The 108,865-nt window shown below is 43.5% G+C and carries 92 protein-coding genes, 1 pseudogene and 1 riboswitch; of the genes and pseudogenes, 40 read left to right on the top strand and 53 right to left on the bottom strand.

Translation table 11 applies throughout. The features are described 5' to 3' along the window. Window positions 1–115 precede the first annotated feature (115 nt). From AB4405_RS13625 to AB4405_RS13615, 3 genes are all read left to right on the top strand, one after another. Window positions 116–1,429 (top strand): porin, encoded by a 1,314-nt coding sequence (locus tag AB4405_RS13625; protein ID WP_372061312.1) that lies wholly within the window; start codon window positions 116–118, stop codon window positions 1,427–1,429. Window positions 1,430–1,840: 411 nt separating this feature from the next. Continuing rightward, window positions 1,841–3,037, top strand: coding sequence for a porin (locus tag AB4405_RS13620; protein WP_372061311.1), 1,197 nt, complete (start codon window positions 1,841–1,843; stop codon window positions 3,035–3,037). 351 nt (window positions 3,038–3,388) lie between these two features. Further along, window positions 3,389–4,285 (top strand): hypothetical protein, encoded by an 897-nt coding sequence (locus AB4405_RS13615; protein WP_372061309.1) that lies wholly within the window; start codon window positions 3,389–3,391, stop codon window positions 4,283–4,285. Between the two features lie 67 nt (window positions 4,286–4,352). On the opposite strand, the gene AB4405_RS13610 is transcribed toward AB4405_RS13615, so the two are convergent. Beyond that, the gene (locus AB4405_RS13610) at window positions 4,353–5,231 is read right to left on the bottom strand and encodes a LysR family transcriptional regulator (RefSeq protein WP_372061307.1); all 879 of its coding nucleotides are present in this window, start codon (window positions 5,229–5,231) and stop codon (window positions 4,353–4,355) included. 91 nt (window positions 5,232–5,322) lie between these two features. Between AB4405_RS13610 and AB4405_RS13605 the strand changes: the two genes are divergently transcribed. From AB4405_RS13605 to AB4405_RS13580, 6 genes are all read left to right on the top strand, one after another. Beyond that, window positions 5,323–6,204, top strand: coding sequence for a DMT family transporter (locus tag AB4405_RS13605; protein ID WP_372061306.1), 882 nt, complete (start codon window positions 5,323–5,325; stop codon window positions 6,202–6,204). 92 nt (window positions 6,205–6,296) lie between these two features. Then, window positions 6,297–7,307 (top strand): ABC transporter substrate-binding protein, encoded by a 1,011-nt coding sequence (locus tag AB4405_RS13600; RefSeq protein WP_372061305.1) that lies wholly within the window; start codon window positions 6,297–6,299, stop codon window positions 7,305–7,307. A 449-nt stretch (window positions 7,308–7,756) separates the two neighbouring features. Beyond that, entirely contained in the window at window positions 7,757–8,650 is an 894-nt protein-coding gene (locus AB4405_RS13595; RefSeq protein WP_102470156.1) for a proline/glycine betaine ABC transporter permease, read from the top strand. Then, window positions 8,650–9,915 carry a glycine betaine/L-proline ABC transporter ATP-binding protein gene (locus AB4405_RS13590; RefSeq protein WP_372061304.1) on the top strand — a complete coding sequence of 422 codons (1,266 nt, stop codon included), beginning with the start codon at window positions 8,650–8,652 and terminating at the stop codon, window positions 9,913–9,915. Before AB4405_RS13595 ends, AB4405_RS13590 begins: the two co-directional genes overlap by 1 nt. Window positions 9,916–10,241: 326 nt before the next feature. Next, complete coding sequence (locus AB4405_RS13585; protein WP_372061302.1) at window positions 10,242–10,757, top strand: hypothetical protein; 516 nt, start codon at window positions 10,242–10,244, stop codon at window positions 10,755–10,757. Window positions 10,758–10,870: 113 nt separating this feature from the next. Next, window positions 10,871–12,061 carry an MFS transporter gene (locus AB4405_RS13580; RefSeq protein WP_372061300.1) on the top strand — a complete coding sequence of 397 codons (1,191 nt, stop codon included), beginning with the start codon at window positions 10,871–10,873 and terminating at the stop codon, window positions 12,059–12,061. Between the two features lie 119 nt (window positions 12,062–12,180). Here the strand turns inward: AB4405_RS13580 and AB4405_RS13575 are convergent, their stop codons facing one another. Beyond that, window positions 12,181–12,330: a hypothetical protein gene (locus AB4405_RS13575; RefSeq protein ID WP_198593099.1), complete on the bottom strand. Its 150-nt coding sequence runs from the start codon at window positions 12,328–12,330 to the stop codon at window positions 12,181–12,183. Window positions 12,331–12,601: 271 nt separating this feature from the next. Here AB4405_RS13575 and idi point away from each other — a divergent pair, with 271 nt between their 5' ends. Next, the gene (gene idi / locus AB4405_RS13570; RefSeq protein ID WP_102470152.1) at window positions 12,602–13,147 is read left to right on the top strand and encodes an isopentenyl-diphosphate Delta-isomerase; all 546 of its coding nucleotides are present in this window, start codon (window positions 12,602–12,604) and stop codon (window positions 13,145–13,147) included. A 69-nt stretch (window positions 13,148–13,216) separates the two neighbouring features. Here idi and AB4405_RS13565 read toward each other — a convergent pair whose 3' ends face one another. The 5 genes from AB4405_RS13565 to AB4405_RS13545 are packed head-to-tail and all read right to left on the bottom strand — an operon-like array spanning window position 13,217 to window position 18,395. Further along, a complete protein-coding gene (locus tag AB4405_RS13565; protein WP_372061298.1) occupies window positions 13,217–14,407 on the bottom strand; it encodes a hypothetical protein in 1,191 nt (396 codons plus the stop codon). Window positions 14,408–14,422: 15 nt separating this feature from the next. Further along, window positions 14,423–15,115, bottom strand: coding sequence for an ABC transporter ATP-binding protein (locus AB4405_RS13560; RefSeq protein ID WP_372061297.1), 693 nt, complete (start codon window positions 15,113–15,115; stop codon window positions 14,423–14,425). Between the two features lie 8 nt (window positions 15,116–15,123). After that, on the bottom strand, window positions 15,124–16,359 hold the full coding sequence (locus AB4405_RS13555) for an ABC transporter permease (RefSeq protein ID WP_372061296.1): 1,236 nt from the start codon (window positions 16,357–16,359) through the stop codon (window positions 15,124–15,126). After that, window positions 16,349–17,620, bottom strand: a complete 1,272-nt coding sequence (locus AB4405_RS13550) for an ABC transporter permease (protein WP_372061295.1) — start codon at window positions 17,618–17,620, stop codon at window positions 16,349–16,351. The genes AB4405_RS13555 and AB4405_RS13550 overlap by 11 nt, the downstream gene beginning before the upstream one ends. A 31-nt stretch (window positions 17,621–17,651) precedes the next feature. Then, window positions 17,652–18,395 (bottom strand): outer membrane lipoprotein-sorting protein, encoded by a 744-nt coding sequence (locus tag AB4405_RS13545; RefSeq protein WP_372061325.1) that lies wholly within the window; start codon window positions 18,393–18,395, stop codon window positions 17,652–17,654. Between the two features lie 327 nt (window positions 18,396–18,722). On the opposite strand from AB4405_RS13545, the gene glgC reads away from it, so the two are divergent. Then, on the top strand, window positions 18,723–19,964 hold the full coding sequence (glgC, locus tag AB4405_RS13540; protein ID WP_277869441.1) for a glucose-1-phosphate adenylyltransferase: 1,242 nt from the start codon (window positions 18,723–18,725) through the stop codon (window positions 19,962–19,964). Between the two features lie 180 nt (window positions 19,965–20,144). Here the strand turns inward: glgC and AB4405_RS13535 are convergent. The 10 genes and pseudogenes from AB4405_RS13535 to AB4405_RS13490 form a co-directional block, all read right to left on the bottom strand. Further along, window positions 20,145–22,475, bottom strand: a pseudogene (locus tag AB4405_RS13535) (chitinase C-terminal domain-containing protein); the annotation flags it as partial. Between the two features lie 592 nt (window positions 22,476–23,067). Continuing rightward, entirely contained in the window at window positions 23,068–23,511 is a 444-nt protein-coding gene (locus AB4405_RS13530) for a F0F1 ATP synthase subunit epsilon (RefSeq protein ID WP_102470145.1), read from the bottom strand. A gap of 12 nt (window positions 23,512–23,523) precedes the next feature. Next, a complete protein-coding gene (gene atpD / locus AB4405_RS13525; RefSeq protein WP_102470144.1) occupies window positions 23,524–24,909 on the bottom strand; it encodes a F0F1 ATP synthase subunit beta in 1,386 nt (461 codons plus the stop codon). 20 nt (window positions 24,910–24,929) lie between these two features. Then, window positions 24,930–25,784, bottom strand: a complete 855-nt coding sequence (gene atpG, locus AB4405_RS13520) for a F0F1 ATP synthase subunit gamma (protein WP_372061293.1) — start codon at window positions 25,782–25,784, stop codon at window positions 24,930–24,932. 26 nt (window positions 25,785–25,810) lie between these two features. Then, the gene (gene atpA / locus AB4405_RS13515) at window positions 25,811–27,349 is read right to left on the bottom strand and encodes a F0F1 ATP synthase subunit alpha (protein ID WP_102470142.1); all 1,539 of its coding nucleotides are present in this window, start codon (window positions 27,347–27,349) and stop codon (window positions 25,811–25,813) included. 12 nt (window positions 27,350–27,361) lie between these two features. Beyond that, a complete protein-coding gene (locus AB4405_RS13510; protein WP_372061291.1) occupies window positions 27,362–27,904 on the bottom strand; it encodes a F0F1 ATP synthase subunit delta in 543 nt (180 codons plus the stop codon). Between the two features lie 11 nt (window positions 27,905–27,915). Next, window positions 27,916–28,386 carry a F0F1 ATP synthase subunit B gene (locus AB4405_RS13505; protein WP_102470140.1) on the bottom strand — a complete coding sequence of 157 codons (471 nt, stop codon included), beginning with the start codon at window positions 28,384–28,386 and terminating at the stop codon, window positions 27,916–27,918. Between the two features lie 42 nt (window positions 28,387–28,428). Beyond that, the gene (gene atpE / locus AB4405_RS13500) at window positions 28,429–28,665 is read right to left on the bottom strand and encodes a F0F1 ATP synthase subunit C (RefSeq protein WP_005306237.1); all 237 of its coding nucleotides are present in this window, start codon (window positions 28,663–28,665) and stop codon (window positions 28,429–28,431) included. Between the two features lie 61 nt (window positions 28,666–28,726). Further along, on the bottom strand, window positions 28,727–29,497 hold the full coding sequence (gene atpB / locus AB4405_RS13495) for a F0F1 ATP synthase subunit A (protein ID WP_372061288.1): 771 nt from the start codon (window positions 29,495–29,497) through the stop codon (window positions 28,727–28,729). After that, window positions 29,497–29,862 carry an ATP synthase subunit I gene (locus AB4405_RS13490; protein ID WP_241903185.1) on the bottom strand — a complete coding sequence of 122 codons (366 nt, stop codon included), beginning with the start codon at window positions 29,860–29,862 and terminating at the stop codon, window positions 29,497–29,499. The genes atpB and AB4405_RS13490 overlap by 1 nt, the downstream gene beginning before the upstream one ends. A 684-nt stretch (window positions 29,863–30,546) precedes the next feature. On the opposite strand from AB4405_RS13490, the gene AB4405_RS13485 reads away from it, so the two are divergent. Both AB4405_RS13485 and AB4405_RS13480 read left to right on the top strand, forming a co-directional pair. Beyond that, window positions 30,547–31,926 carry a sensor histidine kinase gene (locus tag AB4405_RS13485; protein ID WP_372061287.1) on the top strand — a complete coding sequence of 460 codons (1,380 nt, stop codon included), beginning with the start codon at window positions 30,547–30,549 and terminating at the stop codon, window positions 31,924–31,926. Then, entirely contained in the window at window positions 31,923–32,555 is a 633-nt protein-coding gene (locus AB4405_RS13480) for a response regulator (protein WP_102470136.1), read from the top strand. The genes AB4405_RS13485 and AB4405_RS13480 overlap by 4 nt, the downstream gene beginning before the upstream one ends. Before the next feature lie 144 nt (window positions 32,556–32,699). Here the strand turns inward: AB4405_RS13480 and AB4405_RS13475 are convergent, their stop codons facing one another. The 4 genes from AB4405_RS13475 to AB4405_RS13460 all read right to left on the bottom strand — a co-directional run bounded on the left by AB4405_RS13475 (window position 32,700) and on the right by AB4405_RS13460 (window position 35,425). After that, complete coding sequence (locus AB4405_RS13475; protein WP_372061285.1) at window positions 32,700–33,206, bottom strand: GNAT family N-acetyltransferase; 507 nt, start codon at window positions 33,204–33,206, stop codon at window positions 32,700–32,702. A gap of 115 nt (window positions 33,207–33,321) precedes the next feature. Further along, complete coding sequence (rsgA, locus tag AB4405_RS13470; protein ID WP_372061283.1) at window positions 33,322–34,353, bottom strand: ribosome small subunit-dependent GTPase A; 1,032 nt, start codon at window positions 34,351–34,353, stop codon at window positions 33,322–33,324. Continuing rightward, window positions 34,340–34,750 (bottom strand): RNHCP domain-containing protein, encoded by a 411-nt coding sequence (locus AB4405_RS13465; RefSeq protein ID WP_372061281.1) that lies wholly within the window; start codon window positions 34,748–34,750, stop codon window positions 34,340–34,342. The genes rsgA and AB4405_RS13465 overlap by 14 nt, the downstream gene beginning before the upstream one ends. A 135-nt stretch (window positions 34,751–34,885) precedes the next feature. Further along, complete coding sequence (locus AB4405_RS13460) at window positions 34,886–35,425, bottom strand: TetR/AcrR family transcriptional regulator (protein WP_372061280.1); 540 nt, start codon at window positions 35,423–35,425, stop codon at window positions 34,886–34,888. 196 nt (window positions 35,426–35,621) lie between these two features. Here AB4405_RS13460 and AB4405_RS13455 point away from each other — a divergent pair, with 196 nt between their 5' ends. Next, window positions 35,622–36,185 carry a cytochrome b gene (locus tag AB4405_RS13455; RefSeq protein ID WP_372061279.1) on the top strand — a complete coding sequence of 188 codons (564 nt, stop codon included), beginning with the start codon at window positions 35,622–35,624 and terminating at the stop codon, window positions 36,183–36,185. A gap of 196 nt (window positions 36,186–36,381) precedes the next feature. On the opposite strand, the gene AB4405_RS13450 is transcribed toward AB4405_RS13455, so the two are convergent. Beyond that, complete coding sequence (locus AB4405_RS13450; RefSeq protein WP_372061322.1) at window positions 36,382–37,950, bottom strand: BCCT family transporter; 1,569 nt, start codon at window positions 37,948–37,950, stop codon at window positions 36,382–36,384. Between the two features lie 395 nt (window positions 37,951–38,345). After that, window positions 38,346–39,287, bottom strand: a complete 942-nt coding sequence (locus AB4405_RS13445) for a ParB/Srx family N-terminal domain-containing protein (RefSeq protein WP_372061278.1) — start codon at window positions 39,285–39,287, stop codon at window positions 38,346–38,348. A 211-nt stretch (window positions 39,288–39,498) separates the two neighbouring features. Here AB4405_RS13445 and AB4405_RS13440 point away from each other — a divergent pair, with 211 nt between their 5' ends. Further along, the gene (locus tag AB4405_RS13440; RefSeq protein WP_372061277.1) at window positions 39,499–40,107 is read left to right on the top strand and encodes a hypothetical protein; all 609 of its coding nucleotides are present in this window, start codon (window positions 39,499–39,501) and stop codon (window positions 40,105–40,107) included. A 128-nt stretch (window positions 40,108–40,235) separates the two neighbouring features. Then, the gene (locus tag AB4405_RS13435; protein WP_372061275.1) at window positions 40,236–41,378 is read left to right on the top strand and encodes an iron-containing alcohol dehydrogenase; all 1,143 of its coding nucleotides are present in this window, start codon (window positions 40,236–40,238) and stop codon (window positions 41,376–41,378) included. A 222-nt stretch (window positions 41,379–41,600) separates the two neighbouring features. Here the strand turns inward: AB4405_RS13435 and AB4405_RS13430 are convergent, their stop codons facing one another. The 10 genes from AB4405_RS13430 to gltS form a co-directional block, all read right to left on the bottom strand. Beyond that, window positions 41,601–42,602, bottom strand: coding sequence for a substrate-binding domain-containing protein (locus tag AB4405_RS13430; RefSeq protein WP_372061273.1), 1,002 nt, complete (start codon window positions 42,600–42,602; stop codon window positions 41,601–41,603). 18 nt (window positions 42,603–42,620) lie between these two features. Further along, a complete protein-coding gene (gene rbsK, locus AB4405_RS13425) occupies window positions 42,621–43,541 on the bottom strand; it encodes a ribokinase (protein ID WP_372061272.1) in 921 nt (306 codons plus the stop codon). A gap of 197 nt (window positions 43,542–43,738) precedes the next feature. After that, window positions 43,739–44,617: a ribose ABC transporter substrate-binding protein RbsB gene (gene rbsB, locus AB4405_RS13420; protein WP_372061270.1), complete on the bottom strand. Its 879-nt coding sequence runs from the start codon at window positions 44,615–44,617 to the stop codon at window positions 43,739–43,741. A 137-nt stretch (window positions 44,618–44,754) separates the two neighbouring features. Then, window positions 44,755–45,735: a ribose ABC transporter permease gene (rbsC, locus tag AB4405_RS13415; RefSeq protein WP_102470297.1), complete on the bottom strand. Its 981-nt coding sequence runs from the start codon at window positions 45,733–45,735 to the stop codon at window positions 44,755–44,757. Then, the gene (gene rbsA / locus AB4405_RS13410) at window positions 45,732–47,237 is read right to left on the bottom strand and encodes a ribose ABC transporter ATP-binding protein RbsA (RefSeq protein WP_372061269.1); all 1,506 of its coding nucleotides are present in this window, start codon (window positions 47,235–47,237) and stop codon (window positions 45,732–45,734) included. Before rbsA ends, rbsC begins: the two co-directional genes overlap by 4 nt. A 28-nt stretch (window positions 47,238–47,265) precedes the next feature. Next, window positions 47,266–47,685, bottom strand: coding sequence for a D-ribose pyranase (gene rbsD, locus AB4405_RS13405; RefSeq protein WP_372061268.1), 420 nt, complete (start codon window positions 47,683–47,685; stop codon window positions 47,266–47,268). Window positions 47,686–47,892: 207 nt separating this feature from the next. Beyond that, window positions 47,893–49,530, bottom strand: a complete 1,638-nt coding sequence (locus AB4405_RS13400; RefSeq protein ID WP_372061267.1) for a putative bifunctional diguanylate cyclase/phosphodiesterase — start codon at window positions 49,528–49,530, stop codon at window positions 47,893–47,895. A gap of 402 nt (window positions 49,531–49,932) precedes the next feature. Next, window positions 49,933–50,619: a type 1 glutamine amidotransferase domain-containing protein gene (locus tag AB4405_RS13395; RefSeq protein ID WP_372061266.1), complete on the bottom strand. Its 687-nt coding sequence runs from the start codon at window positions 50,617–50,619 to the stop codon at window positions 49,933–49,935. A gap of 184 nt (window positions 50,620–50,803) precedes the next feature. Further along, window positions 50,804–51,424, bottom strand: coding sequence for a glutathione S-transferase N-terminal domain-containing protein (locus tag AB4405_RS13390; RefSeq protein WP_372061265.1), 621 nt, complete (start codon window positions 51,422–51,424; stop codon window positions 50,804–50,806). Window positions 51,425–51,511: 87 nt separating this feature from the next. Further along, window positions 51,512–52,738: a sodium/glutamate symporter gene (gltS, locus tag AB4405_RS13385; protein ID WP_372061264.1), complete on the bottom strand. Its 1,227-nt coding sequence runs from the start codon at window positions 52,736–52,738 to the stop codon at window positions 51,512–51,514. Window positions 52,739–53,070: 332 nt separating this feature from the next. Between gltS and AB4405_RS13380 the strand changes: the two genes are divergently transcribed. Further along, on the top strand, window positions 53,071–54,018 hold the full coding sequence (locus AB4405_RS13380; RefSeq protein WP_372061263.1) for a LysR family transcriptional regulator: 948 nt from the start codon (window positions 53,071–53,073) through the stop codon (window positions 54,016–54,018). Window positions 54,019–54,166: 148 nt separating this feature from the next. On the opposite strand, the gene AB4405_RS13375 is transcribed toward AB4405_RS13380, so the two are convergent. After that, window positions 54,167–55,168, bottom strand: coding sequence for a GTP-binding protein (locus AB4405_RS13375; RefSeq protein ID WP_372061262.1), 1,002 nt, complete (start codon window positions 55,166–55,168; stop codon window positions 54,167–54,169). Window positions 55,169–55,696: 528 nt separating this feature from the next. Here AB4405_RS13375 and clcA point away from each other — a divergent pair. The 3 genes from clcA (at window position 55,697) to cqsA (ending at window position 59,571) form a co-directional block, all read left to right on the top strand. Beyond that, complete coding sequence (gene clcA, locus AB4405_RS13370) at window positions 55,697–57,097, top strand: H(+)/Cl(-) exchange transporter ClcA (RefSeq protein ID WP_372061260.1); 1,401 nt, start codon at window positions 55,697–55,699, stop codon at window positions 57,095–57,097. A 111-nt stretch (window positions 57,098–57,208) separates the two neighbouring features. After that, the gene (locus tag AB4405_RS13365) at window positions 57,209–58,177 is read left to right on the top strand and encodes a TDT family transporter (protein ID WP_372061259.1); all 969 of its coding nucleotides are present in this window, start codon (window positions 57,209–57,211) and stop codon (window positions 58,175–58,177) included. Between the two features lie 212 nt (window positions 58,178–58,389). Further along, complete coding sequence (gene cqsA, locus AB4405_RS13360; RefSeq protein WP_372061258.1) at window positions 58,390–59,571, top strand: alpha-hydroxyketone-type quorum-sensing autoinducer synthase; 1,182 nt, start codon at window positions 58,390–58,392, stop codon at window positions 59,569–59,571. 261 nt (window positions 59,572–59,832) lie between these two features. Here the strand turns inward: cqsA and AB4405_RS13355 are convergent, their stop codons facing one another. After that, entirely contained in the window at window positions 59,833–61,881 is a 2,049-nt protein-coding gene (locus tag AB4405_RS13355; protein ID WP_372061256.1) for a response regulator, read from the bottom strand. Between the two features lie 207 nt (window positions 61,882–62,088). Next, window positions 62,089–62,742 (bottom strand): GTP cyclohydrolase I FolE, encoded by a 654-nt coding sequence (folE, locus tag AB4405_RS13350; RefSeq protein ID WP_102470310.1) that lies wholly within the window; start codon window positions 62,740–62,742, stop codon window positions 62,089–62,091. 176 nt (window positions 62,743–62,918) lie between these two features. On the opposite strand from folE, the gene moeA reads away from it, so the two are divergent. The 5 genes from moeA to AB4405_RS13325 all read left to right on the top strand — a co-directional run bounded on the left by moeA (window position 62,919) and on the right by AB4405_RS13325 (window position 67,381). Further along, on the top strand, window positions 62,919–64,154 hold the full coding sequence (gene moeA, locus AB4405_RS13345) for a molybdopterin molybdotransferase MoeA (protein ID WP_372061254.1): 1,236 nt from the start codon (window positions 62,919–62,921) through the stop codon (window positions 64,152–64,154). A gap of 11 nt (window positions 64,155–64,165) precedes the next feature. Further along, the gene (moeB, locus tag AB4405_RS13340; protein WP_372061253.1) at window positions 64,166–64,915 is read left to right on the top strand and encodes a molybdopterin-synthase adenylyltransferase MoeB; all 750 of its coding nucleotides are present in this window, start codon (window positions 64,166–64,168) and stop codon (window positions 64,913–64,915) included. An 85-nt stretch (window positions 64,916–65,000) separates the two neighbouring features. Beyond that, window positions 65,001–65,309: a hypothetical protein gene (locus tag AB4405_RS13335; RefSeq protein ID WP_102470313.1), complete on the top strand. Its 309-nt coding sequence runs from the start codon at window positions 65,001–65,003 to the stop codon at window positions 65,307–65,309. Between the two features lie 11 nt (window positions 65,310–65,320). After that, window positions 65,321–66,154 carry a sulfurtransferase gene (locus tag AB4405_RS13330; protein WP_372061321.1) on the top strand — a complete coding sequence of 278 codons (834 nt, stop codon included), beginning with the start codon at window positions 65,321–65,323 and terminating at the stop codon, window positions 66,152–66,154. A gap of 336 nt (window positions 66,155–66,490) precedes the next feature. Next, window positions 66,491–67,381: a LysR family transcriptional regulator gene (locus AB4405_RS13325; protein ID WP_372061252.1), complete on the top strand. Its 891-nt coding sequence runs from the start codon at window positions 66,491–66,493 to the stop codon at window positions 67,379–67,381. Window positions 67,382–67,407: 26 nt separating this feature from the next. Here AB4405_RS13325 and AB4405_RS13320 read toward each other — a convergent pair whose 3' ends face one another. Then, window positions 67,408–68,391 carry a sugar-binding transcriptional regulator gene (locus tag AB4405_RS13320; protein ID WP_372061251.1) on the bottom strand — a complete coding sequence of 328 codons (984 nt, stop codon included), beginning with the start codon at window positions 68,389–68,391 and terminating at the stop codon, window positions 67,408–67,410. A gap of 423 nt (window positions 68,392–68,814) precedes the next feature. Here AB4405_RS13320 and tal point away from each other — a divergent pair, with 423 nt between their 5' ends. From tal to AB4405_RS13300, 4 genes are all read left to right on the top strand, one after another. After that, window positions 68,815–69,765 (top strand): transaldolase, encoded by a 951-nt coding sequence (gene tal, locus AB4405_RS13315; protein WP_102470317.1) that lies wholly within the window; start codon window positions 68,815–68,817, stop codon window positions 69,763–69,765. A gap of 69 nt (window positions 69,766–69,834) precedes the next feature. Beyond that, window positions 69,835–71,826 (top strand): transketolase, encoded by a 1,992-nt coding sequence (gene tkt, locus AB4405_RS13310; protein ID WP_372061249.1) that lies wholly within the window; start codon window positions 69,835–69,837, stop codon window positions 71,824–71,826. A gap of 155 nt (window positions 71,827–71,981) precedes the next feature. Continuing rightward, window positions 71,982–72,434, top strand: a complete 453-nt coding sequence (locus tag AB4405_RS13305; RefSeq protein WP_372061248.1) for a hypothetical protein — start codon at window positions 71,982–71,984, stop codon at window positions 72,432–72,434. A 1-nt stretch (window position 72,435) separates the two neighbouring features. After that, window positions 72,436–73,494: a GGDEF domain-containing protein gene (locus tag AB4405_RS13300; RefSeq protein ID WP_372061247.1), complete on the top strand. Its 1,059-nt coding sequence runs from the start codon at window positions 72,436–72,438 to the stop codon at window positions 73,492–73,494. Window positions 73,495–73,726: 232 nt separating this feature from the next. On the opposite strand, the gene AB4405_RS13295 is transcribed toward AB4405_RS13300, so the two are convergent. The 5 genes from AB4405_RS13295 to AB4405_RS13275 form a co-directional block, all read right to left on the bottom strand. Continuing rightward, complete coding sequence (locus tag AB4405_RS13295) at window positions 73,727–76,138, bottom strand: EAL domain-containing protein (protein ID WP_372061246.1); 2,412 nt, start codon at window positions 76,136–76,138, stop codon at window positions 73,727–73,729. A 3-nt stretch (window positions 76,139–76,141) separates the two neighbouring features. Beyond that, entirely contained in the window at window positions 76,142–77,206 is a 1,065-nt protein-coding gene (locus tag AB4405_RS13290; protein WP_372061244.1) for a PotD/PotF family extracellular solute-binding protein, read from the bottom strand. 86 nt (window positions 77,207–77,292) lie between these two features. After that, entirely contained in the window at window positions 77,293–78,045 is a 753-nt protein-coding gene (locus AB4405_RS13285) for a hypothetical protein (RefSeq protein ID WP_372061242.1), read from the bottom strand. A gap of 214 nt (window positions 78,046–78,259) precedes the next feature. After that, the gene (locus AB4405_RS13280) at window positions 78,260–79,666 is read right to left on the bottom strand and encodes a sensor domain-containing diguanylate cyclase (RefSeq protein ID WP_372061240.1); all 1,407 of its coding nucleotides are present in this window, start codon (window positions 79,664–79,666) and stop codon (window positions 78,260–78,262) included. Window positions 79,667–79,933: 267 nt separating this feature from the next. Next, window positions 79,934–80,638 carry an aspartate/glutamate racemase family protein gene (locus tag AB4405_RS13275; protein ID WP_372061239.1) on the bottom strand — a complete coding sequence of 235 codons (705 nt, stop codon included), beginning with the start codon at window positions 80,636–80,638 and terminating at the stop codon, window positions 79,934–79,936. Window positions 80,639–80,982: 344 nt separating this feature from the next. Between AB4405_RS13275 and AB4405_RS13270 the strand changes: the two genes are divergently transcribed. Next, window positions 80,983–82,854 carry a methyl-accepting chemotaxis protein gene (locus AB4405_RS13270; RefSeq protein ID WP_372061237.1) on the top strand — a complete coding sequence of 624 codons (1,872 nt, stop codon included), beginning with the start codon at window positions 80,983–80,985 and terminating at the stop codon, window positions 82,852–82,854. 87 nt (window positions 82,855–82,941) lie between these two features. On the opposite strand, the gene AB4405_RS13265 is transcribed toward AB4405_RS13270, so the two are convergent. After that, window positions 82,942–83,574 carry a response regulator gene (locus AB4405_RS13265; protein ID WP_102471252.1) on the bottom strand — a complete coding sequence of 211 codons (633 nt, stop codon included), beginning with the start codon at window positions 83,572–83,574 and terminating at the stop codon, window positions 82,942–82,944. After that, the gene (gene narQ / locus AB4405_RS13260; protein WP_372061235.1) at window positions 83,561–85,285 is read right to left on the bottom strand and encodes a nitrate/nitrite two-component system sensor histidine kinase NarQ; all 1,725 of its coding nucleotides are present in this window, start codon (window positions 85,283–85,285) and stop codon (window positions 83,561–83,563) included. Before narQ ends, AB4405_RS13265 begins: the two co-directional genes overlap by 14 nt. Before the next feature lie 255 nt (window positions 85,286–85,540). On the opposite strand from narQ, the gene napF reads away from it, so the two are divergent. The 6 genes from napF (at window position 85,541) to AB4405_RS13230 (ending at window position 90,129) form a co-directional block, all read left to right on the top strand. Continuing rightward, window positions 85,541–86,020 carry a ferredoxin-type protein NapF gene (gene napF / locus AB4405_RS13255; RefSeq protein ID WP_372061233.1) on the top strand — a complete coding sequence of 160 codons (480 nt, stop codon included), beginning with the start codon at window positions 85,541–85,543 and terminating at the stop codon, window positions 86,018–86,020. 21 nt (window positions 86,021–86,041) lie between these two features. Further along, on the top strand, window positions 86,042–86,350 hold the full coding sequence (locus AB4405_RS13250; RefSeq protein WP_102471255.1) for a chaperone NapD: 309 nt from the start codon (window positions 86,042–86,044) through the stop codon (window positions 86,348–86,350). Further along, entirely contained in the window at window positions 86,347–88,836 is a 2,490-nt protein-coding gene (napA, locus tag AB4405_RS13245) for a periplasmic nitrate reductase subunit alpha (RefSeq protein ID WP_102471256.1), read from the top strand. The genes AB4405_RS13250 and napA overlap by 4 nt, the downstream gene beginning before the upstream one ends. 82 nt (window positions 88,837–88,918) lie before the next feature. Continuing rightward, complete coding sequence (locus AB4405_RS13240) at window positions 88,919–89,380, top strand: nitrate reductase cytochrome c-type subunit (protein ID WP_102471257.1); 462 nt, start codon at window positions 88,919–88,921, stop codon at window positions 89,378–89,380. A 25-nt stretch (window positions 89,381–89,405) separates the two neighbouring features. Beyond that, window positions 89,406–89,984: a NapC/NirT family cytochrome c gene (locus tag AB4405_RS13235; protein ID WP_102471258.1), complete on the top strand. Its 579-nt coding sequence runs from the start codon at window positions 89,406–89,408 to the stop codon at window positions 89,982–89,984. Window positions 89,985–89,994: 10 nt separating this feature from the next. Continuing rightward, window positions 89,995–90,129 (top strand): TIGR02808 family protein, encoded by a 135-nt coding sequence (locus AB4405_RS13230; RefSeq protein ID WP_102471259.1) that lies wholly within the window; start codon window positions 89,995–89,997, stop codon window positions 90,127–90,129. A gap of 263 nt (window positions 90,130–90,392) precedes the next feature. Here AB4405_RS13230 and AB4405_RS13225 read toward each other — a convergent pair whose 3' ends face one another. The 6 genes from AB4405_RS13225 to AB4405_RS13200 are packed head-to-tail and all read right to left on the bottom strand — an operon-like array spanning window position 90,393 to window position 99,485. Continuing rightward, window positions 90,393–93,839, bottom strand: coding sequence for a hypothetical protein (locus AB4405_RS13225; RefSeq protein ID WP_372061230.1), 3,447 nt, complete (start codon window positions 93,837–93,839; stop codon window positions 90,393–90,395). Between the two features lie 50 nt (window positions 93,840–93,889). After that, window positions 93,890–94,861 carry an ABC transporter ATP-binding protein gene (locus AB4405_RS13220; RefSeq protein ID WP_372061228.1) on the bottom strand — a complete coding sequence of 324 codons (972 nt, stop codon included), beginning with the start codon at window positions 94,859–94,861 and terminating at the stop codon, window positions 93,890–93,892. A gap of 10 nt (window positions 94,862–94,871) precedes the next feature. Continuing rightward, on the bottom strand, window positions 94,872–95,825 hold the full coding sequence (locus AB4405_RS13215) for an ABC transporter ATP-binding protein (RefSeq protein ID WP_372061226.1): 954 nt from the start codon (window positions 95,823–95,825) through the stop codon (window positions 94,872–94,874). Next, a complete protein-coding gene (locus AB4405_RS13210; protein WP_372061224.1) occupies window positions 95,822–96,814 on the bottom strand; it encodes an ABC transporter permease in 993 nt (330 codons plus the stop codon). The genes AB4405_RS13215 and AB4405_RS13210 overlap by 4 nt, the downstream gene beginning before the upstream one ends. An 8-nt stretch (window positions 96,815–96,822) precedes the next feature. Further along, on the bottom strand, window positions 96,823–97,797 hold the full coding sequence (locus AB4405_RS13205) for an ABC transporter permease (RefSeq protein ID WP_102532366.1): 975 nt from the start codon (window positions 97,795–97,797) through the stop codon (window positions 96,823–96,825). Window positions 97,798–97,850: 53 nt separating this feature from the next. Continuing rightward, window positions 97,851–99,485 carry an ABC transporter substrate-binding protein gene (locus tag AB4405_RS13200; RefSeq protein ID WP_102532367.1) on the bottom strand — a complete coding sequence of 545 codons (1,635 nt, stop codon included), beginning with the start codon at window positions 99,483–99,485 and terminating at the stop codon, window positions 97,851–97,853. Window positions 99,486–99,964: 479 nt separating this feature from the next. On the opposite strand from AB4405_RS13200, the gene AB4405_RS13195 reads away from it, so the two are divergent. Beyond that, entirely contained in the window at window positions 99,965–100,711 is a 747-nt protein-coding gene (locus AB4405_RS13195) for an ABC transporter substrate-binding protein (protein WP_372061223.1), read from the top strand. A gap of 94 nt (window positions 100,712–100,805) precedes the next feature. On the opposite strand, the gene AB4405_RS13190 is transcribed toward AB4405_RS13195, so the two are convergent. Then, window positions 100,806–101,498, bottom strand: coding sequence for a hypothetical protein (locus AB4405_RS13190; RefSeq protein WP_372061221.1), 693 nt, complete (start codon window positions 101,496–101,498; stop codon window positions 100,806–100,808). A 553-nt stretch (window positions 101,499–102,051) separates the two neighbouring features. Between AB4405_RS13190 and AB4405_RS13185 the strand changes: the two genes are divergently transcribed. Beyond that, complete coding sequence (locus tag AB4405_RS13185) at window positions 102,052–104,196, top strand: EAL domain-containing protein (protein WP_372061220.1); 2,145 nt, start codon at window positions 102,052–102,054, stop codon at window positions 104,194–104,196. Between the two features lie 131 nt (window positions 104,197–104,327). Here the strand turns inward: AB4405_RS13185 and AB4405_RS13180 are convergent, their stop codons facing one another. Next, the gene (locus AB4405_RS13180) at window positions 104,328–105,302 is read right to left on the bottom strand and encodes a GGGtGRT protein (protein WP_372061219.1); all 975 of its coding nucleotides are present in this window, start codon (window positions 105,300–105,302) and stop codon (window positions 104,328–104,330) included. 15 nt (window positions 105,303–105,317) lie between these two features. Then, on the bottom strand, window positions 105,318–106,010 hold the full coding sequence (locus AB4405_RS13175; RefSeq protein WP_102532522.1) for an iron-sulfur cluster assembly scaffold protein: 693 nt from the start codon (window positions 106,008–106,010) through the stop codon (window positions 105,318–105,320). A gap of 126 nt (window positions 106,011–106,136) precedes the next feature. Next, window positions 106,137–106,201, bottom strand: a riboswitch (Fluoride riboswitch). Between the two features lie 313 nt (window positions 106,202–106,514). On the opposite strand from AB4405_RS13175, the gene AB4405_RS13170 reads away from it, so the two are divergent. Both AB4405_RS13170 and AB4405_RS13165 read left to right on the top strand, forming a co-directional pair. Next, a complete protein-coding gene (locus AB4405_RS13170; RefSeq protein ID WP_372061218.1) occupies window positions 106,515–108,233 on the top strand; it encodes an ArnT family glycosyltransferase in 1,719 nt (572 codons plus the stop codon). A 424-nt stretch (window positions 108,234–108,657) separates the two neighbouring features. Further along, window positions 108,658–108,837 carry a hypothetical protein gene (locus AB4405_RS13165; RefSeq protein WP_102532524.1) on the top strand — a complete coding sequence of 60 codons (180 nt, stop codon included), beginning with the start codon at window positions 108,658–108,660 and terminating at the stop codon, window positions 108,835–108,837. The last annotated feature ends 28 nt before the right edge of the window (window positions 108,838–108,865 follow it).

The raw sequence follows: 108,865 nt of genomic DNA, 5'->3' as shown, positions 1-108,865 counted from the left end.
AAATATAACAACTACGTAAACCTGTCCCCCAATAGTGGTATTTTAAAAATAATTTCTATTTTTAAATGGGGTATAAAACCTAAAAAATGGATAACAATTAAAAGGAAATAACAATATGAAAGGTCTGTTTAAACTTTCTACACTCGCCATCTCTATTTTTGCTGCTTCGCATGCCAATGCTATTGAACTTTATAATGACGAGGCAACCGTCGTTAATATGACAGGCGCAATCGCAGCGCAAGTCAGTAAATATGACTATGATGAATCTACAATTATGGGAAGTCCTGCAGGCCTAGACTACAACAGTGATGCTACCCACATTGAAGACCCAGGTTCCTATTTTGGTTTTGACGTTACGCATACGATTGGTAAATGGTCTGCACTCGCACGTTTAGAGTGGGATGTTAACTTTGGTACTAAGACTGACATCAATGCAGATTTCTCTGAAAAAGAAGCATTGAGTCAGCGTATTACTTACGCCGGGTTTCGTCATGAAGACTTTGGTAGTGTCACTATTGGTCGTCAAGAAAGCCCATACATGAAAACGGACAAAGGTTACTACGCGTATTGGGCAGGCGGTTTAAACATGATGCAATCCGATGAACTAGGAAGCCGCCGCTCGCCAAACACCATTGTGTGGCAACATGACTTTGACAATTTGTACGTGGGCCTTCAGTACCAAGCAAAACGTTCTGTAGATAACATTAAATTTGGCAATGGTTTGAACTATGGTTCTTTTCTGTTAGGCGTGAACGACAATCAAGCTATCAACTTAGATACGAGCACATTAAATTCATCTCCTATCTCGATTGATAGTGGTTTTGGTGGCGCGGTAACATATACTTTCGCAACTGATACGTATGTTGCTCTCGCTTATAACCAAGCCGATGGTATCAACGGAACACTTTATAATTATCTTGGTGAAGGCAATGGTACAGCTGGGCTTATTTCGGCATCAGATGCTGAAATCAAACAGTTTGCTTTTGCAGTTGAACAACATTTACTGGATGGAGGCTTGTCACTTTCTGCACGATTTGAACAATTCGATGCAAAGAATGGTAGCGGTTCTAATTTAAATCAACCCAACATTGGTATTTCAAACGTCGCGACACCATTTGATACCACATCAACCAACTTTGGCCTAGGTGCCAATATGTATGTATCTGAAACTGTGCGTATCTACGGTGGTTACGAAATGGCTGAAGAAAAAGACAACATTACCGGTAATAAACTCTCTGAAGTGACCATGTTTAATCTCGGTGCGGCCTACGCTCCTGTACCTTGGGGCGAGATTTACCTGGAAAGCTACTATGATGACGTAACACTTAATCAAGCGGCTGAATACAACTCTGATGGCGCTATTCCTGGAACTAGTGGCGTTACATCAAAAGGCACGCACTTCTTCCTAGGCGCAGCCGTTTTCTTCTAAGTTTTACTTTAATAACGTCGGCCCTATCAATCTAGCCCTTAAGTTCTCTTAAGGGCTTTTTTACATCTCATCAACAACCTAAGTAATTAGCAATGTCCAATCGCAGTCCATTAAACTGCTCTACAACCCACACGGTGCCTTCATCAATTAAATCCATCAATAGAACAACGTCATTACCCGCAAGTTATCGAATGCATAAAAACTTATAAAAAAATAATTTGTGATAACCCTCATGAATAAAAAGACTATTTATCAATAGACTGCTTGCGATAAATGTTGATTATTACGATAACTTAGTTCATTAACAATCATTATACATATCAATAATCAAAGTATTATCTAATTAATAAAGCAGTCGCTAGTATTTCAAACAAACACTAGCTTTTAATTACCTAATATAAGTACAAAAATATGAAACATTTAAATTTTTCTCACGCCCTTTCCTTGCTGACATTGGCAACTTTTTCTTCCACCGCAGTGGAGCTTTACAGCGATAACAATACAGAACTTACCATGTATGGTGCCATTGCCGCTCAGATGAGCAGCTACCATTACGACCCCGAATCGCCAATGGGCAGTGCCGACGCTATTGGTTATGAATCTGGCAATCTGTATGTTGAGGATCCCGGTTCTTGGATGGGCTTCGATGTGGTTCACACTTTAGGTGACTATCGAGCCATCGTGAAGCTTGAGTGGGACGTCAACTTTGGTACGCAATCCGACGAATCGGAGATCGCACTTGCACAGCGCCAAACTTATGTCGGCTTTGGTCATACAAACCTTGGCGAGATTACGATTGGTCGACAAGAAAGCCCTTATGTGAAGTCAGACATTGGGTATTACTCCTACTGGGCGGGCGGTTTGAATATGATGCAGTCGGATCAACTTGGCAGCCGTCGCACTAAAAATACGTTAGTGTGGAAGAAAGAAACCGACAACTTTTATATTGGACTTCAATACCAAGCCAAACGTTCTGAAGACCATATTGGCTTTGGTAACCGTTTAAACTTTGGTGCATTTCTGCCTGCGGTCAGTGACGAAATTACCATTGATAGTGGGTTTGGGGCGGCAACCGCTTATACCAATTCTTGGGGAACGTATTTCGTCGCCGCATACAACCAAGCCGATAATATATCGGGAAGTGTCATCGATCTGCTCGGAGACATATCTCAAGATATCATTCTAAAAGATGCCAATATCAAACAGTTTGCGCTGGGTGTCGAGCATCATTTCTTTGAGGGTACGGCGTCACTATCCGCACGATTTGAGCGTTTTGAAGCACGCAACGGTTCAAGTGGCACACCATTCAACACGACCACCGATAACGTTGGCCTTGGAGCAAACGTTTATGTCACCGACTCTGTTCGCGTCTATGGCGGGTATGAATTTGGTATTGAGCGAAACAATGACACAAACGCGATTGGAACCAAGACGTCAATGTTTAACATTGGTAGCGCCTGGGCACCTGTTCCTTGGGGCGAAATCTATCTAGAGTCCTACGCAGATGCGGTGACTCTCAATGATTCAACCAACTGGGTTGCAGGCGGCACCCACGATTATTATGGGCAAAATGTACACGTATTCTTGGGCGCAGCTGTTTTCTTTTAACACCATCCAGCACTTTGTTAATGCCATGCGGTTCGTAATATCACGAAAAGCTGCGGTTGTGATATCGCATGTTGTTGGTGTTAACAGCGCCCTCTTGTGTCAATTCATGTTGGAAGAGCGGTATATTGCTGCTCTTCCATCATGTTTGAAGGCCTTTCACAGGTGGCTACCGCCTTTAAAGCGTCTTTAGCCTACGCTGTCTCTCCTCATTCAACGTCTCCTACTTTGTCGGTCACCGAATGCATATCAACAGAGCACGATCAGCCGTCTTTCGAGTAAGATCACAACAAAGTGCTATTATTTTACATAGAGTTGTATTGATTAAAGAATAGACAACAAGGAAGGTAAGGTATGTACGACCTAAAAAAAGAGTATGACCAATTTGGCCCTTGGTTGGTCGAAATTAAGTCTGAACAAGACATTCCGCCTCAGTTCTTCGAGCAACAGCACTTCTTTGAAGATGCACTCTATAGCTTCAAAATTCCGGTGCATCAAGAGCGAAGAAACATGAAGCCGGGCATGTTGTTGTACCCTGAGGTGGTGATTATTCAAAAAGAGTTCATTCTACATTTGAAAATCGATGGTGAACGCATTCATGCCGATAAGATGTGGTACACCGATGTGCTGTTTCTCACCCATGGAGGTGACCTGCTCGACAACTTTATTGGATTACAATCAATCCAAGGCGAAATGGTTATCAAATATAATCTGGTGTCACAAGATGTCGCCAGCAGCGTCATTAAACTGTTGCGCGAAATTGTTTCGCCTAGAAATGCGTATCCAATCGCTACTGAAACAAGCGACCAATCCTTAATGGATAAGGTGACCTACAGCTTTTACTGTGGAACAGAGCAAATACTTGAACCTTTGCATATTCTGGCATACCAAAGCGAAAAGTTGCTCACCGATCGTAAACGAAGTAGCTTAATGGACCTTTATCATAACTTTACTCAGCACAAATTATTGCGCTCAATGATCATGACCGATGGCGTTGACCTTATCATTGCCAATCAGGGAAAACACATCATTGATGTCAAAGACACCAACTACAAATTTGGTCACACCTTTATTCGCCTTGATTTGATTGAAAGCGTCTCCATCACTCCCCATGCACACTTTCCTGAGCTCAATAATTTAATATTGAAAGTTGGACTCTGCGATTTCACGCTCGCCGTCGATAATCAATTTTCGATCAATAAGGTAACTGAGCTTCTTCATAGCACAAGCTTGATCGAAGAACCGGCTTAGTGAAGCCGGGGCAGGCAGTTAAACCTTTCGTCGTCTCCTTTGTGTGGAGACGGCCACCATATGGTGGTTAACACTGTTGCTGGAGCCAATTGGCCAATTTTTTGATCTCAACCTGTCTTGCTCGACTTTTCTTATACACGAAATAGAAATGATCACCCGTGTCTAGACCATGAGAAGGCACCACAACCAAATCTTGAAGATCTTTGTCGGTCATCATATAACCATTGGCAAAAGCAATTCCTTGGTCGTATTTGGCGGCTTCTACCGCCAATAACATATGGCTAAAATGTTGCATATCAAGACCATGCGGTAATTCAAAACCACCCGCTTCACACCATTTATGCCAATCTTTGCCTCTTTCGTGCAAAACAGAATCGGTCGACAAAATCGGGTAGTTCCAAAGTGCGTCAGGAAACGGCTGGTCATGGATCTCTTTCCAAATCTTTTGACTGCACACGGGATAAAGGACTTCGTTGTATAGTGGCTCTGCAACGTAGTTGCGCGCAGGTTGTTCTACCGTAATAAAGCAATCGCCGGTTGCATCCGATAAATCGGGGTCTTCGGCAACCATGTTGAGTGTCAATTCTATTTCCGGATACAAACGCTTAAATTCAGACAATCGTGGGATCAACCATTTGACCGCCAGTGAACTGTACAGAGCGAGTCTTATCGTCCCCTGCTCTCCTTCTCTTATCCGCTGACTCGCTTTGGCAATAGAGGCGATCGCGGGATTCACCTCTTCGAGATACTGCTCTCCAGTTTCTGTCAGCGAGAGCTTTCGACCCTGTCTCAAAAACAAGGGCTCACCTAAATAATCTTCAAGTAACCGAATCTGATGACTGATGGCACTTTGAGTGACATTGAGTTCATCGGCAGCTTTCGAAAAGCTTAGATTGCGCGCCACTGATTCAAAATAATGAACGGAGCGTAAGGGAGGGAGCTTCATTATCTAAATATCTCATACTAAGTAAATATTTATCACTTAACTTCATCCTATGACATCACTATGCTCTCGTAAAGTAGCAAAGGAGAACAAAATGAAAAGCATGTCAGTCGGCACCGCAATGTTATTGCTTGTCTTCGGAAACCAAATAGCAATCTTGTCCGATGCGCTGATTAAAAGCGTAGGGAATGACGTGGCTGTTTTTCAATTCGTGTTGTTTCGTCAGCTTTCGGCCGTGCTCATTCTATTACCGCTATTTTTGCTCAGTAAACCTAAAAATCTCACTGAAGGCATTAAATGGCACGCGGTCAGAGCACACGTTTGGCTGTTTGGCGCCATCTTCATGGTATACGCCATTTCTGCTATGCCACTAGCCACAGCGAATGCCATTTTTTACGCCGCCCCGCTGATGATGTTGCCACTAGCGTCGCTGTTCTTTAAAGAAAAACTGTCGTCACAAACCATTGCTGCCGCAGTAATGGGGTTCGCAGGTGTATTAGTGATTATCAGGCCAGACCAAATCGACTTAGCAGCACTCGCCGCGCTTGTCGTTGCACTGACCATTGCCACCAATAACCTACTGATACGAAAGCTACCCAGACACCAATCAGTTGTTCACACCCTGTTCGTGACCAATCTTGTCGGTATTCCCGTTTCATTGTGCTTAGTTTACCTAGAGGGTGAAGCATGGGATTGGAGCGCATTCCCAACGGCAGCGGCGTCAAGTTTGTTTATATTGATTTACGCAGCCACGTGTGTAATGACCTATCGGTCTGTGGACAGCAATAAGATCGCCAGCGCCGAATACAGCGGGTTGGTCGGTGCCGTCGCAGTTGGGTTACTTTGGTTCGACGAAATGCCCGATATCTTCATGGCCGTTGGTACGCTTATGATCGTTATTCCTATCATCTGGCTGACTAAGCATGAAAAAAAGCGCAACAAGTCGCATAATCCATCAGCACTAATTGACGGATAAGTGATCTGTGTATTAACAGAACAGGAATGTGGTTTGTAATATTTTTTAACATTCCATATACTTGATAGTGAACCCTGATATGGAAAATCACTATGAAATACCTTGCAAGGAAATTGCTGTTCTCTTCTCTTTTTTTAGCTACCTCCCTCCAAACTGTCTCTGCTAGCGAATGCGCCCCTGTTACTATCGCTGATATGAACTGGAACTCGGCAACCCTCATTGCCAATATCGACAAATTCATTCTCGAGCATGGTTACGACTGTCCAGCTGAGTTAGTACCGGGCGATACCATGCCCACTGGCGCATCCATGATATCCAAAGGTCAACCTGACATTGCACCTGAGTTCTGGAGTAATGCAATGCGTGAAGCACTCGATGCCGGTGTAAAAGAAGGACGCATTGAATACGCGGGGACGACGCTGTCTGATGGCGGAGAAGAAGGCTTTTGGGTGCCAGCTTATATGGTAGAAAAAGACCCTTCACTTGCCACCATCAAAGGCGTTATTGCAAATGCCAAGCAATTTGAACACCCAGAAGACCCATCTAAGTCGGCCTTTTATTCTTGCCCAGCGGGTTGGAACTGCCAAATTTCGGCGGGTAACCTATTTACAGCACTCAACCTAGAAGAAGCTGGTTTTGACGTTATCGATCCAGGGTCAGGTGCGGGCTTATCTGGTTCAATTGCCAAAGCCTATGAGCGCGAAGAAGCATGGTTTGGCTATTACTGGGCACCGACCGCGGTACTGGGTAAATATAAAATGGTTAAAGTCGATTTTGGTAGTGGTATTGACGCCACACAATTCAAAGACTGCATCACTAGCGAAGACTGTTTAGATCCAAAACCAACGATGTATCCACCTTCTGTTGTAGAAACTGTGGTTACGACAGCATTTGCTAAAAATTCACCTGACGCGATGGCGTATTTTGATAAACGTGAATTTACTAACGCGCAAATGAACGGTTTACTTGCTTGGATGGAAGACGAGCAAGCCGATGGTGAATATGCCGCTGAACATTTCATGAAAGAATACAAAGACACATGGGCAGCGTGGTTGCCCGCTGACGTCGCAACAAAAGTACAAATGGCCATCGATAAACTATAAATCGCCATTCGTCTTTAACGACGTTCAATCGCAAATAGACAGCGGTCATAACGATCGCTGTCTTATTTCTCCGCCATTTAGCTAAGCACAAAAACATTTTGCTTAACGTTTACGTTAGATGGCGCATTTTATTTACTGATACAACTTTACAACGACAACAACTATGGTCGTTTTTGGAATAGTGTTCACTCTTCAACAGTACAGTGCAATGCCCCATCAATTCGTACGATGCTAGCAAATAAGCTTGCCGCAAATGAATGACTTAGTGGTAAGTGAATCGGTTAGTGTCACATGGGGTGGTCAATGGAAATAGAAGATAAGACGCGAAACAGAACGACATTTTTACTATTGAGCCGTAGATAGGTATCCGACTTATCCAGTATCAACAAACATTGGTGCTAAAGAAAATACGGCAATAAATAGTGGCATAAGTGGTCAAGGAGTGACAGATGTTCGATGCCAGCTGGTTGAGTGAAATTCCTCAACTCGATAGAAAACAATTGCTCGATATACGCAAAACACTTGATGGTGCGTACCGAGAATTCTCAAGAGAATACGGAGACATGATTGAATCCTTATTCGACCCGTTACTTAGCTTTCTCATATGGTTTGAGAAGCTACTTCTCACTAGCCCTTGGTGGTTAATCATTGGTATTCTCGCCGGCCTAGCTTACGTTGCAAGTCGGTCGTGGAAACTCACCCTCTCTGTGGCTGTTGCTTTCTTTTTGATTGGCTTCTTTGGTATGTGGGACAATACCATGCGAACCATGAGTATTATTCTCGTCTCGACCTTTGTCGCCATTGCCCTCGGGATACCGACTGGGATAATCATGGCGCAGTCCAAAAAAGCTCGAGCCATCATCACACCGATATTAGACATTATGCAGACGATGCCTGCATTTGTGTATCTCATTCCAGTCGTGATGCTGCTAGGTATCGGTAAAATTCCAGGCGTAATCGCCGTGGTAATTTATGCGATTCCTCCTGTCATTCGTTTAACCGACTTAGGCATCCGATTAGTCGATAAAGAAGTGCTAGAAGCCTCTACTGCTTTTGGTGCCAGCCCGATGCAACGCTTATTTGGTGTTCAAGTACCGCTAGCAATGCCCAACATTATGGCAGGTATTAACCAAACCATTATGATGGCTCTTGCCATGGTAGTGATTGCCTCTATGATTGGCGTAAAAGGACTGGGGCAACCGGTTCTTAAGTCAATCACAAACCAATACTTCACGCTCGGCCTACTCAATGGTTTGGCCATTGTCGCGCTGGCTATCATTTTCGACCGCGTCTCGCAAAGCTATGCTAAGCGCACGCAGGCACATCTAGGAGGACGAGACTAATGACTCAACCTCAACCTATTATTCAGATTAGAAATCTGTACAAGATCTTTGGCCCAAAACACAAATCTTATATACAAGCCGTTAAAGACGGTGAGAGTAAAGACGATCTTTTGGCGCGAACCGGTCACACGCTTGGCCTGCAAAATATCAATCTTGATATTTATCCTGGTGAGATTTTTGTCATCATGGGGCTTTCAGGCTCTGGTAAATCGACTATGATTCGTCATTTCAATCGCCTAATTGAGCCTTCTGAAGGCGAGATCATTGTCGATGGCTCTGATGTAATGAAGCTATCTAAGAAAGGGCTTCAAGACTTTAGACGCAACAAGATGTCCATGGTATTCCAACGATTTGGCCTGCTCCCCCACAAAACGGTATTGGACAATGTCGCTTACGGTTTGCAAATTCAAGGCTTGAGCAAAGAAGAGCGCTTCAAAAAAGCCAACGAATGGATACAAACCGTAGGCCTTGAAGGCTATGGAAAGCAATACCCTAGCCAGCTGTCAGGCGGGCAACAACAACGTGTCGGATTAGCTCGAGCCTTGTGCACTGACGCTGATATTCTATTGATGGATGAAGCGTTTTCAGCCCTTGATCCGCTCATTCGTAGTGAAATGCAAGATCAGTTGATTGAGCTTCAAGAGAAGCTTCACAAGACCATTATCTTTATTACTCACGATTTGGATGAAGCGCTTCGTATCGGCGATCGCATCGCTATTCTTCGCGATGGTATGGTCGTCCAACAAGACAAGCCTGTAGACATCTTACTGAACCCAGCCGACGATTACGTTGAAGCGTTCGTTAAAGACGTCAACAGAGCGCGTGCACTGACGGTTGAAACGGTCATGCAGCCACCAATCTCGCGTATTACTGCCGAGACGTTAGGTGAAGCGATTGCACAGATGCGCCGCTCTTCTGAAGACTTTGGCTATGTCGTCAATGATGATGGCTATCAAGGCGTGATTACTCAAGAAGCACTCGATCAAGTTGAGAAAAAGGATTACCACAAAGAAATCCCGGCTCAGATGCTCGACGATGTTCCAGCCGTGCAAAGTGATGCACTACTTGAAGCCGTGATACCAGAAACGCTAGACAGTGACCATCCATTGCCTGTTGTGGATGACAATGGTGAGTTACAGGGTCACCTATCTAAATCTACGCTTGCAGATGTCCTTAGCGACACATCGCCATCAGAATCAGACCCAGAATCAAAACCTGAGTCCGATAGCGAAAAAACGCCTCCAGTAAAGAATAGCGCAGCCTAGCTGCATACTGCCCTCATCGACATCTTAACGCTGTCATTGAGGGCAGACATTCACTCAAGCAAACCCAAGAAAGATAATATTTCCCGATAAAATATTATCTTCTTACAAACATATAATTCAATCATCAAGCCTTAATTCCACTCACTATCACTGCGACCAATGCGTCTGAGCATTAATTGAACATCAATGAATTAAACTCATAGTTGTTGGCATCTAACTTCAATTAATCAGGCACTTACCACAATTTTAATAGTGACCCTGCTCGCGACAATCTATAAAATCCGCGCCCAATCCGTTTAACTTAACGCCCTACAGAGAACAACAACATGAATCAAGTATTCAACTCCATACACATAACAAAAACTGTGCTTCTTACACTTTGGATTGTCGCGGGTACCGCTATTTTACAAGAGCTAGGTATTCACGATAAGTGGCCAGCCTTCCTAGCGCTCATCTTTTTCTTTGAAGCCAAGTTCGACCTTAGTAAGCTTAAAAACATCTTCGCAGCAGGCATCACCGGTATTGCGATGGGTATGCTAATCCCTACCGTGTTAGGCACGTTAGCCCCATTTGTTGGCGGTATAAACGCGTTTTATATCTATGTCGGTGGTGTGGTACTGATTACTATTGGCTTAGGTCCTGTGGCGCACTTCGCGTTTAGCTACATCACTTTTACTTATGTGGTCATGTGTATTCTGCACAAAGACCATGTTGTTGAGCACGGTTTCTCTTGGATGGCGGTTGGCCTGCTAGGTGGCGCAATGTACATTGCTGGCGTAACAGTCATTGCTAAGTTTCTCGCACAGCAACAAACAAAGGCCGAGCCACAAAGCCAAGCGTAAACCAATATAGTGTCAAGAGAAGTGCATTGCTCCCTCAATGCACTTCTTTCTTTTCCTCACCATTTCTTGTACAACAGTCAAAGCCTCTATTTTCTTTTACTTGGATCGTTTAAATGAAGAACCTGCCATGGAATGCTTGGTTACTCGCCTGCGTACAGCCGTTCGTTTTATCCGTTGGTGCACTTAATGTATTTCTTGGCGGCATTATTGGTGCGACGTTACATGATTCCCCTGCTTACGCCACGCTTCCTGTCACGACCCTCATCCTTGGTGTGTCACTCAACGTTTTCCCAGCGGCAAAAATTCAGCACCTTCTTGGCAGGAAAAAAGCATTCATTATCGCTGCACTCATTAGTAGCTTGGCGGCGTTTTTTGCGAGTTGGACGATTGAGCAAGGCAATTTCTGGGGGTTCGCATTCAGTACTTTTATCCTAGGAACACAACTGTCGTATGTCGGGCAGTATCGATTTGCCGCTATTGAGAGTTGCGACAACGCGACTCAACATGTCTCTGTGATCAGCTTAGTCTTAGTTGGTGGTATTGCGGCGGCTTGGGTAGGACCAGAATTACTAAACTGGGGTCAACTGATTGGTGTATTTGACTCTGCTTACGCCAACGCTTACATGGCGATGGGGGTATTGGAACTGATTGGTGCGATGGTCATTGCTCTAGGAATGAAGCCCCTCCAAATTCCAGAAGTAAGCAATAATGCCGGTATCGTCAGGCCTGTCCATCAATTATTTCGTCAACCTTTGTTATGGCTCGCGATTGGATCCGGCTTAACCGCCTACGCCGTAATGGCGTTTTTGATGACCGCCACCCCACTTGCCATGTCGGAGCATGGACATGATATCCAAAATGCAAAATGGGTCATTCAAAGTCATGTCATGGCGATGTATCTCCCTTCGCTCATCATTCCCTTTATCATTAAACGAATCGGACTTTATAAACTGATTACATTGGGCAGTATTATCTTGCTCGGATGTATTGCTATTGGTCTAATCGGTCACTCCGTCCACCACTATTGGTGGGCGCTCGTCGCATTAGGCGTTGGCTGGAACTTTCTGTTTATTGGCGGAACCACACTTTTACCGCAAACTTATCGCCCACACGAACGGTTTAAAGTTCAAGCGATCAACGATTTCTCCATCACTACCTTTCAGGCGGCAGGATCATTAGGTGCTGGTATCGTATTATTTTCACAAGGATGGACATGGATGCTGTTTGCATCGCTATTCCCGATAGGATTATTGTTGATGCTGAATTTTTCAGTAAAACTCAATAACTCGATGAAAAATGCATAGCCGATGATACCCAACGTGACACCCGCTTAAATAAAAACGCCTAACATAAACTATGTTAGGCGTTTTTATTGCATTCTTTTCGACTGCGTCAAAGCAAGCATAAATGATTAAATCAATGGTTAAACAACAAACTCAACCATACCGCTTTGTAGCTCAAAGCCCTCTTTTTCTTCAACCCAACATTCTACCAACTGGCCTTCAACGTCAAGACGCTCACAATCTTCCAACACACCAAACTGTCCGTTAGTTAGCTTCACCACTACATCCATATTCACTTCCTTTTTATTGTTGGGTCTCATAAATAACAATAGACTCAAACCAAATAAAATCAACAAATTACGACTAAAGTTTAATACGCCCTTTCATCACGTCGATACCGCGTCTTAGGCTTAGCATGCAAGTATTTCTTATTTACACCGTGATATATATTTTGGTCATGGTATAGTCGCCTCGCTCGCGAAAGGAACGAAGTGAGTTAGACTTAATAAGTAATCAAAGCTTGGAGCTTTGCACACTTCCCGTAGCAGTAAGGCAAACAATATGTATGACGATATAGTGGTCATTGTAGACCGATTGGGTAACCAAATTGGTGTAGAAGAAAAACTGAATACTCACCGTCTAGGCCTGAGGCATTTGGCATTTTCCGTCATGCTGTACCGAAAAACTGCTAATGGGTTTGAGTACCTACTTCAAAAACGCGCCCTAAACAAATATCACAGCGCAGGACTCTGGACCAACACCTGTTGCTCTCACCCTCGCCCAGAAGAATCGATCATCGCCGCGTCAACACGACGTTTAGTTGAAGAGATGGGCATTGATGCAACGTTGGAACTGGAAGACATTGGACATATAAGCTATTGCGCTAAATTTTCGAATGGCCTCACTGAAAATGAACTGGATCATGTCGTTATTGCTCACATCGATGATGTCGCAACCAAACTCAATCCAGACGAAGCATCACAATGCCAGTGGTGGTCAGAGTCACAGGTAGACGCACATTTAGCAAACCAGCGCAGTGATTTTACGGCTTGGTTTCCGTTGGTCTTCGAAAAAATAAAACGACATCTTCATCAATCGAACCAATGAGTCACCACTCATCACTTCCACGATGCTCCCCTGTTGTACCTCAATTGAATACCGATAAAACCATGGGGATTAAAAAGACCATTTGATATTGGCGTACAGCAGTGTAGACGGCGTCTGTCCAAACAAACTTTGCGTGCTACCATCAAAACGCTGAAGTACGGTCAGTAATTGCCAATCATTGGCAAGTGAATAGCTGTTCGACAAACCAACAAAATACGATCCGTCTTCATAATAATTCCCTGACGCGGTAAAGCGATTTAACGCGGATAAATCAAAACTGACATCGGCATATCCCGTATAGCGAGTGAAACTCAGGGTTTTTGCTGTCAATGGCAGTGTCAGATAGGCTTCCGCATCCAACGCTTCTTGAGGTTGACTGATATACAGCACCGATGCACGGAGCATCCAATTTCGTTGACCGCTAAAACTGAAATCTGTTTCCAGGCTAGAGACTAACGTCGCGTTGTCGTTTTCTTGAGCCCCCCCTTCTCCTTGTGACCACGGATCAAACCAAGTCAACTCACCGCGCAAACTCGCACCATTAATATCGCCAGCAAACCCCGCACCTAGCACATTATCGAGCCCCGAACGACCCACGAGCGTCTGCGCATCCCAACCATTGTAATTGAACAAGTATCGTGCCGAATAACGCTGAAGATCACTGTCTTTGTTTGGGCTATAAACCACGTCAAAGCTGCTGGCAAAACCCAGTTTTCGGCTTATTGATATTGCATCGGTACCAGGACGTTCCTCGTAGTCAAAATCATAAATTGAATACGAGTTGAACAGGTCATTTGGGTTCCAGACGGTATTCATCGCCCAATTTATACGAGAGCGTCCGACGCGAGTATTCCATTGCTCGCCTTGCCAATCTAAATACAGTCGATCGAACTGGCTATTCACAATAAGGTGTTCGTTATCGATAACATTACGTGATAGATCAAAATAACCCGTGTCTAATTCCGCCACTTCTGAATAGTAAGGCAGCGACAAACTATCACCAAACAATGCACGATTTCGCATACCTGCATTAAATCGCAGTGACGATGAATACCTATATTCATAGTTAAATCGCTGGTGAATGAGGTTATCTAGTGAGTTAGCGCCATGATCGGGAATATTACCGGTTGCCATATATTTTACGTAGCCATTAAGATCCCAGCTTTTTTCAGGTATTAATCCCGGTATTTCTGCCTTCACTTTCACCATATAACATGCCGCGCCAACAATAAAAATGAGTGTTACGACTTTTTTCAACATAGTTAATTCGGTACTCTACTGCTCGACTTGTGGTGTATCAGAGACCAGTTTTCCGTCTTCAAAAACGATGACGCGCTTTGCTCTTTTTATCACGCGAGGGTCATGCGTTGAAAAAATGAAGGTGGTCCCCTCTACTTCATTCAATTGTTGCATGATATCAAGTAGTTCAGAGGTACTTTGTGCATCTAAATTCGCAGTAGGTTCATCCGCCATAACGAAACGAGGTTGAGATGCCAGCGCTCTCGCTACGGCAACCCGTTGTTGTTGTCCACCCGACATCTTGGTTGGTCTTTTGTGTTTTTGCGTGGATAATCCAACCTGCTCTAATAAAGTCTCTGCTCGTTCACGACACTTATCCTCAGTTATGCCCTGTAATTGCATCACAAACTCGACATTTTCCAACGCCGTTAATACGGGTAATAAACTGTAATCTTGAAATATGAAACCAATATGGTTGCGTCGAAAGGCAATGCGTTCTTTCTCTGACAATGTGGCGATATCAAGCCCATCGATGACAATTTGTCCAGAGGTTGGTTGATCTATGCCCCCTAGCATATTGAGTATTGTCGTCTTGCCCGATCCAGATGGCCCCATAATGGCCACAAACTCCCCTTCGGCAATCGAAAGCGTTAACCCTTGAACCGCGTACACAGGGAATTCACCGTTGGCGTTATAGGTTTTAGTCAATTTGCTTAGTGTTATTGTCATGGTTTCCTTTAGTGCCTTTCAGCCATCGCCTCAACTGGGCGCTGCTTCAAAATTTGTCGCGCGGGATATAAAGCAGAGAAGATTGATGCCATTAATACGGTCACAAATACCATCAGGTACTGCTCGTATCTGACCTGTGGGTAAAGTAACGAATCAATACCATAAGCACCTAACCCTTCTGAACTTGCCCCAAGCTCAATACCTGTAATGCCCAAAATAGTCATTAACGTAATACTGCTCGCAATCCCCAGTGCGGCTCCAACGCTTCCTAGAAATAGGGTCTCAAGCATGATAAGTGAAAAGATCTTTTGCTTTTGCATACCAACCGCCATCAAGACTCCAAACTCTTGCGTTCGCTCAAACACAGACATCAGCATAATATTGATGATGCCAAATGCCATTGCGACCACAAATACAATCAACATCACTTGATTGCTAATTTTCATCGTACTCATCATTGAAGCAAGCAATGGTTGTATGTCGAACCAAGCTCGCGCTTGTGTTGACGATGGTAACCTCATATTTAGAGCAGTGACGATATCGGTGACCATCGTACGACTATCAGCCCCTAAAGTAGCGGCAACCATAATCGAGTATTCATGAACGTCGCTGAGTTGGGCGACGTGTTGGATATCTGACTTTCGCACCAACACGTTGCTCTCATCGTAACTAACGGACGGTGTTTGAAAAATACCGTTAACTCGAAATGCTGATCCCGTCACCTCACCTTGTGGGTCTGTAAAGGTCAGTACCACTTTTGAACCTATTCGCAGCTGTAAACGCTCGGCTGTTTTCATCGATACAACGATAGGATGGCGACCGCTATCGTCTAACCATGCTCCCTCAATAATATGTTGTGATATCGGCGTAAAATTGGCTTCTATCGTTGGGTCCACGCCGACGATCCGCACACCTCTTGTACTCCGTGGGGAAGCAATCATACCGTCAACCAAAAACCTAGATGTCCATTTAAAGATTCGTGGATCATTACTGAATTGGTTGGTGATCGCTTCTGAACCCGGCAGATGAGCATTGATATCCGGATTATCATTAAACTGTTTACTATGAATCTGGATATGGCTTGTCTGCCAAGCAATCGCATTGTGAATCATGTTATCAACGAGACCATTCATAAACCCTATCATGGTCACCACACCTGTTAATCCAAATATCATGGCTCCCAGCATAATGCTGGTCCTTAGCTTATTGCGCCAAAGGTTTCGCCACGCCATCTTAATGACCATGGGTGCCTCCTTTTAGTGCGCTCACTAAGTTCATTCGTAAAATCCGCCACGTCGGTCCGATAAGACAAACCAACAGTATTACCGCCACCGCAATCGCCTGATTAACAAATAAGTCAGGGTCTAAGTGAACCGGTAAAATAGGCTCAAAACCAGATTCAAGCATCACCTGGGCGGCTTGACCCGTTATCTCGATAGGATGAAAATAAAAATAACTCAACATTGGTATGGCAATAGTAATACCTATGCTTATGCCTAATACGCAAATAAAGGCGGATTCAACAAACAGCAGTCCAACCAATCGAGCTCGACTCATACCAGCAGCGAGCATGACTCCAAATTCACGTTGGCGTTCTAACGTTGTCATCATAATCGTGGCAAATAGGCCAAAGCCGACGATACCGTATAAGAGGTAAATGAGAAAAATGCCACCCGCTCGATCTAAGGCGATCTGCTGCGCCAACTCAGGCGACAGCTCTTTCCAATCTCTAGCCCTTATTTTCTCACCAAGGTAAGAAGACAAAGACGCTTTCACTTCATCGACGTCATTCAGTCGGTGGGTGTGGAGCACCCAAGACGTCACTTGGTTGCCTGTACTATACAAGGCTTGAGCCTGACCAATAGGCATATAAACCAATTGATTATCTAGGCTCGCTACAGGGAATTTTAAAAGTCCATTTACAGTGTAAAGCCCTGCAGCAGTCTGGCCTTGGTAGCCCTGTCCATAGAGCACAATTTCATCCCCTATGCCAAGGCGTAGATAGTGCGCGAGCCCTTCACCAATCAATACCCCAGGATGACGAATTGCGTTCAATGTTGATGAAATAGTAAGGGGATCATCTTCCGATATTAGGTACTGCCCCTGCGACACCTTGTTACTGATCCCGGAATACCTATTCTCTAGAACAGGATCAACCCCCAACACAATGACGCCTTTCGAACGATCGCCAGCGGCAGCTAATGCGACACTTTCAAGCCTCGGAAGGACAAACTCAATCGACGGCATCGCCGTAAGTTGATTCATTTGATGGATATCACCTGACAATAGATCATCAATACTTGGGTTATCGGCATAACCTGTCGCCTGTAGCTGAATTAAACCGGTATAAAAACGAGCGGTATTATCAATATTGGTGTTATAGCTCCCTTCTTGAAAGCTTCTTGTTAACAATGACAGGACTAACGCGAGTGCAAGTGCAGACGCCGTTAAGATCGTCCGTCGCTTTTGTCGCCATAAATTTCGCCATGCCAGTTTTATCAACATCAATATTCCCTCGACTTAAGTCAGTAACAGGTTAGTCTCGGAGGGCTTTCATTTGATTTTGAGAAAAGAAGCTATCCTCTATCGCAAAATCAAATAATGCGGCATGCGTTATCATCTCAGTTTTTTGTCCCGGTTTGTCTGCTGGCGCCATTTCCATGCGAGTCGCGACCATTCGGCCACCTAACTGCCTCACATCAAAACTCTGCATGGTACTCACCTTTTCATCAAACTCATCATAAAATTCTGCTTTACGTTGCAGGAAATTTGCTTGTGACACCCACAACCTCACCTTACTCCAGACTACCGGTGCGTCAGGCTTTGCTATTGCATCAATCACCCACACCTTCACGCCATCAAAGGTATCTTCCCGAACTAATTGATGAGAGTAGTCCACAACAATTGACGACTGATTGATCAAATCATCATTGGTAAAATCCGACCCCATCCAAGATTGGCCGAGCATCGAAGGTGCAATTTTTATCACCCGCTCAATGTTAGGGATCCAATTCCACATTTCACGGTCTCGCTTTAATGATGCAGAGCCTTTATCTTTCGCAGGCGCGGTAACCAACACCAATGATAACGATTTATCTTTGGTCCAGCTTTTCATGCTCATGCTTCGCGTCCAATTAGGCCTAATGATTCGCATCGTTAATTCAGAATAACTCGATTCACCACGCATAGACTGATCAGACTTTTCAACAATCTCAGTCGGTGTTTGTGCAAGCGTGACGGTACTGCTTATGCATAGTGCAATAGACGCGATGAGTGACATCAATCTCATAAATTGTGACCTTAATATCTCATGATAACAAATAAACTATAACAATTTCAGGGAGTAATAAGTGTGATCTCACCAATATGGAACACAAACGTTCCATATATGGGTCCCTAATTGTCTTTTAGTTACACCGCGCACCAGAATGGAGCAAGCGCCCTAAATAGGCAGTTAATGTGGTGCAAATTACACACGCACAATCATCTTATTACTATTTTTCAAAGCGTTACCTATTGGCGTAATTCTTGTATTAACTCTATTAAGGCAGCTAAAAATGTCGATTCGACCACAAATTAGTTTCAGTGCGCCCCCCAATCCAGAGTTCTGCACCAAACAAGGAGAGTTATCATGCAAGATGTTCTTACTATCGTACTCGCAGGAGGGAAAGGCTCGCGTCTCTACCCTTTAACAGATGATCGAGCAAAACCAGCAGTGCCCTTTGGTGGTAAGTATCGAATTATTGATTTCACCTTAACCAATTGCCTCCACTCTGGTTTAAGGCAGATATTGGTGCTGACACAGTACAAGTCTCATTCATTGCATAAACACATCCGTGACGGTTGGTCGATTTTTAACCCCGAATTGAAAGAGTTTATTACCGTCGTTCCGCCTCAAATGCGTAAAGGTGGGAAATGGTACGAAGGGACGGCGGATGCGATCTATCACAACATGTGGTTGTTGTCTCGAAGTGATGCTGAATATGTTGTTGTACTCTCTGGTGACCACATCTATCGTATGGACTACGCCGCAATGGTTGAAGCACACAAAGAAACCGGAGCAGAGCTTACCATTGCGTGTATGGATGTTCCAAGAGAAGACGCCTCTGCATTTGGTGTCATTGAAACTAATCACCACCAACAAGTTGTCAGTTTCCAAGAGAAACCCGTTGATCCGGCCTCAATGCCAAACGACCCAAATAAGGCGCTCGTTTCGATGGGCATCTACGTGTTCAATATGAAAGCCTTAAAAGATGCGTTAAACGACGATGCCGAAATAGAGTCATCAAGTCATGACTTTGGGCATGATTTAATACCTAAGCTTATCGATAGTTTGGGTGTCTACGCTTATCATTTTGGCGAAGAAGTGGGACGAGTGGCGAAAGATAGCTACTGGCGTGATGTAGGGACTATCGACTCATTTTATGAGGCTAATATGGACCTACTCGAACCCGTTCCCCCAATGAACTTGTACCAAAACAACTGGGGGATTCGCACCTACGAGCCTCAATTACCACCAGCTAGAACGGTATCGTCAGTGACGGGTAACGAAGGGATATTTATCAACTCAATCATCTCCAATGGTGTGGTGAATTCTGGGGGATCCGTGCATCGTTCTATCTTATCTTCCAATGTGAGAATCAATGACGGCGCTACGGTGGCGGACAGCATTATATTTGATGGTGTAACGGTTGGTGAACACTGCCGAGTGGCAAATTGCATCATCGATAAACACGTGATTATTCCTGATAATACCGTCATTGGTTTTAATCACACCGAAGATGCAGCAAGGTTCTCTATTTCGGAGAAAGGCGTCGTTGTTATTCCCGAGAGCTATGTTTTTAGCTAATTACTCATGGTGACAATAAGCGAATCAACTTAGTGGCGTATAAAACACGAGCCTTGTCATCGTAGTTAAACCTGCTAGCTCTGATACGAACCCGCCCTATCTGAAAACACTCTGCAGATAGGACGGGTTTATGCACTATGCTAGTGCACTACGGACAATATCAATCCATGACATGCCAATTTAAAGTACGCAGACCTCTTCCCAACTTCCATCGCTGCCAGGAATCGAGTTTGTCCACCATTTAGCTTTGTATACCACACCATTATAACTCATTTGATCTCCACCACTTGCATGGCTAGGCAAGCCCTGCCAATCCGTTTGCGGAAAATCAGGGTACGCATTGACACCAGTAGAGCTACACGTGCCGGGCGTCCCACCGTTTCCATCACCAGGATTACCGCCACCGATCGTTAAATCACCAATCGGTAAGTCAGGTTGCTCAAATGCAAAAGCATACTCTGCCCCATTTACGTTGACGGTATAATTCGCCGGCCCAGAGATCGGCAAGTAGTACACCATATCGAGTTCATAGGCTGAACCTGCTGGTAAGCTTTTCCAACTTGGCAGCGTAAATGCGACGCGATGCATTGGACCGTCTAGCCCGCCAATATTGTCGGCGCGCGTATGCCCTGAAGCAATGACTTTAAGCCCGCCACCCGATTGATCTTTGGCATTATCTGGAGCGGAGACGGGAATATCAAATTGGAACTCGGTTCCGCCTGGGATATCACTACCGGTGTTATTGGTAAAGGTAACTTTTGGGTTAATTGGGTAATTTTGGTCCCCCACTTTGAAGCCGCTAATCTCGACTGAAATATCCACCGCTTCGGTCGGGACCGCACCGGTTGCGACAGTATTTCCATAGGGAGTGGCGCTCAGGAACTTATCATACATGGCTTTTGTCATGCTGTTACCCATGTGATATTCACCGTTGCCAGTCGCACAGGCTTGTTCACTTAGGTCAATCGCACCACGGTTACCACTCACGTCAAAGATGTAACAGTTGTAGTCCCCCGCCAGTTCCCAAAACATTATCCCGCCAATCTCTTTATCAATGACGTAATTAGCCTTAGCATTAATGGAGTCCACGTCTTCAGTGGAGAGGAATACATTTTTATCGGCATTCCATAACCACGGAGCAACCGCGACGCTGTCATAGTGGCGAGTATAGTTGCCAAACAAGACATCATCAGGGTCATTAACGGGATCAAGGCCGTAGGCGGCGGCATAAGAGCCCATAATGCCTTTTTCTAAATTCTTCGCATGCCACATTGGGTTCGAGCCCGCGCCCATTTCTATCCCATTTGCATCCTTGTCATGCCACATGTTGTCAATGCCTAATGCCCCATAGCCACAATTGTTCTTCTCCCCTTCGCCTGTACCTGCGGCACATTCGGCTTGATTAGGCAAAGGCGCCCGCCCCCAAAGCCCGTTCGTTCCGCCCGTCACATTTTGCCAGCCACGTGTATAATAAGGCACACCAATATTGATGCGTCCCGCAGGCATCGAACCACGGAAATAATGGTATGCCCAGTCGGTGTTGAGGTAGCCAATACCTCCATATGCGGCTGTACCATAGACGTTCCATTGCGCCAATTCAGAGTCTTTTCCTGTGTCATACAAGGCCGCATTATGACCAACGTGATCATTCCACGCACCGTGTAAATCGTAAGACATGATGTTGACGTAATCCAAGTACTTGGTCACGGCCATCGTTTCCATCCCTCTAAGCAAATAGCCAGAAGATGGCGCGGCAATCGTCAACATATAATGAGTACCATCTTGGGCACTGGCTGCATCGAGTTTTTCACGTAGCACTTTCATCAGTACGTGATAAGAGTTCATCAAATAAGCGCGACGAGATTCTGAAAACGCAACATCATCTGGGTTGCCAGCCCCTGCCATGGAGGTTGGGTATTCATAATCGATGTCCAGCCCATCAAATTGGTACGTTCGCATCATTTCTACGGCTGAAGTCGCAAAGGTTTCAATACCTTGCTGGTTTATCGAGCCATCGGCATTGGTGGTCATGGTATAGAAGCCACCATCTGCAACGCGGCTTCCATCCGTAGCAAAGTGACCGCCTGTCTCAGCCCAGCCACCAATGGAGATAAGGGTTTTTACGCCATGTTTCTTTTTCTCCGTGGCAAGTGCGCCGAAATGCCCTTTAAAACCGAGCGCAGGGTCAACGTCAACGCCTGGCCATTCTTTATTAACGGCCGCATTGTTAGGGTCATTCAGGTCACCTACGTTCACTTTGCCATCAGAGCCAATACTGACAAAGGCATAGTTAATATGAGTCAATTGCTCCCATGGAATATCATTCACCAAATAAGAGGATTGTGGATCATCCCCTGCACGCCAACTAGTAAAGTACCCAATCACACGTCTGGGGTGATCCGCCCCCATAATTTCACGCCCTTCGGTATCGTAAGCGGTACAATATGGCACATCGATGTCCGTCGTTTTGTAGAGCCCGTCTGGTCGACATTCTGAGTGAACTACAGGTACCGCATTCGCTTGCATGTGGAAAGACGTTGAGCAGATAGCCGCTAAAAGGCTGACTTTGCCCCACTTTCTAGTACGTTGAAGGCTATTAGTGAATTCCATTTGTATTTTCTCCATAAGTAGTTGGTCATGCTGATGTTATTAGCGGTTCAACTCCCACAGAAGAGAAACAGCTTGATAACATAATATTTACATCACAATCCCACTTTAGCTCTGAAGAAAATAAAGTGTCTCTTTTTTAACCTTATTGATATTTTTATTGACCGAATAACAAGAATGACTCGCAATAAAATGCCGATTCAATGCAATTCAGCCACACTTATTTTGCATCGAGAACGCACCCCTCGGGCCGCACAATATGCTGTTTGTCTTCTTTATCTACCTTTTGTCACCGACACTTCATACCAAGAGAGCCGTCGTTTTAATCACTGCATGCTTACTCATTAATCCTGAACCAAAAACTATTCTCAAAATGAAATCGAAAAAAACCTTATGCCTTCACTCTTCGAGGAAGGCATAAGGCCTTTATTTTTTGACTACCATTAACGTTTTTGGTTAACGGCTAGCGTGACGAAGTAACGGTGGTTGTTACCGATTAACGACGTAGCTGTTGCATCGTCAGTTCAACCGCTCGTAGCTGAGCTAACGCTTTTGCGAGTTCAAGTTGTGCTTGCGCAAAGTTAATATCATCGGTGTATTTATTGATATTTTCTTCTGCGGCTCGCCTTGCGGTCTCTGCCCTAGCCTTATCGATTTCTTTACCATGCAATGCCGTATCAGCAAGTACCGTCACCACATCGGGCTGAACTTCTATCAATCCGCCTGACACGTATAAAATCGTTTCTGATTCTTTTATGTCACCCAAGATCCTTGCCACACCGGGTTTGATCTTGCTGATGAGTGGCGAATGCCCCGGACGGATACCTAACTCACCATCTTCACCCGTCACCGCAATAGCATGAGCGGGGCCGGAATATAACGTGCCTTCAGCGCTCACGACATTAAGCTGGAAGGTTCGTTGCGAAACACCAATTGCCATCGTGCTACCTCACTAAAGCGTCTTCGCTTTTTCTAAGACTTCATCAATAGAACCGCAATACATAAATGCTTGTTCTGGGATGTCGTCATATTGACCATTTAAGAGACCTTTGAATCCGGCTAAGGTATCTTTTAACGGTACAAAGACACCAGGTTGACCAGTAAACACCTCTGCCACGTGATACGGTTGTGTCAAGAAACGCTCTACTTTACGAGCACGAGACACCAAACGTTTATCCTCTTCAGACAACTCGTCCATTCCCAAAATCGCAATGATGTCTTTAAGCTCTTTGTAACGTTGTAACGTTTTCTGTACTGACTGGGCAATGTCATAATGTTCATGACCAACAACAAGCGGGTCAAGTTGGCGAGACGTAGAATCCAACGGATCGATCGCTGGGTACAGACCCAATGCTGCGATGTTACGAGACAACACAACGGTGGCATCCAAGTGAGCAAACGTCGTAGCAGGTGATGGATCGGTTAAGTCATCAGCAGGCACATAAACGGCTTGAATAGACGTAATCGAACCCGATTTGGTAGACGTAATTCGCTCTTGAAGTACACCCATTTCTTCTGCAAGTGTCGGTTGATAACCTACGGCTGATGGCATACGGCCAAGCAAAGCTGACACTTCCGTTCCTGCCAGCGTATAACGGTAGATATTATCAATAAACAACAGTACGTCACGACCTTCATCACGAAAGCGCTCTGCCATTGTCAGACCCGTTAACGCAACACGAAGTCGGTTACCAGGAGGCTCATTCATTTGCCCGTACACCATGGCAACTTTATCGAGAACGCCCGCATCTTTCATTTCATAATAAAAGTCATTGCCCTCACGAGTACGTTCGCCTACGCCTGTAAAAACAGACAACCCGGAGTGCGCTTTCGCTATGTTATTGATAAGCTCCATCATGTTGACTGTTTTGCCAACCCCCGCGCCACCAAAGAGACCGATCTTACCGCCCTTAGCAAAAGGACAAATTAGGTCGATCACCTTAACGCCCGTCTCTAGCAACTCATTGCTGTTCGCTTGTTCTTCGTAGCTTGGCGCACTGCGGTGAATCTCATAATTCTGTTTTTCACCGATGGGACCGCATTCGTCAATAGGTTCACCTAGTACGTTCATAATACGCCCAAGGGTTTCCTCACCCACAGGAACGGTAATAGCACTGCCCGTCGTTTCAACTTTAAGTCCGCGTTTAAGGCCATCTGACGTACCCATGGCGATACAACGAACGATACCGCCGCCCATTTGTTGCTGAACCTCTAACACCAAAGACGTGTGTTCTTCACCAATCAATCTCAGTGCGTCGTAAACTCGCGGGCTGTGGTTTTGTTCAAACTCTACATCAACGACCGCGCCGATAACTTTGACAATTTTGCCAATACTCATAATCAAACCTCTAAATTCTGTTACACCGCTTGGGCACCAGCGGTAATTTCGCTGAGCTCTTGTGTGATGGCTGCTTGGCGCGCTTTGTTAAAGACCAGCTGCAAATCATCGATAAGTTGTACCGCGTTATCTGACGCCGACCTCATCGCAATCATCCGTGCAGCTTGCTCACAAGCGATGCTCTCTACCACACCTTGATAAACCAGTGACTCAACATATCGAAGCATCAAGTGGTCCAGTATGTCTCGCGGCGCTTGTTCATAGATGTAATCCCAGCGCGTCTCTGTTTTCTCTTCTTCCATTGGGAACGGCAGAAGTTGCGTCACCGTAGGTTGCTGCGTCATCGTATTCACAAACTGGCTATAGACGAGATAAAGTCGGTCTATCTGCCCTTCTGAATAGTGCTCCATCATGGCATGCACGGTACCAAGCATATCTTTCAGTTGTGGGTGGTCACCAAGCCCAGAGGTTTGCGCAATGACATGACCGGAAGCTTGAAAAAAGCTAATTGCTTTCGAGCCAATCAGTGTCGTGTCCACCTCAACGCCTTGTTGTCGCCATTGCTGCATTTCACCTAATACTTTGCGAAACAAATTGGTATTAAGCCCGCCACAAAGACCACGATCAGAAGAGATAATGATGTACGCCACGCGTTTTACATCTCGTTCTTGCAAATACGGATGACTGTATTCCAAGGTGCCTGATGACACATGACTGATCACTTTTCTCATGTTCTGTGCATAAGGTCGTGACGCTTCCATATTGTCCTGGACCTTACGCATTTTGCTTGCTGCCACCATTTCCATCGCACTCGTTATCTTTTGAGTACTTTGTATACTCAAGATCTTGGTGCGTATCTCTTTGGTATTTGCCATTGCTGACTCCTACTTCGTTGATGGAATTACGATTGCAGCGCGGAGAACTCTTCAAGAACAATTCGAAGTTGAGTCTCGATGTCCTTGTTGTAATCACCACTACGATCTATCTCTTCAATAAGTTTGGGTGCGGTTTGTTTAGCGAAGGCAATTAGCCCTTCTTCAAACCCTGCAACCTGCTTAATGGATACGTCTTCTAAGTAGCCTTGCTCTGCAGCAAAAATAACCAATGATTGCTCAGCAACGGACATAGGTGCGTATTGCTTTTGTTTCATCAACTCAGTCACTTTTTCACCGTGATTAAGTTGCTTGCGTGTTGTTTCATCAAGATCTGACGAGAACTGCGCAAACGCGGCTAACTCTCGGTATTGGGCCAGTGCAGTACGAATACCACCAGACAGCTTCTTAATGATCTTGGTTTGCGCAGCACCACCGACTCGAGATACCGAGATACCTGGGTCAACCGCTGGTCGCAACCCTGAGTTAAATAACTGGGTTTGCAAGAATATTTGTCCATCTGTAATTGAAATTACATTGGTTGGAACAAACGCAGACACATCCCCTGCTTGGGTTTCAATAATAGGCAGTGCAGTCAGTGAGCCGGTTTTGCCCTTCACTTCACCATTAGTAAAGTGCTCGACATAGCTTTGATTAACTCGCGCAGCTCGTTCTAATAGACGCGAGTGAAGGTAGAACACGTCACCAGGGAAGGCTTCTCGACCCGGTGGGCGCTTCAACAGCAATGAGATCTGACGGTACGCCACCGCTTGTTTAGAGAGGTCATCGTAGATAATCAGTGCATCTTCACCACGGTCACGAAAGTACTCGCCCATCGTGCAGCCTGAATAAGGTGAAAGGTATTGCAGAGCCGCTGACTCTGACGCTGACGCGACAACGACAATCGTGTTTTCTAGCGCGTTATGCTCTTCCAGCTTACGAACCACGTTAGAAATAGTGGACGCTTTTTGACCAATCGCCACATAGATACATTTCACGCCAGTCGAACGTTGGTTGATGATGGCATCAATTGCCATTGCAGTTTTACCGGTTTGGCGGTCACCGATAATCAATTCACGTTGTCCACGACCAATGGGTACCATGGCATCAACGGCTTTGTAGCCGGTCTGAATCGGTTGGTCCACGGATTTACGCTCGATAACACCCGGCGCGATGACCTCTACTGGATCATGACGCTCAGCTTTAATGTCACCTTTACCATCAATCGGCTGACCTAGCGTGTTAACAACGCGACCAAGCAATGCAGGGCCCACCGGTACCTCTAAAATACGACCGGTACCTCGGACCTTCATCCCTTCACACAAATCGGCATAAGGGCCCATAACCACCGCGCCAACGGAGTGACGTTCTAGGTTAAGTGCCAACGCGTAACGATTGTCCGGAAGCTCAATCATTTCACCTTGCATGGCATCAGCAAGGCCGTGAATGGTAATAATACCGTCACTGACCGAAATGATGGTGCCTTCATTTCTCGCTTCACTTGCCATATCAAAATTGGCAATGCGCTCTCTGATCAGTTCACTTATTTCATTAGAATTTAATTGCATATTTTTCCCCTACTACGTATGTAGGTTGATAGCGAGGCGGCTAAGAGACGAGTGAATACTGCCATCTAACACCTGCTCACCAGCTTTAATCACAACACCGCCTACTAGCGATGGCTCAATTTCTTGCGCGATTCGAACCGCTTTACCGTATTTGGCCTCAAGAGCATGCTTCATCGCATCAAGCTGAGTTAGCTCTAAAACCTCTGCACTATAAACTGTCACTTCCATGGTTTTTTCATGCTCTGCTTTGAGCTCAAAAAACACAGTAATCACGGTCGCTAGTAATTTCAGACGCTTGTTCTCTGCCATTACTTTGAGAAAGTTCTTCACGTATTGACTTAGCCATTCATTACAAGTGGTTAGGATCATATCTAACAACACCTGCTCTGAGCCTTGCTCTTCAAGGTCATCAATCACAGTAATCACCGCAGGTTGATTGGCGACAAGCTTTAATAACCCAAATGCTTGTCCCCACTCGTCAAGGAGTCCTTCTTGCTTAGCAAAGTCAAATGCTGCTTTAGAGTACGGTTGAGCAATAGAAGTAAAATCGTTCATAAGACTTACCTCTATATTTCGCTGATCATATGGTCAACAAGATCGCGGTTACTTTTTGAGTCGAGATTCTTGCGAATAAGCTTGCTTGCGCTTTCAATCACCAAATCAGCCATCTCTGCTTTTAGTTCCTGGCGTAGGCGAGTTTTTTCATTCTCTACTTCAGCTCGACCTTCAGCGATTATTCGATTCTTTTCCTGCTTCGCCATTTCTGCAGCCTGCTCGACCAATAAATTCTGGCGTTGCTGACCTAAATCAATAATGGCTTGGGCTTTTTCTCTCGCCTCCGCAATTAAACATTCACCGTTCGCTTTAGAGAGTTCCAACTCTTTTGCCGCCGCTTCTGTATTTCGAAGACCTACCGCGATTTCTTCTCGGCGTTCATCAAGCAATATTACCAATGGTGGCCATACATATTTCATACAAAGCCAAACAAAGATAACGAAAGAGATTGCTTGACCCAACATGGTTGCATTAAGGTTCATAACATCCTCACCTAATTAATTAGTTCAAATACTGACTCTGAATTAAGCAACAGCGAAGATGATATAAAGACCAATACCAACACCAATCATTGGTACCGCATCAACTAGACCCATCATAATAAAGAATTGAGTACGCAACATCGGCGTAAGATCTGGCTGGCGAGCAACACCTTCTAAGTATTTACCCGCAAGGTTACCAATACCTGTTGCTGCACCAGCAGCTCCAAGACCGATTAATAGTGCACCTGCAACGTATAGAACAGCACTAACAATATCCATAACAACTCCTAACAATAAAAATAACAAATAAGTGGTAATTAAATACCAATAAATTTAAAAATTAATGATGTTCTTCGACCGCCATACCCATATAGACGATGGTGAGAACCATGAAAACAAACGCTTGTAATACAACTACCAATATGTGGAATAGAGCCCAAGGAACACTCAGTGCCCATTGCATCCACCAAGGCATCAATGCAATAAGTAGAAATATCATCTCACCTGCATACATATTCCCAAACAATCTTAACCCTAAGGAAATTGGCTTAGATATCAAGGTTATTAACTCAAGTAATAAGTTAACCGGATATAATAATGGATGAGAAAATGGTTGCGTTGTTAATTCTTTAAAGAATCCTATTACCCCTTTGTATTTGAATGAATACCCTAATACTAAGATAAAAACACCCAATGCCATGGACATAGCAACATTCACATCTGCAGAAGGCAGATCTCTAAAGTGAGACACACCGATTGCTCGAGTAAAGGCCGGAATAAAATCAATAGGTATAAGGTCGATGGCATTCATTAAAAATACCCAAACAAATATCGTTAAAGCCAGAGGACCAATGATTTTATCTTGAGCTTGGAAGATTTCTTTTACAAGACCTTCAACAAACTCAAACACCAATTCTACCAAACACTGGAATCGACCGGGTACTCCACTCGTTCCTTTAGAAACGGCATAGCGAAAGCCGATTATAAAGGTCAATCCCAGCAACCATACCATAATCATAGAGTCTAGATTGATTGCACTCCATCCCTCACCTACTGTCAAAAAGGTTAAGTGATGTTCGATATAATCATGTGTAGATTGAACATGTTCCATTAAAAGTTCTCCTGCTTATCTTTGAATAGAGGACTGATAAAGAACCCTAACACTGTAATGCAATAAGCAGCTAACACGGTCACATTTCTCAATGCCATGAATCGAAACGTCAAAATAAACATGACTATTGTATATATGATTTTAATATTTCGACTCAATTGCATTAAGTCATTCAGACTTTGTTTTGGTCTATATTTAGCTTTAAATGAAGCGAAAATCATACCAATTAATGAAGGTACTATCGCGATAACCATACCGGTTAACGCTGACTCCAGGTTTACTTTGTCTTTAAAGAAAACCTCATAGAGTAAAAATATCGACCCTATTATTAACTGACTATATAATATCCTCTTCCCAGCTAACATTATGTCATCGCCAGTCATATTAGCTTGCATAGTTAACCCTTAATATTTTTTAACATGATAAATAAAATTAACAATAAATCTTACTAATTGATAATTTTATTCCCAAACATTGAAAAACATAATCACCTTGTGTTTCCAATGAGAGGAAATATACACACAACTTCAAATCAATAAAATTAAAAACATGCGAAACTTATAATTCCATTTTTGAAGGTTACTATTTATTGTATTTAAATAGGGAAAGGTTTAAATTTATCACGTAAGCAAAATCCTTACAGACAAAGCAAAACCACAAGGATGTGCCTCCATTAAAAATGGCGTTACAAAAAGTAGTTAAATATAATTAGTGTAATATGATAATTTAAATTCACCTTTACAGCATTTAGGTTAAATTTAATTCTCACCCTTTTATTATCTGTTTATGTACGCGGGTAATAAAAGGGTGATTATCATTTATTTTTGATTACCAATTTTAACGATTAACTCTCTAAAAAATCATTTCACAACGAACTACTCTTAACTCAAAAACCACGATCAATCCCTAAGCGCATGTTTAAATAGAGTATTTTAAAATCCCCTTCTAATTTCATTAAAAACCAAAAATAGAAAGTAAGTTATCAGTGATCAAGATCACATCAATGGGTGCTATAACAGCACCATCACTTTTTATAAAAAATGTCATCAATGAACACTCTCTTCGTATTTAAAATTTATCTCGTTTACGGACTAGCGTTCATCACTCTGTATTTTTCTATTCTATTTAGAGATACATCCAAAAGCACAATTCGGATCGCAAGGGTATTACCTTACCTTGGCGCCGCCGGTTTGATACTGGGTTTTCATGAGTGGTCAGAACTCTACCTTGTCATCTACCAGCAAGAATCAATCATCACAGGTCCTTTAAAGTTATTATTAATAGGCAAACTCCTGATCGCTCTCTTACCTCTTAATCTGTTTGCCTGGAAAATGCTAGATATTATTGACTGCCCCTATGCGCGAGCGATTCGTCAAGGTTGGGGCGTGATCGTTGTCATTTACTTTGTGAATTTTATTTATCAGTACGTAAACTACGAACCCGTCGCTTATTATGATGACCTCCTACACTTTACCCGTATCGTGTTTGGATTTGTTGCTAGCACTGTTGCGGGTAGCGCCTTAATCCAATATTCACGCATTATGCTTCAGAAGCAAATACCCAAGCACGGCTATTTCTTCTTATCCGGCATCGCTTTCTTTATCTATGGCATCGGAAGTGGACTCATGTCTGAACACGTTGGGCATTGGGTGTTGATATTTCGTTGTGTTGGCGCTGTCGCACTCCTTGCAACCTTATGGCAAGCACTTAAAGTATTTGATATTGAGAGAAAGCAACAGATCGAAGAGGCCCTATCGCTGTCTCTTCAAAACCAAAAGCTTAAAGAGTTAGGTGAGTTATCGTCCGCCGTTGCTCACGAGATTAAGACCCCAATCAGCAGCGCACTAATGAGTTGTGACTTGCTAGAGCAGAATTTACACGATAGTGAAACGACCAAGCGAAATGTGAGCCGTATCCGTCGTGGCCTTGAACGCGCAGCCCATATCAGCCAAGAGGTATTGCGATATTCTCATCAACGACCAATCGCACATGAGAAAATCGCGGTTGAAGAAGTGATTCTATCCGCAGTTGACCTTCTTCAATATCGACTTACCAGCTACGAACTCAACCTTGATACTTCTAAAAACATTTTTGTATCTGGTGACAAAGCATTACTTGAAGAAGCGTTGGTTAATCTTATCTCTAACGCAATTGACGCCAGTTCGCAAAATAAAAGGTTGGCTGTTTACGCCATCCAACACAAAGACAAGGTGATCATTAAGGTTCGTGATTGGGGAACCGGCATGACACCAGCAACACTCAGTAAAGCAACCCAACCTTTTTACACGACCAAACCTATTGGTCAAGGTACCGGTATGGGACTCGCTTTAGTTAAACAAGCCGCAACACAACACAACGGGTCAATTCAGTTTTCCAATGCTTGCCCTGGATTACTCGTTGAATTAACACTACCAGGAGCCCAAAGATGAAACTACGATTACTGTTAGCCGAAGATGATAAAGACCTACGAGAAGTACTTGAAGAAGCATTGATGGCCGAAGGGTTTGACGTTAAATCTTGTGAAAGCGCAGAAGATGCTTTGGACTTGGCTAAAGAACAGCCTTTTGATTTAGCCTTATTCGACGTTGTCATGAGCGGTATGACCGGCATCGATGCGTTAATTACACTACGACGCTTTCAACCTAATATCGGTGTGATCATAACCACCGCTTTTGCAACCGTGGATATCGCCGTAGACGCAATGAAGAAAGGCGCGGATGAGTTTCTGACAAAACCTTTTAATTTGTCAGCATTGTCGGTGACCTTAAAACGAGTGCATGCCGTACGCTCACCAAAAGAGACTTACGATGTTGAGTCTCGTGACCAAGTATTTAGCGCCCTTTCCAACCCTATTCGTCGAGCGGTGGTTCGTCAGCTCAAAATTCACCACAAGATAAAGTTCATGGACCTATGCAGAATTGTAGGTATTGAAGATCACACCAAATTCAACTTTCACCTCAGACAACTACTTAACTGCGGCTTAGTCACCAAGAGCGATAACCGTGTCTACACGTTAACGAGCCTAGGCCAGCAAGTGTACACCAGTATGCTTCAGTAGTGATATTGTCGATGTTTTCATTTTACGCTGTGCACTCAATGCCACCATAATTCAACTCTCTTCGCAAAGTGAATAACCTTCGCAAATGAAATTATGGTGGCGATTGGATCTTTAATAAGAAGGGTGCTCATGCACCCTTCTTATTTATACTTGTTCACTCGGGTGGCCCCACATGCGTGGTTCTGCATAAGGCCCGCTCAATTTCGACTTCGACTCTCCAATGCCATCTAAAGCGCCGGGCGTCAACTCACGGGCAAACCAACAATCTAAAGGGGCCAGCGTTTTTACTGGCGGTAGAACTTTATGCGATGTGTTGTACCGATTACCATAGTGACACGGGTCACCCAGGACAAAAATAACATCTGCGTTTAGTTGTTTCTCTGCTTCTTCCATAAGACGTGTCGCGTAACCTTTACCTTGGTACTCAGGCAGCACGGCTAAAGGTGCTAGAACAAAACACTTCAGATGTGGTGCAGCCTCCACCGTAATTGGGGTATAACATGCATGTGCTACACCTTCATATACGATAGAAAAACTACCATCTTCGATTAATTCATTGGCAAAGTTAGCATAAAGTTCTGCGTGGCGTTCGTCGTAAAGACCACCAGCTTTAGCAAAAGACTCGTACTGTATTTCGTAAGGTGTTTTCATATGTATAACTCCTGATAATGTTGATAAAACTTATTGGAACGGACGCATGCATCATCAGCGTTCTACGACGTGACAATTATAGACGAGTCCGCATAAAAGCCGCTAAACCCTCCCGTTACCTAGCCTGTCTTACTAGGTTCTTTCGGCTTAATGTTGTTTTCACTAGCTTCCCAAACTCTTTGTCATATAGCCGTTCTATATGACCTTTTTTTTCATTTCTCTTTCTGTCTAAATACGCGAGTTCTTGTTGTAGATGTAAGTAGCTATTATAACGCTCAGGAGTAATGTTGCCGGTTTCTAAACCATGCTGGACAGCGCATCCATGTTCACCCTGATGTTGACAATCTCTATATTTGCATTCATTAGAAACATGTAATATCTCATCAAAAACCTTGTCTACGTCTTGGTTTTTTGCCCAAGCTTGAACTTCTTTAATGCCCGAAGTGTCAACAATGAAACCACCATTTTTCATTTCAAATAAGTACGAACCAGAAGTGGTGTGTCGCCCCCTCATGTCTTTTACTCTGAGCTCATTTGTTGCCTGGACTTCATATTGCAAAAGTTCATTGGTCAGAGTGGATTTACCCACTCCCGATGGGCCAATAAACACCCCAACTTTACCGGCGTTTACATAAGAAAGAAGTTCGTCAATGCCAGTTCCATCGAGCGCACTGCAGTTTATAGTATTGACTCCAAGTGCAACCGTTTCTGCCTGCATTTTAATTAATTCCGCCCTCTCATTAAGATCAGATTTATTCAAAAGGACGAGTGGGGTCGCTCCGCTGCTCCATGCAATCGTAAGTAAGCGTTCTAATAAACGGTCAGAATAATGTCGCCCTCCATCAACACCCAAAACAATAATCACATAGTCCACGTTTGCAGCAATAACTTGTTGTTCCGTTGCGCCCCCGGAAGCGTGCCGACTCACTACACTTTTTCTTGATAAAACACGTTCAATGAGAATAATGTGGCCATCATCGATTACTTCAACCCAGTCTCCGACACAAGGTAACTCATCTTTACTTTTGATTGAGTAGAGATAACAGCCTTTCAATCGTGCAACCCTGACACCACGCTTGGTTTGAACTTTGTAGGTGTTGATATGCCTTTCAACGACGCGATACCTTAATTTACTATGCGGATACATCTTCACCACCACTACTAATACTGATTTTCTTCAAATTTGATAACACAGATTTCGAAGGAAATGGCAGCGATATCAGAGGCTCTACAGCCATCGTTACAAGCATCAACTCATTATCATCTGCCGCGATTCTGTTCATTCTCATCGTATTGCACTTCGAACATTTGTGGATCAGTGACCACTCTCTATCTTTTTGCACAAAGATGCTGATAGGCTCCATTATTCCTCGACAACTCGATCTTCTATCCCCCGCTTTAATATCCATGTGCACGCTGCATAAACAATGAGGACAATGATTTCTATGTTGGCCGCCAAATTGAATTGGGGCAACACCATTGCTGCAAGAAGCGCAAATAAATGATTCCTGAGGGTTTTCTCGCAAGATTTTGTTTCTAGTCATAATGTTGTGCCTTTATTAAGTCATTATATTCTGGCTTACTGCTCCAATAATTTTTAAGTCAAGAACCGACTGACCGTGCAGTCAGTTCTTGACTTAAAAAAATCACGCATTTTTTCATGCGTGACTTGGGGGTAGTTAAACGTATTTCTTTATGAATTCATCTTTGATTAACTCGATCGGAAAGTCATCATTCAACAGGTAATTAAGTGCAATCCCATCTACCTCAGCAACAAGCATACGGCTAATCAGCGCTGGATTTTCATGGGATGCATATTCAAATACTGCTTCAGTCGCGGCACGCAAACCATTCATTCGTTCATCAATTAGATCTATAAGTAGAGCTCTAGTCGTGGGCTGAACCATAACATTAAAATTAAATTGGTAAATGATCCGATGCTCTGGAACCACCATAGCTTTAAAAATAGCGTCAATATAAGCAACTAACTTATCTCTAGGATTAGAAATATTTTGGTAGCGGGTGTCTGTTTCACCAATGAGTAACGTTATATTTTTAAATACCTGTCTTAACAACTCATTTTTATTTTTAAAGTGATGAAAAACAAGACCTTTGGAAACTCCTGCGCTATCGCATATCATTGATACCGGTGTTTTTTCAAATCCAATCTCAGCAAATAACTGAGTAGCAACAGCAATAATCTGTTCACGTTTATCCATGTTTTACTCTCAAACCTACAGACTGACCAGCCGGTCAACAAGTGCGATAGTAAATGAATAAAGAATGACTGTCTAGTGTTTTATGGCGACTATTTGACCATAAGATCGCGTCATCTTCCATTCTTGTTATCCCTTATTTAATAACCTATTGTTAATATTGATAGAATAATTTTTCTACAATATTTAGGTAACTCAAATGAAAAAGGACACAGCAAGCCAATTCGCTCCGATGACCCTGCTACTACACTGGTTAGTGGGCTTAACAATGATAGGGCTACTTGCTATTGGTGTTTATATGGTTGAAAACAAAGCTTTTGCTTTGTTCCCATGGCACAAATCATTTGGATTATTGATCTTTGGGTTTGTACTTCTCCGAGTAGTTTGGCGCATGAAAAACGGCTGGCCAACACCTGTCGGACACTACAGTAAAATTGAGCATATCTTAGCCCATGCGGTACATTGGATTTTAATTTTGGGTACGCTTATCATGCCTATATCTGGCTTTCTCAACTCAGCATTAGGTGGCTTTGGCGTCGAATTTTTTGGGTTAGAATTAATACCTAAAAATATCGATCCAGATAACCCTAAGAAAGTCCTTCCGCTAAACGAAGGGTTATATTCTATTGCTCATGGTGCACACTATTGGGTTGGGTACGCCTTAATTGGTGCGATCATATTACATGTGGTTGGCGCGGTTAAACACCATGTCGTAGATAAAGATGGGACATTACGGCGAATGCTTGGCGCTAAACTGTCTTAATCGTTCTCTAAATAGGTAACAGTACGGCTACTCGCTACAAATAAAACGACAAAATTTAGACAAAAAGAAGGGGCCAAATGGCCCCTTCTTTTTGTCGCTAGCACACACTCTCAAGCGGAGCTAACCAAGCTCAGCATCACTTAATCATGTGATTGATTAAGTGATTTAGCTCGAGCCCTAACAATGAACGTTCAAGTTATTTATACGCTGAAAGCTCCGTTCTTAACCCTTTTATCAAGCTCACACACATTAGTAACAGGACAAACGTAAATGGCAATGCCGTTGTCACCACACCTGATTGCAATGCTTGCAGAGCTTCTTTACCACCAATCCAAAGCATGACACCAGCAATGGCACCTTCAATACACGCCCAAAAGATTCGTTGTGGCACTGGAGCATCAATTTTGCCACCAGATGTAATACTGTCGATGACAAGCGAGCCGGAATCAGATGACGTAATAAAGAAAATCAAAATCAATACAATCGAAATGACAGACAATATCGCGCCGTATGGTAACGCGTCATATACATGGAACAGCGTCAAAGATATATCTGTTAACCCAGTTGCCCCGAGTTCACCCACATGATTCATCACTTGATCAATCGCGATGCCGCCAAAGACAGCCATCCAGATTAATGTCACTGTCGTCGGGATAAAGATAACCGCTAACAAAAACTCACGAACGGTACGTCCCTTTGAAACACGAGCGATAAACATGCCTACAAACGGAGACCATGAGATCCACCAAGCCCAATAGAATACTGTCCAACCGTGCATCCAGACAGTATCATCACGCCCGTGAGGGTTACTCAAAGCAATAATATTCTCAACATAACCTAGCGTTGTCGTCCATAACGATGCAATAGCAACATCAAAGCTAACCGCAATAACGAAAGCAAGTAACAGGAACGCAACGATCATATTGACGTTACTCAATACCTTCACGCCCCCGTCAATACCTCGAACCACTGACATAACAGCAATCATGGTGACAAAGGCAATCACACCAAGCTGCATACCGATTCCGCCATCAAGGCCGAATACATAGTTAATCCCACTTGTTGCTTGTTGTGCACCAAGGCCAAGCGATGTCGCCAAGCCAAAAAGGGTTGCCAGTACTGCCATAATATCGATGACATGCCCTAGCCAACCCCAAGCTCGGTCACCAAATATCGGATAAAACGCGGAGCGAATCGACAGCGGAAGACCTTTGTTGTAAGCAAAGAATGCTAACGACAATGCGACAATGGCATAGATAGCCCAACCATGAATCCCCCAATGGAAGAGCGTCGCGCCCATCGCCAGTGATTTCGCAGCCTCGGTATTAGGTTCGACATTTAATGGCGTTCCAAACCAATCCGTAAAGTAGGCTGTCGGTTCGGCGACACCCCAAAAGAGCAGTCCAATACCCATACCTGCGGCGAACAGCATCGCCAACCAAGATATCGTAGAGTGATCGGTCGTTGCCGTTTTACCACCAATGCGGATTTTACCAAACGGCGAAAGTAACAACACAATCGCGAATAAGACAAAAAAGTTTGCCGACCACATAAAGAAGGCGTCAAATTTATTGAGAATACCGTTTTTAACAGCATCAAGCGTTTTCAGCGCCGTTGAAGGTTCAACGACCATGAGAGACAGTAAGCAGAGAATAACGAGGGCAGCGCTGGTGCCGAAGACGGGGTTGTGTATATCAAACCCCCATTTTTGAATGTTATCTTGACCAACCTGATAGTCAGTCGTTTCGATACTATATTTCTTTATTTCTTTATTTCTTTATCCATAAATACAACTAATACGTTTCCTACATGTTTTACTTAAATAGTAAAACAACAAAACCGCTCTCCTTTTTAGTTAGAGCACTAATGATTAATTTCGCAAAAATACTAACACATGTTGTAAAATGGTTCAAATTGGTTACTTTTTAGACGAAAATCCCACCAATACACCAAGCGTTAAGGACTAAATATTGTTACGTGTTCTAACTATCTCTTCACCACCTAATATAGCCTCTGAAAAGTAGGTGGATCTTATTAATATAATTAACAAATATCAGGAAAAAAAACACAATACGCTATCCTCCCCTTTAAAAAACAAATGAAAAGCACACGCTCCAAGCAATTGGAGGTGCGCATTCAAAATATTTCATTGATTAACGTTTAAAATGCGTTCTTATAGTTAAGCATGTAACTGACCTTCCCTTTTCCTGCTCTAAGGGTTTTATCCAGCGCTTTTTGACTAAAAGATGTAAATTGTCCCATTTGAGTCGGTGTCTTCCCTGAGCCACCGACATCGTCCGTACGAACGGCTAAGATAGCGTGACTGACTTGAGTAATAGCACGCGAATAACCCGATTTAGTCGTGAGGTCAAACTCACTGAGGTCAACGTTATTACGGATTTCTTTAGTCCAATAGAATTCCAGAAATGGCACCGGCAACTTAGGTTTATTCCAAGCGATATCTCGCGAGAAGTACATCAACGCTCGATATCGATCATTCTCAAAGTTATTCATTCCCAGTGATGACGGCAATTGCTGAGGCTCGATAGCATAGCCAGCGCTATCATTTAACCAAGTATTGCCATCTTTAACCATCTCATCCCAAAATGCACTCATGGAAGTTAGGCCTCGATAATCTTTATCAATCACCACATAAACCTTAAAGTTTTCGCCGCCTTCTGGCATGTCCCAAAGTACGTTAAATGTATGGTGCCCGTCCGTTAGGTAATAAGATCCGTTTGGTGCGATAGCAATGGTTTTCATGTCTTTCTTATGGGAGCCAATTTGGTCTCTACATTCAAAAGAGTTCGCGTCATTCACAGTAGAACGATCATCGTAGTTTTTGAGTCCGTCTTGTCCGTTGGTTTCGCAAATCTCATCAAATAGCTTTTTTTTGTCTTGGTCAAACCGACCAAGTTTATAAAACACCTGATCATAGCCAATAGCGGGTTGTGTCGGTAGAAGCTCACTCAACGAGACTTGGATGACATGGCCTTCCTGCAGCGCATTTTGCTGCCCGTCTTCAGATATTGTTTCAGCGTGGACGGCTGGGATAGCAAACAAAGCAAACGTCATCAGTGCACGCATAAAGTATATAGACATTACAATTTCCAATAACCACTATTTATCATTAACTTAATTCAATAACATGACAGAATAATTACCACGTCAGGCGACGGGTTAGATCATGATAATGTCCCCTTTTAACGGAATGACGTCACAAAAATATACCCTATTTATCTAAAACTGACGTTATCATTCAAATTTCGTCCTACACTTCTTCAATAACAATAACTTACCAAGGAATTCCACAATGAGAAAACAATCAGTTTTCGTGCTCACCCTTTTATCTACCTTTCTTTACGGCTGTGGTGCGAACACCACGCAAGGTGCAGCTGAAGGCGCGGCAGTAGGCGCGGTTTCAGCCGGCATGTTAGGGGCGCTGACCGATCTAATCGTTGACGGTGAAGTGGACACTTATCGATTAAGCCGCAACGTGACCGCGGGCGCACTCGCTGGCGGAACCGCTGGAGCTGTTGATGGTTATTCTAAGGACCAACAAGAAGAAGCAAAGCAAGCAGCACAAACCGTAAAACCAGCAAAACCAACACTCGATTTTGGGCCCGATGTCGATGCCTCAGTGAATGCTCTCGTGTCATGCCAATATGATGCTGCTTTTCGCTCTGCAATTGCGGCAGAAAAAGCGTCGCAACAATCCTATCAAGAAGCGGGAGTAGCGATGCAGGCACTGATTGATTATGACCGTAATAACGCTTCAGGCGTCGATGTCGCCGTCAATAAATTTGTTCAAATAAGCAGCTCCGTTGACAATGCTGGCGACGCGAAAACACAGTTGGCGTCATTGCATCAAGAGCTTCTTCAAGAACGTCAAATAGCGGGTAAACCAGCCAAATGTAACTAGCGCGTTTGAATCATATAATCAGGGTTACCCTTGAACCCTGATTAATCCCCCCCCATTATGTTAAGAGGTTAGACTATACACTCTACGGATACGCAATCAGCGACGTAGAAAATAAGGGACACTTCGCAATGAAATTTAGCTACTCAAACTCAACGGTAATTCACTTTGGCCAAGGTCAAATAAGTACAATTTCAAGCAGCATTCCAAAGCAAGCCAAAACACTTGTTGTCTATGGCGGCGGCTCCATTAAAACTAATGGTATTTATGATCAGGTTGTATCTGCCCTGAGCGAGCACAGCTGGATCGAATTTTCTGGCGTTGAAGCCAATCCAACAAAAGAAACTCTCGATAAAGCCATCGCATTAGCCAAGTCTGAGTCTATCGATTTTATTCTTGCCGTTGGCGGCGGTTCGGTGATTGACGGTTCTAAGTACATTGCTGCCGCGGCACTGCACGACGGCGACAGCTGGGATTTGGTGACGAGAAAATATACGGTCGAAACCGCTATTCCACTTGGCGCGATCCTAACGCTTCCTGCCACTGGTTCCGAATCAAATATGGGCGCGGTCGTGACTAAACGTGCCACCAATGAAAAATTGGGCTTCATGTCTCCCGCTGTCCGTCCTGTATTTGCGGTACTTGATCCCAATGCAATGAAGACACTTCCAGAAAGGCAGCTTATCAACGGGCTTGTTGATGCTTGGGTCCATGTCTGTGAACAGTACATCACTTTCCCGACAGGCAATATGGTGCAAGACGGCTACGCCGAAGTATTACTCAAAAACTTGCTCACACTTGGCAAGGAGTTTGGGCAACAAGATGATGCTTGGCGTGAGAATCTAATGTGGACTGCCAATCAGTCTCTTAATGGTCTTATCGGGGCGGGTATGCCTCAAGACTGGGCAACACATATGATTGGTCATGAATTGACCGCGCTTTGGCATGTCGACCACGCTCGTTCGTTGGCCATTGTTCAGCCATCTCTACTTCGTAACCAGATTGAAGCGAAACGCGGTAAACTTGAGCAGATGGGCCGTAATGTCTTCGGTCTTACCGATAAACCAACACTGGCTGAAGAAACGATCGATGCCATTGAAAGCTTCTATATCAGCTTGAATGTTGACACCGTATTATCTGAAGTCCCGGGAGACAAATCAGAGGCAATTGATCAGATCGTCGATAAGCTAAAACAAAATGGTTACCTTGCTCTAGGTGAACATCAAGCCATCACATTAGATGTCGCGCGTGAGATATTAGTTAAAGCACTCTAGTTCAATAACTGAGCAATCAGACCACTAGCGATGGATCAAAAAAGGGCCAGGTTTTTCTGGCCCTTTTTAATAGGAATACACCAAGAGACTCTTTCTACACAAAAAACAACGTAGTCGATTTAAATTGGTTTGCCAGTTTATTGTACTTAATTGGTTTATTGTACTTAATTGGTTTATTGCACTTATTAGGCTTATCGTACGTCGTCGCTTTAGTGCTCAATTTCAGAGCGCTCTAACGCTTTGTCTGACGACTAGCGTTGGTTCTAGTTGGATCAAACCGGCTTGTTGTACTCGTTTTTCTATCTTATCAAGTAAGGTTTCCACGGCAACTTTACCCAAGCGGTATTTAGGTTGATGAATTGTGGTCAAAGCTGGCGTCATAAATTTAGCAATGTGAATATCATCGTATCCAATAAGCGACAATTGCTCAGGGATCGATATATTTCGCTGATCAGCGACATTAATCACTCCCATCGCCATCATGTCATTACATACAAACAAAGAAGTGGGCAAGGGACCTCGCTCCATCAGGGTATTCAATGCCTGCGCCCCACCCTCACATTCAAAGTCAGCTTCAACAATCCAGTTCGGGTTCTCAACAATGTTCGCCTCTTCAATGGCTTTTTTATAACCTTCAAAACGCATTTGCGCTTGGTGGCGATCGAGTGGTCCAGTGATACAGCCAATCTCAGTATGACCAGAATCAATCAAATGCTTAGTGGCAAGGTAGCCCCCTAGAAAGGAGTTGTCTTGGATTTTATCACTTTCAAAATGAATCGGTCCCCAGTCCATGACAACCACTGGTGTCGAAGGGTACTTATCAAAGATATCAATCTTTTCCCCTTCCAAGGTCGAGCACATTAAGATCAATCCATCGACACGCTTTTGCATCAGCGTATCAATCGACGACAGCATTCTTTCCGTATCGCCTTCGGTATTACACAGAATGAGATTATAATTTTCATGGTAGCAGCTGCGCTCCACCCCTTTGACCACTTCCCCAAAAAATGGATTTGTCGAGGTGGTCACTAGCATGCCTATCGTTCTCGTTCGATTCATTTTCAAACTGCGAGCAAGCGCAGAGGGCGCATAATTAAGCTCTTTCGCTACTTGATTAACACGGTCTGAAATCTCTTCACTTACAAAGCGTGTTTTATTGATGACATGGCTCACCGTTGAGGTCGATACGCCTGCCTGTTTTGCAATATCCTTCATCGTAGCCATTACGTAATGCTCTCTGTCTTAACCTTGTTGCCGAATAAATGCATTGACATCATCCAATGTAGGGATTGACGTTTGTGCGCCAAATCGTGTAACAGATATTGCCGCGGCTGCGTGCGCAAACATAATCGCGTCTTCTATGCTCTCATTACGCAATAACGCAGTCACGAACGCCCCATTAAATGTGTCGCCCGCTGCCGTCGTATCTGTCACGTCGACGTTATAGCCTGGGATTCGTGTTCCACGCCCATTTTGACTGAGCCACACGCCTTGTGAACCAAGCGTGATCATGACGATCTCAATCCCTTTTTGATGCAAAACGTTTGCGGCTTGTTGTGCCGACTCATCATCCGATACGGTGATACCCGTCAGGACTTCCGCTTCTGTTTCGTTAGGCGTGATCACATCAACGCAGGACAATACTGAGTCCGGTAATTCACGCGCTGGTGCTGGATTAAGAATGACATTCGTTTTAGATTGTTTGGCAAGGGTAACCGCATATTCAATACCATCAAGAGGTGTTTCTAGCTGTGTCAATAAATAACTAGCGTGTTTAATTTGATTATTATGCTGTTCAACCCGTTCCTTAATCAACTTTGCATTCGCTTCCGCTGAAATACAAATACTGTTTTCACCACTGTCAGAGACTTGAATCATCGCGATACCCGTTGGTGTCCCAGCCACAATTTCTACGCCTTCGACATGAATCCCATCATCTTCAAACGAACGTCTAATATTGAGACCAAACGGATCATCCCCAACGCATGCGATAAACCCAATATCAGCGCCCAATCGAGCTGCAGCGACCGCTTGATTAGCTCCTTTGCCGCCGGGAATCACCTGATAACGACGGCCATGTAACGTTTCTCCAGGTCTTGGAAAAGAAGGCACCTGTAAAACGTGGTCAGCATTCACACTCCCCAATACGACGAGTTTATTCATATGATGTTCCTTGTAACCTAGGAATAAGAAAACTTTGGAATAACCATCCATTCCAAAATACTCTGACTTATTTATCCATTATGATTTATCTATTCATAACGATTTAGTATCGCGCCCCAATCCCATAAGAAAGGGGCCCTAAACATAACGGTTGGTAACTCATTAACGGTTCTAATCAGCCACCAGCTTTTCCCGTTTTATTCGTTGATAATTTTAAGGGGTACCGGGATATACGTTTCTACTGTTTCGCCTTTCAGTAGTTTCGCAGCCGTTTCTACCCCTAAAGCACCAATCATATCAGGTTGTTGCGCCACAGTAGCAGCAAGCTTGCCACGTTTAACCGCAGCAATACCGTCGTCCGTACCATCAAAACCAACAATCATGATGTCCTTACCAGAGGCTTGAACCGCACGTAGTGCTCCTAATGCCATTTCATCATTTTGAGCGAAAACCGCTTGTACATCAGGATTCGCTGCTAACAAGTTCTCCATAACGTTAAGACCTTTTGTACGGTCAAAATCAGCAGGTTGACTGGCTAATAATTCCATTTGTGAACCTTTAACGGCATTCATAAAGCCTTCGCCACGTTCACGTGCAGCCGATGTACCCGCAATGCCTTCCAATTGGATAACTTTTGCTTTTTCACCCACTTTTTCCATAATAAAATGGCCAGCCATTTCGCCACCAACAACGTTATCAGAAGCAATATGGCTTGCAACATCACCACGGCTTGCACCACGGTCTAGAGTCAGTACTGGGATGTTTGAGCGATTAGCCATCCGAATCGCGTTAGAAACAGCATCAGAATCCGTAGGATTAATCAAAATTGCTTTTACACCACGGACCGTCAAATCTTCCACATTGGAAAGCTCTTTACTCGGGTCATTTTGTGAGTCCAACACGATAAGGTTATAGCCAAGTTCTTTGGCTTTCGCTTCTGCCCCATCTTTCATCGTCACGAAGAATGGGTTATTCAATGTTGAAACCACAATTGCCATCGTATCTTGCGCCGTTGCGGTCGCAGACATAGAAGCTGATAGTGCAGCTGCTGAGATAAGCGTTGCCAGTTTTTTCATGGTCTATTCCTTTATATTATGTGTAGGGGGTATTTCTAATCAGTTTTTGCCTTTTTAGCAGAGGCGATGTTCTGTTTCTATTTTCTATTTCTTAACTTGAAGCCACGTATAAATGGCTTCAAGCTGGGGTACAAACTCTATTTGTTTTTATTATCGACCAATACCGCAAGGAGAATGACCACTGCCTTAGCAATCATTTGGTAATAAGATGAGACGTCCAGTAAGTTAAGTGCATTGTTCAGGAAACCAATAATTAACGCCCCAATCAACGTACCCATAATTCGGCCACGGCCACCCATCAGGCTTGTTCCGCCTAATACCACTGCAGCGATAGCATCCAATTCATAACCCATACCTGCAGTTGGTTGCGCCGAGGATAATCTTGACGTTACGATGATCCCAGCAAGCGCCGCCAATAAACCACAAATGGCGTAGACACCGATCTTCACTTTATCGACATCAATGCCCGATAGACGTGTTGCCGATTCGTTTCCGCCAAGTGCGTAAATATAACGACCAAAGCGAGTATGATTTAACAGGTACCACACGGAAGCAAACACCAATACCATTAACCAAACCGGAACAGGAATACCCAATGCGTAACCAGTCCCAAACCAAGCAAATGCGTCCGCCGTTTCAGTAAAACCCGTTGAGATAGGTCGGCCGTCGGTATAGACCATGGTGACACCGCGTAATAGCGTCATGGTCACTAACGTCGCGATAAACGCTTGAACCTTACCTTTGGCGATAATAATCCCGCTGATTGCCCCAAGTGCCGCGCCCGCCACGAGGGCCGTAGGCACAGCAACCATTACTGGGATTTCCATGCCAATCAAACTGGCCGCAAAAGCGCCACATAAAGCCAAAACCGAACCAACACTCAGGTCGATGCCAGCCGTTAAAATGACGAGCGTCATACCGACAGCGATAATCGCGTTGATCGATGTCTGGCGCAGAATATTAAGAATATTATCGACAGTAAAAAAGTTTGGGTTTAAAAATGACACCACAACAATCAAAAAGATTAATGCTATTAGAGACTTTTGTTCAATCAGCCATTCTTTATTGAAGAAGTTCGCTTTCTTCTCAGTTGCTACACTCATCGTTTTGTTACTCATGCTGTTGCCTCGCTTACTTTTTTACCTACAGCGCATGCCAGTAATTTTTCTTGGTCTGCTTCGTCTGCCATAAATTCACCACTCACCCGTCCTTCATGCATGACCATAATTCGATCACTCATTCCAAGGACTTCAGGCATCTCAGAGGACACCAAAATAATGCTCATGCCCTCAGCCTTAAATTTATTAATTAGCTGATAGATTTCTTTTTTGGCCCCAACATCCACCCCTCTGGTGGGTTCATCCAGAATTAATACCTTAGGTTTCGTCATTAAGCCCTTTGCTATCGCGACTTTTTGCTGGTTACCACCCGATAAGTTACCAATAATTTGATTGCGGCTTGGGGTTTTAATGTTGAAGAGCGTAATGAAATCTTCCACCGCGATGACCTCATCAGTGTGTTGAAGTTGCCACCCTTTAGATAATTGCTCTAGTGTGCACAAGGACATGTTGTCTTTTACCGACAATCCAAGTACTAAACCGTCACCCTTTCTATCTTCTGAGATATAAGCAATGCCATTGGCCAAGCCTTCTTGCGGACTAATCGGGTTGATTGATTTTCCGTAAAGTACTATATCTCCCGAGTCACGCTTTAAGGCACCGTATATCATTTTCATCAACTCGGTTCGTCCGGCTCCCATCAAGCCTGATACACCCAATATTTCGCCTTGATCAACGTGGAAGCTAACATCACGCACTCCGGTACCCGATACTCCTCTCACTTCCAGGCTTCGCTTGCCATGGGTTGCGTTAATACGTGGATATTGTTCATCGAGTTTTCGACCAACCATCATCTCAATTAACGCGTCTTCATTTGTTTCTGCCACGACGGTTTGACCGATAAATTTGCCATCTCTTAGTACCGTAATATCGTCGCAGATCTCGAAAATTTCTTTTAGTCGATGAGAAATGTAAACGATGCCGCAACCTTGCGCGCGCAACTCATTAATCACGTTAAATAATGACGCCGTTTCTGTATCAGTGAGCGCATCTGTTGGCTCATCCATGATGATAACTTTGGATTCAAATGACAGTGCTTTCGCAATTTCAACCATTTGTTGCTCACCAAGACTAAGCTCGCCGAGCAGAGTCTTGGCACTATGTTTCACGTTAAGACGTGCCAGTAATTGATCAGCGTCGGCGTACATCTCGTGCCATTTGATGCGCCCAAACGCATTCGTTTTTTCCCTACCAAGGTAAATATTTTCCGCAATAGTAAGCTCCGGAATAAGATTTAACTCTTGGTGAATAATACTAATACCCGCCTGCTGTGACTCTCTTGGGCCTTCAAATGATGCTTCTGCTCCTTGGTAGTACAAGTCACCCGCATCTTTTGAATAAATGCCAGTCAGCACTTTCATCAAGGTCGATTTACCAGCGCCATTTTCACCAAGAAGCGCCATCACTTTTCCTGGGTAAACGTTAAGGCTCGCTTTATCAAGCGCTTTAACGCCAGGAAAGGCTTTTTCAATTTCACTCAGCTGTAGTATGGGTTTCAACATAGGACAGTCCTGCTCACGCATAAGCTATTTAAAAAACAACGCCAGATTGAAAGACAACATTGGCATACGGTGTGCATTCACCAGTGCGAACAATCGCTTTCGAAGCCTGCGTTCTTACTTTGAATTCTTCATGCGAAACATACTGTATAGCGATGGTTTTATTCGTCGCCTGTGATTCGCTGGTTATCATCTCCATCAAGGCATCATGCAATTCAGGTGAAACCGTTTTGAACTCTTCCGCCAGTAGTACACTTTCAATCTGAGCCTCCGATAAATACACCCGAACCGTATCGAGAAAAGACGGTATGCCTAACGTGAGTGCCAGGTCTATACGCTGAACGTCGTCAGGAATAGGCAAACCCGCGTCGCAAATGGTCATTTCATCGGTATGACCCAAGGTTGAAACGATATAAGAAAGCTCTGAGTTAATGAGTGCACTTTTTTTCATGATGCGACCTGTGAGGTAATTTTAAGGTGTCGATATAATGCGAAAACACATTGCATCGAAACGTATCGATGGAATAATCCTAACGTCAGAAATTTAAATTTCGAGAAGGATAATAATGAAATGTGATGGTTGTCACTTCATCGAAACGTATCGATACGATTTCCGTGAATGGTTTCAAATTCTGTAATCTAGGGGATAATTTAGAGGTTAAGCGTCGTGTTGCACTAAACGGGAGACATAACTGCCTGAAGCAAAATGACAGCCGATGGCACTCAATGATGCCCATTGTTTTTCGTTCTCAACGCCTTCGGCAATCGTCTCGATGTCGAGTAAATTGGCCAAACCAACGATAGCCTTTGCGACTTGCTTTACCGATTCATCGCCAGCAATCTCTTGGGTCAACAACGCACTGATTTTGATTTTTTGAATGGGAAGATCACGGAGATCGGAGATCGAAATGTGCCCCATCCCGAAATCGGCAACGGTGATTTGGCATCCGTAATCAACCAATTGATACAGCTCATCAATGCTTCGCTTCTTAGAAAGCATCTCTTCAAAGACCTCCAATATCAAGCAATGGCCGGGCAAATGATATCGACGCAAAATTTGCACGACTTCATCAACAAACCCGCCATGACCAAAGTTCTTTGACGAGACCTTTACTGCTACTGTCTTTAACGCACCAACCGATGCGTATTTACAGGCTTGCTCAATGGTGAATAGATTCAGTTTTCGAATCAACTGGCTTTCTTCCGCTATGGGAATGAATTCGAAACGATCGACTAACCCAAAGACTTGATCTTGCCAATCTAGCCGACTCTTATAGCTCACTACAGAGTGGTTGGCTAAGTCAACGACAGGTATGAACCCCACTTCCAAACGATGTTGCTCAATCGCGGCAGAAAGTCGTTTGGCGAGCGCTTTCTTTCGACCCCACTGCTCCCCCATTTGGTCGGTATAACACAGCCAATTCGCCTGACACTGCTTTGCGCGATACATCGCAAGATCCGCTTGCTTTAATAAAAGGCTCGACGGAATCGTTCTTGATGTATTCGTCGTGATACCGATCGCGGCCGAACCGCGCTCATACTTGTTACCGATTTCGATGTAGGCTATCGCTTCAATTAGCCGTTGGGCTAGGACGCTGGCAACGTTAGCATCACAATTGGGAAGTAATACAACAAATTCGTCTCCGCCTAGTCGCGCTACGATGCCTTCATCGTCAATCACATTTTTAAAGCGTCGGGCAACCGTTTGCAAAAACAAGTCGCCATAATCATGCCCCTTACTATCGTTGATTGACTTAAATTCATTAAGATCAATCAATAACAAGGAATAGCAATCCGTTGATTGGGACGGGTCGATAAGAAAAGACTGCAGATGGTCAAAAAAGGACGTGCGATTTGGTAACCGCGTCAGCGCATCGAAATAGGCAAGATCACTGAGTTTTTCCGTCATGTTTTTTTCTAGTGTGATATCGCGCTTCACCGCAATGTAATAGGTATCACCTTCATAGCTAAAAGGGCTAATTTGAGCCTTTTCAATAAACAATGTGCCATTTTTCTTGCGATTAATAAGCTCGCCGTACCAAGCTTTACCTTGTCGCAGTTGAGACCACATTTGACGATAAACATCAGGATCGGTGTTCCCCGATTTCAATAAATTAGGATTCTTATCAATAACCTCTTCAGGCAAATAACCCGTTAGTTCGTAAAACTGGTTATTTGCATATTTGATGCTTGCTTTCACGTCGGTAATCAATATCGCAGCCGCACAATGTTGCATTGCGCTCGCTATCAAGTCGAATGGCAATTCAAGTGTCGATTTTGGCGATATGTGATCCACTGCAGAAGAAACCCAATTAGATTAATCGAGCCATCATAAATATTAATGGAATCAACATCAAATGAAACGTCAAATTATTGTAGCTTTAACAACAATAATTTGACGCAAAACTAAAATATCGATATTAATTATTAGCAACCAAGCTAAGAATAATTCCAATTGAACGTTCACATTAGCCAGTTGATATCAATAAGTATTCGTTTCTTCTTGAGTAATTAAAGCTTAAGCGACGAAGAGTTTGATTCGCTAAAGTTGGAGCCGCTGCATTTTGTGATTAAGGTTTTGTACGTTAAGCCTTACATGAGGACATTGTTTTCTTGTAGACGGTATGCGCTTGTTGGATAAAGAATCCGTCTATATGCCGGCATATGGTGAGCGAAGCAGAATACAACATCAGAGATTTTATCCTTCATTGAGTCTGCCCAAGAGTGTCAACGTTGCCTCTTTACAGCTTGCTGAATTTTGCCCAGTAATCAACAATCCGTCCATTTCAACATGTGCTCCCCCCTCATTGGATTGATGGAATATTGCCCCACGACGAATGAGCTCATCTTCGACCAAAAAAGGCACCATTTCTGCTCTTCCCGTGTTCATTTCTTCCTTATTACTGTATCCAGTGACGTTCTTGCCTGCCACAATAGGCTGATCCTCTAGGTCGGATACATTAATCAAAACCCCACTGGCATGGCCTACGGTGCATATTGGTTTATCTTGGCTGTAAAAGTTATCTAATAAAGAAACCGCGTCAGGGTCGCAGGATAAATCACACAAGCCTCCATATCCTCCCATAATAACGACAGCAGAATAGTCTTTAGGTTCTATATGACTTAATAAATGCGTGGCTGCTAGACTTTCTTGTACGCGTATATCGTCTTCAAAACGCTTCACCTCATCACGGGAACAGCCTAAACCCTGACCTAATAAGGTAACGCTAAGTGGATCAATGGGCACTTGACCACCTTCCAAAGAACATAAGGTGACCGCAACACCGCAGTCGACCAGCGTATAATAAGAGATAATGAATTGATCGAGCCACAGACCCGTTGGTGTTGATGAATACCCCAGGTATTGTTGGGAGGTGATCACCATTACTATTCTTTTGCTTTGCATACCCACGTTGTCGTTTACTCATTTTGTCTTAAAGCCACCTTATAAACTTAGCGAGTTTAAGTGATAATTCAAACAAAACCAGGTTAGAACATCGACAAAAAAAGAAGCCAAAAGGCTTCTTTTTTATTACTCAATGTCATTCAATCGCTTAATTTTTAGCGGTTCAATTACTTTGTATCGCAGCTCGATCTGTTACAACCTCATACCAACGTCTGATATTCGAATATGAGTCTAGAACCCCAATCCCTAAGGCTTTGCTGGCTACAAATACCAAAATATAAGCACTGATATCCGCTATCGAATAATGCATTGTCGCCACATAATCAGACTTGCCAAGCTGCATATCCAGCTTGGGGAGAAACAGCTCAACGCGGTGTTTTGCTTCTACCCCCCACTCCTTCACGCAGTTTTCTCTGTCACTGTATAAACCTGACGTGTTACGAAACGCTTGAAATGCATTTTGAATACCATCAATCTCAACAATCCGGTTCCACATTTCAATTTGAGCTTGCTCTAATGGTGTCGAGCCAAACAGATTTAGCTCATTGGGCGTAATATCATTGAAATATCGACATATCGCGATGGTCTCAGCGATGCAAACGCCATCATCAAGCTCAAGTAATGGGACTTTACCGTTAACGCTTTTTTCTTGATATTCTGCCGTTAGATTGGCGCCTTCTCTAACATTAATTTCTATACGCTCAATGCCTGATACACCAATCTCGCTCAAAAAAATCTCAAGCCTCTTGCTACTAATCGTTACCGCCGATCCATATAATTTCATGACCCTTCCCTTTCCCTTTATTCGCGTAATAAATGCCGTGCAAGTGAGTACAACCTTATTCACCTGTAGATTCGTATTCTGTTACGCCTAACTTAGTATTCCCATGAAATAAGGAATAATGAACGCATTCGCTAAATCAATAAAGAACGCACATACCAACGGTACGACAATAAACGCTTGATGTGAGTTTCCGTATTTTTGGGCAACCGCAGACATATTTGCCATCGCTGTTGGCGTTGAACCCAATGAGATCCCGCCAAATCCGGCACAAATAACCGCTGCATCATAGTTCTTACCCATCGCAGGAAAAATGATAAATAGGTTAACTAAAATTGCGATAACAAATTGCGCGCCTAAGATAGCGAATATTGGTCCAGCAAGATCAACCAACGTCCATAGCTGCATGCTCATCAACGACATTGCTAAGAATGCCCCTAGTGAAATATCGGCGATTAGCGCAACTGACGGCTTATTCGCTGGCCACTTTGTGCCAGTAAGGCGAGGATAATTATGAGGCACCAGATTGGATAAGATAATACCAGCAAACAAGCACGTCACGAACAAAGGCAACTGAAGGCCTAATTGCTCAACTCCCTCATTTAAAAGCACACCCACAATGATACAGGTGTGTATCGCCAACATAGCATCTAAGAAGTCGTAGGACGTGATCTTAGTATTAGGCTCTGAATCAGATATGCCAACATCCATGGCTTCTTCTTCGGACGGCTTAAGGTCATATCGGTTAATCAAAAACTTAGCGATGGGCCCTCCCATGATACTGGCAAGAATTAAACCGAACGTCGCACTGGCAATACCAATTTCCATTGCGGTTTCCAACCCAAATTGCTCTTGGATTTTCGGCGCCCAAGCAATGGCGGTCCCATGTCCTCCGATCAGCGATACCGTTCCACTCAATAAGCCAGCAATAGGTTCTAACCCAAATGCGGTTGCGACAGTAATACCTGTAATGTTTTGAATCAACATATAGCCTATTGTGATGACTAACAGGATAACAAGTGGCTTGCCCCCTTTCATCAGGTCACCCAGGCTGGCATTAATACCAATGGTGGTGAAAAAGTAAACCAGTAATAGATCGCGCGCCATCAAATCAAAATTCACTTCGATAGAAGTGGCCATGTGAAACAGTGCGAACACTACAGAAAATACAATACCACCAGAGACAGGCTCTGGGATGCTAAATTCTTTTAAAAACCCGATAACTTGTGTCAGTCTTCGACCGACAAACAGTACGATAATCCCCATCGTGACAGCCATGAACGAATCAATGTGAATCACACCGTTCTCAATAATCATTAATCTTACTTCCTGTTAGACATTTGTTAAGAAATATCATGCCTTTATTCACGCTCCTATCCAACCATTTTTATATATTTATTTCGTATTAATCAGTCACTTTCATTTTGTCCACATCCAGCAACTGTCATCGAATTAAAACTAGCCGACCAGCGATGTTATCAAGCAAGAACATTTGCGAAGCATCAGCATATTTAACTCGCCGTTACCTAACTCAATCCCAGTTCCTGCGTTGTTATCAAAACATAGTGCGACTCACCAATTAATGGCTATTCTTTTGTAGGGTCAGTAATATATATGCCTCTATCAATTAGTTACGTTAAAGGATTCCTATGTCCATTTCTCATCAGCTGCAACTTTTTGTCGATGTCGTCCAGCAAGGTTCATTTGCTAAGGCAGCGGCATTGCACGATATGGATAATTCGGCCTTATCGAAACAGATAAAAAAGCTAGAGCTCCACCTTGGAGTGCAATTGCTTAACCGCTCGACTCGTTCTTTTTCAGTCACTTCTGCTGGAGAAGAAATATTGGCGCAAGCACATGTGCTGAGAGAGACACTGCAACAAATCCAAGGGATTGCCGATTCCTATCAATCTGAGCCCAAAGGCATTATTCGAATCAGCTCCGCCATCTTTTTTGGTCAGCAATATCTTCAACCTGTGATTACAACGTTCATGAAGCAGTATCCCGAGGTCAAGGTTACGTTGCTGCTGGATGACAAGCGGGCCGACATCATCGCTGACCATTTTGATGTCGCGTTTCGCATTGGAAAACTTACCGAATCAAACCTCATCGCGCGGAAAATTGCCAATACCAATTTTGCATTGGTCGCATCACACCAGTTCATTGAACAACATGGGATGCCCGATTCTCCCGAAGCATTACTGGCACTTCCTGCCGTGATTTATAGCAATGGTGATATCAGCCTCGATACTTTCAGCATGAGTGACAAGCCGTATGGCAATACAATGAAGACGTATAAAATGCAGGGGAATTACAAGGTGAGCGACGTAAGAACGATGGTCAGCGCCATTCGAGACGGGTTAGGTTACTCTCTCATCGATCTGTTTAATCTAGAAGCACCAATCGATGAGCTTGGCCTCACACCACTACTCACTGATTACGCGTTATCAACGAGAGAAACTGGCATCTATGCTGTGTATCCACATAGAAAACACACACTGCTCGTCAGTGCGTTTATTCGAGCGGTGCAAGAGCATATTGGCGAGCCCGCATTTTGGGAAGCTTTTGTACCCAACTATAAGTCTATGTACCGTTGAGGTATGCAATAATAAGCCTTCAGTTAACGAGTGTCGCGTTAATAGGCGCTGAATTAGTAGACTTTGGCTGACCACCTCTGACGTAAAGTCACTATGCATGACATTTGAATACCATGTCGCGCGAATAACGACATGGTATTCTGGGCGCTTATGGTTTTAGACCACACAGTGACAATAATATGCTTTCTAGGTCTCCCCAAGGAAGCAGTTGGCTGTCGATAACCTCTATTCTAGATTCATATCCTTCCAGTGAAATCTCATTTACCGAGACAATTCGGTTGGACACATTAAACGCGTAGCAACCTTTATTTGTGTTAACGACCGCTTTAACCCTCTCCGCCGTTAAATCACTGAGCATAGAGAACAACTGGTCAAAATCAAATAGATGCTCTGAACCAACGATCCAGCCACAGCTATAATAACCTTGTCCTTTGTTTTCTTTACGAATGAATGCGTGTTGAGGTGGCAGTTCAAAAACAGGGTCCATATCACTATGGTCATGTTCATCATGGATAATAGCTGCCACATTGCCTTTCGAGCTCGTTGTGGAACGGCGCTCAATATCCAACACCTCTACCGGTAGGTGCCCGTGCTTAATCAGCTGATGAAAAATCACCGCCGGTTCTTGAACACTCACCCAATCATTAAACACGTCGACATCCTCGGCACTGCACTGGTCAACCTTAGTGCCTACAACAACGTCAGCTGCGGCAAGCTGATCATTGAAGTTATTGTTCGACAGATACTTATCGTCGGATAAGTATCTTGGATCGACAAGCGTGATTGTTGCCCTCAAATCCACATAACTTTGATACTGTTCAGAGGTTAATGTTTTAATGACCTGCTTGGGATGCCCCAATCCGGTGGGCTCGATGATTAAGCGGTCTGGCTTTTGTCGAAGTAGTGCATTGATTCCTACCGACATCGGTACCCCGGCCGTGCAACACATACAACCACCAGGCACCTCTTTGATCAACGCCCCACCTTCTGCCATTAGGGCACCATCAATGCCGATTTCACCAAACTCATTGACCAGAACCGCCCAGTGTTCATTTTTTGGCTTATTCTTCAACAAGTTGAGAATCGTCGTCGTTTTTCCTACGCCAAGAAATCCAGTGATGATATTGGTAGGAACTTGTTGTATAGACATAATCAATCCATTAAAACGAAAATATGCCATCAGTATAAACATATTTGCCATTCATCATAGATCGCAAAATGTAGAAACTTATGTTGTTCGTTGAACAAAAAAGAACACACATTCTTTCAGCAGCACAGGCAGTATGCCTTAAACGACAAAAGGCGCACTTTGCGTGCGCCTTGACCCTCGTTACTCAATCGTGAGTTTGCGAATCTCAAAGCAAAACTAGCTGCTGAGATAATTTACGAGGCGGTAGTATGTGTGAATCTTCACTTCCAAATTGTACGTAGGGGTTCAAATCCTCCGTGCTTGTCGAATACATACCCTACGATTTAACTATGGACCATAATGGCTTAATTACAAGGAAAACGGATTTTTTCTTGATGATTTTTTTCTAATAACTTGCAGTGCCCCAAGACCTCACTAATATTGCAATACTACTTTGCAAACTTGTCACTGTTGTAAACCCATAGAATTCGTATAATTTTGTTTAACAATACTCATATCAATTTACATCCTCAAAAGGCCAACCACGCAATGACTAAGAGAGAAAGATTTAAACAATCGTTACTTGCACGCGTGCCCAAAGAAACGATTAATCAATTTCTCTCTAGAGACAAAACACCGATTTCAGTTCTGTTCTTGTCTTGCATTGTCGGCATTCTCGCCGGGCTTGTCGGAACCTTATTTGAACTGGGCGTTCATTTTGTAACCGACACTCGCACAGAGTGGCTAAAAGACGAGATTGGCTCAGTTCTCCCTCTTTGGGCATCCGCATTTTTAATCAGTGCATGCCTCGCCTTCGTTGGCTATTTTCTTGTACACAAATTTGCACCAGAAGCCGCAGGCTCGGGTATTCCAGAAATAGAAGGTGCAATGGATAATATAAGACCCGTCCGCTGGTGGCGGGTACTCCCGGTGAAATTTTTTGGCGGGTTAGGTGCTCTTGGGTCTGGAATGGTGCTTGGTCGGGAAGGCCCAACCGTTCAAATGGGGGGAAATCTTGCTCGTATGGTCACGGATATTTTCCGCGTCAAAGATGATGATAGTCGACACACTTTACTTGCCTCGGGGGCTGCTGGCGGGCTTGCAGCTGCGTTTAACTCTCCACTCGCTGGCATTATGTTTGTCGTCGAAGAAATGCGGCCCCACTTTAGATATTCATTAATCTCGATTAAAGCCGTTCTTATTTCAGCGGTTTCCGCAACGATTGTGTTTCGTACCATCAATGGCCAAGATGCCGTTATCACTATGCCTCAATATGACTCACCCAGTATGCAAGTTCTTTGGCTATTCCTTGTATTAGGAGCCTTGTTCGGTGTTTTTGGAGTGGCATTCAATCGATTAATTACTCTTTTTCAAGATCTTTTTGCCAAACTACACCAAAATGATTTAAAACGATTTTTAATTACAGGATCGTTAATTGGCGGATCATTTGGTTTGTTGCTTTTATATATTCCCGAGCTCACAGGTGGTGGCATTGGGTTAATACCTAATATCACTAATGGTGATTTTGGTGCCGGATTTCTTTTTGTTCTGTTTATTGGCAGAGTACTCACGACGCTAATTTGTTTTGGTTCAGGCGCGCCAGGTGGTATTTTTGCCCCTATGCTCGCACTCGGTACGTCGTTCGGTTATGCCTTTGGTTTAATGGCGAAACTTATCTTTCCTGATTTGCCTATTGAACCAGGCGTCTTTGCTATTGCCGGTATGGGTGCCCTTTTCTCTGCGACCGTCCGCGCTCCCATTACTGGTATTTTATTGGTTATCGAGATGACTAACAATTATCACTTAATCTTGCCACTGATTATCACCGCTCTAGGTGCCACCATTGTTGCGCAAATGCTGGGTGGGCAACCAATATACAGTCAGTTATTACATCGCACACTTAAGAACACAAAGCTAAAACAAGAAGATCTACCCAGCAAAGAAAACTAAGGCGCTTTTACCACTAAAATACGGTACAATCAGACGGCTAGACTGCTAATATAACGAAAGCTCATAAGCAGTTTTTACAAGGATGATAACAAGAGACCTGATTGAGTGCCGATGGATATAACCGCTGTAAAACGATTAACTCAGTTTCATAATGTCCCAACATCCCAGGCCTCATTGGCCCTTGGGATAATTGGCCTTGGGCACGCATGGGCACTGTACCTCCCTAGTATTGGTAAACAAATTCAACCCATTTTAGCTGCGATTGGGGCTTTTCTACTCATCCCCGTTTTATTAAAGTACCTCTTGAACAAGCATATATTTTCGGCTGACATTAAACATTCATTGACCGGCAGCTTAATGGCGCCAATGAGCATGGCATTATTAATACTATGTGATTATTTGGCAGTAATATTACCACTTGTTGCCTATCCACTTTGGTTCGCAGCTTTAACGTTACATATTACTCTAGCGTTATTGTTTTTCTTTTATCAGTTACGTAATTTTAAGATAGCAAACATCGTCCCTAGTTGGTTCTTATATCCTGTTGGATTAATAAGTAGCTCGTTGGCCGGAACCCAGTTTGGCCATACGGTTTATTCAGAAACGATCGCTAGCATCTGCATTGGCATCTATTTCTTCATGCTTCCTCTTGTCTTATATCGTTTGGTATTTGAAGGCGTACTAAAAAAGAGAGCAAGGCCTACGCTCGCGATAATGGCGGCGCCCATTAATTTGACATTATCCGCTTACCTCATCAACTTCGATGAGCCAGATCCCATACTGACGGGAGCACTCGCAGGTATCGCGATCACGATGACATTGATGATCTACCTATGCTACTTCCGACTCTTGAGACTTAAGTTTCAACCCTCTATTGCAGCAATCACGTTTCCATCCGTCATTAGCTCAATTGCGATGCACAGACTCACCTCGTTTTTTGAGGTCGAATACCCTCATTGGCACTGGTTACACAACTTTGGCTTTCTTGAACTCACCATTGCAACATTTGCAGTTATTTGGGTAAGTATTGGCTTTATTTTTATGTATTGGCCAGAATTGAAATACCCTGCCAGAAAGTGATGTTTTTATCAGTAACATCTGAAAGCACAAAAGGTTTGCAACACTTAGACCCCCTATCGGTATAAGCAAAATAAACATATTAATATAAGTTATAGCTCATTCTGCAACCATCACCAAATAATAAGTATTTGGCTAGTGACAGCAACTCTCTGATCGGCAATAAATAAATACATCGGCCGACTTATAATTTCAATTACACAGAGAATACTGTTATGCACTTAACTCAGATTAAAAAGGCTCTCCCTGATTTTATTACTCAAAAGCATGATTTTTTCATTGAAGATCGTATTCATTCGAATGCCGATAAAAAACCAATTATCTGTGGTATGCAACCGAAATCTGGTGATGTCGTCATGCAAACTAACGATTACCTAAGTCTCAACAGTAACGAAACCATTAAAAATGCACATATCCAAGCCATCCAAGACAATGATGAAAGCCTATTAATGTCGGGTGTTTTTCTGCTTGGTAGTGATAAAAAACCGGCATTTGAAACAAAACTCGCACAACTTACCGGATTTGAGAGTTGCTTGGTCGCGCAATCGGGTTGGACAGCAAACATTAATTTACTTCAGGCGATATGCAATAAAGATACAAATGTGTACATCGATTTCTTTGCCCACGCATCGTTATGGGAAGGCGCGCGTATAGCTGGCGCAAAAATCTTTCCTTTTATGCACAACAATACTCGTCATCTAAATAGACAAATCAAGAGAAATGGCCCAGGCATCATCTTAGTTGACTCAATCTACAGCACGATAGGAACGATTGCTCCTTTAGTTGACCTTGTGTCTATATCCTACGAACACGAATGCGCACTAGTCGTCGACGAGTCACACTCGTTAGGCACACATGGACCAAAAGGAGCAGGACTGGTCGCAGAGCTTGGATTAACAGAACATGTAGATTTCATTACAGCAAGCCTAGCGAAAACCTTTTCTTACCGAGCCGGCGCTATTCTGGCAAACAAGAAAACAGCCTACTGTATTCCTATGGTCGCTTATCCGGCAATATTTAGTTCGGCTATGCTGCCGTATGAAATGAAACGCTTAGAAACGACATTGGAGGTCATTGTTGCGGCTGACCAACGACGTAAAACCTTGAAAGACAATGCAGAATACTTAGGTCGTCGCTTACGAAATATTGGGTTTGATATTCGCAGTGAATCGCAAATCTTTGGTTTAGATACTGGTGATGCTCAGAACACGCTTAAAGTACGCAACTTCTTTGAGAGTCATGGCATTTTTGGTTCAATCTTTTGTCCACCAGCAACGCCAAATGGAAAGCACATATTACGCTTTTCTGTTAATGCCGAGCATACACTTGAGGAATTAAATCGTGTAATCAACGTTTGTCAGCAAGCATGGGACAATCCCGAATTGGTTTTTGATTAACGATTAAATACTAGGAAACGATCAAGCACTCGTTAGCTGTTAGGTGCTTGGTAGTTAATATGTGTTGGGAACCTAATAGATGTTTGGTAACTAATATGTGTTTGGTGACTAATAGGCATTTGGTCACAATGAGCACCTAGTAATGTCACTCTTGCTAGATAAGTGATTAAGTGTAAAGCACATTAACGGCGCGTCAGACAAAGCGTTAACACGATTACGTACGCCCCTAGCGTGAAAGGCGCTAGGGGAAATGGGTAGCATTTAAATCCAAGCCGCTACTTTGTCTATAAGCTCATCTTTAGGTGTCGGTTTTACGACATAGTCATTCATGCCATATTCGTTTATTTTTACAATGGTCTCTTCACTTTTGTCACCCGTGTAACCCACGATGGGTACTGAGGCATAGGCGGTGTTAGATTCTCGAATAATTTTAGTTGCACTTAAGCCGTCAAGAACGGGCATTTCGATATCCATCAATATCAGATCCACCGATTCCGTTGCCAGCTTATCAAGTGCGACCTGCCCATTCTCAGCTTGCAGTACATGTAAGCCCTGCTTCTCTAGCATAATTGTGGTAATAGAACGTAAAGAATGATTATCGTCGACAATCATAACCGTGCGTTGACTTGAAATTTCGTTATAAGAAGGGACTTCATCAACTTCACGAAAGGCATCAAACATTAAATAGTCTAATGAAGCACTAGGGTTATCAAAGAATTTTTGCCACTCAAACAATTCAATGGTGACGTAGCGTTGAAAGTACAAGTTTCGTACGTCAAGGGGATCATGTAAAAAGGCGATTCTTGCCTCAGTAAATGAGAGTTTTCCTTCAAGGCGTGACATTAATGCCCAGCCATCCCGGTCTAATCGACCATCAATAATAATCAAGTTATATTCAAATTGATGTTCTTCATACGTCGATGCTTCTGCCATCGATACCGTTTTAACACTGAGATCGGTGCTTGCACCAATCGTATTGAGCTTTTCTTTGATCATTGAGCTATCTTGACCAATATAAAGAAGGGATTTTGATTTCATAAGATCAAGCTTAATATGATTAATGGTACTTGAAGCGTAATAAGGAAACTTAAGTTCAAACTCTGTCCACTTCCCTTGAATCGAACGACACTTAATTTGACCACCAAATGACGTCATCACTTTTTTGCAAAAAGAGAGTCCAAGCCCAAATGTGCCATTTTTTCCTGTCGTATAAAAATCTTCGAATATATTCTTAATCAGATCAGGTTCAATACCTAACCCAGTATCTTTAACGAGTAAACTGTAGCCATCACCGGTTTTTTTAGAGCGGATTGAGATGGTAAATCGCTCAGCACCTCTATGACGAAAAGCATTTTTAAGCAAATTGTAAACAACGTACTTAAGCAAAGTGTCACTGCCCAGATACTCAAAGTCTTCATCGAGTTCTAGGTTTACCGCTCTTCGTTCTGATTCGTTTTTGTAGGCATAACTTTTTACCGCATTTTCAATGACAAACCTAGCTCGGTGCTTACAAAACGTGGAGGTAGATACCCTATTTTTGTCAATGGATGTCAACAATAGATCAATAGTTTCATTACCCGCCCAAATGACTTTCATTGACTCATCAATGATATCGTTTAACGTTTGGATTTCTTGTGCATTCAGATGATAAGAATGTCGATAAGACGAATTACTATTCGGCACAACGGAGCGCATCACTTCAAACGAAGATAACAAGGCACTTAACGGGTTTCGCATTTCATGCGCAATACCCGCACCAAACGATTTGGCAATGGACACTTTTGCTTCGTGTTCAGTTTGGTTTCTAAAATAAAACAGGTTACCAAACACATAAGTAAAGCCAAAGATAGGGATAAAACTGAGCTTGTGTGCAAATTCTACCGTACCATCCGAGACAAAATAAGCAACAGCGGACGCCAGCAGTAACGATATTATGGCTTGGATACACATCACTCGAGTGTCATGAACGAGCAAAATATGAATAAAGATGGATGACATGAAAGATAAGACCCAAACATCGGACCAATTATTCATTAACATCATGTAAAAAAAGAAAAAAGGCAGGCAAAGCCCTATTGAAAATAAGTAGTAGTGTGGAAGATATTGCTTCAAACTTCGCGGTAGATAGTGACGACAGGCCAACACCATCACCGAAGCACTGCACGCGAGTCGTAGCCAGAGATTTTCATAGGCTTGTGGAAATATAAAATCCCACATCCAATAATATAACGGAAAGCCGAGTCCTCCCATTAATACCACTAAAAATAGGTTTGGCTCTGCATAGTTATAGATTTTTTGAAGTCTATTCATCCAACTAGTCCAACGAGACAGATCTTTACTTAACAGTGATTATTCATCACTACCGCATCCATTACCAGAAGTAATAAGCTGACTCTATCTTATAATTCCTTTAGATTTTCAATAGTATGGCTGAAAACGAATGCTAAATACAACAACGCCTTCGAATTTCGAAGGCGTTGTTGTTAAAATCAATCAATTCTTAAAAAGCATAACGTATTATCTAAGACCACTTAAAAATTCGTGACGGGTCGCCGGAATAGATTTAAATATCCCGCCTAGAGCCGTTGTCGTCGTTTCACTGGTTGCATCCATCACACCTCGTGACTTAACACAATAATGTACAGCATCCATTGTCACTGCAACATCATCTGTTTCTAACAAGGTTTGCAGTGCGACGAGAATTTGTTGGGTCATGCGTTCTTGTACTTGAGGTCGTTGGGCAAAAAATCGCACAATACGATTGATTTTCGATAAGCCAATGATTTTACCTCGAGGAATGTATGCCACCGCGGCCTTGCCATCAATGGTCACAAGATGATGTTCACATGTACTGGTGACAGTAATGTCTTTTACTCTCACCATTTCGCTGACATTCATTTTGTTTTCAATAACAGTGATCTTTGGAAAACGCTCGTAGTCCAAGCCTGAAAAAATTTCATCGACGTACATTTTAGCGATACGTTGTGGTGTTTCCATTAAGCTATCATCAGTTAAATCAAGTTGAAGTAACGTCAAAATCTCCCGCATGTGGTGTTCAATGCGTTCTTTTTTCTCTTCTCGACTGACTGTGTTTGGCAACATTGGTGTCTCTAAACCACGTTTTGAGAGAGCTTCCTTGACCAATATTGCAGATTCGCTTAGCGCTGACATTTACTTACCTCTTACTAGTCCCGCAAGGGATGATTAGGATACGCGCATTCAATAGTAATTACACCCCCCATTTTATGGTTAGTTTTGTCGACTATCCCAGTTTTCTATCCGCGTTATTGACAAAAAATATGATAAAATCTGGACGATATTAGCAATGAATTAGGAATACATATTTTATGGGTTGCTGCGACGCTCCGGGCTTAATGCCAATCGAAGAAGCATTATCAAAAATGCTCACACCAATAAAACCAATCACAGACACGATTGAACGCTCACTGCCCGAAGCACTCGGTTTTGTCCTTGCTGAAGACTTGTTATCCCCTATCAACGTACCCCCTTTTGATAATTCAGCAATGGATGGGTATGCGGTTCGCATTGCTGATTTGGAAAAAAGCACTACGTTAGTGCTTGCTGGCAAATCTTTCGCCGGGCTGCCATTTGAAGGCGTTTGGCCAGAGAATACCTGCATCCGAATTATGACCGGCGCAAAAATACCGCATGGTTGTGACGCGGTCATCATGCAAGAGAATACCAAAGTTGACGGTGACGCCATCACCTTCATACAAGACAACGTCAAACATAATATGAACATTCGTCCAACCGGCGATGATATTGAGCAAGGGAACGTTGTCTTAGCGCAAGGCGCACGTTTGACTGCACGTGATATTCCCATGATTGCTACATTGGGGTTTAGTCATGTAAAAGTATTTCGCAAGCCCAAGGTCGCCTTTTTCTCAACGGGTGATGAACTCCGTCCGTTAGGAACCACGTTAGAAGACGGGCAAATATACGACAGTAATCGTTACGGCATTAAACCCCTGATCGACAACTTTGGTTGTGAGGCGATTGATCTTGGCATTATCCCCGACTGTCAGGAGACGCTACGTAATACCTTTATTAGTGCGCAAAAAGACGCTGATGTCGTGATCACTTCTGGCGGTGTAAGTGTGGGTGAAGCCGACTATACCAAAGACATCTTAGAGGAATTGGGGCAAATTGGGTTTTGGAAACTTGCTATCAAACCCGGCAAGCCTTTTGCCTTTGGTGAGCTGGACCACGCATGGTTCTGCGGCCTACCAGGCAACCCAGTATCGGCCGTGCTGACCATGTATGTTCTGGTTCAGCCCTTACTTGCAAAGTTAGCTGGACATTCCCAGTGGAAAGCACCGGAATCTATCCCTGCAATCACGCAAACCGCATTTAAAAAAGGCCCTGGTCGCACGGATTATCAACGCGGTATTTATTCTATCGTTAACGGCCAATTTGAAGTCGAATCAACAGGTAACCAAAGCTCAGGAGCCTTCCGCTCAATGAGTCTAGCTAACTGCTTCGTGGTATTAGAGCAAGATCGCGGTAATGTGGCGATTGGAGAGACGGTACAAATTCAACTCTTAAACTCAACGCTGTATTAGTAGGGGACAAATTGGACATTCTTTCTGATCACGAGATGCTTCGCTACAATCGCCAAATCATCATGAAAAACTTTGATTTTGATGGTCAAGAGGCATTAAAACAGTCATCAATATTGATGATTGGTGCGGGTGGACTTGGGTGTGCGGCAGGGCAATACCTTGCTGCTGCTGGTGTTGGTCACCTCACCATTGTAGATGATGACACTGTGGAGCTTTCGAACCTACAGCGTCAAGTGCTACATTCGGATAGCGATGTTGGCTCAGCTAAAGTCGATTCAGCGAAAGCCTCTCTCTGTGCGCTTAATCCAAATATAGCGGTAACCGCGATTAAAGACAGGTTAGACGATGACGAATTATTAACGCTTATCCAGACACATACTCTTGTCTTGGACGCGACAGACAATGTAGAGACTCGAAATCAGCTCAATAGACTATGCTTTAAAACTAAAACGCCGTTGGTATGTGGCGCCGCCATTCGAATGGAAGGGCAAATATCCGTCTTTACTTATGACAATGAGGCACTGCCTTGCTATCAGTGCTTAAGTGCGTTGTTCGGCGATACCAGTCTTTCCTGCGTTGAAGCGGGAGTCTTATCCCCTGTTGTAGGTATTATTGGCTCAATGCAGGCATTGGAAGCGATTAAAGTTATCGCTCAATATGGACAAGTAAAGACCGGAAAGTTGTTAATGTTTGATGCACTCACGTTAACGTGGCGAGAATTGGGGCTACCAAAATCCCCTACGTGCCCTACCTGTAGTTAATGGCAATAGCATTAGCATTAGCATTAGCAAGTATGCAATTGGATGGTCGTGCGTACGTGGTATAAAAAATGAAAGGAGTAGCGCCTTGCAGTCATTAAAAGTCGGAATTAGTCTTCTCGCTTTGGGTATCGGCTTATTGGCGTTTCTCCTGTGGTTCCCTCTTACCCGCACAGTCGCTACGATTCAAGGACAAGTCATGAGCCAGACCTTAACGCAATCCTTAGATGGCAACCGCTATTACTTGACCGTTGAGCTTCCCGATAAATCGACCATCCGTGTCAATACGGATCTGAGCCGTCGCTGTCAAATTGGCACCTTAGTCACCCTGAATCAACTCCAAAACCCATTTTCCACGACGAGCACTTATCAATTAGTGTCTTGTCAGCAACAATAAAGAAGGACACTATAATGTTGCCACTTGTCAGTGCGACCTGGTTATATGAGAAACTAGGTGAAGATGACTCTCTTGTGATTTTAGACACCAGTATTGAATTCCAAATTCCTATGGAACCACCAAAGGATACATCTGGTGTGATTCCGCAGTCTCAGCGTTTTGATTACGACCGCGTATTTTGCGATCTAAACAATCCACTCCCTCATATGATGCCTTCTTCGCAACGCTTCAACCAGCTCGCCTCTGAGCTAGGGATTACTCCTGATTCCATCATAGTGGTGTACGATAATTCGGGGACTTATGCTTCCCCAAGAGCCTGGTGGATGCTTAAAGCTCTTGGTTTTGAAAGCGTCTACGTTTTATCTGGTGGCCTACCAGCATGGAAAGCCCATCAATACCCCGTTGACTCCGGGTATGTCAACGCGAACGTAACATCATTAAATCAACCCTTAAGTAGTCAATTTTTTCTCACCGCGGAACAAGTTCTCACGCATTCGTCCGAACAAACCAGAAAAATTGTCGACGCTCGCTCTTTAGCCAGGTTTAGTGGCAAAGCGAAAGAACCGCGAGAAGGCGTCCGCAGTGGTCATATTCCTTCCTCTCTTTGTTTACCGTTCGCTGAGTTGATGCGCGATGGCACTCTTAAACCAAAAGAAGAACTGACGACTCTGTTTACGGGTATTTCTGAGGATAAAAGCACACCGCTCGTGTTCAGTTGTGGGTCAGGGGTGACCGCTTGTATTCTTGCTCTTGGTGCGACGATTTGTGGGTATACCGACCTAGCGGTATACGACGGTTCATGGACAGAATGGGGCCAGCGACTCGACTTACCCGTTGAGGTATAACGGAATGGAAACAATTAAGAATGGTTACAGCGGAGTAACAAGAGGCAATTTCAAGCAGAGTGACCGAATCACCCCTTAAATGACACACAAAAATGCCCACGAGATTAGTGGGCATTTGGATTAGCTTTGTACTTCTTGTACCCGTATACAATTCCAATCTGCAAGACTTTGAGAGTCAGGAAGATCATCTGGTCACCTATGTTATGAGACTCTTTAAGCGTAGTTCTATTTCGCTAATTAGCAAGTTCAATACAAGTTTGACCATAAAAGCAAGATGACAAATCATTGCATTATCATATAAGATAAAAACAATAATTTTTTATTATGGTATGACGCGTGATAAATACGACATGGCTCAACACTTATAGAACACTGGTTGAAGTGGGGCATTTTACTCAAACGGCTGAGAAATTATTTATGACTCAACCCGGCGTCAGCCAACATATCAAGAAACTTGAGCGGGACTTAGGCGCGGCGCTTATCAGTCGCGAAGGAAAGACCTTTGAACTCACAGAACAGGGGGAGATCGTTTACCGTTACGCCGTTGATCTTGCCAAACATGAACAAGTATTGAAAGAACAGCTCAGCTTCGATGACCCGCATCAAGGCGTATTCAATATCGCCGCCCCTGGCGCAATCGCAACCGCACTCTACCCTGAGCTCCTTTCTTTACAAACGGTGTACCCTGGTCTTTCAACCAATTTAGAAGCCGCACCAAATAGAAAGATCATAACGGATGTTCTAGAAGGTTATGTCGATATCGGCATCGTGACGTATATCCCTAATCAATCCGAGTTATCTTGCGAGCTTATTGGTCGACTAGAGATTAGCCTAGTGACACCCAAAAACTATCAATCTAGTGGCAGTATTTTGAACGATATGACGACATTAGGCGTCGTGGCTCACCCAGATGCACAGCACTATTTTGAAAAGTTTTTCGAAAACAGTGGCCATGAAGAATTACACGACTTAGATTGGGGAAAGGTCAAGAAGGTCACCTATATCAACCAACTGAGCCAGATTCTTCAGCCGGTCTCAATGGGCATTGGAATGACGGTACTCCCTAAAGTGGCTATCACTCATTCCGTCTTCAAAGATTTAGTGACGGTAAGCCCCACTCCCAATGCCATCACTGAACCACTGTACCTTATTAAAAAGAAAAGAAGAGTGTTACCTGCTCGATATCACGCCTTGCTTACCGCGCTTAATGATCGTGATTTCTCTTAAGACTCTTTTCACCCAAAGTTGTTTTATCAGAGACGGTGTTCCACGTTGCGCATCTGTTCGTCGAGATTAAGTACCGTTAGGGCATTACTCACGCTGGTTGCAATCACATCGATAGCCCCCGTTCTTAATGCCCCAAGCAACGCCATTGGCTTACTGTTTTCCGAAGCAATAGCAATCACCTCAGAAATCATTCTGAACTCTTCTAACCCAAGCCCAATAACGCGGTCACTCATCACCGTATTAGCAGCATTTCCATGAATATCGAAAAAATCATACCCAGCAAAATCCCCCACGACACCTTGGTGAAGGCGCGCTTGAACCACTTCATCGGCCGTGAACCACCCGAGGTCAACCATGTAACTGTTTTCACTCATGTCACCAATACCAATCAACGCCATATCGGCTTTACGCGCTAGATCGAGGGTTTGTTTAATGGTCGCGTTTTGCATAAACGCCAATTTTTGTTCTTTATTCTCGGCATATGCTGGGGCGTAAAGTGTCTCTGATGAGCCCCCGTAGATTTTTGCTAGTTGACGGCAAATATGATCGGCATTGAAAAGCCCACCTCGAGGATGAATACCACCAATGCCACAAACAAACTTACAAGCTCGTGGGCTTATAACACCAGTATGATGGGCAACCGCGGATACATTACGTCCCTGCCCCACGGTAACAACCATCCCTGTTTTCAGCGTTTGCGCGAGGTAGCTTGATACTAAACCGGCGACCTGATTACGCTGCGATTGACCATCTGGTTGATCCAATGCAATCAAAGCACGCTTCACCCCAAAACGCTCGACTAAGCGTTGCTCTATCTTAGCGCTATAAACTGGGTGGTACTTTACCGTGATATCAACAATGCCTTCGTCTCTCGCCTGTTTGAGTAAGCGCCCTATTTTTGCTCGAGACACACCAAATTTCTTGGATATTTCTTCTTGAGTGGCGCCATCTTGATAATATGCAACAGCAATTTGGGTAAGTACATCTGCGCTTGTTTCTGAGTTATCCATATACTTAAAGCTCTACTATTCGTCCAATCACCCGTAAAGAGAGTGTACATTGGTTCACACGTTGAACATATGTATCAGCATAAGGCATTCATGACATTTGCTCAATAGCATTACAATATCTCAGGCCACTTTGTGAGCGATACGAGGATAACTGTCGCCACGCACCGTAAGGGCGAACGACAAAAGTGCGCCTTTGGTATCAAAAACGAAAAGCAATCCAATGAACGCTTCATTTTGTAAGGGTATTTTATTGACTTTTCGTCTGCATGAGTTAAATATGGGTCAACATTTACTCACGAGCTAAACACTTGCTCACGCATGAATGCTCGCTGATTAGGATTTTGTTCAGTAGCTATTTTAAGACGCTACTGATGTCGCACTTAGATTATGAGACGGCCTTGCCTCAACTATAGGAACGTACCGATGAGCAATAAATTAGCGCAACTACGCAAACTGACGACGGTTGTCGCCGACACTGGTGACATTGAAGCAATTCGTAAGTACCAACCAGAAGATGCTACGACTAACCCTTCTCTTATTTTGAAAGCGGCACAAATCGCAGATTATGCCCCGCTTATCGACCAAGCGATCGAATACGCTAAAGCACAAAGCCAAGATAAAGCACAGCAATTGCTAGACGCTGGAGATATGCTTGCTGTTAGCATTGGTAAAGAAATTCTTACTACCATCCCTGGTCGCATTTCGACAGAGGTCGACGCTCGTCTTTCTTACGATACTGAAGGCAGCATTAAACAAGCTCGTAAGCTTATCAAAATGTACAACGACGCGGGCATTTCAAATGACCGCATCCTAATCAAGCTTGCTTCGACATGGGAAGGCATCCGTGCCGCAGAAGTGCTCGAAAAAGAAGGCATCAACTGTAACCTAACGCTTCTATTCTCTTTCGCGCAAGCTCGTGCTTGTGCTGAAGCAGGCGTATTCCTGATTTCACCTTTTGTCGGTCGCATCATGGACTGGTACAAGGCTAAAGAAGGTCGTGATTTTGAAGCGCAAGAAGATCCGGGTGTTGTCTCTGTTACGTCTATCTATAACTACTACAAAGAATACGGCTACAACACGGTAGTGATGGGCGCAAGCTTCCGCAACATCGGTGAAATTCTTGAGCTTGCCGGTTGTGACCGCCTAACGATCAGCCCTAACCTGCTGCAAGAGCTAGAAGAAGCAGAAGGCGATGTCGTTGAGAAACTTATCGACTCTAAAGGTACCGCGACTCGCCCGGCTCCAATGACACATGCTGAGTTCTTGTGGGACCACAACCAAGACCCAATGGCTATCGAGAAATTGGCGGAAGGTATTCGCAACTTCGCTATCGACCAAGGCAAACTTGAAGAAATGCTAGCGGCAAAACTTTAACGAATCCCAAAAAGGCACTGATTATTACGGTGCCTTTTTTAATCACATTTATAAATATTGGAATACACAATGAATCGTAAACAACTTGCTAATGCAATTCGTGCTTTAAGCATGGACGGAGTTCAACAAGCTAATTCAGGTCACCCTGGTGCTCCTATGGGCATGGCAGACATCGCTGAAGTACTATGGCGCTCTCACCTAAATCACAACCCGTCAAACCCAGAATGGGCGGATCGCGACCGTTTTGTTTTATCGAATGGCCACGGCTCAATGTTGATTTACTCTCTGCTTCACTTGGCAGGCTATGAGCTTTCAATCGACGACCTAAAAAACTTCCGTCAACTTCATTCAAAAACGCCAGGCCACCCAGAGTATGGTTACGCACCGGGTATTGAAACCACCACAGGCCCATTAGGCCAAGGTATCACAAACGCTGTTGGTATGGCGCTAGCAGAAAAAACGCTTGCAGCACAATTTAACAAAGAAGGTCATGATATCGTTGACCACTTCACCTATGCATTTATGGGTGATGGTTGTCTTATGGAAGGTATTTCACACGAAGCCTGTTCTCTTGCTGGCACACTAGGTTTAGGTAAACTTGTCGCATTTTGGGACGACAACGGCATCTCTATCGATGGCGAAGTAGAAGGCTGGTTCTCAGACGACACACCTAAGCGTTTTGAAGCGTATGGTTGGCATGTTATTCCAGCAGTTGACGGTCATGATGCTGATGCAATCAATGCTGCCATCATCGCCGCAAAAGCGGACCCTCGCCCAACGCTTATTTGCACTAAGACCGTTATTGGCTTCGGCTCTCCAAACAAAGCGGGTACGCATGACTGTCACGGTGCCCCACTCGGCGCTGAAGAAATCGCGGCAACACGTAAACAACTTGGTTGGGAGTATGGTCCGTTTGAAGTTCCGTCGGAAATCTACTCAGAATGGAATGCGAAAGAAGCAGGCGCAGCTAAGGAAACAGCGTGGAATGAGAAACTTGCAGCTTATGAGGCAGCATACCCAGAGTTGGCAGCTGAATTCAAACGACGCGTAAATGGTGATTTACCAGCACAATGGGAAGAGAAAGCGTCGGCAATCATCGCTGATCTTCAAGCTAATCCAGCCAACATCGCTTCACGTAAGGCTTCTCAAAATGCCTTAGAAGCTTACGGTGCAATGCTACCAGAATTCCTGGGTGGCTCTGCTGATCTCGCTCCGTCGAACCTCACTATGTGGTCTGGTTCTAAGTCTCTAACAACTGAAGACTTCTCTGGTAACTACATTCACTATGGTGTGCGTGAGTTCGGCATGACGGCGATCATGAACGGCATCGCATTGCACGGCGGTTTTGTACCTTACGGCGCGACCTTCCTAATGTTTATGGAGTACGCTCGTAACGCCATGCGTATGGCGGCTCTGATGCAGATTCAAAACATTCAAGTTTATACGCATGACTCAATTGGTCTTGGTGAAGATGGTCCTACTCACCAACCCGTCGAGCAGATTGCTTCTCTGCGCCTAACACCGAACATGAGCACATGGCGCCCGTGTGACCAAGTAGAATCTGCAGTGGCTTGGAAGCTGGCTATCGAGCGTAAAGATGGTCCAACATCGCTTATCTTTTCTCGTCAAAATCTTGCTCAGCAAGAGCGCGACGCTGAGCAAGTTGCAAACATTGCTAAGGGTGGCTACATCCTTAAAGATTGCGAAGGCAAGCCTGAACTTATTCTGATTGCCACTGGCTCAGAAGTTGAGCTAGTTGTAGAAGCGGCAGCCCAGCTAACCAACGAAGGCAAAAAGGTACGCGTGGTATCTATGCCAGCAACCGATGCATTTGATAAGCAAGATGCTGAGTACCGTGAATCAGTATTGCCATCCGATGTGACCGCTCGTATCGCAGTTGAAGCGGGTATTGCAGACTTCTGGTACAAGTATGTTGGCTTTGGTGGCAAGATCATTGGTATGACAACATTTGGTGAGTCAGCACCCGCAGGTGAACTGTTCAAAATGTTTGGTTTCACCGTTGAGAATGTAGTCCAAACTGCAAGAGAGCTCATTGATTAACCTTGTATAGAATCGTTTATAAAACCGAGTCTAAGTACTCGGTTTTTTTATTCTTAATACACACCAATCTCAAAATTAGCACACTTTTATGCTTGATAGCTGCTTATAAATTTCTAAACTCACTATAAGTATACCGTTTGATAAGGAAATCAACGATGAAGATGCTACTCGTTCTTATGTCACTGCTTCTTAGTCATTTTTCGTTCTGCGCCCAACTCACCATTGTCGATAAAAGTGACGTAGTACACACCTATGACTCTCAGCAACTGCTCAACATGGCGCAACACACAATTACTACCGACTTACCCTGGTTAAATAGTGCATCAACATTTTCTGGCGTTACCTTTGAAGATTTGTTTAACGACGCAGGTTTAGACATTCCTTACACTGTCACGCTCACTGCACTTAATAATTATCAAATTGTGTTAGATAAAAAAGATATTGAACAATTTTCACCAATCATCGCTATCCTCAAAGATGGCAACCCTATGAGTGTACGGGAGAAAGGTCCATATTGGGTTATCTTTTCTCTCGAACTTTACCCTGAGCTAGACAATACAGATTATCATGCAAAAATGATTTGGCAGCTGAAAGAAATAAGGCTTTAGCATGAGTCGTTTCATCAAAGTATTTCCTTTAAATGTTGCTAAGGTTGTACTCGCGACCCTAACCGCAGCGGTTCTTGCTGTTAATATCGTCACTATAAATAAAGTTAACGAAATTAATGAAGACCTATCGGACAGGCAGAACGAAGCAACTTGGTTTGTTTTTCAGCTCGTCAAAGAATACGCGCAGTTCGTCACTGAGATGAAAGTTGAGTCGACTAACTTTAAAAGCCTCTGGCTTGCTTACGATCTCACCTGGAGCAGGTTTGACATTATCATTAATAGTAAGGAATCTGCAAATTTCATCAAAGAAGCTAATTACCATACTTTCTTTGTTAATCAGTTTGAGCATTTCAAACGCCTTGAAAAGCCCGTTGAATTAATGATTTCTGGTAAGATTGATAAACATATTTTAACACACCGCATTGATCTTAGTTTTCAAGAATTGATTACTTTTATTAACGGCAATTTTCGACTTCAAAGCCCCATACATGAAAAAAATCGATATGAGCTTGAACGTCTCATGTTATTACAGAAAACCACGACTATGATTTTGGTCACGCTTTTCGCATTGATACTGATTGTATTTTGGGTTGAGTCTCGGTTGCGTGTAACAATCCATCGGCGCGATGCATTAACAGGTTACTTGAATCGAGGTGCACTGACCGACGACTTGAAAAATTCATTATTGAAACCACATTACAGCTTGTTATCAATTCGCCTTTTGAATATTGAAGAGGTTAATCAAAAGTATGGTATTGACTATGGTGACATTATAATTAAGACTGCTTCGAAAAGGGTTGCCAGCTACCTAGAACACGATTTTAAGCTATACCGATACAGTGGGTCTCAATTTATAATACTTGGAAAAACACCTGAAGCCTTCCAAAGCGAACACACAATAAAAGCGATAAAAGAAAGCTTAGAAGAACGCGTCATCCTTGGTGATATGGAGTTGTTAATGGACGCGGCAGTCAGCCAAGAACTCAACATTCATCGTTCAATGCTTTTAGAACGTTTGACATTACTTTCACGTCGAAAGCCTGCGTCTGCTCACGGGTGACTCTGATCAGCGTAAATATACCTCAACACCTGAGTTTTAGACCTTTACTTCTCAACTCTTGTTTACTTACAGCGCTCATTAATTATAATCAACATGACAAAATGTTAATATATTCGTCACCGGATTATTTTCACTAGTGACGCAAAAGTAATAAATATTCCCGAACGTTACCTTCAGAACTTAAACATAATTGTCGTTAGCTCCTTATCCCTACACCAATCACTAATCGTCGTTATCTGTTAATACCAATGATAGAAATTTCTTCATATTTTTCAGCCATTTCGCTTGGTGAATAGCTTTCATAAAAAGCACAAAAGTCATCATAATTTAGTGGTTTACTAAATAAATAACCTTGCAAGGAGTCACACCCAATCTTGCTTAGATACTGGCATTGATAGCCATCTTCAACCCCCTCTCCCACGACTTTTGCTCCACAGGTATGTGCTAGAGATATAATCGAAAACAACATCCTTTCATCGTTAGCATCAACACCAATGCGATCCACAAAGCTCTTATCAATTTTCAACTCATCAACAGGATAATTAAGCAACTGGTTTATTGACGTAAAGCCTGTCCCAAAATCATCGAGCGATACCCTAAACCCTAAGCCTCGCAACTCAGCAATTAATCCTACCGTCTCTTTTGTACTTTTCACATAACTGGTTTCGGTAATTTCAATAATTATTAAGTGATGTGGTATATTATATCTATCACACGACTTAGTTATATTTTCAATAAAAAATTCATTGTACAATTCCAAAGCCGAAACATTTACAGACATAGAACCTTGGTAGTTACATGTATGATGCATATTTGACAGCGCAAAAAATGCGTTATCAAATACCCAAGAATCAATATCAACAATAATATTAGCTTTCTCTGCTATTTGAATAAATTCATCAGGACCCGCATTCAAATCATACAGTTTAGGGCAGCGTATTAAAACCTCTAGGCCTTCAATCTCTAATGAAGCAGAGTTGATCAACGGCATAAAGTTGAGTACAAAGTCCCCATTCTCACAACACCCCAACAAAATTTTCTCTATTTCATCACGCCGCTCTAGTTGACAGATAAGTTCTTCATCAAATAATACAAATGACTGTAAGCTTCTTATCTTTCTTGCTTTAATAAATGCCTCTTCAAGCCCCTTTTGCCAAAGGTGACTATAACCTTCAAGGAATATAGGGAAAACCGCAGTGGAAGTGTCGACACTAAAGTTATAGCCATCTATATTGATGCTCGTTTTCATTGAACGTTCAAATTCAGTAATAATTTTACGTAATCGTTGATGACTGTCAGCCTCTAACACCGCGAGAAAACGGTTACTCGAATAGCGACTGATCGAATAATCACTGCAGCCTAACCCCAACTTTGTTTGATGCTCACAGACGAAATGGCGAATACACTCTGCAAGTTGAACCAAAACTAAATCCCCAACTTTTGTTCCATAAAGATCATTTATTTTTCGAAACTCTTTCACGTCCCACCCCACCACATACGTTTGTTGGTTGGAGTAGCACTCTATACGCTTCTCGATATGAGTAATAAATGTTCTTCTATTTGCGAGGCGTGTTAAATTGTCAAAGTCGGCTTCAAACTTAACTTTACTCAAGGTATCAATGTAAGCATTTTTTAACACAGATATTTCATCTTTACCTCTAGAGCGTTTGAAATACCTTAACTCCTGCCCACCTGTTCTAATATCTTCTATTAATAGTTTTATCGGTGAAATTATTCTATAGCGAATAACAAAAAATATTGTCAACAGGAGTATCAGTTCAACTAAAATAACGTAGACAGAAGTTTGTATTAAGAGCTCTTTTTTATAATCAAAGTAATGTTCCTCCATAATATGAATACCAATTGTCATCTGATCATTAGAGAAACGTAGTGATTGTCCACCTATTATACTATTACCCACTTTTTCATAGGTTTGTGTTGGGAGGTTACTAGGTGAAAACAAAACCACATCAGAAAAGTCCATTATGATACAGGGTAGCGATTCAATTTCCTTATATAATGCACTCAACTGTAGCAACGGGCCATCAGTAATTAATAACGAACGTCTAGGCTCCCTATTAGACCGACTGTCTTCAGGGAAAAGCTGCTCACTGTAAGCTCCTACATACGTGTAACGTATCTCTCCATTAGCAAGCTGGTAGGTAAAACCATCATCGATAAACATGTCACCCAATGATACTTTGACGTGCATATCAAAAACTAACTGGTAAATATCATCGGATAAAGTAGGCACATCAAATGGCCCTGAACGTTGTGACGATATTATAATATTAAACAATTCATCAGCAACAAACGTTTTAACACCGCCTAGGGCTGCCACTCGTTCCTTTGCTACCAGTAGGCTTAAGTGTTTCTCCACAAAGCTCCTGCGAACCAAGTCTCCGGTATCTTGAAGTAACCTAATAAACTGGGCAGTTCCGGCTATTTCATGAGCAAGTGCAGCGACACCGCGCTCTTCATATTTAGAAGCCTCAATGGCACCCAGTACTTTATCACGCCAACGAGTTTCTTCTAGATCTTTATAACCGCTCAAACGTTGATGATAAGTCAACGCACCGGCGATAACAATCAGGACACTAAGTGCGGGGACGAGATAAAGGTGTAACCGTTTTAGTAAACTCATCGTTTACCTCAACTCTTCTACCATTCTTTGACGTGTTAGTAATCCCAACTCGCTAACTGGCCGGTACAAATAGCTGTTTGCAATAATAGAATGTGGGGGATTCAAGACTGGGTCTTGCAAATAATTTTCACTAACAAACTGTAAAGCACTTTTATTAGGCGTTGAAAACCATGTATCTTCGGCATTGAGCGCTGCTACTTTGGGTTGAGATAAATACTTAATCAATGTTTCGATTTGGTTAGTCATCTTCACTCCTGCTGGTACGGCTAGGCATTCCAACCAGATTGTTGTGCCTTCTTTTGGTGTCACATATTCCCATTTATCTTCTTGCCCCTTTGCCTCTGTATTTAATACATACGCATCCCCAGAAAAGCCATAAGCAATATCTATTTCCGATAGTTTACTTGGTGTAGAAATATAATTTAGAATATAGTTTTGAGTGTTGATAAACGGTCGTTGTGACTCCAAAATACTGTAAGCTTTTAACAACTCATCTCGGTCTGTATCGAATGGATCACTGCCAATCGAAAGCAACGCGCTTGCGACTAAATCTATTGGGTGGTAATACATCGCAATTCGGTCATTTAACGCCATTGTAGGTTGAAGCAAATCGTTCCATGAAGTAACAGGTTTGTCGAAGGCTGATTTTCGGTAAAGAATACCGCTTGTCCCCCAAGCATAAGGGATCCCATAATCTCCGCAGGCGTTTAACCATTTGTCGTCATAATGACGCTCTATATCCTGACGCAACAGAGACAGAGATGATATTGCTCCTTGTTGAGCAAGCAACTGAAGACGAACGCTTTCAACAACTACCAAATCAAATGAATTTCGTCTATCACTAAGCATAACCTCATCACGAATGCCTTCATCTGCAAAGAATGTTTCTTTTAGGTGAATACCAGTTTCTTCATAGAAATCACCAATCACCTTTGCCGACAAAAAAGCTTCCCAATTGTACAAGTGCAGAGTGTTGTTGCTCTCTTTACCGGCTAAACCAGAAGCAAATAAAAGCATCGACGCAGTGAGTACAAAACGGCATACCACCTCTTCCTTGATAACTAACATAAGCCACTCCTTGCACACCTTACGATTGTAAGATTAGCTCAATAACACACCGTATGTGATTTGCACGCTTCTCAAAGTTGAGAACCTTAGTCAATATATGATGCTTCAAGCGCCCCATCCTGGGTGTTTTTCAACCGAACCGTATCGAGAGTCGATTCTCCAGTGCGCATATTGACGGTTAGTAGGTAGTCATGCTCTGGGTCACCATAATGCTTAAACACAAATTGATAACGGTGAGAAAACGATAATATCGGCACCTCTTCAACAAATGACAGATCATAACCATCTTGCACATAAATCTCTTGAATCTCTGCGTTTTTCTGTGCAATTTCCTGCTCTACACTTCGGTCGAATTCTTTTTGGACAGACGGATTACTAGGATAGGATTGACCATCATACTCCATGGTTCTCAGTGCACCGTCGCTCCATACCAAGATATCACTCCATCCGTTAGAACGGCGATCGGAACGCAAAATTGGCTCGCGAGTGACGGTCATCGCGCTGATTTGATGACCTTTGGCGTCAAATATGTAGGCGTTACACCCACCAGAGCCACAAAAATAACTATCTTGCATCAACACCATTATCTCGCTATTGCCGTCATTATTCAGATCGGCAACGCCCGCTTTAAATTTGTAATCTTTATCGGTGAGTTTTTGCGGAATTAATATCTTTTGGTTGACGAGAATATCGACGTTATCAAGGCCATATGACTCAGGTAGTGGTTCCTGAGTACCTTGAGGCTGACAGCCCGCTAAAAAACCAGTCAATATCATTAATGTAGTCGGTATCACTAATCGAGTCGACACCAGTAAAGTAGCAGCAGACAATCCGTTCACAGTATTTCCTAACATCCGTTAATTGAGTTAAGTGTATGAACAGATTGTCAATATCACAAGTGTACCGCGAATGTTGACCATTGCCATTATGTCGAAGCGCATACAACAGTCTGTCAGGCTAATAATATTCGCGCCTTGGCGAGCGGTATAATGAATAAAGTAAAAACAAACAGCAGGTACCACTACTGTTACTAGACAAAGCAATGCACATTCGTTAACCGATTTCAGCGTAGACGTTGTCATCTTTACAACGACCAATGACACTTACCACCGCTTGGTTTTTGCCTTGTGCTTTGGCTTGGTACATGAGTTTGTCGGCATCGACTAGCGTGGCAAAATCTGAAGCATTTTTATAAACGGCGCATCCAGCACTAAGACTGATCGAAGTAAATTCGACTTCAGGTACCCTAAGCCCTCGCACAAGCGCAACGATGCTTTCGACCTGTGATTGTGACCGCCCCACACCTTCACCAATATAAGCAACCGCGAACTCTTCTCCACCTATTCGTGCGGCAATTTGATTATCATTGGTCACAGACTTTATGACGCCAGCGACAGCTTGTATCACTACGTCTCCTTTGATATGACCGTACCGATCATTAACCAGCTTGAAATCATCAATATCAAGAATCATAACAGTGAGCGTTGTCCGGGATAATTTATACGCTTCCAAGCACTCCATGAACCGTCTCCGATTACAAAGCCCAGTTAACGCATCAGTCTCAGACAAAGCTTTCAGTTCTTTATTGACTAAGGTAAGGCTATCGGTCTTTTTACGGACATTATGCTTGAGCGACACGGCGTATACGCCAAAGCACAGAACAATAAAGGCAAGTGCTACTGGTAGCAAAAATTGTGGGTACACCGTTTGTATATGCATCCAACGACTTAATATCCTTTGCTTTTCTTCCGATGAGATATGGTTAAACTTATTGGACACATCGACCAGTGTACTTAGATTAGATTTTGAGGAGGCAATATAAAGCATACCACTGTATAAGTGCTTAACGTCGACAAACTCCTGCTTAACATCGCCGCTAAGTAAATAATAATTGGCCACTTGTAAGTCAGCACTAAAGGCTAATAATTCCCCCCGTAAAACCGACTTAATCATCTTTTCGTTATTAGCAAACGACTTCAGCATAAGATTTGGGAAATGCTCACGAAGGTATTCTTCTTCATAGCCGCCCTTCACAACACCTACTTGATAATCGTGTTCGCCTTGCAAAAACACATCGGCATCAAAATTAAGCAACTGCCTGTGGAAATAAAGTTGGGTATCGAGTTTTAGTAAATCCGTTCCAAACTCTAAGAATTGGTCACGAACATTTGAACGCAATAGCCCGGCATGGATATGAACTTGCCCTTGCCTGACAAGATCAATTGAAGGTTGCCAGTCAACCAACTCAAACATGATATCCACATTGTTTACTTCTCCATAGCTTTCCCATAGATCAATCAAAATCCCTGCAGGTTCCCCATTGTCATCAATGTACGAATAAGGTTTCCAGGCTTTAGAGTTCGTAACGGTCAGTGTTTCATTAGCAGACTGAGCAGTACCAGCACAACAAATCAGAGTTAACGCTAAAAAATAGCGCCATACCGACTGTAATAACGCCACAATTCGTCTCCTGTTGATGTCACAGAAATGGTTAATGAATATTATGTATAGTCATAATTTATGTGATCTGCAGCCAAGGAATCTTATGAATACGATCCGGATCTCATAATTTACACATGTATCAGCAGCCGTTGTGAACAACACCGTTTGCATAACGTTTGATACCTAAAGATTGGTTTGCTAATACGAGTGAATTAGCGGAAAAGTGCTAGCAGCAAGATGTACAAAACCTTGTGCTAGCGCGACTTAAATATTGAATAGCAATGCTCAAGACTCTCTTTCTTTACCTAAGGCAAAACGAATCGCCGCCTCACTGTGAAGCTGCGTCGTATCATACAAAGGAACCGAGGTATGCTCTTTATTGATCAGCATGGCGATTTCGGTACAACCAAGAACAATAGCTTCTGCACCCAGCTCTTGAAGGTCTGCCACAACTTCTAAGTAATCTTGACGAGAGTTAGAGTTGATATCACCTTGAACCAACTCTTTATAAATAATGTCATGGACAAGCCTGCGTTGAACACCATTTGGAACCAACACCTTGATACCTTTTGCTTCTAAACGGTCCCTATAAAATCGCTGTTCCATGGTAAACGCAGTGCCTAACAGCCCAACAACCGTTCGCCCATCTTGTAATAATGCCTGTGCGGTCGCATCGGCGATATGAAGTAACGGAATCGATACCTGACATTCTATGTCACTCGCGACTTTGTGCATCGTATTGGTACAGATCAACAAACAATCGGCGCCTGCAGACTCTACTGCTTGTGCGGCATGACCTAAAATACACGCGGTCTCTTGCCAGTTTCCTTCATGCTGAAGTTTTTCTATTTCCGAAAAATCGACACTGTACAATGCAATTTTAGCGGAGTGAAATCCGCCTAATGCGTCTTTCACACCTTCATTGATTAATTGATAGTAAGTGGCCGTTGACTCCCAGCTCATACCGCCGAGCAATCCGATCGTTTTCATTCACTTCATTCCTTGAGTTGCTATATTGGCCGATTAACTTAAGCAAATCCTTGCCAACTGTTCAAGTTACTCATCTCATTGCATTGAAATTCTGATAGCTCACCACATAACCTTACTAATTATTAGCCACATTTACGTCACGCTCATTATCGATAAGGCAAAGTGCTCAGACCAGTAAAAATCAGCAAAAATATATTAAAGTAAACCGACAAGGTACCGATAATATAATCAGCTATACAAAACAGTGTACTCAAAAACTGCTTTGGCATAAAAAATCATAATCATAAGAAGGTCTCAACGACTAACCACCCCATTGAAAGATGATGTTAAATCAAAGGTAATGTATGAAATTTAGTCACAAAATTGTTTCTGCATCGGCAGCGTTGCTGCTCGTAACAGTCTCTACACTGGGTGTTACCCAACTGCTCACAGTAAGAAGTGAACTTCAAACCCACATCGATACCAGTATCAATGAACTGATCTCTGGCGTTAAAAACACTATTTCGTACGATCTCGATGCTAAACGTGATTTCGCAAGCTCTGTCACCGAATCTATTGAACTTAATCCAATCGACCAAGATTACGTGATTGACATTATTAGCACGCCGACTCTCAAGCGCACTTTCCAAGCCGTAGGGATTGGTTATGACAATTCAGGGTCGTTGGTAAGTAATGATGGTTGGGTACCGGATGCCGATTATGATTCTCGTACTCGACCTTGGTACAAAGAAGCTAAAGCTGCACGTGAGACCATTATTACCGATCCGTACGTCGATTCGTCGTCAAAGAACGTCATCATTTCTCTGGGCTCACCTATCAATGACAAAAATGGACAATTTTTAGGCAGTGTCGTTTTTGATGTTGCTCTCACTGCGCTTGCTGAAATGGTGAATCAGACTGACCTCTTTAATGCGGGTTACCTATTTGTGGTCACTGATAAAGGGATGACCATTGCTCACCCTGATAGCAACTTTAATGGCCAACCTATTGGTTCATTCCTGCCGAATATCGCCTTAGTTGAAGGGACACAGCAACTCAGTTTTGACGGCAAAGATTACCAAGTTAACTTAGTGATGGTTCCTGAAGAAAACTGGTACGTTGGGGCGATCATTGATAAAGGTATTGCGTTTTCGGCAATTTCAAAACTACGTGACCAATCCATATTTTTCATCGTAGCGGGTCTATTAATCAGCGTGATTGCGTTGACGATATTAATCCGTTTTTTAATGAAGCCACTAAATGCACTTAACTCTGCCATACAAGACGTCGCTAATGGTCATGGCGACCTGACTCACAGACTCGACACGAATACCGATGAGGAGTTCGCAGAGTTAGCTCGAGGATTCAATACATTTACTGAGAATCTTCAAAACCAAATCATTCAATCAAAACAAATTTCGACGAAAATCATGTCGCTGACGCACCAAACGACTGATGGCGCTCAACAATCAGCGCAAGCAATGACCACGCAACTACAAGAGTTAGAACAACTCGCGACAGCAATGAATGAAATGGCGAGTACATCGGCAGAAGTGGCCAATAATGCTCAAGGTGCCGCAAGTGCAGCTCAGGAAGCCGATAATGCGACACAAGAAGGTTCGACGGTAGTCATGGACACGACTAACGCAATTAGCACCTTGTCTGCCAGTATTGATGACGCGGTCCATGAGGTTCAAGGTCTTGAAACGGCAACCGACAATATCGAAACGATCCTTAAAGTGATAAACGATATTGCTGATCAAACGAATCTACTAGCCCTCAATGCCGCTATCGAAGCCGCTCGCGCTGGCGAGTCAGGGCGTGGTTTTGCAGTGGTCGCCGATGAAGTACGAACATTAGCGCAGCGAACGCAAGAATCAACAACTGAAATCCGCAATATGATAGAGCAATTACAATCAGGTGCACACTCCGTGTCAACCGCGATGACACAAAGCAAAGACAGTGCGGTACAGGCTGTTGAACGTGCACAAAAAGCCAATGATGCATTAGATAAAATTCGTCAATCTATCACGCAAATCTCAGATATGAATATGCAAATCGCAGCGGCGGCAGAAGAGCAAAGCCTCGTGGCTGAGGAAATTAACTCCAATACCGTTAAGATTAAAGATCTCAGTGAACAAGTATCGAGTGCGGCCTGCGGGGCAAATGAAGCGATGGATGAACAAATTAACAATGTGAGTGAACAAGAGCAGATATTAGGTCGATTTAAAGTCTAGAAACGACGCAAAAAGATAGCTGATATTTAAAAGGCACTCCTATGAGTGCCTTTTCTTTACCTGAGTGTGCTGTCGGTAAGGTAGGTGTTATTTTAGGTCGCCATATCGCTCAAGATACAAGATCGTCGCTGCTGTGCGTGACGGTACTTGTAGCTTTCGGAGTAAACTTTTCATATGCACTTTAACTGTGGATTCAGATATAAACAAGCGATCGGCTATTTGCTTGTTTCGGAACCCTTTCGCCACTTCTTGCAAGATCTGGGTTTCACGTTCTGTTAGAGAACTAAAGACATCTTCCGTATTGCCTCTCTCTTCGAGATATTTTTCTATAACACGACTGAACGCCTTAGCCCCAACAGCTAACCCGTTTAATCGTTCAATCATCTCATCTGGCTCAGTATCTTTAAGCATGTACCCATCAGCGCCAGCATTGACGAGTGATTCAATATCAGCGGGGCTATCTGATACCGTTAGGATCACAATGTGTCCTTGAAAGTCATCTTCACGTAGGGCTTTCAAGGTATCTAATCCAGACATTCCCTTCATATTTAAATCGAGAAGAATCAGATCAGGTTCATGCTCTTTCGCCAACGCAACCGCATCGACACCATTACTGGCTTCAGCAATGACATCAAACTCATCTTCAAAACTTAACAACTGCCCAATACCCCGTCTCATCAACGGGTGATCATCAACTAACAAGACCTTACATTCGCTCACTCTGTGGCTCCTTACTTCTTTGAAATATTAATACCACTTCACATCCTGAATTTTGCTCTGCCGTTACCGTTAAATGTGCATTTAGCCGCGCTGCTCGCTCTTGCATAATGCTCATACCATAATGGTCTAGCTTTTCAGTATTTTGGTCGAACCCTACACCATCATCAATTATTTTAACAGTAACAACGCCATTATCATCTTCAATCGAGGATACCGTGATCGTTCCTGCTTGTGCGTGCTTTATGGCATTGAGCACAGCCTCACGAATCAACTGGAGCAAGTGAACTTGTTCGTTCACTCCCAACTCAAGCGATGACAATTGATTGTCTAACTTGATATCTGCCTCTGTGCGCTGACCAAGTTGGTGTAACATCTCCGACACCGCTTCTCCAAACGTCCCTTCTTTTATTGATAACCGGAACGTTGTCAGTAGTTCTCGTAGCTGTGTATAAGCACTGTCTAATCCAGCTCGAATATCATTCAGAACCACCTGAGAGCGACTGCGCTCAACGTCTGTCAGTTCCTTCGATAAAGAACGATTCAATAACGTGACCTGAATCTTTAAATACGATAGCGATTGAGCCAATGAATCATGCAGCTCCCGAGCTATTGTCGCCCTTTCTTCCATTACAAGAATATGCTCACTCTGCCGTTGTGCCTTGTTATAATAAACAGCACGAGACAAAATCATCACAAAGTTATCAATCAGGTCTTCATCGGCGCACGGGATCCCAGGTTGATAGCGCAACGTACCTAGGGTTTCACCATCTAAGTACAAGAGTTTGGTGTGGACAGCTTGGTCTGTGAACTCACCCTCCGTCGCGACCCAAGGACGCCCTTCTACTTCGTCTACTTTTAGCTCAACAGCTACCACTCCCTCGACGCTATATATATACGTTAATATGGCGCGAAAATTTTCATGGGAAATTCGAGTCCCTGCTAGCTCTTGCGATGACTTGTATAACACTTGAAGTGATTGATGCGCATGTTGTAGTTTATGCGTTTTTTCATTAACGGCTAACTCTAGACCTCGGTACAATTTACCCAAATCTGTGGCCATGTTTTGAAAGGCGCGCGATAAGATTCCTAACTCATTGTTCGATTGAATATCAACCATGACATCAAAAGATCGATTTTGAATTTGCTCACTTGCGGATATGAGTTGACCAAGCGGACGAACAACCTGCTTGCGAACAAACAACACAACGTAAATTGCGACAAGTAGAATCGCACCAAGTCCAAATCCACCCGCCCACGCTAGCCGAATCAGTTTATTTTCAGAGTGCTCTTGCAAGTTCAAAACAAAATGATCGATTCGGTCCACAAAATCAGCAACTAAAAGAAGATATTCTGCCCTATCGTCACCATCCAAGACTTTCTTCAAATCGTGCCAGCGATAAATGAGTTGATAGTACTCATGAGTGATGTGTTCGGGTACATCCCAAGCTTGTAATGCCAACATAGAGGACGAATACAACGAGGCTTCAAACTGTTGTACATGCAAGTGATACAGAGTGGAGTCGGCTTGAATATCATAGGCTAATCGATAACTCTGCATCCTCATCGAACCTGAGACATTGACCGCCTCTGCGTCATTCAGACTAGACGCCAACGTCAGGATCGCAAAATTAGTGGTCACCACTGAAAGCAGTAAAATACCTATCATTGCCTTAGCGATAGTCCCGGTTAACGACTTGGTCACTCGTCTCATGTTTTCTTCATCTCGCCTACAAGTTTACATACTATCGTATTCTACCGAAATTGTAGATCACACTGCCTCGATTTATAGCCTGTAATTTATTGATCTAAAACAATGATAGCCTAAAATTAACCCCTAAGGGGTATTTATACAAATGTGTCAAAAACTACAATTTATATGTTTATTAATTAAAGATTGTTAACAGATCGATTTACACTCTTTAAGAGTACAAATACTGTCAGAAAACGGTCTTTATTGGTGGTGTGAATGGTTGATATTTCAAAGCGTCGTTTTTTCACAAGAAAACAGATCGACACCACACAAGCGCGTTTACCTTGGATTAAACATCTCCAAAGCTTTACAGACTTGTGCACGCGATGCGGAAAATGTGTTGAAGCCTGCGAAACGAAAATTATTAAAAATGGCGACGGCGGCTATCCAAGTATCGACTTCACAATCGACGAATGTACTTTTTGCTATAAATGTGCAGAAATCTGTCCACAGCCTATATTTAATAGCAAGGACACTCTACCGTGGGAAGCCAAAGCAGTCATCGATGATTCATGTTTCGCGCATAAAAATGTCGAATGCCGAAGCTGTGGAGATGCATGTGAAACCATGGCAATCCGCTTTAAGTTACGAATTGGTGGAGTAGCTTTACCAGAACTCGAGTTAGATGAATGCAATGGATGTGGCGCGTGCGTGTCTACTTGCCCTGCTTCATCAATCTCTGTGAGCAATTTATAAAAACAATGAGAAAAACTATTTATGTCACTAAATGAAGTGCACATTTCAAGTTTAGTAGTGCATTGCAAGGCTGACGCGCTTGCAGAAGTGAAAGCGAAAATCGAATCATACGACAACGCTGAAATTTATGGCGACAGTGAGGACGGCAAGATTATCGTTGTCCTAGAAACCGAGAACCAAGGTTACGTTACTGACACCATTGACGCTATTAACAACTTACCAAATGTCCTCAACACAGCTTTAGTTTATCACCAAATTGAGACTGGCTTGGAAGAGGATTCAAACACTAACACTGGAAGTAACCATTCCCAACTTGAGGGTGAAGTATGAAAATGACAAGACGAGCATTCGTGAAAGCGAATGCAGCGGCATCAGCGGCCGCGGTAGCAGGTATAACCCTACCCGCTTCTGCGACTAACCTGATCGCTAGCTCAGATCAAACGAAAATCACCTGGGACAAGGCCCCTTGTCGCTTTTGCGGTACAGGCTGTTCAGTCTTAGTTGGGACTCAAAATGGTAAGGTTGTGGCCACACAGGGTGACCCAGAGGCTCCAGTAAACAAAGGCCTAAACTGTATCAAGGGCTACTTCCTTTCAAAAATAATGTACGGTAACGACCGCCTGCAACAACCACTCCTTCGAATGACTGATGGTAAGTACGACAAAGAAGGTGAGTTTACGCCAATTTCTTGGGATGATGCTTTTGATATCATGGCTGAGAAATGGAAAGCCTCATTGAAAGCGAAAGGACCAACCAGTGTCGGTATGTTTGGCTCAGGCCAGTGGACTGTCATGGAAGGCTACGCTGCCGCCAAAATGATGAAAGCAGGCTTCCGTTCAAACAACATTGACCCGAACGCTCGTCACTGTATGGCTTCTGCCGTTGTTGGTTTCATGCGAGCTTTCGGTATCGACGAACCAATGGGTTGTTACGACGATTTTGAGAACGCTGATGCATTCGTGCTTTGGGGTTCGAACATGGCAGAAATGCACCCAGTACTATGGACGCGCATCACTGACCGTCGTTTAAGCCATCCGCATGTCAAAGTGAATGTACTCTCTACGTACTACCACCGTTCATTTGAGCTTGCCGACGAAGGTTACATTTTTGAGCCACAATCTGACCTAGCTATCGCAAACTTCATTGCAAACTACATCATCCAAAACGATGCAGTTAACTGGGACTTCGTTAATAAGCACACTAATTTCAAGCAAGCTGACACCGATATTGGTTACGGTTTACGAGACGATAATCCTCTTCAACAAGAAGCGGCGAATCCAAACTCGGGTAAGATGAGTGCAATTAACTTTGAACAATATAAAGCGTCTGTTGCGCCTTATACTGTTGAAAAAGCGTCTGAAATTTCAGGTGTTTCAGAAGACAAATTAATCCAACTCGCCAAGCAATACGCAGATCCGAATATCAAGGTCATGTCCTTGTGGACAATGGGTATGAACCAACATACTCGCGGCGTTTGGATGAACGGCCTTGTTTACAACATCCACTTGTTGACAGGTAAAATTGCCACTCCAGGTAACAGCCCATTCTCTTTGACAGGCCAACCATCTGCGTGTGGTACCGCCCGTGAAGTGGGTACATTTGCACACCGTCTGCCAGCAGATATGGTTGTTGCTAACCCTAAACATCGCGCGATCGCCGAAAAAGAATGGAAACTACCTGAAGGTACGATTCCACCGAAACCAGGCTTCCACGCTGTACAGCAAGATCGCATGCTAAACGACGGCGTACTTAATTGTTATTGGGTACAATGTAATAACAACATGCAAGCGGGTCCAAACATTAATGAAGAACGTTTACCTGGTTACCGCAACCCAGAAAACTTCATCATCGTTTCAGACCCTTACCCAACGGCTACTGCACAAGCTGGTGACCTTATTCTCCCTACCGCTATGTGGATTGAGAAAGAAGGTGCTTACGGTAACGCAGAACGTCGTACTCAAGCTTGGTACCAACAAGTTGGTACTGTCGGAGAGTCAAAATCTGATCTTTGGCAAGTCATGGAGTTTTCAAAACGCTTCATGATGGAAGATGTTTGGCCTGAAGAGCTACTAGCAAAAGCGCCTGAGTATCGTGGTAAGACGATGTACGATATGCTATTTAAAAATGGTCAAGTAGACAAATTCCCGATTGAAGAAGCGCGTGAGCTGAACGACGACGCTCATCACTTTGGTTACTACGTGCAAAAAGGGCTATTCGAAGAATATGCCGCATTTGGACGTGGTCATGGCCATGATTTGGCACCTTATGACACTTATCATCAAGTTCGTGGTCTTCGCTGGCCAGTGGTTGACGGAAAAGAAACACTATGGCGCTATAAAGAGGGGTCAGATCCTTATGCCAAAAAAGGATCGGGTTGGGATTTCTATGGTAAGCCTGACGGCAAAGCATGGATCATTTCTGCCCCATACGAAGCGCCACCGGAGGTTCCGAATGAAGAGTTTGACCTTTGGTTATGTACAGGCCGTGTCTTAGAGCATTGGCACACAGGCACCATGACTCGCCGAGTTCCTGAGCTGTACAAAGCAGTTCCAGACGCGGTTTGCTACATCCACCCTGAAGATGCAAAAACACGTGGTCTTCGTCGTGGTGATGAAGTGGTAATGTCAAACAAACGAGGGGAAGTTCGCGTCCGTGTGGAAACTCGTGGCCGTAACCGCCCACCTCAAGGATTGGTTTTCGTTCCATTCTTCGACGCTCGTATTTTGATCAACAAGCTGATTCTAGACGCTACTGATCCTCTGTCTAAACAGACAGACTTCAAGAAATGTCCGGTAAAAATCACTAAAGTTGCATAATTAACAACGAGTAACAATTTAATGGCTGTACGGCATGTACCGGCAGCCATCAATAAATTAGCCAAATGGCGGAGAATATAAGATGAAAAAACTGTTAGTCGCTGTTCTTTCTGTTGGCGCATTGCTTACTGGCATTGCACAAGCGGAACTGAATAATCCTGGTGGTATCGGTGGTGTAGAATCACTTCGCGGTGCATCCCAACTCGAAGATACTCGTCCTGCCGACGACTTTAAGAAATACCCACGAGACCAAGTCATTGAAAGTGACTTTGTATACCAACCACCACTGATTCCTCATCAGATTCGTGGCTACGAGGTATCACTCAATGCCAACAAATGTCTAGCTTGCCACAGCTGGAAAAATGCAAAAGAAATGGGCGCGACAAAAATCAGCGTAACTCACTATATGAATCGTGAAGACGCTGTACTTGCAGATGTCTCACCTAGACGTTATTTCTGCTTACAATGTCACGTTCCACAAGCTGATGCTCAACCATTAGTTGCTAATGATTTTGAACGCGTTGATTCACTGCGTGATAAATAGCCATAGGCGTTAAGAGAGGCTATCTATGAAATTTTTAAAAGCGTTTTGGATGCGTTTGAAATCCCCTAGCAAAGCGGCCGCTGGTGTTGTTTTGTTTATGGGTTTTGCTGGCGGTTTACTCTTTTGGGGTGCATTCAATACGGGTATGGAAGCAACCAACACGGAAGAATTCTGTTCTGGTTGTCATGCCCCGATTGTTGCTGAGATCCAAGAGACTATTCACTATTCCAACCGTTCTGGTGTTCGTGCTATTTGTTCAGATTGTCACGTTCCTCATGAATGGACCGATAAGATCGTACGTAAAGTGCAAGCATCAAAAGAGTTATTTGCCCACTACGTTACGAAGACTATCGACACACCTGAGAAATTTCAGGCGCGTCGTGCGCACTTAGCGGAACGGGAATGGGCTCGTTTAAAGAACAACGATTCTCTTGAGTGTCGTAACTGTCATGAGTTTGAGTTTATGGATTTCTCAGAACAAGGCCCACGTAGTGTAAAACAACACTCAACAGCCCTAGCTTCTGGTGAGAAAACCTGTGTCGATTGTCACAAAGGTATCGCACACAAACTACCAGACATGCACGGCGTTGAAGGTTGGCAATAAGGAGCATTAAATGAGTACATTAGAGTCGGTCATTTGGCACGTACTTGGCTATGCAGCCATGCCAGTTATCATCTTATCAGGGTTTGCCGTGGTTGCCGCCATTTCATTATGGTTCTTATCGCTAAGTAAAGATAAACAACTATAGGTTATACTCTGACCTACAAAAAAGCAGACACTGAGTGTCTGCTTTTTTATTGCTTACTGTTTCGTTTGACTCAGCGCTTTCGGTTTAAAGAGAACGCCACGTTGACTTAACATGCCCTCAATTATCACTTCCCATCGTTGATGTTGGATGTTTTGGCTGTCGCAAACTAAGAAGTGAACACCATTATTTCGATGCTCACCCCAGTTTTATCTTACCTTTTTATCTCTATATTTCGATTTTTATAGGCGCCTATATTCGAGATGTCAGAATAAGTCGTGCTCTGGAACACTCACTATTACTGATTTCACAACGTTAGTTCGAGAGAAAATCTCATTACTGATTGACGCAGGTATAGTGGCTGACTTCAACGTCTCTCTTTCACCGGACTGGAACTCTACTTCAATGGTCACGACCGTTGATGTTGACGTGTGATACACAAACGGAACCTGACAATATGTAAATGCTAAGCGGTTAATCGGCAACGGGATTTGTTGCTGTTCCCCCTCAACATCAAAGTATCGATACGTATTAGCCTGATCAATAAACTCACTACGCTGTAATAGTGTTGGCGCGACCTGGATCTCGCCATCGGTAATTTCTACACCGAGCTCACCAAACCGAGTGATAATTTCCTCTTTAACTTGCCCTGTCATACCCGGCTGTTGAGCACCTGCTTGCTTCGGTGTGTGTGAATAGGGGTCTGTAGGAAACGCGCCGTAAACCTCAGGGGTCTTGTTGAAACCAATGCCTTCACGAACACGATAATAATAATGTGCAAGCTGAGCAGTTTCTTCACTATCTGGTGATTCTAAGTAAGCGTGCTGGTAATTCTCTTGTACAGCGAGTAATAACTTAGACACCATATGCCAGTAAATACATCCCAACCCTTCGTAACCAAACATGGTTCCAGAGCGTCCTGTAAATGACTTATGGTTAAATGTTAATTCATAGATGTCCGCAACCTGATTCCAATCTTCTGCCGTGTAACCTTGGTAGGCAGACTTAAGTTCGAGCAGCCGTTGTTGTAGCGTCCCGACGTTATCAAAATCGGCATTGAAGTGAACATTATCACCGGCTCCTTGAACCACTACTCTCTTATCTTGAGTGCATAGCATGTGTTTCAGCAGGTCACTTTGATCGATAATTGCACGAGGAACTTGGTTTTTTTCAAGGTAACTTGTCAAATCGCGATCCGGGTACAGCATGAAGCTTTGCTGATCTTCACGGAACATGTCACTAGCAAAAAGTTTGTCTAACAGTTTAATCACTTGTTTTGAATCCAAGATACCTGAACTCAAAATAGCAACTTGGCCTTCTAACATCGGATACAGCTCTGCAACTTCAGCGTTGCCTTGAGACAAATCTAAAATGTTGTAGGCGTTATACAATCCGTCTTCACGCTTGTTCTTGATTATCGTTTGATCGATCAGCGATATGCTTACATCCAGTAACTCATTGACCTTGCTGATATCGATGTTTGATTTACCACTAAACCCATCTTGGTACACTCGTTGACGATAACCGTCTGCGCAATTTGCCAGACTCACCAACATCTGCTTACGAAGCTCTGGAGTCACATCATTGCTACGAACAATAGACACCATGTCATTAAGCAGTGTATTCGTGTTTAACAACCATGTTGATACCTCATTGGAAAGCTCAACACTCATTGGGACACGACATACAAGCTTGCGTAAGAAAGTGACATATCGGCGAATATAGTACAACGTGACCATCGACAATCCATTACCGACAATCGCGTTATTGGCATCGTTCCATTCAGGCCGTTGCGTATTCAACCAAATACCACCATCAACCACAAAGTTGCTTAATTTGGACAGTAGTGGCACCAACAACTTTTCTAATAAGTTAACATGGTAAACATCACCGGCATTATCGAGTAGCAAACGGCCATCACTGCCTAGCGCAGCGCTCAGATCTTCTGTGGCTTTCTGTTTCTTTTCATTAAACGATACCGTATCTTTCGGATTAGCCAATAACCCCTCTACACCACACAACTCATACGGTACATTGGCGTAACTATAATTGGCGCTTGTTAGCCATGAAACTAAGTCATTCTGATGGTGTTTATCGGCAAGCTCTAAGAACTTCAGCAAATAGATAATCTGATGATCACCCCAATAACCAATATTGCTCCAAGGATCGTCGAGCTCCAGCAGCTCCCAGTCCACACCTTCTTTAGTAATGCGGTAAGGGTTATATCCGTCAATCGTCGATGCATTGACAAACTTAGCGATAAAAGAACCAATATAGTTAGGGTAACTCAGTGCCATGGCTTCCCAGTTCTGGAAGATATCACGCCAGTTACCTTGATAAGCGAGTAGGCGGTCCCCCTCATCATCACGAACCTTTATCTCAAAATGATTCCAAGGTCGACTTGGATCGCCATGGCGACGGCCAAACGTTAACGGAAGGTATTCGTAACAAATGCGTACCAGTTGAGAATCCCCGGTTTCTTTTGCCGCCGCAATGAGGTTCGGATGAGTTAAACCAGCCTGGAGTGAAGAAATGAACGCTTGATTACGATTAAAGACCGTCTGATTCATGGCTTTTAATGAGCAAATGACATCATCAACTTGCAACGTATAGCCCGACACAAAAACGCCACCGCGCATGTTGTTAAACAATACGTTAGCATAGTGGTGTACGCTGGTTTCTTCGCTTGATGTTAGCTGCCAAGCATCCGCTCCCGCCATTAATGACACCAATTCATTCTGGTTGTTCTTTACATCGTCGCGGATCATCTGAGGGAGATGGTTATCACTGAGCATCATCTGTTTGAGTTCAAACACGTCGGCGTGTGTTTTATCGATATCAGCAACCATTAACCACGATTCTTGCGCCCCTGGTACTAATGTCATGCAGTGGTGACTAAAATAAGCGCCCCGCTCTCCACGCGTCAATGCGTCGGCAATTAAAGGTTGGCCTTTTCTAAATCGAGCTAAATCTGAAGAGCTCAAAGAAACCGTCGCATCACCATCAAATACTGAAAACACGGTCGTTGTTCGTAGCGACTCTGCAGGTTCAGCTCTATCACTGAGCTTGGCATACATGCTGTAGGTTGCCATTGGCAATGTATCGACACGTTCATTCCACTTATAGGCATCGACAAGGGCACTACGCGTTTGTAATGCTTGCAATGGAGCACCCGAAGGTAACAGGTTTTGCAATCCATCCATGACCTCGACGTCAACCTCAGAACCCGACAAGTTGACGATTTCCGTCTCTCGGACAAAACCAAATCGCTCACCGCAGCTCCAGCTGTACTGGTACCCTAGCCCAAGTGAATGGTTGATCTCTTCAAATACGATTCTGTCACCAACCGAGTTCTTATAAAGGTTACGCTGCACATCATACACACCGTTGTGATGCTCATTGTACGGTTCCCATAGTGCGACTTTACCGTCCTTCGAATGAACCTTAATTAATGTTTTTGCACCGGTATTATGTGCGCTTTCATGAATATGGTCGACTGAGCGATAAGGAAACAATGCATTTTCAGGTCGCACTCTACCTGCTGATAGCGCCCCTGTTGATGAGATAAAAAACCAGTGATTACTCGCCGATACCACACTAATGAAAAAGGGTGCCATTTGATCGACGTCGCTTATTTTGTAGAAACGCTCTCCTGCTTTATCTACAAACTTGCCCGTTACATTGGGGTTGGTTTCTATTTGTGTATTTTCCATAATTTTCATCACTTTTTTGAAAGCGCTTTCTTGTGCGCTAAAATTTGAAGTTAAATATTGTGGCAACGAGCAAAGTGTTCTTCTGCAATTTGAACCGGCTCTGGCATTTGTGTCTCACATTGCGCGCTCGCGCTCGGACAACGTGCATAGAACGGACAACCCACACTCTCGGGCTTCCACAAAGGGATATCCCCTTTTTTCACCATGAGATCGCGACGTCCCGCTTTTCCAGCTTCTGGAACAGCAGATAGCAACAACTTTGAATATGGATGTTGTGGATTCTGGGTGACACTGTCACTCACCCCCCATTCAACCATATGCCCGACATACATCACTGCGGTCTTTTCAGCGAAGTAACGCGCTGTAGCAATATCGTGGGTAATGTACATAAAAGAAATACCGTGCTTGTCTTTCAAGTCAGCCATTAAATTTAGGATGCCCAACCTCACCGATACATCCAGCATTGAAATGGGTTCGTCCGCTAAAATAACTTCGGGATCCACGGCTAAAGCTCGCGCGATCGCAACGCGTTGACGCTGACCGCCGCTGAGTTCATGTGGAAATTTTTCCGCGGTTTCTTTCACCGGCGATAATCCGACAAGCTCAAGTAAATCGTATACAAGCTGAGGAACGGCCGCTTTATCTGCACGTTTATGAATTAATAAAGGGCGCGCAATATGGTGATAGATAGTGTGCACCGGATTCAGGCTGCCAAACGGGTCTTGGAAGATCATCTGTACTTGGCGGGCATACTCAAGCGCACCATTTTGTTCAATATAGGTTTTAAGTGGCACCCCTTTAAAGTTGATCTGGCCAGCAGTCTCATCATAGATGCGAGTTAAAATCCTAGCCCCCGTGCTTTTTCCAGAACCTGACTCTCCGACAATCGCCAGCGCTTCACCTTTCTTTAGGTCGAATGAGACATCATTAACCGCTCGCATCACCTTGCTTTTCGCTGACTGCCCTAAAGGAAAGTCTTTAACCAAGTTATTAACTGAAAGAATCACTTCATTACTTTGCATCTGTTTTACCTCACACAAGATGGCAAGCGACCTGGCGGTCAGCAGCGTTTGTCATTAATTTAGGCTCTTCGCGTTTGCATACTTCCACGCACCCATCACAACGATCCTGGAAATTACAACCTTCAGGCGTATCCAATAAATTAACAGGGTTACCGGGAATACCATATAGACGCTCTTTCGGGCCATGGATCGTAGGGAAAGAAGCGATAAGCCCTTGAGTATAAGGATGCTTCGGGTCACCAAACACGTCAGCGGCGTCACCCAGTTCTATCAAGTTACCGGCGTACATCACCCCTATCCGATCAGCAATTTCGCCCATCAAGCTCAAATCATGGCTGATGAATAAAATTGAGAAACCAAATTTTGTCTTTAGATCGTACAGTTCATTCAATATTTCTCGTTCCACCACCACATCGAGAGCCGTTGTCGGTTCGTCCATAATGATGAGCTTAGGCTCGAGTGCAAGTGCAATGGCAATAACCACCCGCTGACGCATCCCCCCACTCAGTTGGTGCGGAAAACTACTCATCCTATCAGCGTGAATACCCACCACTTCAAGTAACTCAGCACCACGCGCATGGGCCTGCTTATAACTCACGTTCTTATGAGCCAGAATGACGTCCGTCAGCTGCTCTCCAATGGTAATCACCGGGTTTAGTGAGTTCATCGCACTTTGGAACACGACTGATACATCATTCCAACGGAACTTTCTCAGTTGTCTGTCGGACATTTTCAGAACATCTTGTCCTTGATACAGCACCTCACCTTCAGAAATAAGCGCAGGCGCTTTATGTAATCTCGCGATAGCGAAAGCGAGCGTACTTTTTCCACAACCAGACTCACCAGCAATCCCAACGGTTTCACCGGGTTTAATCGTTAGACTTACGTTGTTTACTGCACGAGCGATACCATTTGGAGAAACGTAGTCTACGCACAAATTGTTAATTTCAAGTAATGCACTCATTTTAGGCCTCGACGCTTATCTGCTTCTTTCTTAAGTTTGTGCCACAGTTTCATGTGCGGACCAGTACGAAGTTTCGGGTTGCTTACCTGATCAATAGACATATTGATTAATGCTAACGCACCACCAGTTATTGCCAGTGCCATTGCAGGAACTAACATTTCCCACCACGCGCCGGTATAAAGCGATGAAGACGTCTGTGCCCAATACAACATAGAACCCCAACTGACTTCCGTCGCATCACCGAGACCAAGAATACCTAAGCCTGCCTCGGCACCCATGGCATAAATAACGGTCCCTAAGAAGCCACCAAACACAATCGAAATAAGGTTAGGTAAAATTTCGACCAGAATAATTCGAATCTTTGACTCTCCCATCACTTCTGCGGAAATGATGAATTCTTTATTTCGAATGGCCATGGTTTGCGCCCTGATGACCCTTGCTCCCCAGGGCCAGGAGGTTATCCCCAGTAGTACAGTAATAACCAATGACCCGACTTGCCCTAAGAACGCGGCAAGCACTATCAATAACGGGAGCTGAGGAAAAACCAAAAACACATTGGTTAGAAAGTTTAATCGGTCATCAATTCGTCCACCAAAGTAGCCCGACGACACACCAACCAACACAGCAATAGTCATAGCAATGACGCCAGCCGTTAAGGCAACAGTCAGTGTTTTTCTTGCACCGTGCAGTACTTGGCTATAGACATCACGTCCACTGCGAGTCGAACCGAGAACATGTTCAGCACTAGGCGCCATATGCGGTCGTGCTACTCGCTTTTGTGGGTCATGAGACGCGAGTACCGGAGCAAAGATGGCGCCTGCCAGAACGATAGTCAGCAAGAAACCACCAATGATAGCGGGTGGGTTACCATAGAAGAATGAATACACTTTATGGAGCGTACCTTTTATTTTTTTCCATGAAAATTTCGGTTCTCGAGTCGCTAAACTCGGTTCGTTTGTGTATTTATGAGCAGCAATTAACTTGTCCATAATGCACCCTAATTTGAAATACGTGGGTCAAGCCAAACATACAGTAGGTCGGCGATGAAGTTTGCCGTCAACACGGCGGTGACAAGAATCAGAAGAATGGCTTGAATCAATGGGTAGTCGCGAGCAATGATGCCTTTCAGTAATATATTGCCAAGTCCTTGATAGTTAAAAACTACCTCGGTCATGATTGAGCCTGCGAACGAGAAACCAATTGCCATCGCAATAGCCGTCGCAACCGGTAAAATGGCATTACGTCCTGCATATCGATACATCACTCGAAAGCTACTTAAGCCTTTGGCTTCGGCCATCGTGACGTAGTCCTCACCCAATACGTTAATCATGGCGTTACGCATGTTGAACACCCAAGTAGAGATCCCAACAATCACCATCGAACCAACAGGTAATATCGCGTGTTTGGCAACACTTGAAATAAACTCCCACGTTAAAGCAGGCTCTAAAGAAGGGTCATAGGTATAAGCGAGTGGTAACAATTCTAGCTTCAAGCCAAAGAAGTAGAACAGCAGCAGTGCGGTAACGATATAAGGGAAGTTACTAATGAAAGCAAGAACTGGCGGGACAAACTGCCCGAAGAATCCTTCACGTCGGTACGACGCATACGTACCAATACTCACCCCGATGATCAACGCGACAATGAGTGAGCCTAATGCCAAGAACATTGTCCATGGTAGCGCCATCGCAATCACGTCAGAAACACTGACTGGAAACATAAGAACCGACGGGCCTAGATCTAATGTAAAAACACTTTTGATATAAGACAAATACTGGACGAAGATGTTGCCATCGACGAAGCCATACATTTCTCGTACCGCGTCCATTTGAGAAGGGTCCATTCGACCCTGAGCTGCGGCAAACAACGCATCAACCGGATCACCCGGCATCAATCTCGGTAACATAAAGTTAAACGAGATAGCGATAATAAACGCAGTAAAATAAAAGCCAAAACGGCGAGCTAAAAACGACATAGCAATACCTTGTTGCTTTGGGGCTATCCACTGGATAACCCCAAAGACATACGTTATTTAAGATGTAAATTATTAAGAATAATTACGCGCTTACCGCCGTCATACCATACGGGTTGGATGTACGGATTTTGTTGGCTCGGCCAACCAACGATTTTGCTTGAGTTGTACTGGAACCAAGTTGGATTGGAAAACAGTGGGATAAACGGTAGATTCTCGGCAGTGAATTCTTGTAGTTCAGAAATGATGGCTTGTTGTTTAGCAACATCGCCCGTTTTACCGAAGCTTTCGATAAGCTGATCAATTTCCGCACTGTTAACACCGTGGCCTGCATGCCATGTTTTGCCGATACGCGACGTAGAAAAATACTCTTGGTAAGCTAAAATAGGGTTCGTCGCGACCATCGACCAGTTAATCGACATTTTGTAGTTACTGTCTTTTAGATTGCTATCGTAAACCGCCCAGTCAACCGTTTTTACATTGGCTTTAATCCCGACTTCTTCATAGTATTCTGACACCATCTGAACCACTTGGATCCAGTCGGTCCAGCCGTTAACCACTTCTATATCAAACTCAACGGTATTACCGGATTTGTCATCTCGGAATCCATCGCCATTTCGGTCTATAATCCCCGCTTCATCGAGCAGTTGCTTAGCCTTGTCTTCATCATAACGAGTCAGTTCAGCAAATTTTGCATTAACCGACTTATCGATACTGTTCAGGTATAACTCACCAATACCGCCAACATTAAAGTTTGCGGTTGGGTAACCGTAGGCGGCAATGTCCACAATTGCGTCACGATCGAGGGCCATAGATAGCGCTTGGCGAACTTTTAAATCATCAAACGGTTCTTCTTTGGTGTTTACATAGAGGTGGATGGCATCGTTTGCCGGATACCAAAAATGATGGTTGCTAGGGTCCTGGTCAACAAATGTCGATTCTACATCCGCGATGAAATTTGAACCCCAGTCAATCTCTCCTTTAATAAGAGCGGGCTGTATTTGAGAATTGTCGTTATACGAGCGATAAGTAATACAGTCTAGATGAGGTAGATTTTCCAGGTAATAGTTTGGGTTACGGCACAATTCAACCTGCTGTGGCTTCACATACTTAACCGTTGTCATTGGTCCGCTACCAATAGGGTTCGGGTTAGTAAATGTCGTCAGATCCTTCGCTTTACTCCATACTTTGCTCGGGACAATGTGATACGCGGGAAAATTCCAAACAAAGGTTGAATCGGCTTCTTTCAACTCAAACGTAACGGTGCGTTCATCGATAACATTCACAGCAGTGAGATTACCGCCAGACCAAATACCCTTTTGGTCAAAAGCGGGCGCGGTTTTAGTCATGTTAAAGCTAAAGGCGACATCTTCTGCAGTCAAAGGGCTGCCATCCGACCATTTAAGCCCTTCTCGCAACTTAACCGTTATCGTTTTTAAGTCATCAGTGTAATCGGCTGACTCCGCTAGTCTCCAGTTTGTTTCTCCTGTCATATTGTTGAAAACCATCAAAGGCTCAAACATCACGCCATGATATAAATCTTTTGTTGTATATGGATTAAAGTTGTCAACAAACCCCGTATTGATAATCGGCACTGTCAGTGTACCGCCTTGCTTGATTTCTGCAGCCTGTGCGCCTGCAGTCATTATTGCTCCACATAATACTGAGGCGATGAGTGTTCTTTTATGCATCACTAAATCCTTTTCTATAAGAGTGAATAAGCGCCGTTCCAATCGTGTTGTCATAGGGGGGTTAACAAAAAAGAAAGCGCTTTCTTAAAGGATACTATGTACTCGCACTCTCGATAGCAAAACCAGCACAAAGAAATATCGACGTGATCACATTTACTTAATTCATTTAAAATCAGCAAGTTAACGTAAAAAATCGATAAGCAACAAATTAGATGCCTAAAATAATATCTTTATTTTCAATTAGTTAAGTTCAGCAACTGGCATCACAATGTAATTTATGAAACTGTGATCACCTTATCTTTTAAGAAAGCGCTTTATAATTAACATCACTACCACTACTCACACCACAATTTATACATTAACATTTATCTATAAAAATCATGAACATGTGAAGAATACCTATGTCAAAATCAATACATTTGATTAGTCTACATAGGTTAACGCACTTTATTTTGAACGCGCTTACAGGAGCTCGCGCTATGGTTATTAAATTTTGGAACGGAAATAAATCCTCACCTAGGCAACAATATGAGCTGGAATTATTGCAATTAATTGCATCGACGATGGATGACGCTTCTGGCAGAAGAATCACCATTATCGATGACCGGCAAGACTACCCAAAGGCCGAAGATGAAGGACGTGTTTTTGATAATGGCACTGACATTTTAGTGACGGTGAAAGGCAATAAAAAATTTGACGATAGCGCATTCATTGAGATTAACCATTCATTAGTTAAAGAGCTATTAGGTCAGCGAATCCTGTTTATTCGCACTGCCGAACGAGCACAATTTCATTCGCCTGATGCCATAAGAGATAAACGTGTAGGAGTACCAAAAACGTGGGCTGATGCGGATTTATTTCGTCACAATGGATTCAATGTGATTGAGGAAGGTGATTTTGAAACCATATTCGACTTATTAGCCGATAACGAATTCGATTTCGTTTGTTTTGGTGCAAACGAAGCATTAGATATTTACCGACAACGGATACAAGATCAGCATGATATTTCGATGGTCGAGGATCTTATGATTCATTACCCGTTTCCACTGGTGTTCTACGTCAATGCTCAAAAACCAGAACTCGCAGAGCGAGTCGGACATGCGCTTAAGACAATAACGCACAACGGCAAGTTTGATGATCTTTATAATCAATATTTTAAAGGCATTGAAACTGAACTGGCTCTCGCTAATCGTCAGATTATCTCGCTACGCAACCCACAGATATAACAGGTTTACTGGCCCATTCAGTCGTTGGTTTTAAGATTTCATCACAACATGACGTTGTATGTATCATTCAAACCAACGTAATACTTTAAGATGCTCAAAAGATCTCACCCGTTGAAACGTTCAAGTACACCTTGTTCGCGACATCGAGCCCACCACAATAGCTAAAATAAACATTGTTAGGATGATTGATAGATTTGATCCAACCATCGACTTCGATAAAATCAGATAAACGACACCGTTTATTTTCAATCAATGATGTCGTAGCGCTAAAAAACCGCTCTTGATAACGATTATAATCGTCACTATTCGCGATTGTATCGGACAGTATTGCTTGCCATCGAGGTCCCGTTAAGACAACGGGCTCCGTTGATAAACCCTCTATTTTTACCCATTGTGAGACTTCTTTTTGATCTTCTTCGAGTTGATAAATAGGTGCAATACGGATCCATTCTTGGGCATGTTCCATGACTCGAAGCTCTTCACCATAAAATGCGGTGCCATCTTTCAGGGCATCATCATCGGGTTGAAGCATAATGGCGACAGAGAGCTCAGAGACAAAGTAGTGACCGGGTTGAACGTCACTATCCACTAAAGCTGGCATATCCGGTGTTGGAACGATACCTTTTTTGTCGTTGTCCAGCATTTCTTCTTGATGCGGTTCCTTCATTGGTTTATCTGGCGTGGTCTGATCATCACCATCATCAAAATAACCCAAAAAATACGCAGCACACCCGCCACCAGCGAGTAATAGTAGACAGACAATTCCAATCAATAATTTCTTTTTCACAATGCTCTCGTTAGAAAAGGACTCAACATCAACGTCATTTTAACGTTCAAAGAAGAATAACCGTAACAATGACTTTAGAACTAAGGTCACAATCTTATAACTTACTCCAATAAATTAAAGTTATATCATCTTGAAAACCAATTACCACAAATGATACAACTACACCCTTTCTACAATACCCAGTGAAATACTGTTGAAATTATACGCATTTACTCTAAATCGGAATGCTTTTATATTCAACCGGTTAGATAACATACTTGTTTATACATCAATCAACAAAACTTCACTTAAAGAATGAATGAAATGGGTCTAGCACTCTACAAATCCATACTGGATTTTTTCGATACTGCGATAAAATCAACTAATATAAATAGAGTTTGATATATAAAGGAATGTCGGTGCATAAAACCAATAAGCCCCTTGACCATAGCCAACAATATTCGGGTAACCCGTGTATACGTTTCTGCTGTGTTACCAATAATATGCATCATGAACCCTCAATTTTTGTGTCACCAACATCATCCTATCATCTAGGTTCAAGGGTCGCGAATTGATGAAACTTCGGCTTCGCCTTCAAGGTCAATACACACTTGCAACCTTTCTGCTTGCCACCACGCTGATCTCGGCGAGCATCGCCGTACATTTGTGGTTATCCTCAACTCAATCTGATTATTTACGGGCTGAGCTATCCGCTCAACATACGCAAGCCAGCATAAAAACCGTTGTACGAAGAGCGACCCAGGTATCGGGCTATTTAGCATCCGTTTTAGTCAACCCGTTGAATGAACATAACGTCGCTATCACGACACAGTTACTTCAACCCATAAAGGACTACCCAGAGGTCATCAATGTCTCCTTACTGGACCAGAATTATGAGTTCATTGTACAAAATGATGAAGTATCACTTCCTAGCTCATCGCTGCCAGCGCTAGTCAAAGTATTTTCGGATGCCAAAACCGTTCAACAGATTACTGACCAACAAGTGACGGTCATTCAGCCCATTATAATCAACGACAAAGTGGCAGCAGCCCTTTATCTGATTATGTCCACTGATAACGTCCAAGATCATGTTGACGCTGCGGACAAGATCGTAGCAGCCGTCAATTCGCAAATCGAACAGAAGCTGTATTTGTCACTATTCATTATGTCCGTAGCGTTACTCTTGTTTTCAGCGGTTATTGCCACATTTATATCAAGACGATTAAGCCGTCCAATTACCAATCTCACACTTAGGACCAATGCCATTGGCCGAGGTGATTTTGACCTAAATGACCATGACGACACGAGTAAGCGCACTGATGAAATTGGAGAGTTAAGTAGCGCGATTCGAGCCATGGCAGCAAAACTTGAGCAACGAACTCAAAAGATCACCCATCTCGCTTATCATGACGCTCTAACTGAATTACCAAACAAAACACAGTTCATTCAACACCTACAAAGTACGATAAAGTCTTATCCCGCGACATCGTTCTCTGTGCTTTTTTTGGATCTCGATGAGTTTAAGGTCGTCAATGATAACTACGGCCATGACAGTGGCGACTTCCTGCTGATACGATTGGCGGAAAAGCTGACACTCTGTGCTAGAGACATCACTAATAACCACCCGCTGACAATGATCTCCCGAATCGGCGGCGACGAATTCCTGATGTTAATCCCCCACCTTAAATCCATTCAGGATGTCGACTCTGTCGTTAAGCAAATTTTCGTTGCAGTACGCTCTCCAATACTGATGGAAAATGAAGAGCTAGTGGTCGGAGGCAGTATTGGCGTTGCGCGCTATCCATACAATGGCAAATCCGCTGACGAGCTAATTAAACACGCTGATATTGCCATGTATCGAGCCAAGTCTGATGGCAAAAACACACATAAACTGTTTACTCCTAAAATGTTCAAATCCGTCGTTCATCGAGCAAACATGGAACGTGAGTTAAGGCGTTCCCTTTCGGACTTAAAACAATTTGAATTATGGTTTCAGCCTCTTGTTTGCCTAAAAACCGGACGAACCATCGGTGCAGAGGCTCTGGTTCGCTGGCGTCATCCAACGATCGGTTTAATCTCACCGGCGGACTTTATCTCAATCGCGGAAGAGACCGCCATGATCCTTCCATTGGGTCAATGGCTAATCGAAAACCTTTGCTTCCAAATCCAGCAATGGATGCCTTATTTCGACAGCGACTTTCACGCCTCGATTAACATTTCTTCGAAACAATTGTACCGACAAAACCTCGTCGAAATGTTCGCTTTTTATATGGAAAAATACCAAGTTCCGGCGAGAACGATTCGAATGGAGATCACGGAAAGCTTGTTGCTTCAAGATGAAGATGAAGCGGAGCGCACATTAAAGGCAATCAGGGAAAGTGGAATCGAAGTCTGGCTCGATGATTTTGGCACCGGCTATTCTTCACTCAGTTATTTACGACGTTTCACCGTTGATGGCATTAAAATCGACCAGTCTTTTGTTAGAGACATCACCACCGATGTCAAAGATCAACAATTAGTGCAAGCGATGATTGCGATGGCAAATAACTTAGACTTACTGGTAGTTGCAGAGGGAATTGAAACTCGCGAGCAAGCTCGAAAATTAGCCCAATTTGGTTGCCAAATTGGACAAGGGTACTACTACGATCGTCCCATCCCTGTAGAACAATTTGTCAATCGATTGATTAATGAAAATGAGTCCAATGTTATCGAGTTATAAACATCGATAAAAAAGACCGTTCAGTAACCTGAACGGTCAAGCAACGACATGACTTTCTTATTATTGAAGTAATCGAACAATCATCTTGCAATGACCCTTGTGTTAACGTGCTAAGTGCTAAGTGCTAAGTGCTAACGATTGAGTCGCATGTCGACTTCGACTGCAAGCGCTACGGATGCACCAACCATCGGATTATTTCCCATTCCAATAAAGCCCATCATGGCAACATGAGCAGGAACCGATGAACTACCCGCAAACTGTGCATCAGCATGCATTCTACCCATCGTATCGGTCATACCGTAACTTGCCGGGCCTGCTGCGACGTTATCAGGGTGAAGAGTTCGCCCTGTACCACCACCAGAAGCCACTGAAAAATAGGACTTACCTTGTATTAATCTTTCTGATTTGTAAATCCCCGCAACTGGATGTTGGAAGCGAGTCGGGTTGGTCGAATTACCCGTTATGCTCACGTCGACTTGAGCGGCATGCATAATCGCAACGCCTTCTCGTACATCATCGGCGCCATAACACAAGATCTCGCCGCGCTCTCCTTTTGAAAAACGTTTGCGACTTACCTCATTTAATTCACCTGTTGCGTAATCAAATTGAGTACGGATATACGTAAAACCGTTGATACGAGAAATCAGATAAGCGGCGTCCTTACCAAGGCCATTCAAAATGACTCTTAGCGGCGTTTTACGTGATTTATTCGCATTTAATGCAATTTTTATTGCCCCTTCCGCAGCGGCAAATGACTCATGGCCAGCAAGGAAAGCAAAACACTGGGTATCATCACTTAATAAACGAGCGGCCAGTGCACCGTGACCGATCCCAACTTGGCGCTGTTCCGCAACACTGCCCGGTTTGCAAAAAGCTTGTAGACCTTCCCCGATAATATTAGCTGCGGTAGCCGCACTATCCGGTCGACGGTGCAACGCTAATGCGGTACCAAGGGTGTACGCATCACATGCATTATCGAAAGCGATAGGCTGTGTATCAAGAACCAGTGCTTTTGGATCGATATTCATCTCTAAGCAATAGTCATACGCCTCTTCAATAGAGGTAAAATTCATTTCATTGAGCAGTGTTTGTTTGATGGTATTCATAATGTGGCCCTCAGCTTAGTCTTGACGTGGATTAACGGTTTTAACAGCTTCATCGAAGCGGCCGTAGGTACCTTTTGCTAATACCAGCGCTTCATCCGCTGAGGTACCTTTATTGATTTCCGCCATCATCTTGCCAAGATTGAGATATTCATAACCAATAATCTCCCCATCTTCATCTAGCGCTAGCAAAGTGACATACCCTTCAGCCACTTCCATATATCGAGGACCTTTCGCTAGTGTGGAATAACTGGTACCGACCTGACTACGTTGAGTTTTTCCTAAATCTTCAAGTGCTGCACCAACCTCTAAACCATCCAATGAAAAGGCCGATTGTGTACGACCATAGGCAAATTGTAGGAATATTTCCCGCATTGCTACATTAATCGCATCACAGACAAGATCGGTATTCATCGCTTCTAGAATGGTTTTTCCGGTAAGAATTTCAGACGCCATCGCGGCTGAGTGTGTCATGCCTGAGCAGCCTATTGTTTCAATAAGGACTTCTTGAACGATGCCTTCTTTGACGTTGAGTGTGAGTTTGGCAGCGCCTTGTTGCGGAGCACACGTTCCTACACCATGACTTAGGCCTGAGATCGCAATGACTTCTTTTGGATTGATCCAGCGCCCTTCTACAGGGATAGGGGCTGACGCATGGAGATCACCCTTTTGGATAGGGCACATTGAATGGATTTCTTGAGCATATTGCATGTCGTTTTCCTAAATAAGGAAAACAGGTGTAGGGCGGAACTAACATAACCACTCTCGAAAGAGTAAACTATCACTACAGTTCGCAGCCTATAACATAGACTGTTCCAACAGATACACCTGTTCTCTAAAACTGTAGGAGTCATTAGCCAGATTGGCGGTTAAGTAGGTGGAACCCCATCACCTTCGAATACATAGTAGATCCATATCACACTTTAATGCAACGGATTCTCTAGATTCATTTATTATATCAATATCGCCGCTTATATTGATTTAGGCACAAACATATCAATATCTATCGTTACAAATTGAAGACATTATTGATTTGAATGTTAAGATATAGTTCTGTCAAGCTGACGTCAGAAACAAAATTTTTTACGGATATTCAGTAATTAACAATTGCTGTAGAAAAATTAGCCCATTAGAATCAGCCCCCCTTTTATCTTTAAATTGTTAACAATTTAAAGTGGTCGCTTTCCTATTGGTCACTTTGAAGGAGAAGAAAAAGTGTCGATAACAAACTCAAGTCAACAAACCAATGATACACATTGGAAAGTATTTTTGTTGCTTGCCATTGTTGCTGTTGTTTTTAGTGGTTTATTTGACCACGATGTCTGGACGCCAGACGAACCACGTGTCGCAGCAATTATTCACAGTATGCACTTAACCGGTGATTACATCATTCCTCGCTTCGCCGACATCGCATTTGTGGAAAAACCTCCGGTTTTCTTCGTCATGTCGACACTGCTCATGCAAGTCACGGGGCTCGACGCCATTATGGCGGGACGCTTAGCGCTTGCATTATTGTGTTTAGGCTCCCTTGCGGCTACCTATCGAATTGCCTTTTTGTTTAAAGGCGAAAACTTTGCTTGGACGGCGCTGGCCGTACTTGGAACGTTAGAAGGCTTTATTCTCAATTTCCATTGGCTTCGAGTTGATGCCGCACTCATGTTCACCACCATTGCGGCCATTTGGGCATTCTCTGAAGCATACCTGCGTCAAAAGCTGGGTTATTTGATCATTGCTGGTGCGTTTACAGGCTTAGCCTTTTTAAGTAAAGGGCCTGTTGCCATCGTTTTATGTATTGGTTTGGCTTGGGTTCCTTTGGTCCTTCGTGCGCTCACGCTACGAAAGCAGTTCCCTGATGAAGCGGCCTCTATGAGCCGCTTTGTATTGATGCATATTGGCGGCATTGCCGTCATGTGCCTAGTCGCAGCGAGTTGGATCTATCCATTTTACAAAACAGCCTCTCCTGAGCTTTGGAAAGCATGGTTTTGGGATAACCAAGTAGGTCGATTAACAGGCAAAGCGACCGACACTCTGGGTCATAACAACGCTGGTAAACCTTTTTATTACGTCAAAGGCGTGATGGAATATGGTGCGCCATGGACCCCATTACTGGTTCTTTGGCTTGGCGGATTTTTCTACAAACTACGTCAACCCAAGCAATTAAATTGGATAGATGGCTTTTTAATATTCTGGTTTGCCTTAGCCATCTTTGTCCTATCTTATTCTGTCACCAAGCGTTCAATGTATTTGGCACCACTCATGCCATTATTTGCACTAATGATCGCGGATGCGCTTCAAACGTTTGCTGGAAAGTGGCTTGACTGGTATCGACGAGGTTGGCTCGCACTGATGTCGTTCGTACTGATTGCTTTTGCGGTGGTTCCATTGTGGGCTGGGCTTCTCCCCGCGCATAAAATTCCTGACGCATTAATGGTATGGCTAACATCTTGGCACTGGATTGCCCTAGTACCACTTATCGCGATTGGACTCATGGTAACGGTGGAGCGCAAGCCTTGGCCGCAGTGGAGTAAGCTAGCGATTATTACGGCTTTGTTCTTTTCTAGCGCCTTTACCTACTTATTTCCAGCGATTGATATCGCAAAAGATATGAAACCGGATTTAAAGGCTTTTGTGGAACAAATTCCAAAAGAAAAACGTGAACGTATTGCAAGCTTGCGATTCTCGGAGACGATGACGTCTATATTTTTCCTTTACCATGATTGGTCGGTACCGCGAGTCAGTGCGGAGCGTGCACAAGATATCCTGGACGGCATTGATCCTGACTACGATTACCTACTGCTTGATAGAAGCAATTCCGTCACTGAGATTCGTGCTTTTTCTGGCCTGAGAGAAGATACTCAGTTTACTATCTTAGCAAAGGGCACCCCTCGTAGCGATAAAGTCAAAGATGCCGTTTTTTGGCTATCGCCTGACTAATACACTAATATGCCCATAACGGTCGCTGACCGTTGTGGGCAATATTGCCACCAAAATGCCAATGATTCGCATTAATCGTTATGTGTCACGTTTTATAACTTCTCTCGTCTAATTTATCTCTCCTTTTTGCAATTTGTAACGTTAATTTTTTTGTCATTCAATTTATCCCAATTATCTGTTTTTTAAACAGAATAATTAATTTTTGTGTACAATAATCAACAAGAAATATGATCTGCTGTTATCTATAATATCTTTCCATTTGATTCAAATTTACCAAACGACTACTATGCTCGGCGTAAAAATAAATTTACTTATAAACTATAAAAATACCCCCCAGCTGGTGGTCAATTAACTGTCATATAACTCAGTTAGGCTTAAGCCATCCAGCCCTGATACTTACAACGTCAAAGGCAAATTGATTATTATGTTTGAAGAGAAAACGTTCCAATTGATGAAGAGTACCCTGGTCGGTAAAGTTAAGAATATTGATATTATTCCTTGTTGCAGCAAAGAATCACTTATCGAAGCGGTTAACAGTGCATCATCAGTCAGTGACCTCATCGGCATCAACAAAGCGATTCTTAGATTAATCAGCAAAGCCTAATTTAACGGAAAATAAAACGCCCCCAGCG

This window comes from Vibrio sp. 10N.261.51.F12, from assembly GCF_041471725.1.
Taxonomy (GTDB): Bacteria; Pseudomonadota; Gammaproteobacteria; order Enterobacterales; family Vibrionaceae; genus Vibrio.
The sequence above is the reverse complement of the archived record's forward strand: the minus strand, read 5'-3'. Positions and strand labels throughout refer to the sequence as shown.

Coding starts and splice junctions, on each gene's coding strand:
- tal (WP_102470317.1), top strand. CDS start 68,815: ATGAGCAATAAATTAGCGCAACTACGCAAACTGACGACGGTTGTCGCC.
- AB4405_RS13580 (WP_372061300.1), top strand. CDS start 10,871: ATGAAGAACCTGCCATGGAATGCTTGGTTACTCGCCTGCGTACAGCCG.
- AB4405_RS13230 (WP_102471259.1), top strand. CDS start 89,995: ATGAGTACATTAGAGTCGGTCATTTGGCACGTACTTGGCTATGCAGCC.
- folE (WP_102470310.1), bottom strand. CDS start 62,742: ATGTCAGCGCTAAGCGAATCTGCAATATTGGTCAAGGAAGCTCTCTCA.
- atpD (WP_102470144.1), bottom strand. CDS start 24,909: ATGAGTATTGGCAAAATTGTCAAAGTTATCGGCGCGGTCGTTGATGTA.
- AB4405_RS13180 (WP_372061219.1), bottom strand. CDS start 105,302: ATGAATACCATCAAACAAACACTGCTCAATGAAATGAATTTTACCTCT.
- AB4405_RS13480 (WP_102470136.1), top strand. CDS start 31,923: ATGAAACTACGATTACTGTTAGCCGAAGATGATAAAGACCTACGAGAA.
- AB4405_RS13275 (WP_372061239.1), bottom strand. CDS start 80,638: ATGAAAACGATCGGATTGCTCGGCGGTATGAGCTGGGAGTCAACGGCC.
- AB4405_RS13615 (WP_372061309.1), top strand. CDS start 3,389: ATGTACGACCTAAAAAAAGAGTATGACCAATTTGGCCCTTGGTTGGTC.
- AB4405_RS13545 (WP_372061325.1), bottom strand. CDS start 18,395: ATGTCACTCATCGCGTCTATTGCACTATGCATAAGCAGTACCGTCACG.
- atpE (WP_005306237.1), bottom strand. CDS start 28,665: ATGGATATTGTTAGTGCTGTTCTATACGTTGCAGGTGCACTATTAATC.
- AB4405_RS13210 (WP_372061224.1), bottom strand. CDS start 96,814: ATGGACAAGTTAATTGCTGCTCATAAATACACAAACGAACCGAGTTTA.
- narQ (WP_372061235.1), bottom strand. CDS start 85,285: ATGAGACGAGTGACCAAGTCGTTAACCGGGACTATCGCTAAGGCAATG.
- AB4405_RS13575 (WP_198593099.1), bottom strand. CDS start 12,330: ATGGATGTAGTGGTGAAGCTAACTAACGGACAGTTTGGTGTGTTGGAA.
- AB4405_RS13175 (WP_102532522.1), bottom strand. CDS start 106,010: ATGCAATATGCTCAAGAAATCCATTCAATGTGCCCTATCCAAAAGGGT.
- AB4405_RS13510 (WP_372061291.1), bottom strand. CDS start 27,904: ATGAACGATTTTACTTCTATTGCTCAACCGTACTCTAAAGCAGCATTT.
- AB4405_RS13270 (WP_372061237.1), top strand. CDS start 80,983: ATGAAATTTAGTCACAAAATTGTTTCTGCATCGGCAGCGTTGCTGCTC.
- AB4405_RS13295 (WP_372061246.1), bottom strand. CDS start 76,138: ATGAGTTTACTAAAACGGTTACACCTTTATCTCGTCCCCGCACTTAGT.
- napF (WP_372061233.1), top strand. CDS start 85,541: ATGGTTGATATTTCAAAGCGTCGTTTTTTCACAAGAAAACAGATCGAC.
- napA (WP_102471256.1), top strand. CDS start 86,347: ATGAAAATGACAAGACGAGCATTCGTGAAAGCGAATGCAGCGGCATCA.
- AB4405_RS13505 (WP_102470140.1), bottom strand. CDS start 28,386: ATGAACCTTAATGCAACCATGTTGGGTCAAGCAATCTCTTTCGTTATC.
- AB4405_RS13455 (WP_372061279.1), top strand. CDS start 35,622: ATGAAAAAGGACACAGCAAGCCAATTCGCTCCGATGACCCTGCTACTA.
- AB4405_RS13530 (WP_102470145.1), bottom strand. CDS start 23,511: ATGGCAATTGGTGTTTCGCAACGAACCTTCCAGCTTAATGTCGTGAGC.
- AB4405_RS13305 (WP_372061248.1), top strand. CDS start 71,982: ATGAAGATGCTACTCGTTCTTATGTCACTGCTTCTTAGTCATTTTTCG.
- AB4405_RS13430 (WP_372061273.1), bottom strand. CDS start 42,602: ATGGCTACGATGAAGGATATTGCAAAACAGGCAGGCGTATCGACCTCA.
- AB4405_RS13195 (WP_372061223.1), top strand. CDS start 99,965: ATGGTTATTAAATTTTGGAACGGAAATAAATCCTCACCTAGGCAACAA.
- AB4405_RS13355 (WP_372061256.1), bottom strand. CDS start 61,881: ATGAATAGACTTCAAAAAATCTATAACTATGCAGAGCCAAACCTATTT.
- AB4405_RS13590 (WP_372061304.1), top strand. CDS start 8,650: ATGACTCAACCTCAACCTATTATTCAGATTAGAAATCTGTACAAGATC.
- AB4405_RS13380 (WP_372061263.1), top strand. CDS start 53,071: ATGTCCATTTCTCATCAGCTGCAACTTTTTGTCGATGTCGTCCAGCAA.
- AB4405_RS13440 (WP_372061277.1), top strand. CDS start 39,499: ATGAGAAAACAATCAGTTTTCGTGCTCACCCTTTTATCTACCTTTCTT.
- atpB (WP_372061288.1), bottom strand. CDS start 29,497: ATGGAACATGTTCAATCTACACATGATTATATCGAACATCACTTAACC.
- AB4405_RS13465 (WP_372061281.1), bottom strand. CDS start 34,750: ATGACTAGAAACAAAATCTTGCGAGAAAACCCTCAGGAATCATTTATT.
- AB4405_RS13555 (WP_372061296.1), bottom strand. CDS start 16,359: ATGGTCATTAAGATGGCGTGGCGAAACCTTTGGCGCAATAAGCTAAGG.
- AB4405_RS13620 (WP_372061311.1), top strand. CDS start 1,841: ATGAAACATTTAAATTTTTCTCACGCCCTTTCCTTGCTGACATTGGCA.
- AB4405_RS13485 (WP_372061287.1), top strand. CDS start 30,547: ATGAACACTCTCTTCGTATTTAAAATTTATCTCGTTTACGGACTAGCG.
- AB4405_RS13240 (WP_102471257.1), top strand. CDS start 88,919: ATGAAAAAACTGTTAGTCGCTGTTCTTTCTGTTGGCGCATTGCTTACT.
- AB4405_RS13250 (WP_102471255.1), top strand. CDS start 86,042: ATGTCACTAAATGAAGTGCACATTTCAAGTTTAGTAGTGCATTGCAAG.
- AB4405_RS13445 (WP_372061278.1), bottom strand. CDS start 39,287: ATGTCTATATACTTTATGCGTGCACTGATGACGTTTGCTTTGTTTGCT.
- clcA (WP_372061260.1), top strand. CDS start 55,697: ATGACTAAGAGAGAAAGATTTAAACAATCGTTACTTGCACGCGTGCCC.
- moeA (WP_372061254.1), top strand. CDS start 62,919: ATGGGTTGCTGCGACGCTCCGGGCTTAATGCCAATCGAAGAAGCATTA.
- AB4405_RS13390 (WP_372061265.1), bottom strand. CDS start 51,424: ATGAAATTATATGGATCGGCGGTAACGATTAGTAGCAAGAGGCTTGAG.
- AB4405_RS13585 (WP_372061302.1), top strand. CDS start 10,242: ATGAATCAAGTATTCAACTCCATACACATAACAAAAACTGTGCTTCTT.
- rsgA (WP_372061283.1), bottom strand. CDS start 34,353: ATGTATCCGCATAGTAAATTAAGGTATCGCGTCGTTGAAAGGCATATC.
- AB4405_RS13605 (WP_372061306.1), top strand. CDS start 5,323: ATGAAAAGCATGTCAGTCGGCACCGCAATGTTATTGCTTGTCTTCGGA.
- AB4405_RS13595 (WP_102470156.1), top strand. CDS start 7,757: ATGTTCGATGCCAGCTGGTTGAGTGAAATTCCTCAACTCGATAGAAAA.
- AB4405_RS13565 (WP_372061298.1), bottom strand. CDS start 14,407: ATGTTGAAAAAAGTCGTAACACTCATTTTTATTGTTGGCGCGGCATGT.
- AB4405_RS13550 (WP_372061295.1), bottom strand. CDS start 17,620: ATGTTGATAAAACTGGCATGGCGAAATTTATGGCGACAAAAGCGACGG.
- AB4405_RS13220 (WP_372061228.1), bottom strand. CDS start 94,861: ATGCAAAGTAATGAAGTGATTCTTTCAGTTAATAACTTGGTTAAAGAC.
- AB4405_RS13165 (WP_102532524.1), top strand. CDS start 108,658: ATGTTTGAAGAGAAAACGTTCCAATTGATGAAGAGTACCCTGGTCGGT.
- AB4405_RS13185 (WP_372061220.1), top strand. CDS start 102,052: ATGAAACTTCGGCTTCGCCTTCAAGGTCAATACACACTTGCAACCTTT.
- AB4405_RS13395 (WP_372061266.1), bottom strand. CDS start 50,619: ATGGTGATCACCTCCCAACAATACCTGGGGTATTCATCAACACCAACG.
- AB4405_RS13300 (WP_372061247.1), top strand. CDS start 72,436: ATGAGTCGTTTCATCAAAGTATTTCCTTTAAATGTTGCTAAGGTTGTA.
- cqsA (WP_372061258.1), top strand. CDS start 58,390: ATGCACTTAACTCAGATTAAAAAGGCTCTCCCTGATTTTATTACTCAA.
- AB4405_RS13200 (WP_102532367.1), bottom strand. CDS start 99,485: ATGCATAAAAGAACACTCATCGCCTCAGTATTATGTGGAGCAATAATG.
- idi (WP_102470152.1), top strand. CDS start 12,602: ATGTATGACGATATAGTGGTCATTGTAGACCGATTGGGTAACCAAATT.
- atpA (WP_102470142.1), bottom strand. CDS start 27,349: ATGCAATTAAATTCTAATGAAATAAGTGAACTGATCAGAGAGCGCATT.
- tkt (WP_372061249.1), top strand. CDS start 69,835: ATGAATCGTAAACAACTTGCTAATGCAATTCGTGCTTTAAGCATGGAC.
- AB4405_RS13235 (WP_102471258.1), top strand. CDS start 89,406: ATGAAATTTTTAAAAGCGTTTTGGATGCGTTTGAAATCCCCTAGCAAA.
- AB4405_RS13365 (WP_372061259.1), top strand. CDS start 57,209: ATGGATATAACCGCTGTAAAACGATTAACTCAGTTTCATAATGTCCCA.
- AB4405_RS13290 (WP_372061244.1), bottom strand. CDS start 77,206: ATGTTAGTTATCAAGGAAGAGGTGGTATGCCGTTTTGTACTCACTGCG.
- AB4405_RS13435 (WP_372061275.1), top strand. CDS start 40,236: ATGAAATTTAGCTACTCAAACTCAACGGTAATTCACTTTGGCCAAGGT.
- AB4405_RS13225 (WP_372061230.1), bottom strand. CDS start 93,839: ATGGAAAATACACAAATAGAAACCAACCCCAATGTAACGGGCAAGTTT.
- AB4405_RS13460 (WP_372061280.1), bottom strand. CDS start 35,425: ATGGATAAACGTGAACAGATTATTGCTGTTGCTACTCAGTTATTTGCT.
- AB4405_RS13490 (WP_241903185.1), bottom strand. CDS start 29,862: ATGTTAGCTGGGAAGAGGATATTATATAGTCAGTTAATAATAGGGTCG.
- rbsC (WP_102470297.1), bottom strand. CDS start 45,735: ATGAGTAACAAAACGATGAGTGTAGCAACTGAGAAGAAAGCGAACTTC.
- rbsD (WP_372061268.1), bottom strand. CDS start 47,685: ATGAAAAAAAGTGCACTCATTAACTCAGAGCTTTCTTATATCGTTTCA.
- AB4405_RS13560 (WP_372061297.1), bottom strand. CDS start 15,115: ATGACAATAACACTAAGCAAATTGACTAAAACCTATAACGCCAACGGT.
- rbsB (WP_372061270.1), bottom strand. CDS start 44,617: ATGAAAAAACTGGCAACGCTTATCTCAGCAGCTGCACTATCAGCTTCT.
- AB4405_RS13320 (WP_372061251.1), bottom strand. CDS start 68,391: ATGGATAACTCAGAAACAAGCGCAGATGTACTTACCCAAATTGCTGTT.
- AB4405_RS13205 (WP_102532366.1), bottom strand. CDS start 97,797: ATGTCGTTTTTAGCTCGCCGTTTTGGCTTTTATTTTACTGCGTTTATT.
- rbsK (WP_372061272.1), bottom strand. CDS start 43,541: ATGAATAAACTCGTCGTATTGGGGAGTGTGAATGCTGACCACGTTTTA.
- AB4405_RS13475 (WP_372061285.1), bottom strand. CDS start 33,206: ATGAAAACACCTTACGAAATACAGTACGAGTCTTTTGCTAAAGCTGGT.
- AB4405_RS13600 (WP_372061305.1), top strand. CDS start 6,297: ATGAAATACCTTGCAAGGAAATTGCTGTTCTCTTCTCTTTTTTTAGCT.
- AB4405_RS13625 (WP_372061312.1), top strand. CDS start 116: ATGAAAGGTCTGTTTAAACTTTCTACACTCGCCATCTCTATTTTTGCT.
- AB4405_RS13375 (WP_372061262.1), bottom strand. CDS start 55,168: ATGTCTATACAACAAGTTCCTACCAATATCATCACTGGATTTCTTGGC.
- gltS (WP_372061264.1), bottom strand. CDS start 52,738: ATGATTATTGAGAACGGTGTGATTCACATTGATTCGTTCATGGCTGTC.
- atpG (WP_372061293.1), bottom strand. CDS start 25,784: ATGGCAAATACCAAAGAGATACGCACCAAGATCTTGAGTATACAAAGT.
- AB4405_RS13610 (WP_372061307.1), bottom strand. CDS start 5,231: ATGAAGCTCCCTCCCTTACGCTCCGTTCATTATTTTGAATCAGTGGCG.
- AB4405_RS13215 (WP_372061226.1), bottom strand. CDS start 95,825: ATGAGTGCATTACTTGAAATTAACAATTTGTGCGTAGACTACGTTTCT.
- rbsA (WP_372061269.1), bottom strand. CDS start 47,237: ATGTTGAAACCCATACTACAGCTGAGTGAAATTGAAAAAGCCTTTCCT.